This is a genomic window from Kamptonema sp. UHCC 0994 (assembly GCF_029167235.1).
Taxonomy (GTDB): domain Bacteria; phylum Cyanobacteriota; class Cyanobacteriia; order Cyanobacteriales; family Microcoleaceae; genus Kamptonema.
Window position 1 is genome coordinate 1 of sequence record NZ_JARFTR010000065.1, and the last position, 95382, is coordinate 95382.

The window sequence follows — 95382 nt, forward strand, 5'->3', positions numbered from 1 at the left end:
CGGTATCTTTACCGCCCAGAGGGCGGCGTTACGTAAATTCCCCACTATTCCGTTAGCGACTTAGGGGGTAAGCGCAAAAAGTGCGATCGCACTTTCTCGATCGCTATTGCCTCATAACCAAACTCATCCGCTAAATCTTCCCCTCCAAAGCGGAACAAATTTTTTTTGTAGTACCCCTTGACATTTTGTAGTATGTTATGTAGTATGTATACATGGCTGACGAAAAAGAGTTTAAAACCTTTGCTTCACAAGCCATCTGCACCTTTAAAGCTAAATAAGTCCTATAAGCAAGAGTCATGTCATTAACTCTTGGACAAAAGCGGTACTTAGCCCTAATGTAAGACATCCCAGGGGTTGTAATACATAGACTACACCGCCCACAGTCCAAACTCCAGTTATTGAAACTCGGAAATTCCACAGCCACAAGCAAAAAAAACTTCCGCAAACTCTTGACAAGCTTGTAGTATTTATGTAGTATTAATGTATGACAGAGGGGAAAGAGCCTCAAAGCTCCAACCCAAAAACCAACCGAACCTTGAAAACAGAATATTAACCTATTTTATGGGGGTATAGCTCAAATGGTTAGAGCAGTCGCCTGTCGAGCGAAAGGTTGCGAGTTCAAGTCTCGTTACTCCCGTAAACAAATCATATCAGATTTGCCAACAGTTAAGGGTTAACAATTAACAGTTAACCCTTAACCCTTAACATTTCAGGTTAGGTGGCCGAGTGGTTGAAGGCATTGGTCTGCAAAACCAATATTCGTGGGTTCAAATCCCACTCTAACCTCTGGCAAAATAGCAGCGTAGCTTAATGGTAAAGTCCCAAGTTCATACCTTGGTTAATATCGGTTCAAATCCGATCGCTGCGACCAAAAGTAGGGATAGTGTAACTGGTAACATTACGGTCTCCAAAACCGTCGATCTGAGTTCAAATCTCAGTCCCTTCGCCAATTATGGTGCTGTAGGCAAATGGTTAAGCCACCTGACTTTCGATCAGGTAATTGCGGGTTCAACTCCCGTCAGCACTTCCTTGTGGGTTGTTGGCAGAATGGTTTTTGCAGCCGCCTTTTAAGCGGAAGGATCGAGGTTCAATTCCTCGACAACCCACCAATTTTATATTTAATTTCTATCTTGGGTCGGCCCTCCTATAGGTGTAGGAAGCTGTCTGTAAAACAGTGGTTTAATACGATTGCTGGTTCAATTCCAGCTCGACCCATAGCGGGATAGAGTAGTGGTTACTCACAGGTTTCATACGCCTGTTTTACGAAGGTTAGATTCCTTCTCCCGCGTCCAAAAGGAGAGGTGGCCGAGAGGCTGATGGCATCTGTTTGCTAAACAGAATCGGGTAATTCCGACGCAGGTTCAAATCCTGTTCTCTCCGCTTTTCCCCCAGTAGCTCAGTTGGTAGTAGCGCTTGTTTGAAGAACAAGAGGTCGTCGGATCGAAACCGACCTGGGGGGCTGGCATTGTCCTGTAGCTCAGTGGTAGAGCGATCGCCTGTTAAGCGAAATGTCGTAGGTTCAATCCCTACCAGGACAGCCTTTTTTTGAATTGCCGGGTAGACAAATCCGTAAAGTCACCCATCTCTGAAATGGGAATTTATGTAGGTTCAAAGCCTACTCCGGCAGTCAATTATTGGGAAGTCGCCTAATCGGTATGGCACCGCTCTTTGAAAGCGGACAAATGTAGGTTCAAACCCTACCTTCCCAGTTCTGCTATTAGCAAAGCAGATTAATTAAACTCCTGTAGCCCAACTGGAAGAGGCCGCAAGCTCAAACCTTGTGTTGTGTGAGTTCAAATCTCATCAGGAGTAGTAAATTTTCCAGTAAATTCTACTTGCTCCTGTGGCGGAATTGGCATACGCGGCAGACTTAAAATCTGTTCTATTTTGATTGTGGGTTCGACTCCCACCTGGAGCATGAACGGGATGTAATTCAGCGGCCAGAAGCCTTGGTTTGGGGCCAAGGAGTCGTTGGTTCAAATCCAACCATCCCGACTTTACCTCTGTGATGTAATTGGAAAACATCGCTCGCTTAGAACGAGTGTTTTGCAGGTTCGAGGCCTGTCAGGGGTATTAGGTGTTAAACCTAAATGCGTGAAATGTGGCAATTTCACTACTCAAATCGTAATAAGTCAACTCCTTTAGATTTTAAAGTGAGCCAACTTGTTATTGATAACCTGAGTAACAATTTGTAGGTACTTCTGAGCTTTATCTACCTTAAAGTATGTAAATCCCGAAGTATCAATAATACATAGCTCTATACCATTTTCTAAGCAAGCTTGAAACTTTCTTTCATCATTGTTTTGAATTTGTGATAGTTTGTTTTCTCCATAAATAGGCTCATAATGGAAAATTCCGTTAAGTTCTATGGCTAGGTCAATAGATGGAATATGGATGTCTAACTCGGCGTTAATAGCATCCTTACGATTGTAATGTATTTCTAAGTTGGGATAAATTAGCGATAGCTGAGATTCTAGCCAAATTTCAAGTTTTGATCTGCGATTTCCTTTGGTTTTATTACGGTTTGAATAACTAGCAGAGCAGGAGCGAGAACAAAAATTATGCTTGGTTTTTTTGATCTGAACTTCTTCTTTGATAAAGGTAGTATTGCACCAGGCGCAAACAACCTGTTTTCTTTTATTCTGAGCCAACCAATGACATTCTTTTGAACAAAACTGATTCCAGTCTTTTTTTACATCTTGGTTGTACTTACTAACAGAGCGATTAAATTGTTTGTTGCAGTAAGCGCATACTACTTCTACTTTCTTAATCATAGCTGTGAGGTATAGCAATAAAAAAATTATAGCATAATTTTTGTTTTCAAATCCAGTCGGAAGTATATTTATTTCAGATCTAGCCATCTGATTAAATGCTGGTGTAGCTCAATCAGGCAGAGCAACTGATTTGTAATCAGTCGGTTGTAGGTTCAATTCCTATCACCAGCCTCAGAATGCGGATATGGTGCAATGGTAGCATCTGAGTCTTCCAAACTCGCGATACGGGTTCAAATCCCGTTATCCGCTCTGATAGTTTGCGGGTGTGATGTAGCGGCTAGCATCTGAGTGCGCCACACTCAGCGCATGGGTTCAAATCCCGTCACTCGCTTTGATAGTCCTGTAGCTCAGTTGGGAGAGCGCCTCTCTTACAAAGAGGATGTCGCGGGTTCAATTCCTGCCAGGATTACCAATTTACGGGAGTGTAGCTCAACGGATAGAGCGCCACGCTTCGGACGTGGATGTTGTGGGTTCAACCCCTACCACTCTCGTTGTCTTTACTTGAAATTAAAGAGGTGATTCCGTTGAATGATTAATTTTTTATAGTAAAAGCGATTGCATTTTGCGTACCCTAACTTTTAGAGCTTACATACTTTAGTACGAGAGGAAAAGTAACGCTGTCAAAAAGCAGTGTGCGTTTGCAAACAAGGAGTGCAAAGAACCCGATAGGTAGGCTTAGAAGTAGCAATCCTTTAAAGAGTGTGTAATAACTCATCGGCGGAGTCCCTTTAGTAGCTGAGAAAACGCAAAGTGCTCTTATTACTTGTACGCTACTCCGATGCGATCGCTTCTAATAATTCACAAGTTTTATGGGAGTGTAACTCAACTGGATAGAGTGTCGAGCTTCTACCTCGAATGTTGTGGGTTCAAGTCCTACCACTCCTGCTGAATGGGTCTGTAGCTTAATTGGAAAAGCATCTAGCTGGCTGCTAGAAAGATGTCAGTTCAAATCTGACCAGAATCCACCAAATAGTTAATTAAATTGGGTCTGTAGTTCTAATGGGAGAACGCTTCTCTTGCAAAGAAGAGGTTGTGGGTTCGACCCCCATCAGATCCACTGTGTCTGAAGCCAAAGTGGTAGCGGCGCTGGTTTGTGGAACCAGTAATAGCGGGTTCAATTCCCGTCAGACACCCCTTGGAAGATGCCGCTGAATGGCCGGCAACTGGTCTTGAAAACCAGGGTATAGCTAATAACTATAGGGGTTCGATTCCTCCATCTTCCTCTCAACCACTGGGAGCCAGAAAGTGCGGCGCTGTGCTGATAACACAGAGATAGGAGGGGCAGTACCTCCCTGGTGGATTTCCTGTATTATGCAGGAATTGAGACCATCCCAAACCCACTTTTGATAACATTCATCAACTCTTGCATCTGATCTTCCAAGATTTGTTTGATGTCTGGCAGCGGTTTTCTTTCATACTCAGCTTGCTTATATATTTTCATCGTCTCGATATAGGTAATAGCTAGAACACCTGTGCAGATAGCACTATTAACAGTAGCAATACATCTTAAAATTGACAATCCACTTACGGGATTGAAGCTGTCCAACCCTTGTAACAAATCGATTAGTTGATCTTTGAAGGGTAGTGTAGCTGTTATTCCGTTGAGCATACCAACAATTTGAGAGAAAACGTCATGAACAGTTTGGATATTGTCATAATTAGCTCCTGGCAAGTTCTGGAGAATTTGACCCAGAAAATTCTCAACAATACCTGCACTTCCTACTGCACACAATTCTGAAATAAATTTCGCATCAAAATTGCAACCAAAGGCTTTAGAAATATTTACAAGCATCCTAAATTGTAGATATGCTACTATCGATGTTTGCACCATTGGGACTGGTAATAATGCAGTGGCAAGTACGGTACTGCATCCATCTCTACACCAACCAAAAGATAAATCTGCCTTTGCTTTAATCGCATTCGAGATTGCTGTTTTAGCAATATCTTCTAGTAAATCTTCAGTAATAGATAGTAAAGACTGTAAACCGTAAGGTTGAATGTCGTAAAGATGTGTTTTTTCTTCTTGTGCCATGATTGGGACAACTCTCTGAATGTCCGAGATGTCCATTAGGAAAGGTTCTAGCCAGCCTTTTTCCACTCCTGAAGCGCGAGTAATTACAGCAATAACAGGAAGTTCTTTCGCAATTGACGAAATCCAACACCCATCGATTTGTGTTTTTCTTGTAACCAGAGAATTTACACAGTACCAAATTGCATGGATTTGGTCTTCTGGCTCTTTGGATTTCTGTTGCTTGATGAACTCAGCAATTTGCTGCTTAACTCTATTCTCCTGTTTTTTATCATTTTCAATTCCAGGTGTATCATAGATTGCTATTGGTAGTCCTGGGTTTTGGTAGGGTTTATCTGAAATGGTTTGGGTAACAGAGTCGCTAATTGAAACCTTCAAGATTGAACTAATTAGCGTACTCTTCCCAACCCCGGTACTGCCAATTACCAAAACATTACATTTTTTAATCTGCTTGATAGCTTCTGGAAACTTCTGACCAAAGCTTAACACCATCACCATATCCAGCCCTCGCTTTTTTATTTAAAGTTACATCTCTCAATGTATCAGTTTCTCCTACACTCCCGCATCCGTATTTTCCTCATAAATATTTTTACTGGCCCTTTTTCACCAGAAGTCGAGAGACACCGTGCTGATAACGCGGCAACAGAAGGGGCAGTAACTTCCTGGTGGATTTTATGTGTTATACTGCATCCAAATCGCATATTGCATAACGGTCAGTTATCTTCTAAAATAAGATAGCGACGTTTTGAGGATAAGATAATTTTTCCCACAGGCGAACAAGGAAAATCTTGTATTAGAGTGTGTCAGTACCTAACGAACTTCTATCGTTCTATAGACCTGATTCGTTTTGATGAGCGTACAGGTATTGTGTATTTTTGTATCTGAACAATTGCAAGTAGTTATTTACCGTGATGGAAACTGGAGGTTTAAATGAAAGGAGATTTTGACACTATGAGTATTGCCGAACTGCGAGCTTACTTCCTTTCACACCGTGATGATGATGAGGCGTTTTATAAACTTGCCGATCGCCTAGAATCGAGTTCGGAAAATAGTGAAGTGTATCCATGTCCAGATAGTCTTGAAAATATCGCTATTATGGAAGTAGCAATTAGGAAGCAAATCAAAAAAATGGAAGAAAACCGCAAAGAATAAAACAACAATAAAGCGAAGAGCTTGAGTTTCAGATATTACCTAATGGGGAGTTTTCAGAATCATAACCATGAACAATGAATCTTTAAAACTAGAACTGATCCAATGGATTTTGTTATTAAAAGATATTCAAATCTTGAACAAGATTCAAAAAATAAAAAACAATCCTTATGAAAAAACTGTTGCAGTTCAACCTAGACAATTCGGCTGTGGACAAGGAATTTTTACTTACATTGCAGATGATTTCGATGCAACACCTCCTGGTTTTGAAGAATATATGCTGCCATGAAATATCTAATCGATACTCATATTCTGATTTGGTTTATCGAAGGTAATAAGCAGCTTGCAGAAAAGGCACGAGTTTTAATTGCTAATCCTACAAATGATATCTATGTCAGCCAAGCTAGTTTGTGGGAAATTACCATTAAGATTAGTATCGGCAAGCTGTCATTATCCATTTCTATTGGGGAATTAGAACTATTTCTGGTGACACACCAGTTTCAGATTTTAGAAACTAAATTTAGCCATTATGAGATATTGCAGTATTTGCCTTTCCATCATCAAGACCCTTTTGATCGGCTAATTATTGCTCAGGCGAAAGCAGAAGATTATGTGGTTATTACACAGGATGAGCGATTCAAACTATACGACGTTAAATTATATTGAATAATGATATGAATTTAAAACAATACAATTATTATCTAGTCCTTGACCTAGAAGCTACTTGCTGCGACCAAGGAACTATCAATCGAGAACACATGGAAATAATGGAAATTGGAGCAGTAATGGTGGAACCCAAAAACCTCACAATTATTAATGAATTTCAAACCTTTATTAAACCAGTTCGCCATCCCGTTCTCACTGAATTCTGCAAGTCTTTAACATCTATTTCTCAAACACAAGTTGATTTAGCACCAACTTACCCGGAAGCGATCGCACTGCTCAAAAAATGGCTATCTGGTTACTCAAATGGTGTATTCGGTTCCTGGGGTGACTACGATCGCAAACAATTTCAACAAGATAGCAATTTTCACAAAGTCCCTTTTCCCATTGCTTACCCTCATGTTAATCTTAAACAATTGTTTACGGAAACTCAAGGTTTGCCAAAACGTTATGGCATGGCAAAAGCTCTGCAACTTGTCGGTTTACCCCTAGAAGGAAATCATCATCGAGGAATTGATGATGCTAGAAATATCGCTAAACTGTTGCCTTATATTCTGGGTGAAAAGCAGCTTCCCTGACTTTTTGAACTTTTGTACTCGATCGATATGTAATTTGTTGTATTTTTTTTGGTGAAGTGCTAAGCTAATTATAACTCATCAACCATCTTTCTAAGAGAGAGAACTAATATGAAATTTAGTTTTGAGTTAGATAAATTGAAAATAGAGTTTAGTTTTTGGGAGCAAGTTTGGGCAGTTAGGTTTAACAAGTTGTGGGAAATACCCCTAACAAACATCGAAGGTGCAACCTCAAAGGAACCTCAAAGTAATTGGCGGGAAATCAAAGCACCTGGTAGTTTTATGCCTGGGGTAATCAAAGCGGGAACTTATTATACTAACAGAGGTAAAGAATTTTGGTATGTCACTAAAGACAGCAATTATTTGACGGTAGAATTGAAGAATGAATCCTATAAAAGGATGATTGTGAACTTGGATGATAATGAAATTTGGGTAGAAAGAATTAATCAGAGAATCGCCGCACAGGCAGGATGAGTATAAGTCAGAAGAAACAGGCAAAATACTTAGGTAGCTGTCTTTTCAATTATCGGTACTTTACGTTTAACTGTAGGCTATCATCTGACTATTCTTGAGAAAGACGTTGAACTACTTGACCTCCTAAAAGGCGATTTGCTTCTTTGAGGATACCAGGAATATTAGCAGCGTGAGGACTGTGAATCAGACACTTCTTTAGTTCTAATTCGTTAATTTTATCTGCTTTAGAACCGGGAAACCAGTGGCTAGCATTTCCTAGTAGATTATAGCGCATTTTTCCATAGTCGATCATGTCATAAGCGGTCGCTAAATTCCACAACCACAAAATCACCGGAATGTTTATTCCGTCGGGTGTATTTTCATGGGTAGGTAAACCAATATGCCAAGTTTTTACCCAATTTTCTCCGAGTTTATTTATTGCTTCTTTTTCCAACTTTTCTAAAATCGGCTGTAAAATTTCATCAGCATTATCTAACAATTCTAACGCTTTGAGATGTTCGTCAAAATCCTGCGATCGCGCCGCCCCCAAACTAAGAGTATGCACTTGGGAATGGGAAAGACAAAACAAGTCATTAAACACCATCGGACTAAGTGGAGAACATAATTCTACTAATTTTTGAGGGGGATTATAAAGTTTCCCACCTTTATCAGAAGGGCTGATAATAAAAACGCCCATATCGTGGTTACTAGCAGCCTCAATAGCCGGCCAATTATTTTGATTAATGTAATACCAGTGAAGATTAACATAATCGAATTGGTTAGTTTTAATTGTCTGCAAAATCAGATCGGTTGGCCCGTGAGTTGAGAATCCTATAAACCGCACTTTACCTTCTGATTGTAGCCTTTTAGCAACATCTATACAGCCACCAGGCGAGATACTATAATCTAGCAATTCAGAGTTATTAATGCCGTGTAGCGAAAATAAATCGACATAATCTAGCTGTAAATAAGCTAGGGATTGTTTAAATTCTGCAAGAAATTGTTTGGGATTAGAATGAGGAGAAACTTTAGTTTGAACAATTATTTCTTCACGGGGAAGATTGGGCAAAATTGCTCCCAACTGCATCTCAGAAGTGCCGTAACCACGAGCCGTTTCAATATGATTGATTCCGCATTCTATAGAACGGTGAATAGTAGTTTCTAATTCTTTTTGATGGTCAGGTGGAATCCGATCTAGCGCAACGTCTTGCCACTTATATTGATATCTCATGCCGCCACAAGAAAAGACGGGCATTTGCAATTCTGTACGACCAAATCGGCGATGTTTCATTATAGTAATTGGTTAGTGGTTAGTGGTTAGTGGTTACTTGTTAGTGGTTACTTGTTAGTTGTTAGTTGTTATACTAAATCCGGGTTTATTAGCGCCGCTTTTCTTTAATAGTCCGCGTAGGCGGACTTTGTTTATGTAGCCGCGATTTCTAATCGCCCGGAAAAGATAGTTTTCTAATCTAGCAATTACCAATTACCAACTAACCACCAACCACTAACAACTAACTATTTATAAATCTCACGTATTATCGGCTTTCCGTCTTTGATTTCGCCAACCAGAACTAAATCTGTTACGCCTATGAACAAGCCATTTTCTAGTACACCTGGAATATTATTTAGCGTTTTTTCTAGTTCCCCTGGGTTGTCAATGGTATTAAATTTGACATCAATTACCATGTTACCTTGATCCGTAATTACTGGGCCAGCTTTTCTAACTCCCATGCGGAGTTCAGGTTCGCCACCTAGTTTCACAATCGCACGCATAACAGGCGTTATTGCCATCGGTAAAACTTCCACAGGTACGCGAAAAGTTGACCCTAATTTATCAACTATTTTGGAAGCATCTACCACAACGATAAACTGTTCTGCTAAGTAATCAACAATTTTTTCACGGGTATGAGCCGCGCCGCCACCTTTAATTAAATTTAGCTGCGGATCGACTTCATCAGCACCGTCAATAGCAACATCAATGCGATCGATTTCATCTAGCGTTGTTAGCGGAACTCCGTATTTCTTTGCCAAAACTTCTCCCTGAAAAGAAGTTGTCACTCCCTTGATATCTTTGAGAGTACCCGCTTTGATGCGATCGCCTAAAGCTTCGATCATATAAGCTGCGGTTGACCCTGTACCCAGCCCCACAATCGTACCAGACTTTACGCGGTCGGCGGCGGCATAGCCAACTTGTTGCTTGATCAATTTTGCGAGGTCTTGTTCTGCGGCCATGATAAATTCTCCTTAATGAGTTGGCGGTTCGCGCTGCCAATTAAAATAACTATCAGTGTTTAATTTACCGCAATTGGGACAACTCAGCACAAGTTTTATTTTATAGCAACACCAAGACGGTGAGAATGTTCTTAATTGCTGAAACTATGGCTTGACATTGCATTTCCCTCCAGCTTTCTAGTATAGCCTACTGAATGCCTACCCGTCCATTTCCTGTATTATTGCAAGTGGTGGGCTGACATTAGCGGAAACAACGGCTAGTTTTGAGCGTCTACATTCACTTGCGGAATTTAAAAATTTAGCACCACTAAGTAATTTAAATTGTGCATCTAAGCTTGCCAGAACAGTAGTGTAAAATGATTTGTAAAGGAGGTTGTCCGGGTTTTGAGACCGGATCGGAGTACAAATATAGTAGCGCCAGTAAATTATCTGAGACATCAGGTAGAATAAGTCAATAGCTCTTTTACTTATACTTAGTTCATAAGAGCAGAGCGATCGGTTGAATAGTTAGATAGTATTGTTGTAAAAACCGTGAGAAAAGCAGAGCCAATGATAACGAAGTCATTAGTAAATTTAGAAGCAGCACAAGCTCATTTCAACAAAGCCAACTGGCTTAAAGAAGCTGGCAAATTAGATGCAGCCGCTGATAATTATCAGAAAGCAATTAGCTTTAACGTTGAGGATGCTGAGACTCATAGAAAACTAGCTGAAGTCTATATTTTAAAAGGACAGTTAGACTCAGCAATTGCCTCCTGCAAATTCGCTCTCAAAGTTAAGCCAGATTTTGCACCCGCATACCTGACAATGGGAAATGCTTTCCACAGTCAAGAGCAACTGGAAATGGCAATTCATGCCTACTCTCAAGCATTAGAAATTGACCCGAACTTTGCAGAGGCTCATGCCAACTTGGGCAGTATGTATTATAAGCTAGGTCGCTTAGATGAAGCTGCAAATAGTTATAAAAAAGCACTTGCTAATAACCCAAATTTGGCTTCAGTTCTTTTAATGCTGGGCAATATATTGCAGCAACAAGAAGATTTAGGTGCAGCTATTGCTTGTTACCAAAAATCCATAGCTTTGCAGCCAGGGTTACTGAGAAATTACTATAAATTAGGTGAGGCTTTAACAAAAAGTAATAACGTAGATGCCGCAATCGCCTGTTACCAAAAAGTCCTAAAGTTGCAACCTGGAGATGGTGAAGCTACGGATAAATTATCTAGCTTACAGCAACTAAAATCTCAGGAAGAGCCGAAAAATTCGCAAAATGACGAACGGACTAAAGGTCAATTTCTTGAACTGGAACAAGAAGGTGAAGGGCAACAGCAAAAACCAGTAAAACAAGATGAAGAATACGGCTTGCAACCTTCAAGTCTAAATCTACCACAGACTACCCAAGATTTAAGTTTAAATCAGCCCTTTGAAACTGCTGATGAAACTGCGGAACAAGTTTCAAGCTTCAATTTTAATCCTCCCGAACAAGTTGCTAAATTTCAAGAAGTTGAGGAATATAAAAAACGCGCCGAAGCTTATTTACTCCAAGGCAATTTCAGAGAAGCGATCGCATCTTGCCAGTTAGCGCTGAAAATTAGACCCGATTTCATACAAGCCTATGTGACACTGGGGAACGCGCTGCAAGGTCAAGGAAAAATGGATGCTGCCATTCGCGCCTACGAACAAGCACTTGAATTTGAACCGAATTATGCTGAAGTCCGCGCCAACATTGGTAGTATGTATTTCAAAATGGGGCATTTGGAAAAAGCGATCGTTTATTATCAGCAAGCCATCGCTCTTAAACCAGATTTAGCGGGAGTATATTGGAACTTAGGCAAAGTATTTCAGAAGCAAGGAAAATCAGCGGAAGCAATTGCTTATTTTCAGAAAACGAGCGACATAAATCCTCATGTAGTTGGTGCAGATTTCCATTTTAACTTAGCCAATACCCTTTTAAATGAAGGCAAGCGAGATGAAGCAATTCAGAGTTATCAAAGAGCGATCGCAGTCAAACCTGATTGGGCAGAAGCTTATGCGAATATTGGCAGTGCGCGGATGCAGCAAGGCAATTTAGAAGAGGCAATACAATACTATCGGAAAGCCATTGCGATTAAACCTCAGTTAGAAGCGCTACATTTCAACATAGCCAATGCACTTTTGCATCAAGGAAAGTACGATCAAGCAGTTAGTAATTATCAAGAAGCTATCAAACATAAACCAGACTGGCCAGACGCGATCGCTAATATGGGTAATGCCTTTTCCATGCAAGGCAAACTAGAAGAAGCGATCGCCACCTATCAACAAGCTTTAGTTTATAAACCAGACTGGGCAGAAGTTTACTGTCGGATGGGACACATTCAGAAACAGGATCGACCCGGAGAGTCAATTGGTTATTTTGAAAAAGCGATCGAACTTAATCCTTATTTCAGCGAAGCACACCAACAATTGTGCGACTTACTCAGTCATTCCAGCAACCTAGCTGGAGCCAGAAAAGTAGCTGACAAATACTGCGAATATTGCGGTGAAAGTGTCCCAGTTATGTCCGCAACTGCTTACGTATTTTCCTATCTCCAATCAGGTGTTAGCGAACTCGCTCTTCAGAAACTTATAGAGATAGAAAAACTCAGCTATCAAAGCTGTGAAAATTTTAGTGTCATTGACATTAAACTACTCTACGAAATTTTCCTCTTTGCCGTTTCTCACCTGCGAGATGATAGAGAAGCAAACGCTAACTTCTACAGACTAATTGCCCAGGAATACTACAAAAAAGCTGTCCCACAACGGCAGATCGATCGCAAACCAAAGCCTAGCAATTACCCAATTAAACAAAGGCATTTAAGAATTGGTTTCCTCTCCAAACACTTTCGCCGCCATTCCGTAGGTTGGTGCAGTGAAGCTTTAATTCGCGAACTAACTAAGATCACTCCTCACGTTCATCTCTACGTTACTGGTAAGCTACAAAAAGATGAAGTTACAGAGCGATTTGAACAAATGGCAGGCAAATTCTACTGGCCTAAAAAATATCCGAATGGATTTGCAGATGGCGGAGAACTTCTCGAAGAGGTATCCCAAGATAACTTGGATATCTTAGTAGATTTAGATTCAATGACAGTGCCAACTAATGTAGAGATATTGTATTACTACCCTGCATCAGTTTGCGTTTCTTGGCTGGGATTTGACGCACCATATCTATCTGACAAGCATTACTTTCTCTGCGATAAATATACTCACCCTGCGGGCGTAGAAAAACATTACATTGAGCAGTTAGTCAGATTGCCAGAATGTTCTGTAGCAATTGGCGGATTACAAAGTGTTTCTGTTGATAGAAATGCTTTAAGAAACTCTCTAGGAATTGGTTTAGATCAGATGACCTATCTGTGCGTTGCACCTGGTAGAAAGACTAATCCTGAAATGCTACGGGCTCAAGTTAAAATCCTTAAGGAAGTTCCTGACAGTTTGTTAATCCGTAAAGGTCAGGGAGATCCAGAAGTAATTCACGCCAGTTATCGCCAAGAATGCGATACTCAGGGAGTAGATTTTAATCGGATTAAATTTTTAGGGCAAACTAAAACGGAGGAAGAACATCGGGCGATTTATTATGTAGCTGACGTGCTGTTGGATTCTTATCCTTACAATGGTGGAACTCATAATTTAGAGGCTTTGTGGGCTAATTTACCAGTGGTAACGAGAGCGGGTAATCAGTATCTATCGCGGATGGGTTACGCATTTTTGAAGAGTGTAAATCTTGATGTGGGTGTAGCTTGGAATTGGGAAGAATATACTCAATGGGGGATTAAATTTGGTCGAGATGCTGCTTTCAGAAATGCAGTGCGGGAACATTTAGTCCGTTCTAAGCAACCAGAGAATTTAGCGCCGTTGTGGAATCCGAAGAAGTTGGCACAGCAGATGTATGAGGTGTTTCAAGAGCTTTTAGCTAAGCAGGTTTAATCAACTATAGGGTGGGCAATGCCCACCTTATTAATTGGCAAGTACAGGTTGGCAAACGAGCAAATACACTCAACGATATTTTGTTATAGTTGGTGTGTAAGTCGAACATTTTTAGAAATAAAAATTGCGAGCACAGCAAGAGGTAAATAAGTGAATAGAGAAAATACTGATAGCAGAAAAAACACTCTAAGGGAAATTTTTGAAAAAGAATTAGTAGAGTTTCTGGACACAAGCAACGACCTGAGAGAATTTATGCCAGAGCAGAGAATCGTTTGTGTAGATTTGGAATGGAACCATAACGAGACAGATATTTTACCTCCAGAAATAGTCAGACCCCCTCAGAATTTACCTAAAAATATCCTCAATACTTTTGAACGTCACCTCTGGTATTCCCGACATAACATCAGCGATATTTATCTGCTGAAATTTCCTGTTGATGGTCAAGATGCTTTTTTCTTCATTATTTCGGGACACTGCCACGATAGCTGGGATAATAGTTGTCTGTTAGTTGAGATATTGGATGAACAAGGCGAATCATTAGGATCTGGCGACATTTTGTATAGGTGGGAAGAGGGGCACATTAAGTGGATGGATCGACAGCTAGACGGTAGAGACTACTACAAGACAGCACCTCCTTGGGATGGATATCTGCCGCCAGAAGATTATTCTTACCGTAACTGGGTCATACCTATCTTCTGGTCAGAGGAGTAAACACAAAACTTAAAATAGGTTAAATATGGCTGAGTTACCAGATGAAACCATTACAATTATTTTAGAATTAGAGCGCCGACTTGTAAAGCTCATCAATCAGGCTGGTGCAACAGAACTAACTGTTTTTGAGAGATATGGAGAAACATTAGTAACAGCTTCTGCACTAGAGCAACTGACAAACATCAGAGAACGAGCTACATCTTCCTATTCTCGACTTTCTAACCTGCTGCTGCGAATTTCTGAATTTCAATTCATCGCTCCTCCTGCTACAATAGAATTGCTTGCTCGAACGATTGAACAAGCCGAAGCTACAGCCGAAGCTGGAGAAGCTACTGTCGGAGAAGCTAAAAGTGATTGGAACTTACTATGACTCAACAACCGCAACTTCCAGATCCAGAAAAAGTCAAGCAGACAGTTGCTAAAATGCGCGAAGTTTGCCGCCAGTTTGACAGTCTAAATTTTGCACTTGATGAACTGATTGCCTTGATTGAAGCAGATATTCGGAATAGCCCTCTGACAGCTTATCGTTTAGGGAAAATCAAGTCTTTCTCTCAGTCTGTCGAGTCAGAAACTTAAGTAGATGTTCCTCGATCCGCATGGAGGTACAAACTTACTTTTTTACCCATTATCATAGTTGCGCTGCCATCAAAAATGAATCTAAAATGAATCAATTATGAATAAACAATGATGAAATTATTCAACTTGAATACCCTTACCAAATACTCTAAAAAACTGCTTTACATTCCCAAATATATATAGTATGATAATTCCATGCTGAAGGGGAGTAGCTGCTGGCACCAAACAAACCAGCCCACCTGAGTCAACATACTGGCGTTAAGCCTGGTTCAGGTGACAAATTAGCCGATCGTCCTTAGTCTAACGACAAGGAAAAAGACAGCAATTTGCAAGCGAGACTTTCACTAAGTTCACATCAAAGGTGAGCTTGGTGGAGTATTGCCCTCTCATCAAGCTCACTCAGATAGCCACAATAAAAATCTGAGGAGATTGAGAGAGTGTTAACAGCATTTACTGCCGGTCTATTATTAATTACCATTTCTGAATTAGGCGATAAAACATTCTTTATAGCCGTCATTCTAGCAATGCGGCATTCGCGAAGGTTAGTGTTTGTAGGAGCCACCGCCGCCTTAGCAGCTATGACAGTATTATCTGTTTTAGTTGGTCAAGCCGTCTCACTATTACCGCAGAATTACATTCACTTCGCCGAAATAGCTCTGTTTTCTTGCTTCGGCTTAAAACTGCTGTACGATGCCAAAAATATGCCCGCGAAATGCGATCGCGAAGAAGTACAGGAAGCAGAAGAAGCGGTAAATCAAGTGCGTGCCTTTAAATGGTTGCCAGCAGGAAGTAAATTAGCTGTTATTCTCAAAACCTTTGTACTAACATTTATAGCAGAATGGGGCGATCGCACCCAAATAGCAACCATCGCCCTCGCCGCTTCTAACAATGCCATTGGTGTAACACTTGGAGCCATTTTAGGACACGCCATCTGTGCTGCGATCGCAGTTATCGGGGGACGCATCATCGCCGGTCGAATTTCCGAACGTACAATCACCGCCTTGGGGGGATGCCTTTTCTTAGTTTTCGGTACACTTGCTTGGTTAGAGGGAGCTTAGAAAGTCAATTGTTAACGGTTAACAGTTAACAGTTAACCGTTAACAGTTAACCGTTAACAGTTAACGGAACGACTCAAATTAATTCTTTTCAGCAGGCGAAGCTTGAGGAGTCGGAGATGACGTTTCAGGAGCACTTGTAGGCGAACTCGTAGGCGAAGGAGTCCCAGCAGCTAACTGCTTAATTTGGTCTTTAAAATTAGCAGGAGCCAACTCAGTAGCCTTAGCAAAAAGTCCTTCCGCATCTTCAGTTTTCCCCTGTTCTTTCAAAACAATTGCCTTAGCCAAAACCGGGCGAAAATCTTTAGGATCGGTCTTAATTCCCTCATCGTAAATCACGATCGCCTCATCAAAACGCTTCTGCTCAGCATAAACCTGACCCAAAATCAACTGCACCGAAGTGACATCAACACTCCCAGCCTTCGCCTGATTTGCAGCCGGAGCCGCCTTCAGAGTATCTTGTAACAACCCGATCGCCGCTTCCGGCCGTTGCTGCTTGAGCAACAAATTCACCAACCCTTGCAAAGCCTTAACGTCCCCAGGCGCAACCGTCAGCACCGAGCGGTAAGCTTGAGCAGCACCTTCGCGATCGCCAGCATACTCCTTAGCCTGCGCCAACAAAATCGAATACTCCACATTTTCAGGATTCAGCTTCGACAATCTTTCCAGAGGCGTAATTACATCCTTAATCTCCCCCTGTTTAGCCTGAAGCAATTCCAGGCGCACCTGCAACAGGCCCCGCAGAGCCGTCACATTATCCGGTTCCCGTTGCAAAACCAACTCATAACCCCGTGCCTGACCTTGTAAATCCGATTGCTTCGCCGTAGTCGTTTGTGTTGGTGAAGGCGAAGGCGAACTCGATGCCTGATTCGCCTTCACAATACTATCCACAATCGGAGCAATAGAAAAACCCACAAAGGCGACGATCGACAGCACCATCACCACACTAATCAAACCGCGACGCTTTCCTACCATCTCACTAGACCCCCACAACCGCAATGGTTCTCAATTTCAAAGCTCCAACTGACAAAACAGCGTTTTGCTTGCAGCTAATATGGTAACAGGCCCACAAGTCTACTCAGCGAATCAACCTTGACTTACAACCCTGCCACTTACCATTCGGTAAAGCAGGAGAGTCTAGTGTAGTTTTGTCTAGCTGTGAAATTGCCGAACTATGCGGATCAGCCCGTTAGGCAATTGAATTTAAGTACAATAGCCAGTGAAGGTCGTGACGCTACTAGCTAACAACTCCCGCTCAAGGCAATCAACTAAAAATGCACTCAGTAAGTCCTCAACCCTTTGATATCAAAGATTTTGGGAATTTACAGCACCATCGAGTTGACAGTCCTTGAGCTAAAAGTTAACAGGCCGGGAGACATGAGGCGCAAGCCCCAAGTCCTCCGCTAGTGGCATTTCAAACAGTTTCTTCCTAAGTTCCCAAAAGGGATGTGTCTCCGCTGCAAGGAGTTTTTATGAACCGCTCCCCGAACCGCTCTTCCAAATCGTCCAAGTCTACTCCCTCTCAAAAAGAGAATCTAAGCGAGCAGATTGTCAATCTGATTAAAGCTCCTACCCAGCCACCAGAGTCAGCAGCCGAGAGTCCTGTACCCTCAGCGCCTGCTACACCTGTGCCTGTCGAGCCCCCTGAACCCCCAGCATCAACAGAAGCGCTTTCCTCAACGGAAAAGCTGCAAAAGCCCCGTCGGCTAGTCCCAATAGTGCAAATAACACCAAAGGACGCTGAATCTGTAGCAACGGCTTCAGGAAAAACAGCACCAAAGGAAAAATCCGGCGATGCCCCCGCGCCCTCCGATCCTGTTAGCGATCGCCAAACTGCACCGGCCTCAGAGCCAATTGCAGCCGACGCTACCGCTAACGACGAGCCACAAGGCGATCCCACAGCCGGGGCAATGCGGCAACACCCAATTCCCCCGCCCAGCGAACCCAGACAGTACCGAGCCGTTGGCTTAGTCCGGGGGCGCTACGCTGCGTCAGAAGAGCAATTCACGCGAGGTACTCTCACCGCCTCCGACGGCACACCAATCGACGCAGTTTTACTGGGTCGAGTTATGAGTTTAGTGAAAAATCACCTGAACTTAGAACAAGAACACCTCTGGGTTGTCTATCCCCGCACCCGACAGCAAGACGGCAACTTGCACGCCCAGATCATGGGCGTTTGGGAGCCGGAAACGCTTAAAAAACCGATTGATGCGTCCTCAGAGGAAGAGAACACAGCACCAGAGGAAAATCAAGAGGAGGTAAGCAGCGAAGAATCCCCCGAATCCTTCCCGCCGTCCCACATCAATGTTGAAAATGGCTATTTTTCTATTCGAGGCGAGGTGATTTATCAATCCCAAGAGGACGAAAAATATGTCATCGTCAAGATTAAGCAAGCCCCCCGCAAGGATGGGGAGACGATGAAGTTTTTTAAGTTGAAACTCTCTGGGGATTTAGCAACAAAGGCAGTCGGCCATTTTTGGGACTTCCACGTACAGTTGCAAGCTGAGAAACTTTTGATTCAAGAGGGCAATAATATTGGCCCTATGCCTGTTAAGAAAAAGCCATTCAACAAGGCTGGTGGTGGCGGTTTTAAAGGCAAGCGTGCCTTTGTTCCCCCGAAGAGAGATCCAGACGCACCGCGTCCAGCTCCTCCTACGCGCAAACCGGCAGCGGTAGCAGCCGAAGCGCCTCCCCCTCGCAAGGAACCCCTTAGCAAGCCTGTCAAGAAGCCCAAGCCTACGGAGGAGTGAGCGGGAGAGGGGGAGATGGGGAGCGGGAGCGGGGGAGATGGGGAGATGGAAGTGGAAAGACGAAGATTTCTCCTCTGCTCCTTTCTGCTCCTCTGCTCCCCACCTCTCCCGCTCCCCCGCTCCCCTGCGGCGATCAAACCGAATCTAAAGGTCTAATCTCTATGAAGTACACCCCAGAAACCGGGTTTCTTCGCTTATTTATCGCCAGAAATCGGTTTTATTCAAGAAACCCGGTTTCTCTGTACCTCACTTACCTTATTAGTTAAAAGATTTACTTTTTAGTTTTTAATAACGAATTAACATCAAGAACTTAGCTGATTTTACAACCTGAATTGTCATTATGGTTGAACTCCTAGCCGCCTTGTCTGCGTCTGCGGCGGGGGGTATGAGAATAGCCCTACCCCTCCTTTTAATTGGTCTGTTACGGAGCGACAATCTGTGGTCGCAAGTGCCCTTGTTGTCTCGCCTCCACCCCCAAGTCGTAGTAGGAGTCTTAGTAAGTTGGTCGCTGTTTGAGCTATTCGCTTCCAAAAATCTTTTAGGTCAGCGCATTCTACAAATTTTTCAGCTCTTTTTGAGTCCGATTGTGGGAGCAATTATGGGAGTGGCGATCGCACAAGTGACGCTCATAGACGATAATCCTGCTTATAGTTGGCTAATTTGGATCATTGCTATCGTCGGCGGTTTGTTGGCACTGGTGTTACAACTGGTTCAAGTCGGTTGGTTCTATCGATTGCGGGGTTTACCCATCTGGGTGATTTTTGCCCAAGATACTCTCTGCATCTCTTTAGTTCTCTTTGCCTTTGATGCGCCCAGACAAGGTGGATTAATTGCTTTAATGTTACTATGGTTTGCAATTCGCAGTTCTAAAGAATGGTATCGCTGGTATAGAGCCCAGAGAAAACCAGGAGGGAGAGGGAACCCCCGCCGACATAAAAGAAATCCCGATTAAGCCGATCCCGTTCATCAGTGGGGTGGCGATCGCCTTCAAGTTTGAGTTATAGCAACCGCTTTCAGCGGTTAGGGGCTAGGGGCTAGGGGCTAGGGACTAGGGACTAGGGAAAGAAGGGAAAGAAGGGAAAGAAGGGAATAGATCTCAGCTAATTATCCAATTTCTCAACGCAAGTATCGAAATATGAACCACAGACTCAAAAATAAACGCGCACTTATTACCGGAGGCAGTCGTGGCATTGGGGCCGCGATCGTCAAGCGTTTAGCTAGTGAAGGCGCTGATGTCGCCCTCACCTATACCAGTTCGCCCGATCGGGCGAACGAAATCGTGCAGGCGGTGCAGGCGCTAGGTGTCCGGGCTTTGGCAATCCAAGCTGACAGCGCCGAAGCCAGCGCGGTGGTAGCTGCTGTTGAGCGCACGGTGTCCGAGTTGGGAGGCATTGATATCCTTGTCAATAATGCAGGCGTACTGGCGATCGCCCCCATCGACGATTTCACCCTCGCAGACTTCGATCGAATCCTCGCCGTTAACGTGCGTGCCGTGTTTGTGGCGACGCAAGCCGCAGTCAAGCACATGAAAGAGGGGGGACGTATCATCAACATCGGCAGCACCAACGCCGAACGTATGCCCTTTGCTGGCGGCAGCGTTTATGCCATGAGCAAATCTGCTCTGCAAGGGCTGGTGCAAGGGCTCTCTCGTGACCTCGGCCCGCGCGGAATTACAATCAACAATGTGCAGCCAGGACCGATCGCTACGGACATGAATCCCTCGGAGGGTGAGTTTGCCGAGATACTCAAAAAGCAAATAGCGTTACTCCGCTACGGTACCGTCGAAGAGGTTGCGGGGATGGTCGCTTATCTAGCTAGTCCTGAGTCTGGTTACATTACTGGCGCAAACCTGATGATTGACGGAGGGTTCAGCGCATAACTGCCATAGGTGGATACGGAATTGACACTCCCACCCCTGAAGGGTTGGGATAGGCGCGGTCAAATTCTGTCATTGCGAGCCTTGCGAAGCAATCTCGTCAGGACTTATGGCAACCGCTTTCAGCGGTTAGGGGCTAGGGAAAGAAGGCAAAGAAGAGCAAGAAGGGTAGAGGGGAAATTTCTGTCTTCCATCTCCTCCATCCCTTCATCACCTCCGAGGTTGGGGCCAGGGAATGCCTAAGTCAGTGGCAAGTTGTTCGGAAACAGCGATCGCACCGTAGCGGTTGAGGTGGCTGGGGTCAACAAAATAGTCATTTCGCTTAGGCCACTGTTGTGACAAATCGCGGAAGATAAAGCCTTTTTCCTGTGCGAGGCGCTGCATTCGCTGTCGAAATGTCTGTTCGGCTCTCCATCGCACGGAGTCTAAATAGTCCTCTGTTAAGGGTAAATTGACGAATACAAGGGGTATTTTGCGACTTTTGGCAAAATTCGCGATCGCACTCAAGGCTGCGGTCTGCTTCCCATCCAGAGCAAAATTACTATAGTCACCGTCATAACTACCAGCAACAAAAGGGCGATTATTATAGTAAGTATCAGGATTATAACGCACGGACAAACCTAGAAATCCGTTAGAGTCGATCGCATTATCTAAACCATCCAAGGAAGCCTGTGCTAAGGTGCCTTCAGAGGAAAAGAAGTTTTGAGTTTGGTAGGGGCGGTGCCCCCGTACCCGCCCTAAATCTTGAGTTGGGAGTTGAGGAAAAATTCTCACTTCCGAGTTGAATTCTTCTGAATAGCTGACTGTTAAAGCTTCGCCTTCTGACTTTGTAGATGATTCCCCTGGTAAGGTAGCATTGCAAGGTTGGGGAAATTTATAACACTGGCGGGTATTTTGTGGTTGGTTCTGCGACAGCTTAGGCCGAATCCCAGCAGCTAACATTTTATTACCTTCAGACGTAGCGATCGCATTAAACGTTCGATCTATACGACCACTATTAAATGCTCTTACACCATCTGCCCAAAGGATCATTTGTGGCATCTGCTGTGGTGTTAACAGCCTCCGCAATTGATATTCAACAACTTGTGCAGTCGCGCCATTAACTCCAAAGTTAAATACTTTTAGATCGAGATAACCTTGAAATGCTAAGGATTGTTGTAGCTGTCTAGGATCTACACCCTGCAACGCGCGGGAACTACCGACTATCAGAACATCTGGCGGCCCCAGGGTGGCGATGTAGGATAGGTAAAGTTGTAATTGTTGGTCGAGGAGCTCGCTACTAAAAGAGGCGGAATTAACCTGCGATCGCAACGTTGCAGCTTGCTGTTGTGAATAATTAAGATATCTCATATATTCGACAACTTTTTTCTCCGCAAAGGCGCGTTTGGGATTCCCTGGAGGAACAGCTTGCATCCACGCCACAGCTTGCACCCAATAACGAGATACTTCGTCCCAGTCTGCTTTTGAGCTTGCAGATTGAACTAAGATAGCAGCTTTGTTGGCAAAATTAACCGATTCACTAAAAGCATCGCTTTGAACGCAGGAAGAGGCTGTTACGGATTTTTGGGTTTTGTTTAAGTTTTGAGCGAGAATAGATTGAGAAGATTGCCCCTCAGTTGTCATTTTTGGGGTTGGTATAACTGCGGTGTGACGCTGTTGAGTCGGCGAACATCCGACACTTATTCCTAGCACAGCTATGGTAACACAAGCGCGGTTAAAAATTTTGGCGCTGATTCTAGCGCTATAGGGGCGGATCATAAACTTTTCGCGTTTCAACAAATGTGACTCAATTAGAACTTAGACAATTGGCAGTTGCAATTATTAGGTACGTAGTTGGGCTTTAGGACATAAGAGGGCTAAAGCCCAACTACATACCTAAACATTAACTGCGATCTTGTGATAGTTGGGTAAGGCCTATCAATCAATTAATAAAGCATAAATTGTTAACGATTGGGGAAACTGGTAGATTCAATTACGCCTTCGGCTTGATGAACAAGCGATCGCAATTTTTCCAGTATATCCGAATCCACTTTTTGCCACAACCCCCGCTGGTGCGCTTCTAGCAATCTTTCCGCCATATCTCGCAGCGCCCAAGGATTTTTTTCTTGGATAAATTCCTGTACATTTGCATCGAACAAATAAGCCTCTGCAACTCCTTGGTACATAAAGTCTTCTACACAGTTTGCCGTCGCGCCATAAGCAAATAAATAATCAATTGTTGCCGCCATTTCAAATGCACCTTTATAACCGTGACGCATAACTCCAGCTATCCATTTAGGATTTATAGCACGAGAGCGGTAAACTCGCTCAATTTCATCTCCCAGTTGTCGCACTTTAGGATTTTCAGGAATGGAATTATCGCCGAAGTAAGTGTTAGGGTTTTCGCCCCGCAATTTGCGGACAGCCGCAGTCATTCCTCCTTGAAATTGGTAATAATCATCGGAGTCTAATATATCATGTTCGCGGTTGTCTTGATTGTGTAAAACAATTTGCATTCCACTCAGGCGTTTTTCAAAAGCTTCTGGCGCTGATTCGCCCCAAGAACCCTCCTCTATCCCCCCTTGGTAAGGGGGGAAGTTAGAAGGTTGGCCTTGGTTAGGGGATGAATTAGAAGATATCTCTTGGTTAGCATTTGTGTTAGCAGCTTTGCCTTGATTAGCATAATTAGCATTTGTATTTGCACCTTCTCTTTGACTTAAATTGGTATTAGATGCAGTGTAAGCGTAGCTACTCCAGTTAATATAAGCTTTAGCCAAGTCTTCGTCATCAGTCCAATTTTGAGACTCTATTAACCCTTGAAGTCCAGCCCCATAAGCACCTGGTTTTGAGCCAAATACGCGATAACTTGAGCGAATTTCTGCCTGTTGTTGCGTCAAACCCTGTGATTGCCAAAACTGAGTTTCTTCTTTAACTTGAAACGCTAAGGGATTTTGTTCTGGCGGTTCGTTTAAACTAGCAACTGCTTGTACCGCTGAATCAAATAAATCGATTAAATTAGGGAAGGCATCGCGAAAAAATCCTGAGATTCTTAAGGTGACATCAACGCGAGGTCTTCCTAATATTGAAACAGGCAATATTTCAAAGTCAATTACTCGCCGCGAGGGGCCATCCCATATTGGCTGAACTCCTAACAAAGCTAGTGCTTCTGCGATGTCATCTCCCCCTGTCCGCATTGTAGAAGTTCCCCAGATTGATAACCCTAAAGTTTGAGGATATTCGCCATTTTCTTGAGTGTATCTTTCAATTAAAGATTCAGCGGCAAGTTGCCCAATTCTCCAGGCTGTTTCTGTTGGTACGGCGCGAATATCTACGGAGTAAAAATTGCGTCCAGTTGGCAATACATCTGGTCTTCCTCTAGTAGGTGCTCCCGATGAACCGCTAGGGACATAGCGGCCATTTAGCCCTCCCAAGAGGTTGATAATTTCTTGGTTAGTTTGTTGGAGTGCTGGTAAAAGATAGTCACTAATCCAGTCTAATTCTTGTTGTGTCGCCTTGCCAATATTTGTAACTGTAGATATTGACATCTTCACGCTAGCAGTGTTAATATTTTCTTGGTTGATATGCTTGTAGTAATCTTGAATTAAATCATCTACTAATTCAACTGCTTTTTGTTCCAATATCTCAATAGCATCACCGATAGTGCGCGGAGAATTTTGATTCAGAGTTATCTGTTTAATAGATAAGTTATCGACTGTCTCTATCAGCGCTGACATATCCGCTGTCAAGGGGTCAAAATCCAGTTGTAAATCTTTAGCTAAGGCGCGAGTTAAGCCTAAGCGGTTGGTTTCGGGGTGACGTGCGATCGCAATTATTAAATCCCGCAGTTGTCGCCCTTCGGGACATTGCCCAAAAATGTGCAAACCATCTCTAATTTGTGCTTCTTTAAGTTCGCAGAGATAGCCATCTGTGCGACTAAGAAACTCTGCGAATTTTTCATTATTTATTGACTGTTCATTGACAAATAACAAATCGCGTTGTAGGTTTTCTTTGTTAGCAAGAGTGAGGATGCGATCGCGAATAATTGGCAATCTAGAAGGGTCTAAACTTTGAGCTTCATAATATTCGTCGATTAAGGCTTCTAATTGTTGTAATGGCCCGTAAAGTTCCGCCCGTGTCATGGGCGGAGTGAGGTGGTCAATTATCACAGCTTGGGAACGACGTTTGGCTTGGGAACCTTCACCTGGATCGTTAACAATAAATGGATAAAGGTGAGGCAAAGGGCCGAGGGCAACTTCTGGATAGCAGTTACTAGATAATGCTATACTTTTACCCGGTAGCCATTCTAAATTGCCGTGTTTTCCTACATGAACAATTGCCTGAGTTCCAAAGTTTTCTCGCAGCCAATAGTAGTAAGCTAGATAATTGTGAGTAGGTTCTAAATCTGGCGCGTGATAGTTTAATGTCGGGTCAATTTCATAACCGCGCGCTGGTTGAATACCCACAAAAACATTGCCTAGTTGAATACCAGAAATAGGAAATTGGGAATTATTAGTTTCTAACGGCCATCTCTGGCTAATTCCATCTTGCACTGACTGAGCCAAAGTGGTAAAGTATTGTTGATATTCTTCTAAACTCAGATATTGTTGAATAGGTCGCAATTCGCGCCCTTCCGGGTCATTTGTAAACCCAGATGTCAGTAATTTAATTAACTCCTCGCCGCTAGTTGGGATATTTTCTATTTGATAGCCAGCTTGTTGTAAAGCTTTCAGAATTTCTATGCAGCTAGCAGGGGTATCCAAGCCAACACCATTGGCTAATCTACCGTCACGAGTGGGATAATTTGCTAATATTAATGCTATGCGTCTGTTAGCGATTGGTGTTTGTCGCAGTCGTACCCAGTTAGCGGCTAAATCTGCTACAAATTGAATGCGATCCTTCGCAGGTTCATAACCGACAACATCTGTTTCTAACTCGCTATTCCAAGTCTGTACAGCCTTAAAAGAAACTGCCCTAGTGATGATTTTACCATCTACTTCTGGCAAAGCCACATTCATCGCCACATCGCGGGGTGAAAGTCCTTGAAAATCAGCTTTCCACTGTTCTACAGTTCCACCGCTAAATATTACTTGCAATACGGGAACATCTAAAGATTTGATATTTTCTAATTCCCGGTCTTGACTTCTGAAACCTGAGACAGCAAAACTGGTAGTATTGAGTAATAATTGAATTTGTTCGGAATCTTTAGGCTGGAAATATTGACCTAATTCGGCTTGTACGTCTGGTTCGCGTAGAGAAGAGACAAACACGGGAACAGGGGCTAAATTTCTATCTGCCAAAGCTTGACAAAGTGCGTCAATTGGTGCTAAATTACCAGATAAATAATGAGCGCGATAAAATAATATTCCAACCTTAGCATTATTGGCTAAACTGGATAAATCATCTAGACCTCCCATAGATAACCTATCCGTTAAATCCATTGCTAACCAATTGTAAATCCCCACACGGGGTACTTCTTTAGGCAATGGGGGATTATAAACTGTTTTCAAGCCAATATCCGCGATAAATTGCAGGCCGTTAACGAAATTTTCGACCCCGCCTTCTGTAAAATAGCGCCATAATCGATCTACTGCTGATAGGGATACCGTTGAATGGCTAATTAAATCTGGATCTGGGCCATTATCTCCTGGCATTACTATCAGTTCGGCCTTAGTTTTTTGCACGACTTCTCGCACGACTTCTAATCCATAAGACCAATAAGAACGTCCTCCCAGTAAGCGTATAATTATTACTTCTGCTTTTTCTAATACTTCCTCAGCGTAAGTATCAATAGTTAGCTGCTGCTGCAATTGTAACAGATTAGCTACTCGTAGAGATGGGAATCCTGCTGGTAATTTAGATATAGCTGTCGCGAGAGTTTGAATATCAGTATCAGCGGCGGTAATAAAGACGATGGGTGCGGGTGTTTGCTGAAGGAAAATTACTCCCTCTGATTGAGGATTCCAACCTCCCGGTGTGGCGGCTATGCGGTGCATTTATTTACCTTGTAGATTTATGCAAAGAAACCGGGTTTCTTTTGAAAAATTGAAGATTATCCACTAGATATCTACGAATAAACCCGGTTTCTCCCCTCGACGTGCATAAGTCATTTTATCCTAAATATGCCTGTTTTACTCGCTCATTTTTTAACAAATCTGAAGCCACGCCAGAAAGGGTAATATTACCAGCTTCCAGCACATAACCTCTGTCAGCAATTTGTAAAGCTAAGTTAGCATTTTGTTCCACCAATAGGATTGTAACACCTGTGGAGCGCAAAGTTTGAATAATACTGAAAATTTCACGCACGATTGCGGGGGCTAAACCGAGACTAGGTTCATCTAATAATAGCAGTTTTGGGCGACTCATTAATGCCCGCGCGATCGCCAGCATTTGCTGTTCCCCACCGCTGAGAGTTCCTGCTAGTTGATGGCGACGTTCAGCTAATCGAGGAAATATCTCAAATTGCCTTTCTAAATCGGCTTTTATTTCCGCAGAATCAGACCGAACATAAGCCCCCAGTTCTAAGTTTACCAGAATAGTTTGCCGAGCTAAAACTAGCCTCCCTTCTGGACTGTGAGCAATCCCAAGTTTAACAACTTCATGGGTTTGGCGACGGGTAATATCTCGCCCATCATAGACGATTTCTCCGCCACGAGAATTGACCATTCTAGAAATAGCTCTTAGGGTAGTGCTTTTACCAGCACCATTAGCACCAACAAGCGTAACAACTTCCCCCATATTAACAGTTAAGTTAATATCTTGCAAGGCTTGAATGCCACCATAACTAACAAACAATCCTTTAACATCTAACAACACATATTTGCTTTTCTCTACATTCATCTGCGGTAAAAAATCCTTATTCATCTCCTAAATAAGCCTCGATTACTGCCGGATCGTTCCTAACATTAGCTGGATTTCCCAAAGCAATTAGCTGGCCGAAGTGTAAAACTGCGATTCTGTCGCACAAGCCCATAACTAATGGGACGTGATGCTCAATTAATATTACAGTAAGATTGAACTGTTGGCGCAGTTCTCGGATAAATTCACTGAGTTGGTGTTTTTCAGAGGGATTCATACCAGCGGCGGGTTCATCTAACAGTAATATTTGTGGTTCAAGGGCGAGAGCACGGGCAATTTCGAGGCGACGTTGATCGCCGTAGGGAAAGTTTTTGGCTTTTTCTTGAGCGCGATCGCGCAATCCCACTAAGTCCAAAAATTCTAAGGCTTTTTGTTTGGTTCTGCGTTCCATAGCGTTAGCTTTTGGTAAACCCAATATACCACTCACCAGTGATAGGAATGGATTTCCATCGCGGCTGTGAATGTGTCTGGCAATCGTAACATTTTCTAGGGCAGAAAGTTCGCCAAATAAGCGAATATTTTGGAAGGTGCGGGAAATACCTTTATTGGCAATTTGATAGGGGCGGAGTTGGGAAATATCTTGGTTTTGATAAATCAATTGACCGCTGGATGGTGTTATCAATCCGGTGACTAGATTAAATAGGGTTGTCTTGCCGGCACCGTTGGGGCCAATGAGTCCAAATATTTCATTTTTTTGGACTGCAAATGAGACATTATTGACGGCAATTAATCCTCCGAATCTGCGAGTTAGACCTTTGGCTTCTAAGACAGTAGTATTGGTTGAAAGGGGAAGATTTGTTGATGCAATCATAGGTAAATAATACAGCGATTACTAAGATTATCCCTTGTAATTGTCGAATTTATCAATTCTATTCCCTCGCAAAATGGGAATGTTTCAGCGTTGGGATAGTGCAAAGGTAGGGGCAAATGCTCGTTTGCCCCTGCTGTTGGCTGACAATGTAAGTTATAATCAAAAGTAGACTAAAAGAAAAAATCTATGACTACAGAACGTTGGGATAAAGTTTATAATATGGGAATAGAGGAAATTCAAGCAAAAGTTCAGGCTAACCCTCTTTTGTCACTCTCCGAATGTTAAAATAAAAGTGTGAAAAGATAAAAACGCTACAAATGAGGCAGAGCAATGGATGTAGAGTTACAAGTTCTCAAACATTTGGCGAGAGACGCACAATCAACAACGAGAGTAATAGATGAATATTGTGCAGAGTATAAAGACATATTCAAAGAAGTAAGAAGTTATGAATGTTTTAAATATTTACATTTAGGAATAATTGCACCAATCAAGAGGAAATCATTACCAGAAATAGCTAAAATAGTGGCAATAAAATCTGCACAGTCATTGCATCATTTTATTGCCAAATCACCTTGGTCAGTAACTGAACTGAAGGAAAAAAGATTAAAAAAAATTCTCAAAGAATTAAAGGGAAAGACGATTACCGTAGTAATTGATGAAACCGGAGATCGAAAAAAAGGAAAAAAGACTGACTATGTAGCTAGACAATATTTGGGAAGTGTAGGTAAAGTAGATAATGGAATAGTTTCAGTGAATGCGTATGGAATCTATAAAAATATAACTTTTCCATTAAGTTTTCAAGTATTTAAACCCAAAGGGACATTAAAACCATCAGATAAATATCAAACCAAAATTGATTTGGCTGGGGAAATTATTACTGAATTAGTTGAGTACGGCTTTCAGATTGAGCTAGTATTAGCTGATAGTTTATATGGTGAAAGTAGCCAGTTTTTGAAAATTTTAGATAAATATAATCTACCTTACATTGTATCAATTAGAAGTAATCATGGAGTCTGGCTGCCTTCTGAGCAAAAGGTTAGAGCAAATAAATGGTGCAAATATAAAAGAGTATTTAGCGACGGAAAATCAGAAAATAGATATATTAGAGAAATAATTTATGGTAAAAAAGGAGCGGTAACATATTGGGAGATAACTACAGATCCAGAAACGATGCCGTCCAATTCTACTTCATTTGTTAAAACGAATCTCAAAGGTAAACTTAAGAAAATTGTGGGCAATCTTTATGGATTAAGAACATGGGTAGAATATGGCTTTCGGCAATGTAAACAAGAATTAGGTTGGACAGACTACCGTTTTACTAATTTTAAGGATATTGAAAAGTGGTGGTCAATTATTTTTTGTGTTTACACAATGATTAGCTTGAATTCCTCAGCTTTTTTATCCTTAAATCTCTGCGATAGAACTCAAGCTAATGCCAACAATAAGTTGGCTAATTTCTCGACTCATCAAGAATGGAATCACGAAAGTGGATGGAAAAATACATTGAATAATTTTCGTTTAGTTGTCCAACCCATTCTTCTATTACTGATAAAGTAGATATGGAATCTTTATTCTATAGTGTTTTTTTCTCTGCTTTAGCTATTGGGAAAAGGTAAATTTAACACTTGGGCAATTAACTCAGTAAGTTTATGAAAGTTTGCCCTCTCAAGCTGCGGGATAGCAGTAATAGCTAGATTTTCTCTAATATGTTTTGGTGTTTTCATCCCGACTAGAGCACTCAGAAGGCCAGGGGCGCTGCGGGTATACTGGAGTGCCCGTTGGCAGTCAGTCCCCAAGCGATCGCCAAAGACAGAAGCAATGTTTTCTGGGATTTTACCAGCAACCTGTGCTTGACAAATCGACTTGCTGGCGATCGCAGCAATGCCTAAGCGATCGGCGGCTTCCAATGTCGAAATTTGTTCTCCTCCCAACATCTGAGTTGGATATAGCAGCGCTTCCGGCATCGCCATATTCAAAGGAAACTGAATGAACCGAAAGCGATCCTCTTTATTCCCTGCCACTTCACGGGCAATGGACTTTGCCCGCGACAGATCGATATGGTCGCTTTGATTTGGAGGTACGCGAAAAGCATTCCAAGTTGCTAAACCGTAATTAGCAATTTTTCCAACTAAAATAGCATCTTCGAGCACCTCGAAAACTTTTCGCAACTGATTGTAGAAAACATCTGGTTCAACTTGAGAAAGTTGCTTTTCTGGATTGTGAATATAGTAAACATCAATTGTCTTAATATCGAGGTTGGCGAGACTCCTATTGAGCTGATCTTGAATATATTCTGGGTGAATACAGTAACGCTCCTCAGCCAAATCATCCATACTTATACTAGAGTTATTTGGCTCGACATAATGCCGATAAAACCACTCTGATTGGTTAGTATTTGGATACGGAAGCACGCCACCTTTGGTACAGATAATTAATTCATCCCTTGAAACATCTGTCGATGTTACGAGTTGCCGGATAGCCTTTCCGACACTTCTCTCTCCCTGCTGATAGCGATAATTAATTGCTGAATCAATTACATTAGTACCCTGTTGAACTGATTCAATTACCGCTGCCGTTACAAGGGTATCAGTCAACTCATCTGATTCGCCAAGATAAGTGCCAATTCCAATAGAACTCGCCACAAGTGAATTTGCTTCTCGGAAATGATCCGCTGCACAGTTTTGATTGTGCCTTTCCTTGTAACGCTGTGTTCCTTCTGCCGTAGCTCTGCCTGCGATCGCGCTCATTGTACTTTACCTAATAAGTCCCGATCTAGAAAACCACTCCGAATCAAATACGAGAAATAAGTACTAAACAATTGCCTATCTACAGGCGGACAAGCGATCGAAGTTCCTGCGAGTCCAGTTAGCGTATTTTCGCAGTCAAAATGTTGCGCTGCTAAGTTAGATATTGGCTTTGGCGACTCAGTTTGATTGGTGTTACCAGATGCCGATTGAGTAAAAATTGGCACAAGAGGAGTCAATGCGTTTTCTTGCGATCTCCCAGCCGCATCGAGGAGTTTTGCTCGCCAAATATCATAGGGAATTGGTTCTAGCGGGTAGCCAAAAGAATGAATCCAGTTGATAATTTCACTCCAATGAGCAGGGTGTGAATTAACTAAGTGAAACACCTTTCCTAGAGATTCTTTTTGCCTTGATAAATGAACGATTGCTTGGCTAGTATAGTCCACAGGAATTAGATTCACCATCGAGTTACGATCGGGAACGCTTTTGAGTTGGATACAGCCTCGAATCGTTCTGAAGGTATGATCGTCTGGATTGCAAACTCCCGTTTTACTGTCTCCTGATATGCGTCCCGGTCTGTAAATAGTAATCGGAAAACCGCGATCGCGAGCAATTGTTACTAACTTTTCGGCAACCCATTTACTTTGAGTATAGCCACTGGATAGCGCGTCGGCGCTCGGCAAGCTATCCTGTTCTTTAATGACTTTAACCTCAGAACTATCAACGGATTCAATAACGCCAGTCGTCGATCCAACCACACCAATTGTGGAAATGAAATGTACGGGCTTTAGTTTAATTTGACTAGCCAACCTTAAAACTTCTTGAGTACCCAAAACATTAGCTGCTTTGAGCGCAGCGTATGGATAAGTAAAGTTAACCAGCGCACCATTGTGGTAGATAGCATCTATCTTACTAGCAAGCGATCCAAACTCTTCCTCAGAAAGCCCTAAAAGAGGCATTGACAAATCTCCTAAAACTGGAATAATTCTACTGTTAAAATATTCATTCCAAAGTAAATAAGATGCAAGGCTATTTTGCAGCTTTTTCTTGCCTGAGTAAAGATTAGGCGATCGCACTAAGCAGTAAATATTAGCCTCAGTTTTTTGCAAAAGTTCATCGAGCAAAAAAGCACCTAAAAATCCTGTTGCCCCTGTCAAGAAAATAGCCTTTTCTGAAATAGATAAATCGTAGGTAGCAGCATTAGGATTAATTTCTGGATCTAAGCAAGCTTCAGCATTTAGATCGAAAGTTTCCACACCAATTTTAACAGGAGATATTTTTGTTACCAAGCTAGTATCAATGCTTTCAGCTAAACCAGCAATAGTAGGCTTTTCAAATAAGCTCCGCAAAGGTAAATCCACCTGAAAAGTGCCTCGTACTAGGGCAAGAAGTTGAGTTATTAGCAATGAATGACCTCCCAATTCAAAGAAGTTATCATGAATCCCTACTTGTTCGAGATTGAGAACTTTTCTCCAAATCTCAGCCAATTTTTCCTCGACTGGGGTACGCGCAGCTACATAGATAGCTTCCAGTTCCGGGCGAGATCGATCGGGGGTTGGTAGTGACTGACGATCTACCTTTCCATTGGGAGTCAGGGGCAGAGATTTTAACATTATAAAAGCTGAAGGGAGCATATATTCAGGTAGCTTTTCTTTTAGAAAGAATCGCAGTTCTTTGGCATCTAATGCTGCTTTTTTACTAGGGACGACATAGGCGATTAAGCGCTTGTTTCCTGGCTCTTTTTCCCAAACTGAAACCGTAGACTGCCACACTCCCGGATGTTGACTTAGCAACGTTTCAATTTCTCCCATTTCAATCCGAAAACCTCGAATTTTTACCTGATTATCAGTGCGTCCTAAAAACTCAATGTTTCCATCCGGTAAATAGCAAGCTAAATCACCAGTTTTGTATAGCTTTGTTCCGCTAATAAAAGGGTTATTAATAAAACGCTCTGCTTGTTCTTCGAGCCGATTTAAATAACCCCTAGTTAACCCCGCTCCGCCGATATATAATTCTCCCGGTACACCTATAGGCACAGGTTGCAATTGTTCATCTAATACGTAGATTTGTGTATTAGGTAGCGGTTTTCCGAGAGGTACTGTCTTAGAAAGAGACGCTGAACTTTTAACTAGATAAGTGAGTACGCCTACAGTTGTTTCTGTAGGGCCATAATGATTGAAAATTCGGCAATTAGGCGCTTGCTGATGGATAGTTTTAATTAAGTCCCAAGTGGTAGCTTCACCACCAAGAATCAAGTGAGTGTGGGGGAGGATTGACTGAGTTGGGGAAGATGCTAAAAGAGCGGCGAGGTGAGAGGGAACAATCTTGAGACAGTCAATCGGATGGCGGTTAAAGTAATCTGCTAGCGCCACTGGGTCAGAGGCCCGCTCCTGTGATATGATATGCAAGCATCCACCCGTACATAAAGCTGGGAAAATTACAGTGTTTCCCAAGTCAGCGGCGAAGGTAGAAACAGTAGCGAAACTGTTAGCAATTCGCAAGTCTAATCTGTCTAAAATACCGTACAAGTAATTGAGTAGTTGGCGATGTTCAACCGCGACACCTTTCGGTGTGCCTGTAGAGCCAGAGGTAAACAGTAAATAAACTAAGTTTTCGCATTTTACCTTACTAGCTGGACTGGTATTACTTTCTCGATTAATTATTTCCCAATCTGCATCTAAGCATACTACTTTTGCAGGGCAATTTTGTAGTATTTTAACAAGCGAATGTTGTGTTAAAAGTATTGATATCTGAGCATCTTCTAACCGACTTGCTAAACTTTCTGCTGGTAATGCTGGATCTATAGGCAGATAAGCTCCACCTGATTTTATAATACCCAGTAAGGCGATGATGATATCGAGCGATCGCTCTGCATATATCCCCACCAGCATCTCTGGCACAACACCTAATTTTTGTAGGTAATGAGCTAGTTTATTGGCGCGTGCATTAAGTTCAGCATAGGTCAACTTTTGGTCTTCAAACACGACAGCAATCTTGTCTGGCGTTTGTTGTACTTGTTCCTCAAAAAGTTGGTGGATGCACTTATCTTGCGGGTAATTAGTCCGAGTATTGTTAAACTCTACAAGTAGTTGATGGCGATTTTTAGGACTCAAAATCTCTAATTCACTGACTTTAGCTTCTGGGTTACTAACAGCACTTTCTACTAAAGTCTGAAAGTGTTCTGCTAAGCGTTTGATATCTGCTATCGAGAATAAGTTAGCATTGTAGTAAAACTCTGCAATCGTAAATTGTTCTCTTTGCAAGCAGGTTAGCTTAACTTTGAATGGCTCAAAACAGGCGTATTGTTTGTAAAGTGAAAACACAATACCGCCAGCTTTATATTTATTAGCACATTCTTCAAACTCAAAACTAATTGGGAAGTTAACATCACTGAAAGTTTTTTCTTTTTCTTCTTCTCCGACAAAATATTCTTGCCATTTGCAGTTATTGCCGATAGTTTCGCTAATTTTCCCCAAGATTTTACTGAATTTAAAATCTTGCTCAAAAGAACAACGCACAGGCAGGAATTTAGCAAGCAATCCCAGCATCTCATGCAGTTCTTCATATTTTCTGCCATTACAGACAGTACCAATGATAATATCTGACTGTTTTGTGAGTCGCCAGATTAAAGTCTGCCAACAAGCTAACAAAAACTCAGAAATTGTGGTATTATGTAAATTTGCGATCGCTTCTATATTTGCAACTACATCTCGCTCAATCTTCAAACCAAAAACATTAGGTTCAAAGATGATTTGAGCATTTAGCTTGCTCTCAAAAGGAACGGTCAGTGGTGGAAAATTGCTGATATCTTGCTGACTCCAATAATCTTTTCCAAGCTCTGCATCTTCTCCCTCTAGTAATTCATTCTGCCATTCGGAGAATTGGACATATTGTATCGGTTCCTCAAATAACTCTTTGCCTTCTAAGCAATTAGCATAGGCATTACCGATTTGCTGAAATAAATTCTTGAGCGTCCAACTATCTGCACAAAGTGATGGCAGAGTCACTAGCAAAATATGCTTGTTAGCTGATAAACAAATTAGGGTTAAACGCAACAGGGAGCCTGTGTCAAAGTTGAAGATAAAATGCCTTTCTTCCTGAAATAATTCTTCAATTCTGGTTGATTGTTCGTTTGACGATAGATGGTTTAGATTAACCTCCTGCCATGAGACATTAATGCACTCAGTTACTACTTGAAGAGGAATTTTGATTCCAGGTCGTTTATGAAAAATTGTGCGGAATATTTCATGCAGGTTAACAACTTTCTCTAAAGCTGTTTTTAGGACTGCGATATTGAGTGAACCTTCAAGCAGGATAGCAGACTGAGCGCGATAAGCACAACTCTCTTTCTGTAATAGCAAAAGACGCTTTTGCTGGGGTGAAATCCGAAATCCTTCGACAATTTGGTTTTGCATTGTTACTTGTTTGATTTTATAGAATGTACGGAATTATTGAATAGAAAAAAGAAGGTGACAGATTGGCGTTTCTTTGAATCCGCGAAGGCGGACTTTGTTTGCTTAGCCGCGATTTCTAATCGCCAGGTAAAATTGATGTTGGTAGTAGCTAGTTTTTTATCTTTAAAACTAGCTGTTTTTGCTGCCAATCATTTCTCCCATTGCTACTAAAATTTTGCGATCGCCTACGTAAGGATTCCGACCGTGTGCTGCTAACATATTGTCGAGCATTAGCACATCTCCTTGCTGCCAAGGAAAACTAATTTTAGCTTGCTCATAAACTGCTCCCACTTCTTCCATGACAGAATCTTCAATAGGAGAACCATCTCCGTAATAAACATTACGTGGTAGATTTTCCTCACCAAATACTGACAGCATTGATTCGCGGATATCTAAATCTAGACAGGAGATGTGGTGTAACTGAAGCTGATTAAAAAACACCCATTCTCCAGTTTTAGGATGTTTAGCGATCGCTGGTCGTAATTTGCGAGTTTTTAAGCTATTATCTCCCCGCCACTCGAAATCAATATCTGCTTGTCGGCAATAATCTTCAAGAACTTTTGTATCAGTGGTGCGAAAGAACTCTTGCCAACTAACATCTAAACCTTCAGTGTAGTTGCGGACATACATTAATTGCTTTTGCTCGAATTTTTCTCGCAATTTTGGATCGAGAATTTGGTACATTTGCCGACAGTCAATAATTGGTGTTTCTCCGCCTTCTTGAGCAGGTTGTACGCAGAAAAACCAAATTTTTAGCGGCCATCGGTGTAAATGAGAACTTTCATTATGAAACAAGATCGCGCGATCGGATGGGTAAGGAGTAGAACCGTAAACTTTACCACTAGCAACTTGCCGAGGTAAATCGCCATACTCGGTAAACAACTGTGGACAAATCGCTAAGGCAAGATTTTCAAAGTCCACTACTGAGTTAAGATTAAAGCCTCGAAACAGAATTGCTCCGTGTTTTAACAAGTTTGTTTCGATAACTTCCCGATCGCTTTTTGCCCAGTCAGCTAAGTCAAGTTGAGCAACATTAGGTTGGATAACTAAGGGAAATGTTTGCTCTGGATTGAGGTAATCTGTTTTGATTAATTGTCCTTGAGGTAAACTTGTAGCTTTGGGTTTGGCGTGAATAAATTTTTTGAACTTACTCTCCTCGCGTTTAACTGCTTCCGCAAGTTGTTTTTCCTTTTCAGTGTTCATCGGCATTTCCAGCGTATTGATTCCCGCGTCAGGCTGCCCTACAATGCTATTAAGCAGCGCCTCTAAATCATTTGACAAGTTCGCAATCGCTTGAGGGTGGAAAATATCGGAATTATACTTCCATTTACCGAAAATTCCTTGCTTGGTTTCTTCCATAAATAAAACTAAATCAAACTTCGCCTTTCCGGTATCAAACTCCAAGGGAGTCAGAGTTAAATCGGAAAATTTCCAAGCAGGCATCGGGGCATTTTGGAGGACAAATAACACCTGAAATAGAGGTGTTGTACTCGCACTGCGATCCGGCTGCAAAGCTTCTACTAATTTGGCGAAGGGTAAGTCTTGATGAGCATAAGCATCTAACGCAACTTGGCGCACTCGTCGCAACAATTCCCGAAAACTAGGGTTGCCAGACAAGTTGGTACGCAAAACTAAGAGGTTGACAAAAAAACCGATTAAAGATTCAGTTTCAGTTCGGTTGCGATTAGCAACATCCGTCCCAACTACAATATCATCTTGATTTGTGTAGCGGTACAATAGGGTCTGAAAAGCAGCCAGTAGTGTCATAAACAAGGTGACTTCCTCTTGTCGGGTCAAGGCTTTGATTTTTTCAGATAAGTTGGCGGGCAATACAAAGAAATCGCTTGTATTTTTCTCTGGTAATATTGGTAATTTTGCCGCTACTTTTTTGAGATTAAAAACTGGAGGAGCGCCGACTAACTGTTGCTGCCAATAAGATAACTGAGTTTGCAATACTTCTCCCTGTAACCATCGGTGCTGCCAGTCGGCAAAGTCGGCGTACTGAATTGGGAGTTCGGGCAATGGCGAAGGTTTATTGTTAGAAAAGGCTTCATAAAGCGTCGCTATTTCTCGGAGGAGTACGCCAGCAGACCAACCATCAAAAATAATGTGGTGCATTGCGAACAGTATCACGTATTCGGCTGGGCTTAATTGCAGCAATTTTGCTCGCAATAGTGGGCCTTGAGCTAAGTCAAAAGGCTGTTGAGCTTCAACTTCTGCTAGTCGTAAAACTTCAGTATTTCGATCTGTTTCCGGGAACTCTTGCAAGTCCAGCACAGGTAAATTTAAGGTCAAAGTTGGGGCAATAATGGCGATGGGTTTGCCATCTATGGCTGTAAAGGTAGTTCGCAAGATTTCGTGACGCTGCACGATTTCGTTGAGAGATTGTAAGAGTACCGCCACGCTGAGATTGCCAACAATCCGCACCGCCGCAGGAATGTTGTAAGCGGCGCTGTTTGGCTCTAATCGATCCAAAAACCACAGCCGTTGTTGAGCAAAGGAGAGGGGTAGATGGCGATCGCGTGCAACCGGTTCAATCGGCAGGATTTTCAAGCCAGCTTTTGCTTTCAGCGCCGTCTCAATGCGATCGCTCAACGAAGCAACAGTCGGCGACTCAAACAGCCAGCGCATCGCCACCTCCACCTGAAAAGCCGATCGCAGGCGGGAGATTACCTGAGTAGCCAGCAGTGAATGGCCGCCCAACTCGAAAAAGCTATCATATATTCCCAGTTGATCTAACCCTAAAATGTCAAGCCAGATGGCAGCTAACACTTCTTCTACAGGGGTGCGAGGCGCGACAAAAGCTTTTTCTAAATCAGGTCTAGCTGTATCCGGCGCTGGTAGAGCACGGCGGTCAACTTTGCCGTTGGGTGTCAAGGGTAAGGTTGCCAACATTACGAAAGCAGAGGGGATGGTGTAGTCTGGTAGTTTCTGTTTGATAAAGTTCCGCAGTTCAGTAATGGTAGGCGAACGTTTGTAGTCAGGGACGATGTAAGCAACTAAGCGCTTGTTGCCGGCTTCGTCTTCTCTCGCTAAAACTGCGATCGCATTTACTCCAGGATGTTGGTTCAAAACTGCTTCAATTTCTGCCAACTCAATGCGGAATCCTCGGATTTTCACCTGATGGTCAAGCCGGCCAAGATATTCAATGTTACCGTCGGGTCTGTAGCGAACGAGATCGCCGGTTTTGTAGAGCACGGACACGGGGGCGGGCACGGGGGGGGCGGGCACGGGGGCACCGCCCCTACAAGGCGATCCTTTTGAATCAATCAAAGGGTTGGGAATGAATTTTTCAGCAGTTAGATCGGGACGGTTGAGGTAGCCTCTAGCTAGTCCCTCACCACCGATGTGCAGTTCGCCTGCAACACCGATGGGGACGGGTTGGAGATGGCGATCAAGAATATAAACTTGGGTATTAGCGATCGCGCGTCCAATCGAAATCGGTTTATCCTCAGAGTTAACTGGGTGAATCATCGACCAAATCGTAGTTTCTGTAGGGCCGTACAAATTCCACACAGCAGAGCCTTTTTGGTACAATTGACCAGCCAATTTCGGAGAGAGAGCTTCACCGCCACAGAGGATTTTTAATTGTTTGTTACCTTGCCATCCAGCGTCATGCAACATCTGCCAAGTCGCCGGCGTTGCTTGCATAAATGTAGCGCCAGATTTAACCAGTTGTTCTGCTAAAAGAGTTCCTGAAGCAGCGACTTCCCGGCTGGCTACAACGGTGCAAGCGCCTGTAATAATTGGTAAGAAAAGTTCTAAGCCTGCAATGTCAAAAGACAAAGTAGTGACCGATAGAAGAATATCTCGCTCTGTCACTTCCAAAGAATGGCGCATCGAAGTGAGAAAGTTGACGACAGCGCGGTGCGGAATTTGAACGCCTTTAGGCTTCCCAGTTGAACCGGAAGTATAGATTGTGTAAGCCAAGTGAGAAGAGTTGGTCTCGCTAATCGAGTTGAAATCGTTCTCACAAGCGATAGTTTCCCAGTCAGCGTCTAGATAGACGATCGCCAAATGTGAGATGGCAGTCAAATGATTCAATGCGGCTAAATGCTTCTGAGTCAGCAACACCTTAACTTGAGCGTCTTCTAGCATGAAAGCTAGGCGCTCTTGGGGATAGGCGGGATCTAAGGGAACGTAAGCACCGCCAGCTTTGAGAACAGCCAGCACTGCTACTAACATTGAGAGCGATCGCTCTAGGCAGATGGCAACAAGTAAATCGGGGCCAACGCCCAATTTTCGCAGGCGATACGCTAACTGATTCGATCGCCGATTTAGTTCCTGATAGCTGAGGTGCGTATCCTCAAAGATTACCGCAGTCGCATCGGGCGATCGCTCCACCTGTTCCTCAAACAGTTGATGGATGCACCTATCTTTTGGGTAATCTTTGTGAGTGTTATTCCATTCCACCAATAGTTGATGCAATTCTGCTGCTGTCAACAACGGCATCTCCGCTAAGCGCTGATTTTGATTAGCCGCCATACCTTCGAGCACAGTCTGAAAATGCCCTAACATCCGAGCGATCGCAGCAGCATCAAAACGGCGGGTATCGTAAGCAATCTCCAGCTTTAACTCCGAACCTGGCTCTACCAAAACCGTCAGCGGATAGTTCGTTTTTTCATAAGTCCGATAATTGCTAGCCCCAATGCTGGCGCTCAATTGCCATCTAGAAGCATCCATCGGATAGTTATTAAAGACCAGAATGCTCTCAAATAAAGGCTGACCGCTAGGAATCTCACTCACTTGATGGATTTGTACCAGCGTACTGTATTCGTACTGTCGCGCCTCCACTTGTTGAGATTGAAGTTGCTTCAACCAAGGCACAACAGAAAGATCGGGAAGCACTTGCACTCGCAGCGGTAGCGCATTCAGAAATAACCCCACCATAGATTCTACCCCCGCCAGTTCGGCCGGCCGGCCAGAGGTTGCCACTCCAAAAACAACATCTTCCTCACCGCTGTAGCGACTCAAAAGTAGCGCCCAAGCACCCTGGACGACGGCGTTTAAGGTAAGCTGATGCTGTCGCGCTAGGGATTGTAAGGCTGCTGTCGCAGTTGCCGACAGGGAGAGCCGCTGTTTATCATCTTCGCCCACCTTTGGCTGTAGGGGCGGTGCCCCCGTGCCCGCCCCCTCCGGCATCAGCGGCGTTGGCGCAGCGAATCCTTTGAGCTTTTGCCGCCAGAATATCTCAGTTTTAGAGAAGTCTTGCTCCTGCAACCAAGCAATATACTCTCTATAAGGTCGGGGTTGTTCCAAGTTTAAATCCCGATTTTGGGAGAAAACCTGATAGAAAGCGTGAACTTCTTTCCAAAGCAAAGACCAAGACCAGCCATCAAGTAGGATGTGATGGTGGCTGCGGACAAATTGATAGGTATCGTCAGCCAGCCGGATTAAGGCTAAACGCATTAGCGGTGCTTGGGAAAGTTCAAAACCCCGATCGCGATCGCTTTTCAAGAAAACTTCTAACCGCTGTTGTTGCTCGATCGCAGATAGTTTCCGCCAGTCTTCCTGGGCGATCGGCAAATTAACTTGTCGGTACACTACTTGATAGGGTCGATCGAGATCCTGCCAATAAAAAGCAGTCCGCAAAATTGGATGCCGTTCCACAACTTTCTGCCAAGCACTCTTAAAGGCTGCGACATCAAGATTGCCTTGCAAAGTGCAGCTTAGCTGCTCGAAATACACCCCCGAATTTGGGGCAGCAAGCGTGTGGAAAAGCAGGCCGTGCTGCATCGGTGAAAGTTCGTAAATATCTTCAATATTTTCGCCGTTCATTAATAATTCCTCCGATCGACTTGAGTGACTTGAGCGAGTAACTTACTAAAATCTTTGTGGCTGATTTTGGCTGCGGGAAAGTCTGAAGGCGTGTAGCCATCGGCATCTTGTGACTGGCCGCCGGCGATGAGTTCCCGTGCAGCTTCCAGAAAAGCCTGAGCCAAGTTCAGGACTGTATCGCGCTGGTGTACGTTCTCGCTGTACGTCCACTCCAGACACATTTGACCGCCAGTAACAAAGGCGGATATCTGTAGGAGGTGGGCGCGAGTACCGCGCGGACTGCGATCGCCAACCTTAAACTCGCGGTTAAGCTTAAACAGAGAAGATTGAGGCAAACTATCTTCAAACTGACCGAGATAAAGGAAAACTACTTCTGCTTGGGGAAGCGCTGCCAATTTCGAGGCGATTGCCGAATCCCCGCTCAAGTAGCGCAGCGCCCCGTAGCCAATACCCTCATTAGGAATCCGTCGCAGTTGTTCCTTAACCGCCTTCAGCGTCTCTACTGGACTGTCAGATTCCCCTAACTCCAAAACTACCGGAGCCATAGTAGTAAACCAGCCCACAGTCCGCGATAAATCAACGCCTTCAAAAATTACCTCCCGGCCGCGCCCTTCCAAATCGAGCACCAGCGACGGTATCCCTGTCCAGCGGGCAAAAGCCTTTACCACAGCAGCCAGCAGCACGTCTTGAACCTGAGCGCGGTAAACTGTTGGCACTTCCTGCAAAAGTGCCTGAGTCTCTGCGGCGCTGAGCACCGCTGACACCGTTTGAGCCGAGGCGACAGTATTCGCACCACCCGCATAGTCCACCGGCAAGGAGAATACTTGAGTGCGGTCTGCCAGCCAGTAGTCCAACTCTGCTTGTAATTTTTCTGACTGAACCCAGTTTTTTAATTGTTCTGCCCATTGTTTAAAGGCAGTTGTCTTAAGCGGAAGTTGAACCGCTTTACCCTGCGCGAGTTGCTGATAAAACGTCTGAAAATCTTCGAGCAAAATTCGCCAAGATGCAGCATCTACGGCTAGATGATGGATAACAATTAGTAGGAGATTGGGCCGACTCGCACCTCGATCGAACAAACCAACCCGCACCAGGGGCCCAGTTGTCAAATTTAAGCTGGCTTGCAATTCTGCTACGGCTGTTTCTAGAGCGAATTTTTGGTCAATTGCTGATAACGATGACAGATCCCTTCGCGTTAATTCCACAACTAAATCATCAGCGCAACTGATTTGTTGCCAACCTGATTCAGAGCGCGTAAATCTCAGGCGGAGGGCATCATGGTGGTTCAGTAATTGCTGAAAAGTCTGCTCTAACAAACTTGGATCGAGAGGTTGGATCGCCTCCAACAAAACTGACTGATTCCAGTGATGCGGATCGGGCTGATTTTGTGCAAAAAACCAGTGCTGAATTGGTGTTAGAGGCAGTGCTCCAGTTACTAAACCTTGTTCGGCTTGACTGATATTTGTGCCGGCGACTGCTGCTAACTCCGCGATCGTTTGGCGCTCGAAAATTAGTTTGCTACTCAGTTGAATACCAGCTTTACTCGCTCTAGCAATCAACTGAATGCTGAGAACTGAATCCCCGCCCAACTCAAAAAAGTTATCGTGAATGCCCACTGCTTCAATACCAAGTAATTTTTGCCAGATGTCGGCAAGTGTTTGCTCAATTTGATTTGTGGGAGCAACATAATTATTGTTGAGTTGAGGTCGCGGATGAGTTGGTTGAGAGCGGCGATAATTCTCTACTTTTTCTAGGAAACTAGATACTGTAGACGGAGCATTTTCATACTCAATTCGGGCTTGAAAATCTTCCGGTGACACTATTACTTGCGGCAGAGAATTGCCAAGTATGCGATTAAAAGCATTAACACCTTCCTCAGATGACATTCCTTCTTTTAAGGCTGTTTTTGTTTCGAGATTAAGTCGGCGCAATGTGTCTACTGACATCCCCACTTCTCGCCAAGTACCCCAGTTAATAGATACGGTGAAAGTACCATTTCTGGAATTATTTTTGCGAGCGAAAGCATCAAGAAAAGCATTAGCCGCGCAATAGTCTACCCGTCCAGGGCCGCCTAAAAGCGATCGGCATGACGAACAGAGTACAAAAAAATCTAGCTGGCTTTCTTTAAAGATTGCCTCTAGGACTTGCGTTCCTTTAATTTTAGATGCAAAACTATTTGCTACCATCTCTGGTGTTTGCCTTTGAATTAATCCGCCGCCAGCAATTCCTGCTGCATGAATTACACCCTTAATCTCGCCAAAATGCTCAACTGCTTGCGCGATCGCAGACCGCATTTCTTCTTCATTGGCAACATCAGCACTGCAAACTAAAACTTCAGCACCTAATTCTTCTAATGCCTGCACTTTGCGAATTTTGTGGCTAATCTTATCATCATTATTGTGAGTAATTAGCCATTGTTTCCACTCTGCTCGATCGGGAATAGTAGAACGCCCGATCAAAATTAGTTTTGCCCGTACCGCCTTAGCAAGATATTCTGCTAGCGCTCCGCCAATGCCTCCAAGTCCACCCGATATTAGATAAACTCCGCCTTCCCTTAACCGCGCTTTCTCAATGTTTGTTTCCTCAAAGCGGACTGATTCAAAAGTTTGTACCCAGCGATGTTTGCCCCGATAAGCAATACATAAACCGTGTGATTTTGCAAGAAATTCTTCTAAAATTTGTTCTATTAATTGACAATTACTAACAGAAAATTTTGCACTTTTTCCGTCTGTATTCTCTGCGCCTATTGGCTTGGTTTTAAATTCATTTTGCCTAAGTATTATTGTCCCTTCTATTCCAGACTTTGGACGAGAAGGAATAACAATATCAACAGTACAACAAGTGATATTCGGATATTCTTGGGGAATAACTTTGCACGGCCCTAAAACAGTGACTTGTTCAGGAAATAATTCCTCATCTCCGGTCACGTCGTGTATGTTACTTGTGACGACTAAGAAATCGACCGGATTGCTAATTTCGTGTTTTTCTAAAGCTTGTGCTAGGAATAGTAGGCTGTAAAAACCTAAATTTTTAGTTGCTTCAATCCGCGTTTGCTCATCAGGTGCGATGCTCCAAAAATGGGCAATATGCCAAGAGCACTTTGCGATCGCCTTTGACCTCTGGTGCTGCGCCTGGATTTCTGCAAGTAAAGTGTCGTAGTCATCCCGCCGTTGAGGATTAATGGCGTAGGCGCGATCGCCCAAAATAGTAAACTCTTTGCCAGCAGTTATAGTCAGGACTTTTTTGCCCTCAACTTCCAAGCGTTTGACAACTTCGGCTCCGATCCCGCCAGCATCAATAAAAACTAGCCAGCATGATTTTTGTTCTGATTCCGGCGCAATAGATCGCCCTCTCTGAGGCAGAGGAGAACGCTTCCAAGAAGGTAGATAAAACCAATCTGCAAGATCCGGCTTTTTCTCTAACTTAGTTTGCAGATCGCTGTCATTTCCGCCTTTCAAATAGGGTTCGATCCAGTAACGTTGACGCTCAAATGGATAAGTCGGTAGGGGGATGCGGGAGCGCTGTTCGTGGGTATAAAAACTCGGCCAGTCAATCTCAACTCCTGTTAGCCACAATCGGCCTAGCGCCTTCAGCAAGAATGCGATATCTGATTGTTGCTCATTTGGGTGGCGCATGGAAGTTACGATCGCGCGATCACGCACTTGATGCTGTTGAGCGCAGGTACTCAAAACCCGTCCTGGCCCGACTTCCAGCAGAATTCGCTCTGGCTCTTGCAGCAGTTCAGCAATGCCATCACTAAAGCGTACTGTTTGCCGCAGATGTTGTACCCAATAATTCTGATCGGTGGCTTCATTGACTGCGATCCAAGTGCCGGTAACGTTGGAAATAAAAGGAATTTGGGGCGGTGTCAGTTTGACTTTTTTTACTTCCTCTGCGAACAGTTCCAAAATGGGATCGGTCATCTGGGAATGAAAGGCATGAGAGGTATGCAAGCGCCGGCAGTCTACACCGCGCTCTGCTAAACGATTTTCTAGGCCATTGACAGCACCGAAGGAACCTGAAACTACGCAGGAAGACGGCGCATTGCTGGCAGCTAGAGATAGTTCTGCATTGAGTAGCGATCGCACTTCTGCCTCTGGAAGCGAAATAGACAGCATCGCACCAGCGGGTAGTTGCTGCATCAGCCGGCCTCGAATTGCTACCAGTTCCAGCGCGGATTCCAAGGAAAACACCCCCGCAAGACAGGCGGCTACATACTCGCCGATGCTGTGACCGATCGCAGCCACTGGCTGCACCCCCCAGGCTATCCACAATTGAGCCAAGGCGTATTCAATTACAAACAAAGCCGGCTGAGCAAGATAAGTTTGTTTAAGCTGTTCAGCAGCCGTTTCTGCTTCTGCTTCAGTGGGATAAAGCAGCGATCGCAAATCGAAATTGAGGTGAGGTTTAAGCAGTTCCGAACAGCGATCGATTTGTTGGCGAAATATTGATTCGGTTTGATAAAGTTCCCGACCCATGTTGATATACTGAACTCCTTGACCGGGAAACATAAACGCGATCGCGCGGTTGCACGGTTCTTGGTAGTGCGTCAAAACTTGTTGCGGTTCCAGGGTTTCCAGCGTTTTCACTGCACCATCGACGTTCTGGCAAATAGCGATTCGGCGGTGGTTAAAAGTTCGCCGGCCAATTTGTAGGGTGTAAGCGACATCAGCGAGAGTGCGATCGGGCTTTTGTTTGAGGTACAAAGTGAGATTAGCTGTAGCTGCATCCAGCGCCGATTCCGTTTTGGCAGAAAGTACCAACAACTGCCAAGGGCGGGAAACTTCGGAAACTTCGACTGTGGGCGCTTCTTTGAGAATAACGTGAGCATTTGTGCCACCAATGCCAAAGGAACTGACACCGGCCAGGCGCGATCGCTCTGCTTTCCACTCGGATAGAGAACTGTTGACGTAGAAGGGGCTGTTAGCAAAATCAATTTCGGGATTCGGCTGTTGGAAATGTAAGCTGGGTGGTATCTGCTTGTGTTTGAGAGCCAGAACTGTTTTCATTAAGCCAGCAACGCCTGCTGCTGCGCCTAGATGTCCGATATTAGTTTTGACTGAACCAATCGCACAAAAGCCTTTTTTGTTGGTACGAAGTGAGAAAGCTTGCGTCAGAGCGGCAATTTCCACCGGATCGCCTAAAGCAGTGCCGGTGCCGTGAGCTTCGATGTAACTAATGGCTTCAGGATCGATACCTGCTATGGCTTGAGCTTCTGCGATCGCTTTCGCTTGACCCTCAACGCTAGGGGCTGTATAACCAATTTTTAAAGAGCCGTCATTATTGATAGCAGAACCCATGATGGTTGCATGAATGCGATCGCCAGCTTCTAAAGCATCTTTTAATCGCTTTAAAACTACAATTCCGACACCGCTACCGCCAACAGTTCCCCTAGCTTTGGCATCAAAAGCTCGGCAATGTCCATCGGGAGATAAAATTCCCTCTTCTTGATATAAATAGCCTGCTTTCTGCGGTACAGAAACGGAAACACCGCCGGCCAATACCATATCGCATTCGCCAAATAATAAGCTTTGACAAGCTAAGTGGACTGCAACTAATGAAGTGGAACAAGCAGTTTGAATGGTGATGCCCGATCCTTGGAGGTTTAATTTATAGGCGGCTCGTGTAGTCAGCAAATCCTGATGATTGCCGAATTTAATTCGATCGAGTCCAACTGTGGCTAACAAGTCAGGGTTAGCAAAAAGATTGAACAATAAGTAGGTGTTGACACTTGCACCTGCATAAATACCAATTCGACCTTGATAAGTGTCAGTATTGTAGCCGGCATTTTCCAGAGCTTCCCAAGCAGACTCTAAGAAAATCCGGGATTGCGGGTCCATAATTTCTGCTTCTCTGGGAGAGTAGCCGAAGAATGAAGCATCAAAGGATTCTATGTCTTCGAGTACGGCTGTTGCTTTAACGTAATTGGGATTTTTCAGCAGATTTTTGTCTATATTTTGCAGTTCTGCATCTGAAAAGAATGAGATTGATTCAACACCATTTTGCAAATTTTGCCAAAATTCATCGAGGTTTCTGGCTTGGGGGAAACGGCCCGCCATGCCAACGATCGCTATTTCATTAATATTGTCAATTGTTTCTAAGTTTGTCATTTTGTTCAATTGTTTCTAGGTTGGTAATTTTGTTTTAACCGCAGATTAGCGTAGATATTTTCTAGATTGCCTTTGTTGTTTGATTAATTCTTTGCGAAGTTCGGCTCTTGCTTGGCTTTTATCGTCGAAAGCTGGCTGTAAATGTGGGTCTTGATTTAGATATTTAGCTAGAGAGTTGATAGTGGGATACTTGAAAATTTCAGTGATTGAAATAGTCTGGTTAAAAACTCCTTGCAACTTACTATAAAGTTGGACGATGAGTAATGAATGACCGCCAAGATCGAAGAAGTTGTCGTGGATGCCAACGCGATCGAGGTGAAGCATTTCTTGCCAGATCGTCGCGATCGCGCGTTCTATTTCTGTCTGGGGTGCGACGTAAGCGGCTGCTAGTTCTGGGCGCAGACAATCGGGAACCGGGAGCGATCGCCGATCTACCTTGCCGTTGGCTGTTAGCGGTAAACTTTTCAACAGCACAAAGGCTGAGGGCATCATATATTCGGGCAAACGCTGTCGCAGAAAGCTTTGCAGGTCATTCGTAGCTGGGGATGCACAGCGATCGCTATCAAGGACGACGTAAGCAACTAGACGCTGGTTGCCCGGTTCATCCTCTCTAAGTGAGGCGATCGCCTGTCTCACTTGTGGATGTTGACTCAGCACTGTCTCAATTTCTCCTAACTCAATACGGAAGCCGCGAATTTTTACTTGGTGGTCAACTCGCCCCAAAAATTCTAGATTGCCGTCGGGTAAGTAGCGAACCGAGTCCCCAGTTTTATACAACCGCTCTCCGCTGACAAAGGGGTTAGCAATGAACCGTTCTGCTTGTTCTGCGGCCCGGTTCAGATAGCCCCGCGCTAAGCCTGCTCCGCCGATGTATAACTCACCTGGTACACCGATGGGTACGGGTTGGCGATGCCGATCTAGCACATAGGTGTAGCAATTGGGCAACGCGCGTCCCAGGGGCACCGTCTGGGAATGCCTGCTCTGGACTGTAAAGGTTGTTGTACCTACAGTGGTTTCTGTCGGCCCGTAGTGATTGAGGATGCGACAGTTTGGCGCGTGCTGCTGGATCTGGCAAATCAATTCCCAATTAGCGGCTTCACCGCCTAGAACTAAGCACTTGCGGGGTAAAATTTGTTCTGGAGGGGCAGCGGCGAGGAGGGCGGCGAGGTGAGAAGGCACAATTTTGAGGCAGTCGATCGCATGGCGGTTAAAGTATTCTGCGAGGGCGGCGGGGTCATTTGTGCGCTCGGAGGATACTATGTGCAAGCATCCTCCGGTACATAGAGAGGGAAAGATCGCTGTGTTGCCCAAGTCAGCGGCGAAGGTGGAAACAGTCGCGAAACTAGCGCCTGTTGGCAGTTCTAGTTTTTCGCAAATGCCGTTGAGGTAGTTGAGGAGTTGCCGATGTTCGACGGCTACGCCTTTGGGTTTACCAGTGGAGCCGGAAGTGAATAGCACATATACTAAGTTCTTGGTTGTTACTTCGCTGTTGGGATTTCGATCGGGAAGCTTGGCGATCGCATCCCAATCTGCGTCAAGACAGATTACTTGCGGCGGGCGATCGCTTAGGTTGGCGGCGAGATGTGTTTGGGTAAGCAACACTGGCGATCGCGCATCCTGCCACCGGAAAGCTAAGCTGGCGGATGGTAAGGCGGGATCTAGGGGTAGGTACGCGCCACCGGCTTTGAGGATAGCCAGCAAGCCAACGATCGCATCTAGGGAGCGATCGGTGTACAGCGCTACCACAACGTCTGGCCCTACGCCCAGTTTTTGCAAGCGATCAGCTAAACAATTAGCTTTTTTGTTTAACTCCTGGTAAGTTAGTTGCTGATTCTCAAAGACAATAGCAATGCGATCGGGTGTTTGTTCTACCTGTTGTTCAAATAGTTGGTGGATACATTGGTCATCTGGGAATTTAGGATTGGAGACTGGCGATTGGTTAAACTCGACTAGAATTTGATGGCGATCGCGATCGCTCAAAATTTCTAACTCGCTAATGGGAGTTTCTGGTTCCCTAACCGTGCTTTCTAATAAAGTCTGAAATTGCCCTGCTAAGCGCGAGATATCCTCGATCTGAAATAAGCTTGAATCGTAGTGGAACTCTGCATTTAGCAAGTCATTTTGCTGAATGCAGGAAAGTTTAACTTTGAATGGCTCCAAACAAAAGTATTGCTTGTCAATAGAAACAGATAAATTTACATCTGAACGCTTTGCCAACTGTTCCTCAAATTCAAAACAAATGGGAAAGAATAACTCCCGATTTTTTTCAGTTAATTCTGTTCCTTGTTCCCAAGTAAAAGACTCTTGCCATTTGAAAGCTTCGCGTACCGACTCGCTAACTTGCTTCAGGTTCTCAGAGAATTTAAGTTTTTCTTCAAAATGACTGTAAACAGGTAAATATTTGGCAAATAATCCTAAAGCTGACTCCAACTGTTCATAATTGCGACCCTCGCAATATGTGCCAACAACAATATCGGAATTACCAGTGAGCCGCCATAGTAAAACTAGCCAGCAAGTCAGAATAAATACAGCCGTTGAAATATTATGTTTTTGGGCAACACTTTCAATTTTAGCTACAACTTTAATATCGAGTTTTACGGCAATAAATTCCGGCTTAAATTCTACCTTTAACTCTGACTTTTTCTCATTAGGTAAGGATAAATCTACAAACTTTAACAGATTATTTTTGCGCCAATACTCTCTACCTATTTCTGCATCTGCTCCTTCAAAAAGTTCGTTTTGCCATTCCGCAATATCCGCATACTGCAAGGGTTGGTCACATAATTCTTTGCCGTGCAAATTTGAGTCATAAAAACGGCTGATTTCATGCACAAAATTTTTAACAGTAGCCCGATCTGCAACCAAGGCAGGCATTCCAACCAGTAACAGGTGCAAATCTTGGGAAAGAATAACCAGACAAATATCTAAAACAAAGCCACGCTCTAAGTCAAAAAGCCGACTGCTTACTTCAGCAAAAAGCGCCTCAACTTGAGCTGCTTGTAATTCAGGATCTTTACCACTTAAGTTGTAGTAAATAATCTTCGGCACGCTCTGATTATTGATGATTTGTAGCGGGAGTATCATTCCCTGTAAACATTGAAAGTTCGTGCGGAGAATTTCATAGTTACTGACAAGATTTTGCAAAGCTAATTCTAAGACTTTCAGATTGAGATTGCCTGCAATTTTAACAGCGAAAGTAGCGCGATAAGGTTGGTTAGATGCAGATTGCTGCAACATCCAAAGGCGCTTCTGCTGCGGTGAAATCCGAAATCCTTCTAGAAACTGTTCTTGCATATTTTTTACTCCATCCATCGCGTTTTTTTTACTGAGCTATAAAAGGTTCTGCCATCCCAACTACAACCTTCCGCAAGCCGGAAAAAGGCATTCTTCCATGAGCAGCTAGCATATTATCTAGCATTAATACATCTCCATCTTGCCAAGGGAAAATAACTGCTTCCTGCTGATACAATTCGCGAATTTCATCTAGCACATATTTTTCAATTTCAGAGCCATCACCATAATAAGCATTGCGCGGCAAATATTCCTCTGGAAGTGCTGAAAGCAGTATTTGACTTATCTCCTGTTCTAAACTCGATACATGGAATAAATGAGCTTGATTGAACCACACTTTTTCACCTGTTTTAGGATGTGTAGCAACAGCTTGACAGACTTGGCGAGTTCTTAAATAATTGTTGTCTTTCCACTCAAATTCAATGCCAGCTTTTCGGCAATAATTCTCTACTTCTAATTTGTTCTCTGTCTGAAAAACATTTTGCCATGTTAAGTCAAATTGAGTATCATAATTTCGGACATACATAACCTGTTTTTCTATGAACTGCTCTTTGATTTTTTCATCTAGGCGCTGAAAAACTTTTCTGCTGTCAGCAATAGGCGTTTCTCCACCTGTTTCTGCTGACTTAATGCAGAAAAACCCTATCTTCATCGGCCAACTGCGAGAGTAGGCCATTTCGTTGTGCAAAGGAATAGATCGATCGGCTGGATATTCAGTTGAAGTATAGATTTTGCCACCAACTTGACTGCGTGGTGTTGAACGGTAAGAATAGTCTAGTAACTCGCCAGAAATCGCGCTGACTAACTGCTCGAATTCGGTTATTTCCCTGATGTCAAAATTCCGAAATAAAATACCACCATGTTGCCATAACCATGTCTCAATTTGTTGGCGATTATTTGCCGCCCAATCAACTAACTTTAGACCTTCTACGACAGGTTGAACTACTAATGGCAGTGGCTGTTTAGCCTGAAATAAATCAGTTTTAACTAGCTTAGTCTCCGATAGCTTGACTGTTTTTCGTGTTGCGCTGATTAGCGGGATGCTATTTGTTGTTTTCGACTCTATGTTAGTCATATATTTGTTGCTTAACTTATTTCTTGAATAGCCTTTGTAACTGCATTACGCTGGATATTTCCGAGCTTTTGCCGACGTGCTTCCTGAAATTCTTTTTCTTTCGACAACTGCTGTCGTTCTTCTGCGATCGCCAATGTTTGTGCTAGTGCATCTAAATGAATATCTGGCTGTTCAACAACTCGATTGAGTAGAATTTCAAATAGCTCTGCCATACGCGCGATCGTTGCTGCTTCAAACAAGTCAGTTTTGTATTCAAAAAAGCCTTTAATTCCCTCCGGTGTTTCCGTTAAATCCAGCTTTAAATCATTGCGGGCTTCCCCAATATCGAGTTCTGAAAGAGTCAAAGTCACCCCCGGAAGTTTTAAGGCGGGAACAGGTGAATTTTGGAGAACAAACCAAACTGGAAACAAAAGAGGATGACCTAGATTTCGTTCTGGCTGCATTTCTTGCACTAGCTTCTCAAAGGGCAAATCTTGGTGGGCGTAAGCGCCTAAACACAGCTCTCGCACTCGCTGTAAAATTTCCCGAAAACTCGGATTTCCTGATAAATTAGTCCGCAAAACCAGGGTATTAACTAAGAATCCAATCAACCCTTCTGTTTCAGCTCGATTCCGATTGGCAATAGGCGAACCGACCACAATATCTACTTGACCTTTATAGCGGAAAAGCAGCGCTTTAAAAGCCGCTAATAAAGTCATAAATAGCGTGACACTTTCTTGCTGAGAGAGTGTTTTAAGTGCATCAGTTAAAGTTGTGGAGAGTGCTAATAATTGTTTGGCACTGCGTGTTGTTTGGTTAGCAGATCGCGGTCGATCTGTGGGTAATTCTAGGATGGGAGGAGTGCTACCTAATTGCTGCTTCCAGTAAGCTAGTTGTGTTTCTATAATTTCCCCTTGTAACCACTGCCTTTGCCAAATTGCAAAGTCAGCATATTGGATCGGAAGTTCTGGCAGTGGTGAAGGTTGATTCTGAGAAAAAGCATTGTAAAGTGTGGCAATTTCTCGGATCAATACTCCGGCTGACCAACCATCAGAAATAATGTGATGAATAACAAATAGTAGCAGATGTTCTCTAGCGCCTAATTGTAATATCTTCGCTCGCATTAAGGGGCCAGTAGCTAAGTCAAAAAGCTGTTGACACTCCTCAGTTACTAAGCGTTGAACTTCGCGATCGCGCGTAGTTTCTGGTAATTCGCGCAGGTTTACTACAGGCAGATTTATTGCTAGCGCAGGGGCGATGTCTTGAACGGGTTGACCCTCTACTATTTTGAAAGTAGTACGCAGGATTTCGTGACGCAACACGATTTCATTGAATGTTTGCTCAAGCGCTGCTAGATCGATCGCACCCGTAAGGTGCACAGATACGGGTATGTTATAACAAACGCTTTCGGGATCTAACTGGTGAAGAAACCACAGTCGTTGCTGAGCAAAGGACACGGGTGCATGGCCGATTTTGGAACGGCGAGGAATAGTTGGCGATGAGTGCGTTTCTATTTTAAATTTACCGCTCAACCGCTGTCGGAGAAGAGTTTGTTTTGCTGGTGAAAACTGAGACTGTCGCTGTAAAATTTCGTCTTTTTTACTATCCATGATGCCGTTTTCTAGTGAGGGTTATATGAAAAAAATCACGAGTAAAAATGCTGTACTTTAATGTACTTCAATCGAGCGCCTGTACTTTCATATAATCAGGTGGGGGCTGAATCCGCGTTAGATTATTTTCCAAAATTACAAAATTACCTCTGCTTTCAACTTCCTTAAAACCTGCAAACTTATAAGTGATATACATCATGCGATTTCTCTCAGTTGAAACAAATTCAGCTAACAAGCGAACGTTACGATCTTTAGCAAGGCTTGTAATATAATTAAGAAAGACTGCGCCTACACCTCTGGACATAACGCGACAAGACATTAGCAATAGTTTTAGCCTCCATATATACTCGTTACATTCCACAAGTGCTAGCCCGATTTTTCCATAACTTCCATATTTGTCATCCAAGCCTGCAATTAGTAGTTTGTGCTGGTTCGAGAGCCGAAATTGATTGAGTTCATTGTAAGAGTAGGTGTAACCAGTTGCATTCAGTTGGTTTGTCCGTATTGTTAATTCTTCGGCTCGTTGCAAATCCTCTTCTTTTGCATAGGAAATAGTCAAGGTCATATTGAGAGTAGCTAAAAACTCTTCTTGAGGGCCGACAAATTCTTTTTCGGCATTTTGGCGTTCTAGATCGTTGATATACATTAGCCTTCTCAGTTGTGAATCTTCTGTAATAAAACGGGGGTTCATTTCCGGCATATCTAGCAGAAAATCCAGTTTTGCTGCATCAAGACATAACACTTCTGGCAGTGAAAACTTGACTTCTTCTAGCTCAAATTGCCGATCGTCAATAAAGGCGATCGCGTCGATACTAATATTAAGCGATTTAGCGATTTCCTTAATTGAAGTAGCCTTGGAATTCCAGTTAATTTGGGGATATAAAAAATACTCGTCTAATCCCATCTCTCGCAGTTTTGCCATTGCTAGACTGCGTTCGTTCTTGCTAGCAATAGATTGTAAAATGCCTCGACTGTCTAAGGTGGTGATAATGCGGGCTGCATGGCTGTGCAGGGAAATTTTGTCATTTTCTAAGAGGATACCATTCCAGAGAGTATTATCGAGATCCCAAACTAAACATTTGATGGTTTTTTGATTTTGTTCTTGGCTCTCTATTCGTTCAGATGTTAGGTTAATCATAGGTTGATGTCCTTACCATTAAATTTTGATGCTTAACGTTGTTTTATGCTAATATTCCGTACTCTTGATAACCCAATTCAGCGATAGTAATTTGTTGAATTTGGGTACTTCCTTCGATAATTTCCATAATTTTTGCGTCTCGGAAATACCGTTCCACAGGATAGTCGCGACTGCAACCATTGCCCCCATGAATCTGTACGGCATCGCTGGCTACTTTAACTGCCATTGTGGAGGCAAAGTATTTAGCAATTGAGGTTTGTGAAATCGATTGTGGATCGCCAATTTCTTGAAGATAGCCAGCTTGATAGCACAATAATCTGGCTGCTTTTATATTAGCTATAGCTTCAGAAATCATTTGTCTAATTATCTGGTGTTCTCTCAGATAAACGCCAAATTGTTGGCGGTAGCAGGTGTATTGAATGCAAGCTTCTAAGCAAGCTTGAGCAATGCCTACACAGCCCCATGCTACGCTATATCTGCCACGATCTAGGGCAGAAGAAGCGACATGAGAGAAACCAAAACCCTGTCTACCAACGAGATTTTCCTGGGGAATCTGGCAGTCATCTAGGTGCAGTTCTGCTAGCATGGAAGCTCTCGTTCCCAACATTCCCACAATGGGTTTTATCAATAGTCCCGGTCTATTTTTTTCAACCAAGAAAGCAGTAGGTTTGCCTTCACACTGGGTAAAAACTAAGAATAAATCGGCAACTTGTCCGTAGGTAATCCATTTTTTTTTCCCATTTAATATGTAGAAATTACCTGAAAGAGTTGCAGTTGTTTCTACACTTTTAGCGTCGCTACCGGCGTTAGGTTCGCTGAGTGCAAAAGCTGCGATCGCTTCACCTGATACTAGCTTGGGTATCCACTGTTCTTTTTGATACTGAGTTCCCCACTTGCAAAGAACGTGAGCAACCATGTTGTGAACTGTTAGCAAACTCCGCAATGAAGAACAACCGCGCCCAATTTCTTCGTTAAGCAGGCCATAGGCGATCGCATCCATGCCGCTACCGCCGTTCTTTGCGGGTATGGCAGCACCCAAAAAGCCTCGCAGAGCTAGCTTTTTAATCAGTTCTGGGGGAGTATACTCTTCGCGATCGCACTGGCTAGCATAAGGTATTATTTCCTCGTTCACGAAGGCTCTAAATTCAGATTTAGCCTCTTGTTGTTTTGTAGTTAATTCTAGTTTCATTTCATCCCCTAACTCAATTGCTTGTTAGCACAGTAGTTTTGCGTTCGATTAGATTAACCAGAGCATTGATGCTATTGAAATTCTCAATTTCCAAATCTTCATTTTCAATGGAAATCTTAAACTCTTGTTCTACAAATAAAATCAGTTGCATTGCAAACATTGAGTTAACAAATCCCAATCCAAAAATATCTTCATTGTCCTGCAAATCGTAGTTACCGAAAACCCGCGCCAAGAATGCTTTGATTTTTGCTCGATGTTCTTTCATGTTAAATAATTCACTGATAAACGTAGAAACCTTGTTTGCTTTTCCGACCGTATAACCCCGCCTCTACCATCTGCTTTAACAAGGGACACGGCCTATATTTGCTATCTTTGAAGCTTTCATACAAAACTTCGATAGACAGTAAAATTGTATCTAATCCGATCAAATCTGCCGTTTCTAGCGGCCCCATTTTGTGACCAAAACAAGTTTTGAAAATTTTATCCACGTCTGACGCTGAAGCTACTCGCTCTTGCAATAAGAAAATCGCTTCGTTAATTGTTAACATCAACACGCGGTTAGAAACAAACCCAGGTGAATCGTTGACAATAATACATTCTTTGCCCATTTGGGCTAAAAAACTTTTGGCGATTTCAATTGTTGCGTCGGAGGTGTGATACCCGCGAATCACTTCTACCATTGATTTCATTGGTACTGGGTTCATAAAGTGCATCCCAATCACATTTTTAGCTCGTTTAGTTGCTGAAGCAATGCGGGTAATGGGAATGGCAGATGTATTCGCGGCAAAAACAGTTTTCTCTGGACAAATGGCATCTAACTGTGCGTACACCTCCTTTTTAATATCCCATTTTTCGGTGACATTTTCAACCACAAAATCTGCACGATCTAGCAATTTGAAATTAGTTGAAAATGTAATCCTTTTTAAGATGTCATCGGGAGGTAAAAGTTTTTTTTGTTTGTTAAAAAGACCTTGAAAGCGAATATTCTCCTTAATTTCCTGTTCGGCGCGTTCTAGAATATTTTCAGAAATATCTAGTAAAATCGTCTGATAACCAGTTTGGGCGAGGTTTTGCGAAACCCCGACTCCCATAACGCCTGCTCCAATAACACCGACTATTTGAATGTTCATAATTGATGGTTTATCCTTGGTAATTTCAGATGAAGTCGATCTTTTAGAACTTATGTAAGTAATGCGTAATATCCTATTTATCCAACTAAGACAAGCTTTTTAGCTTCCTCTTCTGTTAATTCTTCTAACTCTGCTACAATTGTTTCCTCGATCGCTAAGCCTAATTCCGCTACCGTAGGTGCTGCAAATAGGGAGCGGATAGAAAGTTCAATTTGAAATAATTTGCGAATTTGGGAAAGTAATTGAATACCAATTAGAGAATTTCCTCCCATTTCAAAGAAGTTGTCATGGATGCCAACTTGCCTAATTCCTAATAGTTCTTGGTAGATATCGGCAATTGTCTGCTCGATTTCATTACTAGGAGCAATGTAGGCATTTCGCAAGTTGGGGCGATCGAAATTCTGAATACTTGACTCGGCAATTTTCGAGCTTCCCTGTTGCTGTTCGGTTGCTTTCTCCACAGAAGTTAATACTTGTTTTTGTGGCTCAATCCAATAACGCTGGCGCTCAAATGGATAGGTGGGTAAAGGGATGCGATACCGACGTTCGGAAGCATAAAAACCTTGCCAATCTATCTGGACTCCCGCTAGCCAAAGTTGACCTAATGTATTGAGCAAAAATGCTACATCGGATTGCGGATCGCAGGAATTTCGCAGCGTTGGTAGCACAGTCCAATCGGCGGTTAAATCCTTCGGCTTACATTGCACAGCCAAGCTGCTTAATGTCTGTCCGGGGCCAACTTCTAACAGAATTAAATTCTGTTTTTTCCATAACTCTTGAACTCCATTTGCAAATAGCACCGGCTGGCATAAATGCTTTGCCCAATAACTCGGATCGGTGGCTTCACTAGCCGTAATCCAAGTTCCCGTAACGTTGGATAAATAGGGAATTTTTGGCGGCTGGAGATTGAAGGTTTTAACTAACTCGATAAAGGGGAGCGCGATCGCATCCATCATCTGAGAATGAAAGGCGTGAGAAGTTGGAATCGGCCGGCAAGCTAAACCGCTTTCAGTTAACTGGCGTTCCAGTCGATCCACAGCATCAGGATCGCCTGCGATCGCGCACAGGGAAGGCCCGTTAACCGCTGACAAGGAAAGGTCTTTTCCTAAAAGCGGTCGCACTTCTGCTTCTGAAAGCGGAACTGCCAGCATTTTCCCGGCCGGTAAACTTTGTATCATCAAGGCTCTTTTGGCAACGAGAGCGATCGCATCTTCCAGAGAAAATACTCCCGCCAGACAGGCGGCCACATATTCGCCGATGCTGTAGCCGATCGCAGCCACAGGGAGGATTCCCCAGGAGATCGACAACTGAGCCAAAGCGTACTCGATCGCGAAAATAGCCGGCTGAGTGAGAAAGGTTTGATTCAGTTTTTCAGCAGCAGGATCGGGCTGTTCTTGGCTGCGACCGAGCATTTTTCGCAGGTCGAGGCGGGATTTTGGCGCTGCATCTATCTCCGGCTGACTGGGATAAAGTATCGATCGCAAATCGAGATCGAGGTAAGCTTGGAAAAGCTGACAGCAGCGATCGAGGTGTTCTCGAAATACCGGCTCTACTTGGTAAAGTTCGCGAGCCATATTGGGGTAATGAGTTCCCAGGCCCGGAAACATAAAGGCGACAGTGCGATCGCCGGCCTCGCGGTACAAAGTGAGAACTCGTTTCGGATCGGAAAGCGCGATCGCAGCATCTTGAATGTCTTTGCAAACAACAACTCGCCTGCGATCAAAAACTCGGCGGCCAACTTGCAGAGTGTAAGCAACATCAGCCAAATTGAGATCGGGATTTTGTTTGAGGCGATCGCTTAGATTGACTGTAGCCGCATCCAGTGCCGATCGCGTTTTGGCAGATAGTACCAACAACTGCCAAGGGCGAGAAGGCCCTGAAATTTCGGCTGTTGGCGCTTCTTCCAAAATCGCATGGGCATTCGTACCACCAAGGCCAAAAGAACTAACTCCCGCGCGACGTGGAGTGCCGTTTGCGGGCCATTCCGACAGGGCGGTATTGACGTAGAAAGGGCTGTTAGCGAAATCAATTTCGGGATTGGGCTGCTGGAAGTGTAAGCTGGGCGGTATCTGCTTGTGTTTGAGAGCCAGAACAGTTTTGAGCAAGCCTGCGATCCCAGAAGCGACATCCAGATGTCCGATATTGGTCTTGACTGAACCGATCGCACAATGTGCAAGTGACGCGATCGCAGTTTTTTTCTGGGTGCTAACGCGAAACGCTTTTGTCAAGGCTTTAAATTCGATCGGATCGCCCAAAGCTGTTGCGGTTCCGTGAGTTTCCACATAAGTCACTGTTTCCGGCTCGATGTCAGCGATGGCAAAGGCCTCCGCGATCGCCCTTGCTTGCCCCTCCAAGCTGGGCGCTGTGTAACCAACTTTCCCAGAACCGTCGTTATTTATAGCCGAACTTTTGATCACAGCGTGAATGCAATCGCCATCTGCGATCGCCTCTTCTAACCGCTTCAAAACGACAATTCCTAAGCCGCCCCCCGGTACAGTTCCCCTCGCACCAGCATCAAAAGCACGACATTGACCATTAGGAGATAAAACCCCTCCTTCTTGATACAAATAGCCAGCTTTTTGTAAGGCATTTACCGTCACGCCACCGGCCAAAGCTAGATCGCATTGGTAACTTAATAAACTTTGACAAGCTAAGTGTACGGCAACTAATGATGTGGAACAATTGGTTTGAACGCTAATACTTGGCCCTCTTAAATTTAATTTATAAGAAGTGCGCGGAGCTAAATGATCTTTTTCGTTCCCAATCAGAGTTTGGTAATCAATTACAGTGCCTAGAAAACCACGATTTGCAGCTAAATTGAATAACAAATAGCTATTCCAACCTACACCCGCATAAACCCCAATCTGACCTCGATACCTTTCCGAATCATAGCCAGCATTTTCTAGAGCTGACCACGCCTCCTCCAAAAATAAGCGGTGTTGAGGATCTGTAATCGCTGCTTCTCTGGGATTAAAGCCGAAGAATGAAGCATCGAATAAATCAATGTCTTCTAATATAGCACCGGATTTGACGTGATTCGCACTGTGAAATAAACTAGGGTCAATCCCTGAAGAAATCAATTCTGCTTCACTAAGAATAGAGATTGACTCGACTCCCTCTCGCAGATTTTGCCAAAATTCATCAATATTTTTGGCTTGCGGAAAGCGGCCGGCCATGCCGATAATTGCAATCTCTTCTATCGACTTGTCTGTTTCTAAATTACTCATGAACCTTTCCCAGTTATACTGCATGAATTGCCTTCAAATAAGGGAAGGCTGAAGTAGTCAGTTTAAGCCGAAGTTTATTAACTTTCTGAAACTCTGTTTTTATGCCTTGGCGCTGAAAATTTTCCCGCATTGAAACTTCCCTATCGAAGGAATCGAGCATTTTTTTGACAGCAGGATCTAAGGAAGATTTGGGAAAATGGGAATTAGGCGAAAGTTTATATTTACCATTGCTTCCCATCAGATAACTTTGCTGCGTGGTACTGTTTTTTTCAAACTTAGTATCTAGAAACTCTTCACATATTTGTTGTTCCGACTTAAGCGGGCGATGCCTGCGGCTGGCTACGCCTACGCAGTCTTTGCGCTGGACATAAAACCATAGCATCGGCGATCTTTCAAGCTGCAAAAGGTTTGACAATTGCCAGCGACATAAATCGGGCAGCGAATCATAGCATTCTTGCAAGTCAGGTTCGCTAAATTCCGTATTCCAAGAAAAGGTATCATTCGCCATATCGAATATATTAATGCGAGGTGATACTAACTCTAAGCCACAGGTATTTGTTAATTCAGATAAAGATTCAACTGTATAGCTATGTTCCACAGGTTGAATCAAAGTATCTGCTAACTTAGATTCCGAGCCATCTTTGTATTCATTCAAGAAACTCGTCATTAAACTTTTCGTAGAAAATCCCCCATTAACCAATTTAAGCGCCAGCGCTAATTCTGACTCAAAATTTACCAAAGAATCTGTGCTTTTGCTCAAAATTCTCACGGCTTTTTGAAAGCTAGAGGTAATGATTCTGTGAAACCGATTGTAAACCATTAATTCCATAATTCCCTGCGGTTTCAGAGCAGTTGCTAATTTAGCTAAAGTTTCTTGAGGATTGGCATTGTGGTGGATTACCCCCGTACAAATTATATAGTCAAACTGCTCTTTGTAGGTAATTTGATTGAGGCTTTCTTGTTTGAGTTGCAAGTTAGAAATTCCTAACTCTTCAGCAGTTTGAGCTGTGAGTTCTAGCGATTGAGCTGACAAGTCAGACCCTAATACAGTAGCATTAGGAAATTTTAATGCGGTGAAAACTGCTTGATTAGTTCCACATCCCGCTACCCAAATTTTAGGGTTGTTAGGAAGAGTGTTATGCTGCCAGTTACCAAGGTCTTGATTGAGCATGATGGTCTCAAAATCTGGATCGGAGAGTCGATCGAGTTTTAAAGGTCGCCAAGGATAAGGAAATCTGCCATAGAATTGAGCATTTAAGTTATCTACTGACTCTGTTGATGTTGCGAGAACTAGATTTTCGTCATCAGTTTTAATCATGTTATCCTCAGAGGGGCTAGGGGCTAGGGGCTAGGGGCTAGGGGCTAGGGAAGAGGGAAGAGAGATTGATTTAGAGGACTTAGGTACTTCTGAACAGAAACCGGGTTTCTTTTTAGATATCTAGTTGAAAGTTAGGGATTTTTCTAAGAAACCCGGTTTCTTTGTGTCACCTTCTGGTTTCTTTTTAGATATCTAGTTAAAAGTTAGGGATTTTTTTAAGAAACCCGGTTTCCTTGTGTCACCTTTGCATTCGGAGTTGTTTTTGCCGAGTAGCAACTGATTTTTGCTTGTCAACTCGGTCGCGCACAGACTGAAATTCAAGTTCTGGTTCTTCCTCCTGACTTAAATGTTTTGCTAGAGAGTAGATTGTTGGATATTCCAATAGTTCAATCAGTGATAAATCCATCTTCAAAATTTCCCGGAGTTGACTGTGAACTTGAGCCACCAGTAACGAATGACCGCCAATATCAAAGAAGTTATCGTGAATGCTTACCCTTTCTACTTGCAGTACCTCTTGCCAAACATTGGCGATCGCGCCTTCGACAGAGTTACTAGGCAAAACTGGCGCAACTTCCGATCGCAACGAGACGGCTTCCATTGCTAAAAGCGATCGCCGATCTACCTTACCGTTTGCAGTCAGCGGTAACATGGGTACTGTCAGGACAACTGAGGGGATCGCGTATTCCGGCAATTTTTCTTTCAAAAATTGATTGAGTTTGCCGATCGCAGCCGGTGATTCCTGGTTCAAAACGATGTACGCCACTAAACGGCGATCGCTACCATCTTCCTGAAGCAAAACTACAGCCTCCTGCACCCCTGGGTGCTCTACGAGAACGGCTTCTATTTCCCCTAATTCGACCCGGTAGCCGCGAATCTTCACCTGATTATCTAGGCGGCCGAGGAATTCCAGAGTCCCATCTGGCCGATAGCGTGCGCGATCGCCCGTTTTGTACAGTCGGCTTCCCGGTTCATCGCTGAATGGATTCGGGATAAACTTTTCAGCAGTGAGATCGGGTCTGTTTAAATAGCCTCTTGCCACTCCTAAACCGCCGATATGCAGTTCCCCGACGACACCGATGGGTACCGGCTGCAAGTGCCGATCGAGCACGTAAAGCTGAGTATTCGCGATCGCGCGACCGATCGGAATTGACCCTGACAACTGTTCCCCCCCTGGAACCTGATAAACACAGCAGCCAACTACCGTTTCCGTTGGCCCGTATTCGTTCACCAGCAAGGTATCGGGGGCATTTTCCTGCCAAAAAGCGACGCTGCTAGCCAGCAGATTTTCGCCACCGATAATGAAAGCGCGGGTCAAACCGGCGGCGGCTTGGGGCGGTATTTGCTGGGCCAGTAACTCCAAGTGTGCCGGCGTAATTTTGACTAAGCTTAAGTTAGAACTGCGGCGCAAGGCAGTGCAAAGCGTCTCTATGCCTTGGTTTTCCGGTAGCAATTCTACTCGACTCCCCACCAGCAAAGGTGAAAATAAGCTGGTAACAGTTAGGTCAAATCCTAGCGGCGAGTGAACCAGCGTTCCCGTTCCTTTCTGGACTGCATAGGCTTGGGTAGACCAAGTGAGATAATTTGTGAGTCCTTGGTGCAGAATCAACGTTCCTTTGGGCTTTCCTGTCGAGCCGGAAGTATAGATGGCATAGGCTAGATTGTGAGAGTTCACCTCACTGGTGGAATTTTCTGTGGACTCAGAGGCGATGATTTCCCAATCTGCATCCAGGCAAATTACTTGAATTGCGCTGGTTGGCAAGTCGGCGACTAAGTGCTGCTGAGTCAACAGTATCGACACCTGACTATCTGTGAGAATGAAGGCTTGGCGATCGCGCGGTATGGTTGAATCAATGGGAACGTAAGCGCCGCCAGCTTTGAGAATGCCCAAAACTCCGACAAGCATTGAAAGCGATCGCGCTACGCAAATCCCTACGAGCACCTCTGGGCCTACTCCTTGTTGTTGTAGGTAATGGGCGAGTTGATTCGCCTGCGCGTTAAGTTCAGCATAAGTTAGTTGCTGGCTTTCAAACACGGCGGCGATGCGATCGGGTGTCTGTTTTACTTGTTCTTCAAATAACTGGTGAACGCATTTATCGATCGCGCCAGCAGTGTTTGTATTGTTGAACTCAAATAACAGTTGTTGGCGATCGCGATCGCTTAAAATCGCTAACTCGCTAATTGTCGCTTTCGGATTATTGGCAGCGCTTGTTAATAAAGTGTTAAATTGGTCTGCCAAGTTACTGATATCTGCTACTTGGAATAAGTTAGCATCGTAGTGAAATTTGCAAATCAAATCATCATCTTGAAAAAGGCAAGAAAGTTTTATTTTGAATCTACTAACATGGGCGAAACGCTCAGAAATTGACCAGGATAAACCACCCGTAGAATATGTCGGCAAAGATGGCTCAATCTCGAAACAAAAGGGAAAGAAAGAGTAAGCAGAACTCTTGCCAGTTGCGGCGGTAATTTGTTCGGCAGTAAAATACTCCTGCCATTCATAATTATTGCCCATTAATTCGCTAATCTGCTGCAAAACTTCGTTAAATTTTAGGTTTTCTTCTAAGTCGCAAACCAGCGGTAAACATTTCGCAAATAGCCCCAAGGATGACTCTAATCCTTCATAGGTTCGACCATCGCAATATGTGCCGATGATGGCCTTTGATATTCCTGTCAGCCGGCTGAGTAAAATCTGCCAGGAAGTTAGTAAGAATGCCGGAACAGAAGTTTCAGAGTTTTGAGCGATAGTTTCAATTTTTGTCGCTAATTTGCGCTCAATTTTAGTCGTGAATTTTTGGGGCGTAAATTCGCTTTTTGGCTCAAACTCTTTTTCGGCTACTAACTGACTAGCAAACAGGTCATTAAGTTCAAATTTCTGCCAATAATCCTTTCCAGCTTTGGTATCTTCTGACTCAATTAATTCATTGAAAATTTCCGAGATATCAGCGTATTGAATCGGTGTGTCAGAGTGATTGTTTTTCTGCAAACTAGCAGCGTAAGTATCGCTAATTTCACGCACTAAGTTATCCAGCGTTAATGTATCCGCACAAAGAGCAGGTAAGCTAACAATCAATCTGTGTTTTTCAACGGAAAGATCAATCAAAACTATCTGCGAAAGCTGTCCTTCCTCAAGGTCAAAAGGCTGTTGACTTACCTCTTCAAAAATTGCCTCAATTTTAGCCTCTTGTTCTTGCGAAGTTAGCTCGATCAAAGAATAGTGGTAAATGGAGGAAATGCTGCGATTGCTTATTACTTGTAAAGGAAGATCCATTCCCGGTAAACAGCGAAAAGTAGTCCGCAATATCTCATGGCTATGCCACACATTCTCCAAAGCTGCCTCGAAAATTTCCCTGTTAAGATTTCCCTGAATTTCCACAGCGCACTGAGCGCGATAAGGCAACTTAGACTCAACTTGCTGCAACAACCATAGAGATTTTTGTTGCGGTGAAAGTCGAAACCCTGTAATAATTTCTTTTTGCATATCTGCACCTCTGCACCTAAGTATTTCAATCAATAGTTATGTACGCTGAACCTTGAATTTTCTACTAAATCCGGCTTCAATATCCCCTTTATATCAAGTTCAATTAATTGCTTATAAGAACCGGTCGGGCGGGTTTATGAGATTGTCGGTTTTCGGCAATTATTATTAGTGAACCCGCCCCTACAGGAATTATATCTATTGAACCGAACCTGATATTATTCTTTAGTCAGCGTAGGCTGACTTTGTTTGTGTAGTTGCGGTTTTAACCGCCGAAAGACAAAGGGTATAGCTATCTTTTAGTCGGTTTTAACCGACTTTAGCTATGAGGCAGGGGTTTCAACCCCTGTCGGACTGTCGGACTATAGCTGTAAGTTTCAGACATTCCTACCGCAATTTTGCGGGAACCAACAAAAGGCGATCGCCCATGAGCGACTAACATATTATCCAGCATTAAAATATCCCCTTCCTGCCAGGAAAAAGTCACAGTTTCTCGTCGGTATGCTTCGCGCACTTCCTCTAAAATAGAAAGCTCAATCGGAGAACCATCTCCGTAATAAGTATTGTTAGGAAGAGCGGATTCTTGAAACTCTGCCAGTAAAGAATCGCGGAGCGTTGGCTCTAAAGTTGATATGTGAAAAAAAGCAGCGTGATTAAACCAAACTTTTTCACCCGTTTTAGGGTGCTTGAGAATAGCGCGGCGAACTTGTCTAGTCCTCAAGCAATTGCCATTTTTCCATTGTACCTCAATGTCACGATTTTGACAATACTCTTCTACCTTTAATTTATCTGTCGTTTGAAAAACATCATGCCAATGTAGCCCTAAACCACTGCCAAAATTACGGACATACATCACCTGTTTTTGTGCGAAGAGATCGCGAATTTTAGGGTCAATGCGTTGTAATACTTTTCTGACATCAGCCAGTGGCGTTTCTCCTCCTAATGTCGCACTTTTCAGGCAGAAAAAGAAGATTTTCAGCGGCCATCTATCTTGGTATGAATTTTCATTATGCAGGAAAATACTTTGTTCCGCCGGATAATCAGTGGAAGTATAAATATTGCCCCTGACGCGACTGCGCGGCGAGGAACGTTCTCGATACTCTAATAATTCCCCAGAAACAGTCGCAATAAACTCCTCAAACTTAGCCACATTACTGACTTTAAAATTCCGAAAAAGTAGACCTCCCCATTTCAATAACTCTGTTTCGATAAAATCCAGATTTTGCGCCGCCCAACCTACAAGATTTACTTCCTCTAAATTCGGGCTGATGACTAGAGGTAGAAATCTGTCTGACTGAAGAAACTTAGCCTCAACCAACTCTTCTGAAGACGCGCTAATAGTTCGGCGCGATCGCAGCGGTGGCAGTTGACTCTTAAATTTATGAGATGCAAAAGTTTTGATCATGCTAATTGTTCAATTGCTTTACGCTTTACATTTTTAAACTTGAGAAGACGAGCTTCTTTAAGTTCTTGTTCTTTGACAATTTGCCACTGTTGGTCAGCAGTATTTAGCATTTCTTTGATAACGCTCAGCTTCACTTCAGATTGAAGCGCGATCGCATTCAAAAGCATTTCAAACAGCGACAGCATCCGCGCAATGCTAGCAGTTGCGAACAAGTCTGTGCTGTACTCCATCCACCCAGTCAAACCGCGATCGCTATCAGTCAGATTCAGCAGCAAGTCATACTTGGCAGTGTGGCTATCCACCTCGCAGACACTCGCACTCAAACCCGAAAGCGCCAAAGGTGGTAGCGGTGCTTGCAGCACCAGCTTGACCTGAAATAAGGGTGTACGGCTTAAAGTCCTTTCTGGGTTCAAAACCTCCACCAACTTGTCGAAAGGCAGATCCTGATGTGCGTAGGCTGCCAAGGTGCGATCGCGCACGCGGTGCAGTAACTCATCAAATGTGGGATTCCCAGATAAATTAGTCCGCAATACCAATTGGTTGACAAAGAATCCAATCAGTTGCCGAGTTTCCCCTTGATTGCGATTAGCAATATCCGTGCCTACAGTAATGTCGTCTTGTGCGCTGTACCAGTGCAGCAAAGTTGTAAAACTTGCTAGCAGTGTCATAAACAGCGATACTTCCTGCTGCTGCGATCGCACTTTCAACGCATCTGTTAAAGCTTTGGAAAGTGAGAACGGCACTCGCAAACCTTGGAAGGTCTGAATAGCTGGAATCGCGCTGTCTGTAGGCAGTTGCAGCACAGCCAGGTTGTTTAATTCTTGTTTCCAGTACGTGAGTTGAGACTCTAGCACTTCTCCCTGCAACCATTGGCGCTGCCAGATTGCAAAGTCAGCATACTGAATCGGCAAAGGGGTTAACGGGGAAGGTTGACTGCTAGCAAAGGCATTGTAGAGTGCTGCGAGTTCCTGAATGAATACTCCCATAGACCAGCCATCAGCGACAATGTGATGTACTGTTAGCAGCAGGGTGTATTCAGCTTCGCCTAGCTGTAGCAGCGTGACTCGCAATAGCGGCCCTGTTGTCAAGTCGAAAGGTTGCTGAGCTTCTTGAGTAGCTAGGCGTTGCGCTTCCGCTTCCCGGCTGGTTTCTGGAAACGATCGCAAGTCGATGACTGGCAGCGCTAAAGTTAAAGTTGGAGCGATCGTTTGAATAGGTTGACCCGACACAGTGGTAAAGGTTGTTCGCAAAGCCTCCTGTCGCTGCAAAATTTCGTAAAAGCTATGGTTGAGTGCAGTTACATCAAGCGATCCTTTGAGCTCGACAGCGACAGCAATGTTATAAAAGGGGTTTCCCGGCTGTAAGTTATTTAGAAACCACAGCCTTTGCTGGGCAAAGGATAGAGGCAATTCTGCTTGTCTGGGTGCAGGCAACAGTGGCGACAGGCTAGGGGTAGCGGTGGCGAGGCGATCGCACAATTGCGCTGCTAACTCAGAAAGACTGGAACTCTCGAAAAGTTCGGCTGCGGAGACTGTTGTACCGAGATCGGTTTCAATTCGGTTTTGTAATTCAAAGACTTTTAAGGAATCGAGTCCCAGTGCGATCGCGGACTGTTGCGGATTTACCTGAGACTTCGGCACTCTTAGCACCTGAGCGATCTGCTGCTGGAGGTAAGATATTACCAGCGGTACTCTGTCCGTTGGCGGTGTCGCGATCGCCTGTTCGCGAGTTAGATGCACCTCGTTATCAACGGTCTGAAAATCCTGTAAAATGCTGCTACCAATAACTTTCAGGTTGCCTGAGAGAAAATCGGCACGGGCTACGCAGCGTTGAATCTTACCGCTGGAAGTTTTGGGAATGGTGCCGGCGGCGATCGTCACTACAGCATAGACTTGGATACCGTGTATTTGCGCGATCGCACTTCTAATTGCTGTTGTAACTTCCTCCACATTCGGTTTTTGCCGAAATTCTACCTCTTGAACAACTACTAACTGTTCCTCATCTTCTACATCCACCGAAAAAGCTGCACCACCACCCGATCGCAGTGCCGGATGGCTGCATTCTGCCGTTAGTTCAATGTCTTGAGGGTAAAGATTTCGACCTCTAATAATAATTAAATCCTTAGCTCTACCCGTGATAAACAGTTCTCCATCTTGCAAAAAGCCTAAGTCTCCTGTTCGCAAAAATGGCCCTTCACCTGTATCTGACAGATAGGCGCGAAATGTCCTTTCTGTTTCCTCGCTGCGATTCCAGTAACCGACACCAACACTCGGCCCGGATACCCAAATTTCACCAACTTCATCAGGTTGACAACGGGTTAAGGTTTCAGGGTTCGCGATCGCGATTTTTTGGTCTGGCAAAGTTTGACCGCAACCCACCAATGTGCGAACGTTCTCACTTTCTGCACTCGTGGCGATCGCGCGATCTTTCTCCAGTGCTTCTCCCTGAACTGTTTTAATCGCCGGCGACGCTGTGCAAACACCCCCAGAAATCATCAAAGCTGCTTCTGCCATCCCGTAACAGGGATAAAATGCCTCCCAGCGGAAGCCACAGGGTGCAAAGGCTGCGGCAAAGCGCTCTAAGGTGTCGCGCCGAATCGGTTCAGCACCGTTAAAGGCAACGTTCCAACTGCTTAAATCCAGAGTTTCTCGTTGCTGCTGGGTGATTTTCTGAACGCACAATTCGTAAGCAAAGTTAGGGCCGCCGCTGGTCGTGGCTTGGTAGTCAGAAATAGCTTTCAGCCAGCGGTAGGGACTTTGTAGAAAAGATGCGGGGGGCATCATTATACAAGGGAAGCCACCGTACAGGGGTTGGAGTACGCCGCCGATCAGTCCCATGTCGTGGTAAATCGGCAGCCAGGAGACAAATTTGCTGGTGTGGGAATGTCCCATTAAGCCTTGGGTCATGTCGGCGTTGTGCAGCAAGTTGCCGTGGCTGAGCATTGCGCCTTTGGGTGTCCCTGTGGAACCCGATGTATATTGCAAAAATGCTAAGGTTTCTGCGTTAATTGAGGGTTTTTGCCAAGTGTCTTCGATTCCGGGGGGGATTGTATCGGTAGTGAGCCAGTGTATAGCTCCGATTTTGTCTGCCAGCAAGGATTGCACTTGGGGCAAAATTGCTGTTGTGGTGAGGGCGATCGCGGCTTGGGAATCGGTTGCAACTGCTACGGCTGTCTGAAGTCGGGCGGCGTGGCGTTGATTGCGGGGTGGGTAAGCTGGAACTGCGATCGCTCCAGCATACAAGCATCCGAAAAAAGCGGCAATATAATCGAGTCCGGGGGGATAAAGCAATAAGGCGCGTTCGCCGCTGATACCCAAAGCCTGAAGTTGAGCTGCGATCGCACGGCTGCGACGATCTAATTCGCTATATGTCAGGCGATCGCTTTCTGTTTCTCCGTCTTGCAGAAAGGTAAAAGCTAGTTGGTCAGGCTGGTACAAGCACCTGTAGCGCAGTAGGTCTACACCTGTCGAATTGTTAGTGGAGATTTCTCGAAAGTCCTTGAAAAGTTTAGCCATTCTACTTTTTGCACTCATTGCAACCCTGAAATCTTGCAGTTTTGCGATCGCGTCGCTGATAACTGCGCTCTTCTCTCAAAAAGTCATTTTTAGCTATCGCTATAACTTATTGATAGTAGTTCTTGATTATTTTCAATACTGTAAGTCTAAAATCTTGGTTTTGCAAGTAGTAATTGATAATTATTTTTAAAGTAATTAGACAAAGGTGATAAGCTGCCTGCTAGTAATGATAGCGGACTCATACATTAAAATCCTTAAAAACAAGGGTTCCTGGAGTTTAGACTGAAACAGTCAGACCGCCGTGCGTCCAAAATTCCCAGCAGATAGCAGCGTGTAGCTTCATAAAAGTTGATAAGTATTAGCAATAAAGAAATTTTGCTTATTGCTTGACATTAGCAGCACCCTTATTTTATTTTGATGAAGCTACTGCAAATGATTAGTGATAAATCGCTGGGTTGTTGACCAAATCCGAGTGCATCGTCGCTCGTGTCAAAAAACTAGATTCAAACTGCGACCACAGATAGCTGCGCCTGTTACTCACAGGCCTTAGTTTTCGTGTTTGCTTGGGTAGGTTTTCAGCAGAGTACAAGTCGGGAGTGCAGCTCAATCGGTGCATTCACTCTTACAGATGGTGTAGCAGCTCAAGTTTTTAAGTGTGTGGTGTGAATGAAAATGAAACTGCGTTTACCTTTTTTATGTGTTGCACTGCTGGGCGTTGGTATCATGCCAGTAGCAGCAGCAGAGCCAAGAAATTTTGCTGATAGCGCTAACTCTGACTCTGCTGAAGCTGTGCCCGCGATCGCCCTCGATCCCAGTTCAGTAAATCCCTTAAAAGCGGACGATCGCACTCAATGGTGGGCGATCGCTTCTGTCATCCCGTCCTCAAAACCCATCGCAGAAAAGCCGTCATCGGCAAGTGAGGAGTTAGAAGTCAACTTACCTGTAGAAAACCTCGACCCAAAACCCAATCGTGACTCGATAGTTGCTTTAGAATACAGTAGAAATCTCCAAAAAAGCCCTTCAAAAACAGGTAGGATAGCTGCTTCGCAAGAGTTATTAGAGATATCTCATAGCGATCGCCCGAATCCTACTCCTAATATTGAACCAACAACAGCACAGCCAACAGCACCAATAGCAGAAATACCAAAACTCAGCGAAATTCAACAACCTAACACCAGTGTTGATGGATTATTTCAGCGATCGCAACCAAGCTTTACCTTTTCTTCGGGAGTCCAAATCTCTCAATCAGTCGTACAAGTAACAGGCGTGCGCCTGAATCCAACAGATACAGGTTTAGAAGTCATCCTAGAAACCGAAGCAGGTCAATCACTGCAAGCTATTACCAGAACAGAAGGCAAAACCGCGATCGCCGACATCGAAAATGCTCAACTAGCTTTACCATCAGGTGGGGAATTTCGGGCTCGAAATCCAGATCAAGGAATTGTTGAGGTGAGAGTAACTCAGCTTGAAGGTTCGCGCATCCGAGTCACCGTCACCGGAGAAAAAGTAGCACCACCCGCGCAAGTAGTAAAAAGCGATCGCGGTTTAGTTTTCAGCGTGACTCCTGAAGGTACTGATGAAATTAATATCGTCGTGACCGCCACGCGCACCGAAGAAGCTATAGAAAATATACCGCGATCGGTGACAGTCGTTACCCGTGCAGAAGTTGAGGAACAAACTCCCGTATCGCGCAGCCTCCAAGATATTCTCAGTCGAGAAGTTCCAGGCTTAGGATCTTCGACTCAATCTCGAAATCAATTTGGGCAAAACCTGCGTGGTCGCGGTATTTCTGTCTTAGTTGACGGCGTACCCCTGAGTACCAATACTCAACCAAGAGGACTGCAAACTATTTCTCCTAATGCGATCGAGCGAGTTGAAGTCGTTCGCGGCCCCAATGCGATCTACGGAAGTCAGGCCACAGGCGGAACGATCAACATTATTACACGGCGGCCGAGCGAAAATCGGCTATCTCAACAGTCAGAAATAGGGCTAAGCGCTGCTGCTGGCGACCAACGGTTTTTAGAAAGCGGCAGTTTTGGCAATTACATCTCACATTCTATATCCGGTACAGAAGGCGATTTCAACTACGCCGTTGCCTTTTCGCGAGAGAGCACTGGTACTTTTTATGATGCTGAAGGCGATCGCATTTTTAACGATCGCCCCTTAGATCAAAGCGTGACTTTCAATGTCTTAGCTAAAGTAGGAGTAGACCTAGACCCTCAACAGCGCTTACAACTAACATTCAATCACTACAGTTCTAGCCAAGTCGATAACGAATATATCAACGATTTGAGCGTCAATACTCGCCCAGCCGGAACAGAAAAAGCCCGTGCTTTGAAAGTAGGAGAACTAGAGTTTATTGACTCTACACCCCCAAGAGATCGCAATACTCTCGTTAACTTTACCTATACCAATGATCGACTTTTTGGTAGTCGCGTTCAGGCTCAAGCTTACTATCGGTACAACACTCTAAATTTTTTCCCAGCAGATTTTCGGGAGGCTTTTTTTGAAAACATTACTTTTGGACAAGTAGAACATCAAAATTGGGGCGGTCGCTTGCAGATAGAAACTCCTTTATTTAGTCGAGCTAATTTACTTTGGGGAGTTGATTATGATAGCGAGTACAACACAGTTGTGCAAGATATTTTCGATCCTGAAGCCTTCGATGAAAGCGGCGGTCGAGTTTACCGAAAAATTAACGAACGTACCGAGATCCCGCGTTACGATCTCAGTCAGTTAGGTTTGTTTGCTCAGTTGCAATGGGAGATTAGCGATAACTTTATCGTCAGCGGCGGATTGCGTCACCAACGCATCGGTTTTAGTGTTGACGACTACACTACTTTCCCAGGTAATGAGAATATTGAAGGCGGAGATTTAGACTTTAATAATACCGTCTTTAATATCGGCGCTGTCTATAAGATATCAGACAGATTTAATGTATTTGCTAACTTTGCCCAAGGTTTTAGCATCCCAGATTTTGGTAATCTTCTACGCCGTCCGCCAGCAGGATTTTCAATTAGAGGAGATTTTCAAGAGGTAGAAGCGATAAAAGTTGATAACTACGAAATTGGAGTACGCGGCAATTGGCAACAACTACAAGCGTCTATTTCTGGTTTTTACAATACCTCTGAATTGGGGGAAAGTTTCATATTAGACAATCGCGGTTTTCCAATCGGAATTAATCGGGCTCCGCAACGAATCTATGGGATTGAAGGAACTCTTGATTGGCAGCCAGGAGGGGGATGGCAATTCGGTGGTACTGCGACTTGGCAAGAAGGTGAAAATGATGTTAACGAAGATGGAGATTATTTACCTCTTAATAGTAGTACCATTTCTCCGCTGAAGTTAACGGCTTATATTGAGCATCAAACTACTCCTAGCTGGCGCAACCGATTGCAACTGGTTTATATCGGAAATCGCGATCGCGCTTTTGATGAAGGAGTTGACCCTGCGGATATCGATAGTTATTTGGTATTGGACTATATCGGTAGTATCCAAATTGGGCCAGGTACGTTAAATGTTGGTATTGAGAATTTGTTGGACACCCAATATTTCCCAGTTCAGTTTCAACGTGCCGGTGGTTTTGATAATTCTGAAAGGTTTGCGGCTAGAGGTAGAAGTCTTAATGTTCGCTACATTATTAATTGGTAATGGCTAATTGGTAATGGCTAATGGCTAATTGCTAATGGCTAATTGCTAATCAACAAGATTTTAGCACAGGCTTTATCCGTAGGCGATCGCGACTCATCATTGGTGTTAACTTAACGTTAAACCTTGAGTCTGACAGGGGTTAAAACCCTTTCAGACTCAAGGCTTAAGTAGTAACCACTCAAAGGTTTTAAGACTTTCAGATATCACTGAAAAATGACTATAACTTTCTAGGAAAAAGCAGATGATTAAAATCAATTCACTGGAAACTAATACAGGTAAAATTATTGAGGGTGACGACAGTTGCTCAAATATTTTCCAACTTTCACTAACAGAAATTAGAGAATTGTTTAAATCATGCGGTCTAATTTTTTTTCGAGGATTTGCCGTCGATCGACAACAGTTTCAAAAATTTGCCGAACAATTTAGCTCTAAATTCGTTCGCGATGATGTCAAAATTAGAGCTGATACAAGCGATGGAGCCATCCATCTTATAAATGAAGGAATGGGGTATATTGCTCCTCATGCTGAAGGTGCTACTACCCCTTTACGACCCGATGCTGTTTGGTTTTGTTGTGATGTGCCGGCAGCGGATGGTGGGGAAACTTTATTTTGGGACGGCGTACAAGTCTGGTCAGAATTAAGTGAAGAATTACAGCAGTTATTTGTGAATAAGAAAAACAAATTTATTCACAATATACCTGTTGCTAACTGGAAGCATTTTTTAGGAGAAAATGCAACGATTGTTGATGTTGAAAAAGCTCTTAATAATTTTGAAGGTATCCAATATACAATCAATGATGACCAGTCTGTTACTCTAGCTTATGTTTGTTCTGCTGTGGTAAAAACAAAGTATGGTAATGATGACTCTTTTGCTAATGGTATTATCAATGAACACAGAACTAGAAAGGTAATTTTTGAAGACGATTCCCCGATTCCTGATGCGGCTATCGATGAAATCAAGGAAGTTATGGATAGGCTGACGATTGGAATCTCCTGGCAATCCGGTGATTTAGTAATGATTGACAATTCAAGATTTTTGCATGGCCGACAAGCTTTTACTGACAGTCGGCGTAAGATTTTTTTTGCCAATAGTATGCTGAATTTTTGAGTTTAAATTTCTTCCCCTAGCCCCTAACCCATCTCCCCTCTATTCCCCCTCTCCCCCATCTTTCCCTAGCCCCTCTTCGTAGCCTCTACAACGAAAAAATGTTTGCAAATTCCTCACAACTAGCTCGTTTTAAAAGTAAGTCATCCCTACTTTTACCATTTATTTTTGGTCTGATTATTGTCTTATTTACGAGTCAATATAGTTTTGCCATCGACCCGAATCGTGCTGAAATTCTCTGGGACACTTATGGAATTCCTCATGTTTATGCCCAAGATACAAAAAGCCTTTTTCGTGCCTTTGGTTGGGCACAGATGCAAAGTCACGGCAATCTGATTTTGCGCCTCTATGGACAAGCGAGAGGAAGGGCAGCAGAATACTGGGGAGAAAAATATTTAGAATCAGATCGATGGGTACGAATGATGGGAATTCCTATTCGCGCTGAGTCTTGGTACGATGCACAAAATCCAACTTTTCGCAGCTATCTTGATGCTTTTGCTGCGGGAATTAATAGTTATGCCGAAGAACATGGCGATCGCATAGACGATGAACTTAAAGCCGTGCTGCCAATTAATGGGGTAGACTTGCTGGCTCATACTCAGCGGGTGTTGAACTTCACGTTTGTAGTTAATCCTCAACAAGTGAAGGGCATTAACGATCGCTTATTGGGATCTAATGGCTGGGCGATCGCACCTTCCCATTCTGCGACTGGCAATGCGATGCTGCTAGCAAACCCGCATCTTCCCTGGTCAGATTTATTTCTTTGGTTTGAATCACAGCTAACAGCACCCGGCATTAATGCTTATGGTGCCTCCTTGGTTGGCATCCCAGTGCTGACAATAGCCTTCAATGACTCTCTGGGCTGGACTCACACGGTGAACAGACATGATGGTTGGGATACCTACGAACTGACGCTGGCAGATAGTGGCTATCGCTTAGACGGTAAAATCCAAGCTTTTGAAACAGAAGCACAAATCCTTAAAGTCAAGCAGGATGGAGGTTCTCAGCGCTCAGAACTATTGACGGTGCTACATTCTATTTACGGGCCGGTTGTTGCTCAGAAAGACGGTAAGGCTGTGGCGCTGCGCGTTGTGGGCCTCGATCGGCCGGGGGCGTTAGAGGAGTGGTGGAATATGGCGCGATCGCATAATTTAAGTGAATTTGAGGCCGCGATCGCACCGTTACAAATTCCCATGTTCACGGTGTTATACGCAGATCGAGACGGGCACATCATGCACCTGTTCAACGGTCAAGTTCCAAAGCGGCCCGGCGGCGACTTTAAATACTGGCAAGGGGTTATACCTGGCGACACATCAAGTACGCTATGGACGAAAATTCATCCCTATCAAGATTTGCCGCGCGCGATCGATCCTCCTAGCGGCTGGTTGCAAAATGCAAACGATCCACCTTGGACAACCACATTTCCCCAGGCGATCGATCCCGATCGTTATCCACCTTATATGTCATCTCGCGGCCCAATGTCTTTTCGAGCTCAGCGCTCTGCGAGGATGCTGATTGAAGATGAAAAAATCTCGTTTGAAGAAATGATTGAGTACAAGCACTCAACGCGCATGGAATTAGCCGATCGCTTACTGGACGATCTGATCGGCGCTACTCAGCAGCAGGACAATAAATTAGCCCGTCGTGCCGCTGACGTGCTGGCTGTCTGGGATCGCAAGGCGGATGCGGATAGTCGCGGTGCGGTGCTTTTCGCTGCTTGGGTTCAAGAGATGGGTTCCCCTATCTCGTTTGCTATTCCTTGGAATGAAGACTTACCAATGACTACGCCTGACGGTTTGGCAGATCCCGCTGCTGCTGTGAAGGCCCTTGCTGCTGCTGCCAGCAAGGTAGAAGCTGCTTATGGAGCGCTGGATGTGCCTTGGGGAGATGTTTTCCGGTTACAATCCGACGCTACGAATTTGCCAGCAAGTGGAGGGCCAAGCAACTTGGGTATTTTTCGGGTATTCAGTTTTGCTACCACCAAAGATAATCGGTTTCGAGCTGTTGAAGGCGATAGTTACGTGGCAGTGGTGGAGTTTTCCAATCCAGTGCGGGCAATGGTACTAACGAGCTACGGCAACTCGACGATGGTTAATTCAGCGCAGAGTGGCGAGCAGTTGCAGCTATTGGCGAGTCAAGGTTTGCGACCGGTTTGGCGATCGCGTACAGAAATTGAATCTCACTTAGCAAAGCGGGAGGTGTTTTCTGGGTCAGATCGAGCCGTTCAAAGTACCAATTATCAATTGTGAGGTACTTATGAAATTGCGCCAAATCGCATTAGTTTTGCACCGCTATTTAGGGGCGATCGTGGGAATACTGCTAGCGATCGTCAGCTTAACTGGCAGTTCATTGGTCTTCTCGAAAGAAATCAACGTTTTCCTCAATCCCCAGATGTTCCAAGTTATCCCACAAGGCGATCGACGAGTATCGATACAGTTTGTACTAGAGACAATCCGCTCTGCTTATCCTGATTGGCAGCTTAATTTCATTGAGCTACCTCGGACATTAGATAGTGTTTATACAGCGAGAATGCTATTAAACAGTGGCGGTTTTGCCTACGTCTATCTCAACCCTTACACGGGAGAAGTTCTGGGTTTTCAGCAGTGGGGCAGGACTGTTATGAGTTTCATTTATAACATCCATGTCAACCTTCTGGCAGGCAAAGCTGGCGAAATAATTGTTGGTATTTGCGGAGTAATGTTGCTGTTACTTAGTGTAACTGGAATCATTTTGTGGCCCGGTTGGAAAAAGCTAGTGGCTGGCTTTGCGATCCGGTGGCGTTCGTCGGCCCAGCTAATCAACTACGATATTCACAAAGTCGGGGGGATTTTATCTGGTGTATTTCTAATCGCGATCGCCTCCACCGGCACAGCCATGATTTTTCATACCCAGTTTAATGGCATGATTTACTCGCTCATCGGTACGCCAAAACTCCCAGAATTAACATCAACTTTTGTGCCCAATTCAGTACCGATCTCAGCAGATATTATTTTACAAAAAGCTGACTTGGTATTACCAGGAAAAACTATTTACATTACCTTTCCCCGCCAACCGCAGGGAACTTTTGTAGTGCGGAAAAAACTGGCTGGAGACATCCACCCAAACGGTAGCAGCAACGTCTATCTAGATCGACATAGTGGTAAGGTTTTGCGAGTAGAAAATGGTTTTACAGCACCTTTAGCATCTCAGATTATAAATTTGTTGTTCCCGGTACACATCGGTGCTGTTGCCGGGTTGACAACACGCATCCTCTATGTTTTCATCGGATTGACACCGACATTGCTATCAATTACTGGTCTGCTAATCTGGCGCAGGCGACAGTGGAAATTAGCTCAGCGACGGGAAGCAAGCCGACAAATTAACGCGATAGTAACTGAACCTCAAAAACTTTCTCCAATTGCAGAATGGCCTTGGTTTTGAGAATAATTTATCAGGATTAAATTAACTGAAACCCGCTGATTCTATCCTTCTATCCTTCTATCCTTCTTCCCCTCTCCCTCTTCTTTCTCTTCTTCCCTTCTTCCCTTCTTCTCCTCTTCCCTATCTCCCCGATCTTCCCTAGCCCCTAGCCCCTATCCCCTAGCCCCTATCCCCTGTTGCAATGTTACAAAAAATCCATTCAAATAGCATCCGAACTTTCCTGCTGATCTGGAGCGGTCAAACAGTTTCTATAATTGGTTCTAGCATGACCGGCTTTGCCTTCACTATTTGGGTATGGGAACTCACAAGTCAGGCGACAGCATTAGCCTTATTTGGTTTATTTGCACAAATACCACAATTATTAACGACTCCCTTTATGGGGGTAATTGTCGATCGCGGGAATCGTAAATTATTGATGGCAGTTGGTGATACGGTGGCTGGGATATTAACTATTACTATCCTACTACTTTATCTGCGAAGCAATTTACAAGTATGGCATTTATATGTGGCTGTAGCTGTTAACGGTATTTTTCAGCAACTCCAAGAGCTTGCCTACAAAGCATCAATATCAATGATAGTGCCAGAGTCGCAGTATAGTCGCGCTAGTAGTATGGGTTCTCTAGCAAGTTATAGCTCTAAAATTGTTGCGCCGGCGCTAGCTGGTACTCTCTATTATGTAATGGGTTTGAGAGGGATTTTAATTGTTGATATCGCGACTTTTGCGATCGCGATCTGCACGGTAGCGATCGCGAATATTCCGCAACCTATCCTCACAGAAACGCCCCGGTTTAGTTTGAAAAACATCCAAGAGGAAATCAGTTTTGGCTTCCGCTACATTGCCACACACCCAAGTCTGCTGGCGCTATTAGCATTAACATCCATGTTCTGGCTAGTTCACGATCTCAGTGGTACACTGCGATCGCCAATGATTCTAGCGCGTACTGGTAACGATGCGAGAATATTGGGTCTAGCCGTCTCAGCAGCCGGCTTAGGCGGTATTGTTGGGGCGTTAGCTGTGAGTGCTTGGGGCGGCCCTAAGCGCCGGATACACGGCTTTTTGCTCGGCATGGCAGGTGCCGGCTTAAGCAAAACTGTGTTTGGCTTAGGAGTAACGCCGTTGGTTTGGACTTTGACTCAGTTTTGTTCGTCTCTCAATTTTCCACTACTAGGTAGTTCTGCTGACGTTATTTGGCTAGTTAAGGTTAAACCGGAGGTGCAAGGGCGAGTTTTTGCCACTCGTTCTGTAAGTCTACTGGTTGCTTCAACTGTCGGTTACTCGATCGCAGGGCCCCTGGTAGATCGCGTTTTTGAGCCGGCGATGATGCCAAAGGGCAGTCTTGCGCCTGTTTTTGGGGGGCTATTCGGGACTGGGACAGGTAGCGGTATCGCGCTTCTTTACGCAAGCTGCGGACTTTGTATGTTGATACTTGGCTTAGGCGGGTATGCTTTCCGGGTGTTGCGCGATGTGGAGGATATTACTAGCGATTTTTCTGGAGACTACTTAAGCTAATGGTTATTAGTTATAAGTTATTTCGATAGTTCTCAACAACCAATAATTAATAACCAGTAACTAAAGCGCTTTTGACCTCAAGAAAGCTAGAGGCAAACAAAGCATTTTCCGGGCTGTAGGAACATAAGCTCGCTTGTGGAAGACATCGTAATTATTGCGCTCGATCGCGTCCAGAATTTTGCTGTATAGCATCATTGCCGTCCACACAGGCCAGCGAATGTCTGGACTGAGAACCTTAATTCCCCGTTCCGCACTGGCATAAAACTTACGAGCGCGGCTAATTTGAAAGCGCATTAACTCCCGCCAGCGTTCGTCAACGACACCTTTAAATAAATCCTCCTCAGTATAGTTAAACAGGGCTAACTCTTCTAAGGGAATGTAAATGCGACCTCGACGGGCATCTTCTCCCACATCCCGGAGGATATTAGTGAGTTGATTGGCAATTCCTAGAGCGATCGCTTCTTCAGAGGGAGTTCTACTATCCCAGTGCCAATTCCAGCTAGCCGCCGATTTAGTTTTCTCAACTCCCATCACCGCATTTGACATCAAACCCACCGTTCCCGCCACGCGGTAACAGTAAAGCTCAAGCTCTTCAAAAGTTTCGTAACGGGAACGGTACAGATCCATACGCTGGCCTGCAATCATGTCCCGAAACGGCTGGATATCCTGCGGGAAGCGGGAAATGGTATCTACAAAGGCAACGTCTAAGTCGTCTAGACAGTGACCGGCAAATAGAGCGTCCAGATGTGCTTCCCACTCGTTAAGAGTGTCAGGCGTGGTAGCGCTAGCTTCTGGCCCGTCTACGAGTTCATCTGTGCGGCGACACCAGACATAAATAGCCCAAATTGCCCGACGCTTGGCTTCGGGCATTAGCTGAGTGCCTAAATAAAAGGTTTTGGAGTATTTCTCCGTGATCTGACGACAGAGTTCGTAGGAGTCCTCCACAGAGGCCAGAGTTCTCATGCACTGGGATTTTGACAGTTGCAGCATTCTTTTTTCAGCTCTCAGGCGACCGGACTTAGCTATCAGCTTGCAAGAGTTTCACTCAGCACTGGTTTGGGCTGACCGCCTACCGAGATGCGCTGATTGCTATCTATCGCCTGCGCTGTCAGCTTACCAGAAAGTACGGCCCCTTCCATACTCGCAAGATAACGTTGCATCGTATAGTCCCCTGTTAGATAGAAATTACTTATAGGTGTGGTTTGGTCAGGGCGGCACTGTTGGCAGCCGGGGGTTGCTTTGTAGACTGAGCGGGGAGTCTTGACTACGTGGAATTTTAGCAGTTTTGCGGGTTCGGGGATTTGGTCGGGGAAAAGTTTTTCGAGTTCGCCCATTGTCGCGGCGACAATTTCGGCATCAGATTTGTTAATCCAATCTTTGGCTGGTGCTAAGACTAACTCCAGCATTGAGCGGTTGGGGTTGGCGTACTCGCGGCAGGTATTGCTCATGTCGGCGTAGACGCTGAGTAGGGGCGATCGCGAAAATAGCAAGTGATCGATGTCGGTAAGTTTACGGTCAAACCATAAATGTACATTAATTACGGGTACTCCTTCTAAGCCATCTAGCTTTTTGAAGTATTCCATTTGCCGCCAAGGTTCTGGGAGTATGACTTTGAGGGGGTCAACTGGCATGGCGGAAACGTAGGCATCGGCGGTAAGAATTTCGTCGGGGGCTCCGTCTAAGCCGCGAATTAGGAAGCCGCTAACGGTTCCGTCGCTGTTGAGTAAAAATTCTTTGATGGGGGCGTTGAGTCGGATGGAGCCGCCGCGATCGCAGATGTAATCTACTATTGGTTGGCACAATCTCTCGGTGGGAGCACCGTCTAAGAAGGCCATTTTTGAGCCGTTTTTCTCTTGCAGAAAGCGGTTGAGGGCTGTGAGAATTACTGTTGAGGAGATTTCGTCGGGATCGATGAAATTGAGCGCTTTAGACATGGCGATAAAGACTTCTTTCTCGACTCTGGGGGGGACGTTTTGCCGTTTTAGCCACTCAGAGAAGGAGTATTTATCCATTTCCTCGACATAGTTCTGACCCTGTAGCATGGCGGGAATTAAACCTATGCCAAAACGGATTTTTTCTGGCCAGGTGAGCATATCGTTGTTGCCAAGGATAGCTACCATGCCGTTGAAGGGTGCGGGGATGTCGGGAAAGTCGAAACGCGAGTAGGTTCCCGGTTTTTCTGGTTGATTGAAGATCATGGTGTGATCTTTCCATTGGAGTCTATCTTCGATGTTGAGCTCTTTGAATAGCTGCAACATATTGGGATAGGCACCAAAAAAGATGTGGAGGCCGGTTTCGTACCAGTCGCCGTCAGCATCTTTCCAGGCCGCTACTTTACCGCCGAGCACGTCCCGCCGTTCTAGGAGGATGGGGGTGTGCCCTGAGTCTGTGAGATATTTGGCGCAGGAAAGTCCTGCTAAACCTGCTCCCGCGATCGCAACTCGCATTGACGCTTTGCCCTCTGTGTTTGATTCCGTCTCATTATACTTTACAAGTTGTTACATTTTTTAGGGAAATGGTGGGGAAAGTGCGATCGCGCCCAGAGTTTAAAATCAGGACTTAGGTACGTAGTTGGGCTAAAGCCCTCTTTCGCATACAATAAAAGAGGGCTTTAGCCCAACTACGTACCTTTATTTAAAGAATAAATTTGAAGTGACAACTATGGTGCAAACGATTCAAGCTAGTAAATAATTTAGCTCTTTCTTTATTAACTTTGATACCAACTATTTACTAATATTTTAGCATAGTAAGTACGAAAGAGCCGCTATTAGCTATTAGCTATTAAGATTGTGAGGAAGTTGCTATAGGAATAGAGCATTGAGTTCTGGTAAAATTTGATTCCTCTGACTCTGAAGGGAAGGCGAGAACTTCTAAACGCCCATTCATTAAAGCTAAAAGAGTCTGATTCATCAATAACCTCAGTCCCGATGACAATTGAGGATTTTCTGTCGGCTGAGCATTTGTATCTAAGTCACGCTTGAGCAAATCCCATGATTCGCTCCAAGCACTAATGGGGCGTTGATCGTCTACCCAGATATGGACGAAGCCTGATTCTGGGGACGCATGGGCAGAAAGGTTAATGCTGCCCTCTTCCATCTGAATAATGGCTGTGTCTACGAGGTTAACTAGCACTTGCCTTAAGCGCCGCAAGTCTGCTAGGACGTAGATTTCAGAGTTGGGAGGTGATATTTCCATACGGATACCGCGATGAGTTGCTTGCAGGTAAGTTAAGTCGTCAACTTCATCGAAAACTTTCGCTAACTGCAGTGGCTGAATGTCCATTTTCTCGCTGCCATGCTCAGTTTTGGCAACGGAGATGATTTCATCCATCAGCCCGACCATTTTTAGGGCTGATGTATGAGCCTGCTGCACAAATTCTCGCTCTTCTTCTGCGTCGTCGCACAAATCCGACAGAATTAGCTGAAGCGTGCCGATCATACTGTTTAGTGGCGATCGCAACTCGTGGGAAGTCCGCGCCAAAAAACCCGCCTTAAATTGACTCATCTCGGCGGCCATCTGATAGGCAAGTTGTGTTTGCTTCAGTTGGTTCGAGAGAGTTTGCAACTGTTCGGGGTTTGTTTCTTGAGGTTCCAGGTTTGGCAGTGCTTCTACCTTAGTTGATGGCTTTTTCTGACGAAATAGCCGATTGCTACCCAAACCTAGTCCCAATCCTACTGCTAAATATACCAAGTCGCTCCAGCCCATCAGCGTCATCTCACTTTGCCTTGACAGCCCTTAGCATTTTAACTCTACCGCGCCTTGCCGCAAGATTTCCCAGTGATTCTTAGTCCATTTAGCAACTGTGGACGGCAAACCGGAGGCTATTGTGGTTGTTTTTAGTTCGGAAGCCTCTAGGGTTAAGACTTCTGGGAATTTTTGTTGAATTTCGGTGGTGGTTTCTAGGGGGGGTTGACCAGAGAGGTTGGCGCTGGTGGTGGCGAGGGGGCCTGTTTGTTGTAGAATTTTTTGGGCGATCGCGAGGTTAGGGACTCTCAGGCCGATAGTAGTGGGGTCTGTGGGGTTCATGGCTGGGGGTACTTTTCGGGAGGCTGGGAGGACTAGGGTGAGGGCTCCGGGCCAGTGGGTGGCGGCGATTTGTTGCCAGATTTGCATTTCTTCTGGGGTGCCGGTGATGTAGGGCCAAAGATCCTCTGGGGTTGCACCCATTAAAATTAGGGGTTTGTGGCGATCGCGTTTTTTGGTGGTGAAAATTAGTTCGCTGGCTTCGGGGCGTACTGCTAGGGCTGGTACGGTATCGGTGGGAAAGCTAATGATTTGATTTCCTGATATTGCTGCTGATATTAAGGTTTGGATTGAGACTTGAGGCATTGGGTGAATATTGAGGGGAAATATTTGTATTGTAGTTGATTGATTGTTGGTAGTGATTGGACTTCTTAGCTATATGTAGGACTTACTCAAAAAAAACCGTAACGCCGCCTTCTAGGCGGTAAAGATACCGCCTAGAAGGCGGCGTTACGTAATCCTGCGTAAGTCCTGTATATGGTTGGTAGAGCTAGTAATTAGGAAGTATGATATAATTGTAATTATCACCTTTTAAAGTAAGTTTCAGTTATGTACAATGCTTTAAATGTTGTACCAGAGATTTATCGTTTATACAAGCAATATGAGGTAAATTCTCTTCCACAGCCTGATGATTTTAATATAGATCTATACGATCGAGAAACGCAAGAGTTACTTAATGAGGTTTACGAAGTATATGGACAATATACAGCGCCAACACTAAAGCGTTTTACTCATCAAGAACTACCTTGGAAAGAAACTGCTCTTAATGAAGAGATATCTCTTGATTTGATGAAGGCATATTTTGAGACTCAATTGGTTAAGTAGTCATGGCAAAGATGAAGGGTAAAGAAGCTAGAAAGGGAAAGCGAATTGCTTCACCTCCGGCTTTGCCAAGTACCACAAATTACGATTTGGAACCCCCGGTTTTCTGTTTTCGATATCTTGATAAAACACATGGCTTAGATAGTTGTGATAAAGATGAGAAAGCAGCAATTGCTGCAAGTTTGGCTCTCCCGTACCTGTGGTGATAAGCACGGCTTATCCAAGTAAGCAAGCTAATAACTTTTCTCGTAAAGAATCAAAAGTCTTAAAGCCATAGCTTTGTCTAATAATCAATTTATAAAGTTGCCTATTAAAGTTAAGCTGAGGTCAATCCTTAGTATAACAGCGATCGCCTACGTTGATAATAATCGGCTTAACTTACCCTAGTAAACTTTATATTCTTCATTTTCTAAACCCGATCGCAAACCTTTCTATCCCAGCCAAATCGGCATAAATTCCGATATCGCGGTAACTACCCGCACTATCCAACATCTCAACCACAGCCTCAGCCTGTCCCTCCATCATCTCCACCAACCAGACACCACCCGATCGCAAATAATCCGGCGCAGTGGCTACCAAATACCGAATACAATCTAACCCATCACTACCCCCATCTAAGGCCAAATGAGGCTCATGTTTAGCAACTTCCGGCTGCAAATTAGGCACTAAACTACTAGGAATATAAGGCGGATTAGAAACCATACCGCTAATTTGACCACGTAAAGATAAACCCTCTACGATCGCGCTTTCTAAAGGTTCCCACCACGAACCTTGATAAAATTGAATGCGATCGCCTAAACCGAAATTATCCGCATTTTGCCGAGCAACAGCGATCGCATCTGAGCTACAATCTACAGCATGAATTAAAGTATTTGTCAAGCTTTCTGCTAAACCCAGCGCGATCGCACCGCTACCAGTTCCCAAATCTACCCAGTGGGATTTTGAATTTAAACTCTCTGTCTGCGATCGACGTTTAGCTGCTTCTACTGCTAAATCAATTATGAATTCTGTCTCTGGACGCGGAATCAATACCGCAGGCGTTACCTTTAGAGAAAAATGCCGCCAATAGGCAGTTCCAGTTAAGTATTGTACTGGTATCCGTTCGCTAAGGCGGCGCTGCCATAACTCCTTAAAGTCAGCAAAAGGTAACTTCAGAGTAACTTCAGGCGAATTTTTGAAGGATTCTAAGCGAAGACTTAAGCGATCGATCCCTGCTAACTCTTGCAACCACCACTCAACTTCAGTTAGAGAAATATTAGATGCGATCGCCTCAACTTTTGCCTGATTTAACCACTCCCAAAGTTCTAAACCTGATACAAACATAAAAATTTATTATCAATTGATAAAATCGCCGCCAAGATGGCGGCGTTACAGATATTTTTTCGTAAGTCCTGACCAATTAACAGTTAACAATTAACAGTTAACTATTAACAGTTAACTATTAACGAGGAGGTTGACTTGGGACTGGAGCAGAAGGTCTTGGCCCTGGTTGTACTGGTTGCGGTTGATTTCCGCCTGATGGTTGCAGTGTTCGCACGTATTCCAGCGACTCTCTCGGTGGTACTAAAATAAGTTGGCTCAAAAATGGATCGTTGTCAGTCCGCATTGCTTCCAAAACAGCTTCTAAATTCACCACCTCGATCTTGAGCGAGGAAGCAATATTTGGTTGTTGTTGCTTAAAGCGCTCCAACATCCCCTGTAATTCCTCTTTATTGAAAAACAAAGGAATAACTTGCTCTTGACCCCGTTGAATTGTCAAATATCCATTTTCTGGGCCGCCTCTAGCTAAGAAAAGAGGGACACCGCTAAATTCATTTACCTGTTGGCCGCCTTGCCGCAATAGGGTTTTAGCAGACTCCACTTGGGTCGTGGTGGGAACATAGGCAAATTGTACTTCCTCTGCCTTACCCTTGTTAGCTTGGCTTAACTGGTAAATTTCCCCCAGAGATACCGGTACTACCTTCACCGATGCTGCTAATTGAGGATTTCTAGTTTTTAGACGATCGATAAAAGCTTGAGCATCCCGTTGACTGATAAAAACTCCAGCTACAGAGGTATTGCTACCGCTTTGACCCTCTTTGGGAACTGAAGCGATCAGAGGCGCACCTTGTGCGTCAGTAATCGTAAATACCGGCACCGGGCGCAATTTTGCCAAAACCTGCGGATCGGGCAGTGCCAGTGCCGACATATTGCGCGTCAGGGAAGGGGCAAGCAAAGTGCTTCCTAAAATCCCTAACACTGCGCCCAAACGAACTAATGATTTCATGCTTTATCCAGGAGCAATCCTGATAATAGATTTAAACAAAGACTCTCGCCTTTATATATCATAAGTAGTCGCAGACTCTTTTGGTTTGTTTCCGGTAATTTCCGGCTTAGACCTAAGAGGCTGAGACTGACTCATTATGTAGTTATACGCCTTTTGAATCGGGATGACAGGATTTGAACCTGCGACATCCTGCTCCCAAAGCAGGCGCGCTACCAAGCTGCGCTACATCCCGTTGTTGTCATTTTCTATTCTATGGCAATTAACTCATAGAATGATGAAATTGTCAAGCTTTTTTTCATTTTAGCTTAACGACACACCTTTAGAAACAAAACTTTCGATCGAGCTGTTCCCAAGCACCAACAGTTTTTTTGATGGCTTTGCCACTATATCATACTTTGGTAGTTGTGAGCAAGTTCAATTTTGGCTTAATTTCTCAAAAAAATGACATCTTGGCAGCTTTGAAGGCTAGTCTGGATACCAAAACATTCCTTTTATCCCCTCTGGATCGGACAGAAAGCCCAAGTTTCGGTAGAAATCTACCACATGAGGGTCAGCAAATAGGGTAATGTTGCTGATATCTTCGCTGCGGAGTTTTTTAATGATGTACTGCATCAGCGCCTTACCCAAGCCCGACCCCTGGAATTCTGGATGAACCACTACATCCCAGAGTGTGGCATTAAAAGCATGGTCTGATGTGGCTCTGGCAAAACCAATCAACCGCCGCTGTGCTCCCCGCATCTCCCACATGGAAACGACTAGGAAACTGTGTTGAATGGCTTTTTTGACTTTACGCAGGGGGCGGCGAGACCACCCGACTGCATTACAGAGTTCTTCGAGCTCGTAGAGGTCAATGTCGCGATCGGTACTAAACAAGATGCGACTATTGCCAGTAGTGGGTTTGCGAAAGGGTGGGGATAGCGAATCCCTTGCCCCAAAAGCAAAATCTTCCTCAAATTCCGCTGTCTGGGGCGTAGAGGTAGATTCAGAACCGCTAAATAAGTTTTTCCAAAAACCCATGCCGGCGTGGTTAAGGTAGTAGAAGTTGAATGACGTTACTAGCTAGTATATCTCCCGTACCTCCCCTCAATTATGGCTCCGGGTTTAAAACCATCTACTTTGGAACTGCTCAAGCGCTTTAATCGGGCGTTTCCCCAATTTTATGAGCAATTTGTCAGCAGTGAAATTCAACTGCAAAACCTGAAGCTAGCCTACCAGTTGTACAAAACCAGGCAAGCTGTGATTGAAGTTAGACCGGAGGGTAGTAAAAGTGCTCTGCACTTTGCTTACCGCAACCAGTCTTTTCTGCTAAGCGATATTTTCGGGGTGTTGGCGGCCTACGGGCTGACGATTCACAGCCTGAGTCTCTATGGACAAATTTACCCGCCGATGTTGGTGTTTATCAAGTTGGTAGTATCACGCGGGGGTAAGGTTCTGACGGATAAAACGGCAGAAAATGTCTGTAGGGCCGTTCGGGAGGCCCTGGCGGGGCATTTTGAAGTGGAAGAGATGCTGGCTGTGGAATTTAATCTTGATGCGGGTTTGGAGGATGTGGCGACTGAGTTCTATGTCGATCCTGTTTTCCATTTACCTGCTTTGCTGATTGAGGCGGATAACCAGCCTGGACTTTTCTATAAGGTAATGTATGCCATTTGGCAAGAGGATTTGTTGGTTGTGAATGCTAATTTGCTGGTTTGGCGGGGACGTACTCGTTTGATTTTGTATTTGTTGGGGCCAAATGAGAGTTTGATTCCTGAATATTTGGGGCAGAAAATTGCTGAGGGGGTGAGGCAGAGGTTGCTGGGTGAGCGCTTTTAAGTTTAGCAACCGCCTTGGCGGTTAGGGCGTGCTAAAATCAATAAAAACTTAACTAATGGTTGATGGAAGTTATGAAGAGAGGGAAAATAGTCTGGCTTTTCCGTTTTTGCCGATCGCAGAAATTCCGGGTTTGATAGAACAAAGTAAAGCGATCGGACAAAGGGCAGCGGTGCGTTTGTTTAGGGAAAGGGTTAGGGAATTTTTGGCGGAGTGAGGCAGTCTTACGGCAAGTAAGGCTATGCTGAAAGAGCCTAGTTTTGATTTATACCACTTGCTAAAATTCCTAAGATTTTATTCACATCTCGGAGATAATATTCGCTTAAATCAATTTTAATTATTTGCTCTTCTAGCTTGAGAAATCGCCAGTTAGTCCCGGTTGTTACTGCCCCATAAATTATTTTAAGTTCATTGCCAGATCGCTCATTAAATATTCTAGCGGCCACCATTTCTGCTATACACTGTCCTAAGCCTGCGTTGAGATTTTCTTTCTTGGCCTCAACGATGGTAATGACCGGGGCGGTAACTATTAAGAGTTCTGGGGATTTAGTAATTAAAAAATCGCAAATTCCTGTTAATCCTTGAGAATAGTCAACGGTAAAATCTACTCCTGAAAATAAGTTTACTTGCTCGTTAAGTTGCCTTCTGAGGTCAACTAAAATTGGAGAGATAATTAGTTCTGAACGAGCTTTTTCACTATTACTGCCGACGGCGATTGGCAAATTATACTGTAAAATATCTACTAATAATTCACTGCTGGCTAATTCAGGGATATCAGCAAAAATATCAGGTTTTTCAAAGGTTATGAGGTTAAAGTCTTTTTTAACTCTTTCTAAATTAAATTCACTGTAAGACATCTTATAGCTAGGGACTAGGGGCTAGGGGCTAGGGACTAGGGGAAGAAGGGAATAAAATCAAGGGTTTTAGGAACTCAGAATGTCCTAACCACCTTGGTGGTTGCTATAATTACTGTTGTTACAAATTAAAAATTAAAAATTAGAACTTAATCTAATTTTTAATTTTTAATTTCTATTTACTTTTACTGTTCGATGCGTTGGCCATCGCGGAAAACTCCCGGAAAACGCCTGCCATTTGTATCGATGATTGTCCCTTTGCCATGAGGTAATCCTTTCCTCAACTCTCCTTCATAGCGGATACCGTTAGCGAAGGTACAGGTTCCTCTAGCATCGAGTTTTTCATTATAAAACTGCCCTTGGCAGCGCGTGCCGTCAGCACGGGTGAATGTCCCGTTACCTAAAGGTTTACCGCCTACAAATTCTCCCTGAAAGCGATCGCCATTCGTAAATATAAATTGCCCCCGGCCACTGGGCGTGCCAATTTTTCGATCTATGGCAAAGGGGCCGACGTAGCGATCGCCATTGGTGAAAATCGCTGTACCAACTCTGATTTTCCCTTCTTGGAATACTCCCTCGACACGAGCATCATTAGAGAAAATGAAAACTCCTCTACCATTTGGCTGACCCAAGCGAAACTGCCCTTCATAGCGATCGCCACCTGAATATACATAGACTCCTGTGCCATTGGGTAAACCGTTGAGGAAATTTCCGATATAGCTGTCGCCATTATCGTAGTCACATTTCACCCTGCCTGTAGGGATGCTGGGTATGCAGCGGCCTGAGTTAGCTCCTGTTTGCGCCATTGATGGCAACGGCTGTATAAAATAGCTAGTAGCTCCGATAACTGATGCAATTAATAACCCGATTCCTAGTTTTTGAGATTGGAAAATCATTGGTAGAGTGTCTCCTATCCACTTGTAGCTATAATTGTCTTCTATCCTTTGTCTGCTGTCTTGTATCATTAAAATTCTTCCTTTTTACCCCATAAAATTTTCCAACTCTCGATCATTCCACTAGCTTGCCTTGGCGGAAAACTCCCGGAAATCGCCTTCCCTTAGTATCGATGATTGTGCCAAAGCCATGAGGTACACCTCCGCGCAATTCACCTTCATAACGGGCACCGCTGGGAAAAGTGCAACTAGCTTTAGCATCAAGGGCCTGATTTAAGAACTGTCCCGTGCAGCGCGTGCCATCTGTCCGCGTCAATACTCCTGCACCAAAAGGGGAACCCGCAAAGAATTGTCCTACGTAGCGATCGCCGTTAGCATAAATAAATTCTCCTTGCCCACCAGGTTGACTGCTAATAACGTTAGTTTCTACATTCCTAACTACCTGAAAATTTCCTATGTAGCGATCGCCATTAGGAAATATCACCGTCCCCTGTTTCATCGTGCCATTTTGAAACACTCCGTCATAGCGAGCGTCGTCTTTAAATATAAATAATCCTCGACCATCAGGTACGCCATTGCGGAACATTCCGTCATAGCGATCGCCATTTGCATAAACATAGATTCCTCTACCCTGCGGCTGCCCATTGACAAAATCGCCCTCATAGTTATCGCCCCCCTCATAATTGCATTTCACTTTCCCAGTAGGGGGACTACCTTCGCAGTAGGGCGGACGTTTTCCCTCTCCTTTTGGCTCTTGGGCTAATGATGAAAGCGAGTCGATCGGATTACCAATCCATCCTATACAAGCAACAACAAATATTATACTTCGACCCAAATTTTGAATTGAACCAAGCATGGGAATATCTCCTCCGATTGCAATTCTTAACAGCATTGAAAATTGTGAGATTTAGTTGTTATATTCTAGCCTTTACCGCCGCGTTGCACGATTGTTATTGTCAGGTTTTCTAACAATTGAATTGGTCGAGTTCCCAGGGGAATTAACTGGTTTCTCTCCTACTACTCTGGCAATCTCAACCCCGCTTTGTTCCAAAAATACGATCGGATCTTGTCCTGGCTTAATCTCAACCCGCTTGACTAAAACCTGCCCATTAGCAAGCCGCTGCCCTACTTTGACATATCGGCTGGTTGCCTCAGTCGGGACTTTTACAATCACTTGTATTTCATTGCCCACTTTTACCACACCACTAACTTCTATACCACTAGCAATACCTGTATCAGGCGGTGGAGGAACTACAGGGCCCGGTCGCTGGCGAGGAGGATTGGGGTCTACCCATTGTGGGGGGCGTTTGTCTACTGGCAATTCGGGCAAGTCGGGTACGCCTAACGGTCTGGCTGCGACTGGTAGGGGAGGAAGGGGGGCACCTGTTCCTAAACCTGTTGCTAAACCGGGACGGCGAACACCTAAAGGTGGAGGATTAAGCCCTGGTAGTTGTGGGACTGTTGAAGTTCCTGCACCGTTCCCACCTGGTAGCAAAGGAATTCCTGCTGGACTGCGGCCAGATAATTGAGGAGGAGTTTGTATTGGAACCTGCGGTAGTGAGGCAATTTCGCGGCCGAGGGCTTTCTCTTGAGGTGTGTCTGAAGTAAGTGGCTTGCTTTCGCTTAGCACTGGTAGAACAGGAGAGCGGGCTATGGTAGGGCCTTGATAGTCTTGATCGCGCCTGGCTGCATCAACTATTAGCTTACCTTGTCGCCAAACGGCTTGAAGCATATTTAAACGCTGAGCGCAAGATAGTTCTCCTCGTCGTTCTGTCCGGGGTCGATATATCTGAATTGCCTGTTCAATGTCTCCAACAACTGAACAGCGGATAGCATCTATAGGCGATTGAGTACCGTATAAGTTCCAGAGTTTTTGAGCGTACTCGTACTCACCTAACGCTTTTTCTAATCTTCTGAAAAGTGGTCGATTTGTTAAAAGTAACTGTCGCCTAGTTGAATTTCGCCCATCATCATTTTCTTTTTCTCCATAAATAATAACCCTCAATATATTGAGATCTTTGGTATAGTCTGAATATTTTGTGGAGTCATCTAACAGAGAATCAAAGGTACTGAATTCGTTGACTACGCTTTGTGCTAGCGGGCTTAGCCTGATTGGGCCGGCATTCGCACCAGTCAGCTTAGCACCTCCAATTTGAGGGGGGCGCGTTGAGACTGGCAATGCAGGTAGTAGGGGAACTTGTCGGTCTGGCAGTTTGGGGAGGACATTGCCGCCTGATGAGGCCACATTAGTTCCTGGAATATTTTGAACCGTCTGAGGTGGAAGTACGGAAAAGGGGTCTACTTGGTTTGGGTTGACCTTTGTTGAAATCGGAGGACTGGGAAGCCTTGACCCATTCTGTTTGCTAATGCCAGATTGAGCTTGTCTGGCTCGTTCGTCTGGATTTGTTGACTGAATCAAGCCTGTAGCGGCTGTGGCCCCAGTTGATTTGGGTGTTACCAGGGGCGATGCAAAAGCTGGGCTAGGGGTAGCGGTTGGCGAACCCGTTGCTGTAGCAACCGGAGAGGGCGAAGCACCGCTAGCAGCGGGGCTGGGGGTCGGGCTGGCTTGGTTGCTGCCTGAGTCAGAGCCGCATCCGCCCATCCAAAAAGCTAGTAACCCTATAGGAACAAGAAATAAAAGTTTACGCATGGTCAGTCACCCAAATGCCTGTTCTTAAGATAGCTAAATTTAAACGCATTGGCATCTTATTGATAGCCTATAAAGTAAGATTACGCTCAAATTATCCTTCTAGTTAAGTTAGTCGCGAAATTAGTCTACAAGAAAGTTGCGATACCCATGCTTCTAGCCTTCGCTTTGCCTAAAAATAGGCGTTGTCAGCATTTTCGCAATTTTAAACGATTACGCAAGACTACAAAGTTGTTCAAGTTGACGTGAGTGGTATGATATCTGAGGAATGACGATCGCGAAAGGGTAACTCGGCATGGGACAAGCGTCTGTATCTCCTGTTGCGCTAATAATTTTAGACGGTTGGGGCTATCGCGAAGACACTGACGGAAATGCGATCGCCGCTGCTAAGACTCCGGTGATGGATAGCCTGTGGGCAGCTTATCCGAGAACTCTGATCCGCACGTCGGGTAGGGCTGTGGGGTTGCCGGAAGGTCAAATGGGCAATTCTGAGGTGGGCCATTTGAATATTGGTGCGGGGCGGGTGGTTCCTCAAGAGTTGGTGCGGATTTCGGATGCGGTGGAAGATCGGAGTTTGCTTAGCAATCCGGCTTTGGTGAAGGTTTGCTCGGATGTGCGCGATCGCAACTCTAAGTTACACCTGATTGGTCTTTGTTCGGAGGGTGGGGTTCACTCCCATCTGGATCATATTTTCGGGTTGGTGGATTTGGCAAAGGCCCAAGGTATTTCCGATCTCTGCATTCATGCGATCGCAGATGGTCGCGATACTAACCCGAAAGAGGGGATTGAAGCTCTAGGAAAGATTGAAAGTTATATCAATAAAGTTGGTTTAGGGCGGATTGTGACTGTCAGCGGTCGCTACTACGGGATGGATCGCGATAAGCGCTGGGATCGAGTTAAACTCGCTTATGATGTGATGGTAGCGGTTGGGCCTGGTGATGGGCGATCGGCTGTGGAGTTATTGAAGACTTCTTATGCTGAAGGGGTAACGGATGAGTTTGTGATTCCGACTCGGATCGCGCCAGGAGCGATAGAATCTGGAGATGGGATAATTTTCTTCAATTTCCGCCCAGACAGGGCTAGAGAACTCACGCAGGCTTTGGTAGATCCAAATTTTAAAGGGTTTGAACGGCAGCAAATTCAGCCGCTAACTTTTGCAACGTTTACGCAGTATGACCCAAAGTTGCCGGTGTTGGTTGCCTTTGAACCGCAGAATTTGAATAATATTTTAGGCGGTGTCATCGCGGATCATGGTTTGAAGCAGTTTCGGGCGGCGGAAACTGAAAAGTATGCCCATGTGACTTATTTTTTTAATGGGGGTTTAGAAGATCCTTTTGAAGGCGAGGATCGGGAGTTGGTACAAAGTCCGATGGTACCAACTTATGATCTCGAACCGGAAATGTCAGCGCAAGAGGTGACAGATGTGGCGATCGCGGCGATCGAAAAGCACATTTATTCGCTTATGGTGATTAACTATGCTAATCCCGATATGGTGGGTCATACGGGAATGCTGGAAGCAACTGTGACTGCGATCGAAACTGTAGATAAATATTTAGGTCGTCTGTTAGAAAGTATCAATAAAGCTGGTGGTACGGCAATTATTATTGCCGATCACGGTAATGCTGAGTTGATGTGGGATGAAAATGGCAATCCCTGGACGGCTCACACAACTAACCCAGTACCGTTTATCCTAGTAGAAGGGGAAAGCTTAAAAATCCCTGGACACGCAACTAATGTTCCTCTAAGAGCCGACGGCTGTTTAGCTGACATTGCGCCAACAATTCTGGAGATTTTGAAGTTACCTCAACCTCCAGAAATGACGGGTAAATCGATGGTTGAAACCGCTGATTTTGAAGTTCGAGCCAATCGCACTCCAGTACGGGTACGATTGTAAAAATCTTAACAGTTAACAGTTAACAGTTAACAGTTAACAGTCATCAATTACCAATTACCAATTACCATGACTATTGTTCAAGTTTTACAAATTATCTGGTCTTTATCTGCTGCCGGAATTATTGTCTTTGTGCTGTTGCATAGTCCTAAAGGCGATGGTATTGGAGGGATTGGGGGACAAGCTCAATTGTTTACCAGTACCAAGAGTGCCGAAACAGCTATTAACCGAATTACTTGGGGTTTATCTATTTTTTTTCTGGGTTTAACACTGATTTTAAGTGCTGGTTGGTTACAGCCAAAGTAAGATATTCCGATTTGGTAGGTATCCCCTTTATTCTTTGGGGTTTATCGTTCGGCGATTGAAATCGCAACTACACAAACGAAGTCCGCCTACGCGGACTAAGAGATATATACAGAGTATTTAAGCCTGGTTTAGTGCGATCTCAAATCCTGGTTTATTACCATTTTTTTCTGATAGTCCGCGTAGGCGGACTTGGTTTGTATAGCCGCGATTTCTAATCGCCCTCTACTTAGGGCTTGCTAGTTTGTTTATGTTAACTTATTTAAAATTTACAGAACTTACGCACGCTTTATGTAACGCCGCCATCCTGGCGGTTTCTTTAC

Annotated in this window: 60 protein-coding genes, 27 tRNA genes and 1 pseudogene; 51 read left to right on the forward strand and 37 right to left on the reverse strand. The window is 44.2% G+C overall.

The window, feature by feature from the left end; genetic code table 11:
- The first annotated feature begins 563 nt into the window (after positions 1–563).
- From PY364_RS06155 to PY364_RS06230, 16 genes are all read left to right on the forward strand, one after another.
- A tRNA-Asp gene (locus PY364_RS06155) sits at positions 564–637 on the forward strand.
- Positions 638–712: 75 nt separating this feature from the next.
- Positions 713–786 (forward strand) — tRNA-Cys (locus PY364_RS06160).
- 10 nt (positions 787–796) lie between these two features.
- A tRNA-Met gene (locus PY364_RS06165) sits at positions 797–871 on the forward strand.
- Positions 872–874: 3 nt separating this feature from the next.
- Positions 875–949 (forward strand) — tRNA-Trp (locus tag PY364_RS06170).
- A 5-nt stretch (positions 950–954) separates the two neighbouring features.
- Positions 955–1027, forward strand: a tRNA-Glu gene (locus tag PY364_RS06175).
- A gap of 6 nt (positions 1028–1033) precedes the next feature.
- Positions 1034–1109: transfer RNA gene (locus PY364_RS06180), tRNA-Lys, on the forward strand.
- A 23-nt stretch (positions 1110–1132) separates the two neighbouring features.
- Positions 1133–1215, forward strand: a tRNA-Tyr gene (locus tag PY364_RS06185).
- Position 1216: 1 nt separating this feature from the next.
- Positions 1217–1292: transfer RNA gene (locus tag PY364_RS06190), tRNA-Met, on the forward strand.
- A 3-nt stretch (positions 1293–1295) separates the two neighbouring features.
- Positions 1296–1380 (forward strand) — tRNA-Ser (locus PY364_RS06195).
- Between the two features lie 5 nt (positions 1381–1385).
- Positions 1386–1459, forward strand: a tRNA-Phe gene (locus PY364_RS06200).
- 7 nt (positions 1460–1466) lie between these two features.
- A tRNA-Asn gene (locus tag PY364_RS06205) sits at positions 1467–1538 on the forward strand.
- A 97-nt stretch (positions 1539–1635) separates the two neighbouring features.
- Positions 1636–1709 (forward strand) — tRNA-Gln (locus PY364_RS06210).
- Positions 1710–1738: 29 nt separating this feature from the next.
- Positions 1739–1812, forward strand: a tRNA-Leu gene (locus PY364_RS06215).
- Between the two features lie 25 nt (positions 1813–1837).
- A tRNA-Leu gene (locus tag PY364_RS06220) sits at positions 1838–1918 on the forward strand.
- A 4-nt stretch (positions 1919–1922) separates the two neighbouring features.
- Positions 1923–1995: transfer RNA gene (locus PY364_RS06225), tRNA-Pro, on the forward strand.
- A 4-nt stretch (positions 1996–1999) separates the two neighbouring features.
- Positions 2000–2073, forward strand: a tRNA-Leu gene (locus PY364_RS06230).
- 68 nt (positions 2074–2141) lie between these two features.
- On the opposite strand, the gene PY364_RS06235 is transcribed toward PY364_RS06230, so the two are convergent.
- Complete coding sequence (locus PY364_RS06235) at positions 2142–2861, reverse strand: hypothetical protein (protein ID WP_275521368.1); 720 nt, start codon at positions 2859–2861, stop codon at positions 2142–2144.
- A gap of 10 nt (positions 2862–2871) precedes the next feature.
- Here PY364_RS06235 and PY364_RS06240 point away from each other — a divergent pair.
- From PY364_RS06240 to PY364_RS06285, 10 genes are all read left to right on the forward strand, one after another.
- Positions 2872–2945, forward strand: a tRNA-Thr gene (locus PY364_RS06240).
- A gap of 7 nt (positions 2946–2952) precedes the next feature.
- Positions 2953–3023 (forward strand) — tRNA-Gly (locus tag PY364_RS06245).
- A gap of 10 nt (positions 3024–3033) precedes the next feature.
- Positions 3034–3105, forward strand: a tRNA-Gly gene (locus tag PY364_RS06250).
- A 5-nt stretch (positions 3106–3110) separates the two neighbouring features.
- Positions 3111–3186: transfer RNA gene (locus PY364_RS06255), tRNA-Val, on the forward strand.
- A 6-nt stretch (positions 3187–3192) separates the two neighbouring features.
- A tRNA-Arg gene (locus tag PY364_RS06260) sits at positions 3193–3265 on the forward strand.
- Positions 3266–3585: 320 nt separating this feature from the next.
- Positions 3586–3659 (forward strand) — tRNA-Arg (locus tag PY364_RS06265).
- Positions 3660–3665: 6 nt separating this feature from the next.
- A tRNA-Ala gene (locus tag PY364_RS06270) sits at positions 3666–3742 on the forward strand.
- A 16-nt stretch (positions 3743–3758) separates the two neighbouring features.
- Positions 3759–3831: transfer RNA gene (locus PY364_RS06275), tRNA-Ala, on the forward strand.
- 2 nt (positions 3832–3833) lie between these two features.
- Positions 3834–3907 (forward strand) — tRNA-His (locus tag PY364_RS06280).
- Positions 3908–3911: 4 nt separating this feature from the next.
- Positions 3912–3997, forward strand: a tRNA-OTHER gene (locus tag PY364_RS06285).
- Between the two features lie 86 nt (positions 3998–4083).
- Here PY364_RS06285 and PY364_RS06290 read toward each other — a convergent pair.
- Entirely contained in the window at positions 4084–5301 is a 1218-nt protein-coding gene (locus PY364_RS06290) for a GTPase (protein ID WP_275521369.1), read from the reverse strand.
- A gap of 432 nt (positions 5302–5733) precedes the next feature.
- Between PY364_RS06290 and PY364_RS06295 the strand changes: the two genes are divergently transcribed.
- The 5 genes from PY364_RS06295 (at position 5734) to PY364_RS06315 (ending at position 7664) form a co-directional block, all read left to right on the forward strand.
- Positions 5734–5955, forward strand: coding sequence for a hypothetical protein (locus tag PY364_RS06295; RefSeq protein WP_275521370.1), 222 nt, complete (start codon positions 5734–5736; stop codon positions 5953–5955).
- Between the two features lie 67 nt (positions 5956–6022).
- Positions 6023–6241 carry a hypothetical protein gene (locus PY364_RS06300; protein WP_275521371.1) on the forward strand — a complete coding sequence of 73 codons (219 nt, stop codon included), beginning with the start codon at positions 6023–6025 and terminating at the stop codon, positions 6239–6241.
- Entirely contained in the window at positions 6238–6618 is a 381-nt protein-coding gene (locus PY364_RS06305; protein ID WP_275521372.1) for a type II toxin-antitoxin system VapC family toxin, read from the forward strand. The genes PY364_RS06300 and PY364_RS06305 overlap by 4 nt, the downstream gene beginning before the upstream one ends.
- An 8-nt stretch (positions 6619–6626) precedes the next feature.
- Positions 6627–7193: a 3'-5' exonuclease gene (locus PY364_RS06310; protein WP_275521373.1), complete on the forward strand. Its 567-nt coding sequence runs from the start codon at positions 6627–6629 to the stop codon at positions 7191–7193.
- A 108-nt stretch (positions 7194–7301) separates the two neighbouring features.
- Positions 7302–7664 carry a hypothetical protein gene (locus tag PY364_RS06315; RefSeq protein WP_275521374.1) on the forward strand — a complete coding sequence of 121 codons (363 nt, stop codon included), beginning with the start codon at positions 7302–7304 and terminating at the stop codon, positions 7662–7664.
- 88 nt (positions 7665–7752) lie between these two features.
- Here the strand turns inward: PY364_RS06315 and PY364_RS06320 are convergent, their stop codons facing one another.
- The gene (locus tag PY364_RS06320; RefSeq protein WP_275521375.1) at positions 7753–8934 is read right to left on the reverse strand and encodes an aldo/keto reductase; all 1182 of its coding nucleotides are present in this window, start codon (positions 8932–8934) and stop codon (positions 7753–7755) included.
- Positions 8935–9158: 224 nt separating this feature from the next.
- Positions 9159–9875 (reverse strand): ribose-5-phosphate isomerase RpiA, encoded by a 717-nt coding sequence (rpiA, locus tag PY364_RS06325; protein ID WP_275521376.1) that lies wholly within the window; start codon positions 9873–9875, stop codon positions 9159–9161.
- A 549-nt stretch (positions 9876–10424) separates the two neighbouring features.
- Between rpiA and PY364_RS06330 the strand changes: the two genes are divergently transcribed.
- The 5 genes from PY364_RS06330 (at position 10425) to PY364_RS06350 (ending at position 16159) form a co-directional block, all read left to right on the forward strand.
- Positions 10425–13814, forward strand: coding sequence for a tetratricopeptide repeat protein (locus PY364_RS06330; protein WP_275521377.1), 3390 nt, complete (start codon positions 10425–10427; stop codon positions 13812–13814).
- 150 nt (positions 13815–13964) lie between these two features.
- Positions 13965–14525: a hypothetical protein gene (locus PY364_RS06335; protein WP_275521378.1), complete on the forward strand. Its 561-nt coding sequence runs from the start codon at positions 13965–13967 to the stop codon at positions 14523–14525.
- 25 nt (positions 14526–14550) lie between these two features.
- Positions 14551–14895, forward strand: a complete 345-nt coding sequence (locus PY364_RS06340) for a hypothetical protein (RefSeq protein ID WP_275521379.1) — start codon at positions 14551–14553, stop codon at positions 14893–14895.
- Positions 14892–15101 carry a hypothetical protein gene (locus PY364_RS06345; protein ID WP_275521380.1) on the forward strand — a complete coding sequence of 70 codons (210 nt, stop codon included), beginning with the start codon at positions 14892–14894 and terminating at the stop codon, positions 15099–15101. Before PY364_RS06340 ends, PY364_RS06345 begins: the two co-directional genes overlap by 4 nt.
- A gap of 437 nt (positions 15102–15538) precedes the next feature.
- Positions 15539–16159: a TMEM165/GDT1 family protein gene (locus PY364_RS06350; RefSeq protein WP_275521381.1), complete on the forward strand. Its 621-nt coding sequence runs from the start codon at positions 15539–15541 to the stop codon at positions 16157–16159.
- A gap of 78 nt (positions 16160–16237) precedes the next feature.
- On the opposite strand, the gene PY364_RS06355 is transcribed toward PY364_RS06350, so the two are convergent.
- The gene (locus PY364_RS06355; RefSeq protein WP_275521383.1) at positions 16238–17131 is read right to left on the reverse strand and encodes a tetratricopeptide repeat protein; all 894 of its coding nucleotides are present in this window, start codon (positions 17129–17131) and stop codon (positions 16238–16240) included.
- 497 nt (positions 17132–17628) lie between these two features.
- Here PY364_RS06355 and PY364_RS06360 point away from each other — a divergent pair, with 497 nt between their 5' ends.
- The 3 genes from PY364_RS06360 (at position 17629) to PY364_RS06370 (ending at position 20785) form a co-directional block, all read left to right on the forward strand.
- A complete protein-coding gene (locus PY364_RS06360) occupies positions 17629–18906 on the forward strand; it encodes a hypothetical protein (RefSeq protein ID WP_275521384.1) in 1278 nt (425 codons plus the stop codon).
- A gap of 340 nt (positions 18907–19246) precedes the next feature.
- Positions 19247–19858 carry a DUF4126 domain-containing protein gene (locus tag PY364_RS06365; protein WP_275521385.1) on the forward strand — a complete coding sequence of 204 codons (612 nt, stop codon included), beginning with the start codon at positions 19247–19249 and terminating at the stop codon, positions 19856–19858.
- Between the two features lie 183 nt (positions 19859–20041).
- Entirely contained in the window at positions 20042–20785 is a 744-nt protein-coding gene (locus tag PY364_RS06370; protein WP_275521386.1) for a 3-oxoacyl-ACP reductase family protein, read from the forward strand.
- Positions 20786–20992: 207 nt separating this feature from the next.
- Here PY364_RS06370 and PY364_RS06375 read toward each other — a convergent pair whose 3' ends face one another.
- The 4 genes from PY364_RS06375 to PY364_RS06390 all read right to left on the reverse strand — a co-directional run bounded on the left by PY364_RS06375 (position 20993) and on the right by PY364_RS06390 (position 28427).
- Entirely contained in the window at positions 20993–22540 is a 1548-nt protein-coding gene (locus PY364_RS06375; protein ID WP_275521387.1) for a hypothetical protein, read from the reverse strand.
- Between the two features lie 185 nt (positions 22541–22725).
- On the reverse strand, positions 22726–26754 hold the full coding sequence (cobN, locus tag PY364_RS06380; RefSeq protein ID WP_275521388.1) for a cobaltochelatase subunit CobN: 4029 nt from the start codon (positions 26752–26754) through the stop codon (positions 22726–22728).
- Between the two features lie 115 nt (positions 26755–26869).
- Positions 26870–27622 (reverse strand): ABC transporter ATP-binding protein, encoded by a 753-nt coding sequence (locus PY364_RS06385; protein WP_275521389.1) that lies wholly within the window; start codon positions 27620–27622, stop codon positions 26870–26872.
- Positions 27615–28427: an ABC transporter ATP-binding protein gene (locus PY364_RS06390; protein WP_275521390.1), complete on the reverse strand. Its 813-nt coding sequence runs from the start codon at positions 28425–28427 to the stop codon at positions 27615–27617. Before PY364_RS06390 ends, PY364_RS06385 begins: the two co-directional genes overlap by 8 nt.
- A gap of 330 nt (positions 28428–28757) precedes the next feature.
- Between PY364_RS06390 and PY364_RS06395 the strand changes: the two are divergent.
- Positions 28758–29969, forward strand: a pseudogene (locus PY364_RS06395) (IS701 family transposase); the annotation flags it as partial.
- 53 nt (positions 29970–30022) lie between these two features.
- On the opposite strand, the gene PY364_RS06400 reads toward PY364_RS06395, so the two are convergent.
- The 16 genes from PY364_RS06400 to PY364_RS06475 form a co-directional block, all read right to left on the reverse strand.
- Positions 30023–31174 carry an aldo/keto reductase gene (locus PY364_RS06400; RefSeq protein WP_275521391.1) on the reverse strand — a complete coding sequence of 384 codons (1152 nt, stop codon included), beginning with the start codon at positions 31172–31174 and terminating at the stop codon, positions 30023–30025.
- Positions 31171–35586 (reverse strand): non-ribosomal peptide synthetase, encoded by a 4416-nt coding sequence (locus PY364_RS06405; protein ID WP_275521392.1) that lies wholly within the window; start codon positions 35584–35586, stop codon positions 31171–31173. Before PY364_RS06405 ends, PY364_RS06400 begins: the two co-directional genes overlap by 4 nt.
- A gap of 168 nt (positions 35587–35754) precedes the next feature.
- Positions 35755–41403 carry a non-ribosomal peptide synthetase gene (locus PY364_RS06410; RefSeq protein ID WP_275521393.1) on the reverse strand — a complete coding sequence of 1883 codons (5649 nt, stop codon included), beginning with the start codon at positions 41401–41403 and terminating at the stop codon, positions 35755–35757.
- Positions 41403–47510 carry a type I polyketide synthase gene (locus tag PY364_RS06415; RefSeq protein WP_275521394.1) on the reverse strand — a complete coding sequence of 2036 codons (6108 nt, stop codon included), beginning with the start codon at positions 47508–47510 and terminating at the stop codon, positions 41403–41405. The genes PY364_RS06410 and PY364_RS06415 overlap by 1 nt, the downstream gene beginning before the upstream one ends.
- Before the next feature lie 45 nt (positions 47511–47555).
- A complete protein-coding gene (locus PY364_RS06420; RefSeq protein WP_275521396.1) occupies positions 47556–50804 on the reverse strand; it encodes an amino acid adenylation domain-containing protein in 3249 nt (1082 codons plus the stop codon).
- 28 nt (positions 50805–50832) lie between these two features.
- Positions 50833–51876, reverse strand: a complete 1044-nt coding sequence (locus PY364_RS06425; RefSeq protein WP_275521397.1) for a TauD/TfdA family dioxygenase — start codon at positions 51874–51876, stop codon at positions 50833–50835.
- An 11-nt stretch (positions 51877–51887) separates the two neighbouring features.
- Positions 51888–53465 (reverse strand): condensation domain-containing protein, encoded by a 1578-nt coding sequence (locus tag PY364_RS06430; protein ID WP_275521398.1) that lies wholly within the window; start codon positions 53463–53465, stop codon positions 51888–51890.
- A gap of 67 nt (positions 53466–53532) precedes the next feature.
- Positions 53533–54603, reverse strand: coding sequence for an HAD-IIIC family phosphatase (locus tag PY364_RS06435; protein WP_275521399.1), 1071 nt, complete (start codon positions 54601–54603; stop codon positions 53533–53535).
- Positions 54604–54646: 43 nt separating this feature from the next.
- The gene (locus PY364_RS06440) at positions 54647–55792 is read right to left on the reverse strand and encodes an acyl-CoA dehydrogenase family protein (RefSeq protein ID WP_275521400.1); all 1146 of its coding nucleotides are present in this window, start codon (positions 55790–55792) and stop codon (positions 54647–54649) included.
- Between the two features lie 13 nt (positions 55793–55805).
- Positions 55806–56057, reverse strand: coding sequence for an acyl carrier protein (locus tag PY364_RS06445; protein ID WP_275521401.1), 252 nt, complete (start codon positions 56055–56057; stop codon positions 55806–55808).
- A gap of 10 nt (positions 56058–56067) precedes the next feature.
- Complete coding sequence (locus tag PY364_RS06450) at positions 56068–56922, reverse strand: 3-hydroxyacyl-CoA dehydrogenase NAD-binding domain-containing protein (RefSeq protein ID WP_275521402.1); 855 nt, start codon at positions 56920–56922, stop codon at positions 56068–56070.
- Between the two features lie 77 nt (positions 56923–56999).
- Positions 57000–60149: a type I polyketide synthase gene (locus PY364_RS06455; RefSeq protein ID WP_275521403.1), complete on the reverse strand. Its 3150-nt coding sequence runs from the start codon at positions 60147–60149 to the stop codon at positions 57000–57002.
- Positions 60150–60162: 13 nt separating this feature from the next.
- Positions 60163–61467 carry a class I SAM-dependent methyltransferase gene (locus tag PY364_RS06460; RefSeq protein WP_275521404.1) on the reverse strand — a complete coding sequence of 435 codons (1305 nt, stop codon included), beginning with the start codon at positions 61465–61467 and terminating at the stop codon, positions 60163–60165.
- Between the two features lie 238 nt (positions 61468–61705).
- On the reverse strand, positions 61706–64945 hold the full coding sequence (locus PY364_RS06465) for an amino acid adenylation domain-containing protein (protein ID WP_275521405.1): 3240 nt from the start codon (positions 64943–64945) through the stop codon (positions 61706–61708).
- A gap of 316 nt (positions 64946–65261) precedes the next feature.
- The gene (locus tag PY364_RS06470) at positions 65262–66347 is read right to left on the reverse strand and encodes a TauD/TfdA family dioxygenase (protein ID WP_275521406.1); all 1086 of its coding nucleotides are present in this window, start codon (positions 66345–66347) and stop codon (positions 65262–65264) included.
- Positions 66344–69862 (reverse strand): condensation domain-containing protein, encoded by a 3519-nt coding sequence (locus PY364_RS06475; protein ID WP_275521407.1) that lies wholly within the window; start codon positions 69860–69862, stop codon positions 66344–66346. Before PY364_RS06475 ends, PY364_RS06470 begins: the two co-directional genes overlap by 4 nt.
- 666 nt (positions 69863–70528) lie before the next feature.
- Between PY364_RS06475 and PY364_RS06480 the strand changes: the two genes are divergently transcribed.
- The 5 genes from PY364_RS06480 (at position 70529) to PY364_RS06500 (ending at position 79548) form a co-directional block, all read left to right on the forward strand.
- A complete protein-coding gene (locus PY364_RS06480) occupies positions 70529–73513 on the forward strand; it encodes a TonB-dependent receptor (RefSeq protein WP_275521408.1) in 2985 nt (994 codons plus the stop codon).
- Positions 73514–73754: 241 nt separating this feature from the next.
- Entirely contained in the window at positions 73755–74621 is an 867-nt protein-coding gene (locus PY364_RS06485) for a TauD/TfdA family dioxygenase (RefSeq protein ID WP_275521409.1), read from the forward strand.
- A gap of 98 nt (positions 74622–74719) precedes the next feature.
- Positions 74720–76867 (forward strand): acylase, encoded by a 2148-nt coding sequence (locus tag PY364_RS06490; protein ID WP_275521410.1) that lies wholly within the window; start codon positions 74720–74722, stop codon positions 76865–76867.
- A gap of 7 nt (positions 76868–76874) precedes the next feature.
- Positions 76875–78038 (forward strand): PepSY-associated TM helix domain-containing protein, encoded by a 1164-nt coding sequence (locus tag PY364_RS06495; protein ID WP_275521411.1) that lies wholly within the window; start codon positions 76875–76877, stop codon positions 78036–78038.
- A 181-nt stretch (positions 78039–78219) separates the two neighbouring features.
- Positions 78220–79548, forward strand: coding sequence for an MFS transporter (locus PY364_RS06500; RefSeq protein WP_275521412.1), 1329 nt, complete (start codon positions 78220–78222; stop codon positions 79546–79548).
- Positions 79549–79608: 60 nt separating this feature from the next.
- On the opposite strand, the gene crtB is transcribed toward PY364_RS06500, so the two are convergent.
- The 4 genes from crtB to PY364_RS06520 all read right to left on the reverse strand — a co-directional run bounded on the left by crtB (position 79609) and on the right by PY364_RS06520 (position 83877).
- Positions 79609–80538 (reverse strand): 15-cis-phytoene synthase CrtB, encoded by a 930-nt coding sequence (crtB, locus tag PY364_RS06505; protein ID WP_275521413.1) that lies wholly within the window; start codon positions 80536–80538, stop codon positions 79609–79611.
- A gap of 35 nt (positions 80539–80573) precedes the next feature.
- Positions 80574–81995, reverse strand: coding sequence for a 15-cis-phytoene desaturase (pds, locus tag PY364_RS06510; protein WP_275521414.1), 1422 nt, complete (start codon positions 81993–81995; stop codon positions 80574–80576).
- A 334-nt stretch (positions 81996–82329) separates the two neighbouring features.
- Complete coding sequence (locus PY364_RS06515; protein WP_275521415.1) at positions 82330–83253, reverse strand: HAMP domain-containing sensor histidine kinase; 924 nt, start codon at positions 83251–83253, stop codon at positions 82330–82332.
- Positions 83254–83283: 30 nt separating this feature from the next.
- Positions 83284–83877, reverse strand: coding sequence for an L-threonylcarbamoyladenylate synthase (locus tag PY364_RS06520; protein ID WP_275521416.1), 594 nt, complete (start codon positions 83875–83877; stop codon positions 83284–83286).
- 243 nt (positions 83878–84120) lie between these two features.
- Between PY364_RS06520 and PY364_RS06525 the strand changes: the two genes are divergently transcribed.
- Positions 84121–84396, forward strand: coding sequence for a type II toxin-antitoxin system antitoxin SocA domain-containing protein (locus PY364_RS06525; RefSeq protein ID WP_275521417.1), 276 nt, complete (start codon positions 84121–84123; stop codon positions 84394–84396).
- Between the two features lie 2 nt (positions 84397–84398).
- Complete coding sequence (locus tag PY364_RS06530; RefSeq protein ID WP_275521418.1) at positions 84399–84599, forward strand: hypothetical protein; 201 nt, start codon at positions 84399–84401, stop codon at positions 84597–84599.
- Between the two features lie 196 nt (positions 84600–84795).
- Here the strand turns inward: PY364_RS06530 and prmC are convergent, their stop codons facing one another.
- The 4 genes from prmC to PY364_RS06550 all read right to left on the reverse strand — a co-directional run bounded on the left by prmC (position 84796) and on the right by PY364_RS06550 (position 87676).
- Entirely contained in the window at positions 84796–85716 is a 921-nt protein-coding gene (gene prmC / locus PY364_RS06535) for a peptide chain release factor N(5)-glutamine methyltransferase (RefSeq protein WP_275521419.1), read from the reverse strand.
- Between the two features lie 118 nt (positions 85717–85834).
- On the reverse strand, positions 85835–86659 hold the full coding sequence (locus tag PY364_RS06540) for a Tic22 family protein (protein WP_275521420.1): 825 nt from the start codon (positions 86657–86659) through the stop codon (positions 85835–85837).
- A gap of 158 nt (positions 86660–86817) precedes the next feature.
- A tRNA-Pro gene (locus PY364_RS06545) sits at positions 86818–86891 on the reverse strand.
- Between the two features lie 233 nt (positions 86892–87124).
- Positions 87125–87676, reverse strand: coding sequence for a GNAT family N-acetyltransferase (locus tag PY364_RS06550; protein ID WP_275521421.1), 552 nt, complete (start codon positions 87674–87676; stop codon positions 87125–87127).
- A 72-nt stretch (positions 87677–87748) separates the two neighbouring features.
- On the opposite strand from PY364_RS06550, the gene PY364_RS06555 reads away from it, so the two are divergent.
- Positions 87749–88474: a hypothetical protein gene (locus tag PY364_RS06555; protein ID WP_275521422.1), complete on the forward strand. Its 726-nt coding sequence runs from the start codon at positions 87749–87751 to the stop codon at positions 88472–88474.
- Positions 88475–88529: 55 nt separating this feature from the next.
- Positions 88530–88688 carry a hypothetical protein gene (locus PY364_RS06560; protein ID WP_275521423.1) on the forward strand — a complete coding sequence of 53 codons (159 nt, stop codon included), beginning with the start codon at positions 88530–88532 and terminating at the stop codon, positions 88686–88688.
- Positions 88689–88725: 37 nt separating this feature from the next.
- Here the strand turns inward: PY364_RS06560 and PY364_RS06565 are convergent, their stop codons facing one another.
- The 4 genes from PY364_RS06565 to PY364_RS06580 form a co-directional block, all read right to left on the reverse strand.
- Complete coding sequence (locus PY364_RS06565) at positions 88726–89328, reverse strand: hypothetical protein (RefSeq protein ID WP_275521424.1); 603 nt, start codon at positions 89326–89328, stop codon at positions 88726–88728.
- A 182-nt stretch (positions 89329–89510) separates the two neighbouring features.
- A complete protein-coding gene (locus PY364_RS06570) occupies positions 89511–90221 on the reverse strand; it encodes an MORN motif-containing protein (protein WP_275521428.1) in 711 nt (236 codons plus the stop codon).
- A gap of 112 nt (positions 90222–90333) precedes the next feature.
- Complete coding sequence (locus PY364_RS06575) at positions 90334–91074, reverse strand: MORN motif-containing protein (RefSeq protein WP_275521429.1); 741 nt, start codon at positions 91072–91074, stop codon at positions 90334–90336.
- Positions 91075–91146: 72 nt separating this feature from the next.
- Complete coding sequence (locus PY364_RS06580; protein ID WP_275521425.1) at positions 91147–92868, reverse strand: hypothetical protein; 1722 nt, start codon at positions 92866–92868, stop codon at positions 91147–91149.
- 292 nt (positions 92869–93160) lie between these two features.
- On the opposite strand from PY364_RS06580, the gene gpmI reads away from it, so the two are divergent.
- Both gpmI and secG read left to right on the forward strand, forming a co-directional pair.
- Positions 93161–94759, forward strand: coding sequence for a 2,3-bisphosphoglycerate-independent phosphoglycerate mutase (gene gpmI, locus PY364_RS06585; protein ID WP_275521426.1), 1599 nt, complete (start codon positions 93161–93163; stop codon positions 94757–94759).
- 66 nt (positions 94760–94825) lie between these two features.
- Positions 94826–95062: a preprotein translocase subunit SecG gene (gene secG, locus PY364_RS06590; protein ID WP_275521427.1), complete on the forward strand. Its 237-nt coding sequence runs from the start codon at positions 94826–94828 to the stop codon at positions 95060–95062.
- Positions 95063–95382: the final 320 nt, after the last annotated feature.

Coding starts and splice junctions, on each gene's coding strand:
- PY364_RS06235 (WP_275521368.1), bottom strand. CDS start 2,861: ATGGCTAGATCTGAAATAAATATACTTCCGACTGGATTTGAAAACAAA.
- PY364_RS06290 (WP_275521369.1), bottom strand. CDS start 5,301: ATGGTGATGGTGTTAAGCTTTGGTCAGAAGTTTCCAGAAGCTATCAAG.
- PY364_RS06295 (WP_275521370.1), top strand. CDS start 5,734: ATGAAAGGAGATTTTGACACTATGAGTATTGCCGAACTGCGAGCTTAC.
- PY364_RS06300 (WP_275521371.1), top strand. CDS start 6,023: ATGAACAATGAATCTTTAAAACTAGAACTGATCCAATGGATTTTGTTA.
- PY364_RS06305 (WP_275521372.1), top strand. CDS start 6,238: ATGAAATATCTAATCGATACTCATATTCTGATTTGGTTTATCGAAGGT.
- PY364_RS06310 (WP_275521373.1), top strand. CDS start 6,627: ATGAATTTAAAACAATACAATTATTATCTAGTCCTTGACCTAGAAGCT.
- PY364_RS06315 (WP_275521374.1), top strand. CDS start 7,302: ATGAAATTTAGTTTTGAGTTAGATAAATTGAAAATAGAGTTTAGTTTT.
- PY364_RS06320 (WP_275521375.1), bottom strand. CDS start 8,934: ATGAAACATCGCCGATTTGGTCGTACAGAATTGCAAATGCCCGTCTTT.
- rpiA (WP_275521376.1), bottom strand. CDS start 9,875: ATGGCCGCAGAACAAGACCTCGCAAAATTGATCAAGCAACAAGTTGGC.
- PY364_RS06330 (WP_275521377.1), top strand. CDS start 10,425: ATGATAACGAAGTCATTAGTAAATTTAGAAGCAGCACAAGCTCATTTC.
- PY364_RS06340 (WP_275521379.1), top strand. CDS start 14,551: ATGGCTGAGTTACCAGATGAAACCATTACAATTATTTTAGAATTAGAG.
- PY364_RS06345 (WP_275521380.1), top strand. CDS start 14,892: ATGACTCAACAACCGCAACTTCCAGATCCAGAAAAAGTCAAGCAGACA.
- PY364_RS06355 (WP_275521383.1), bottom strand. CDS start 17,131: ATGGTAGGAAAGCGTCGCGGTTTGATTAGTGTGGTGATGGTGCTGTCG.
- PY364_RS06360 (WP_275521384.1), top strand. CDS start 17,629: ATGAACCGCTCCCCGAACCGCTCTTCCAAATCGTCCAAGTCTACTCCC.
- PY364_RS06365 (WP_275521385.1), top strand. CDS start 19,247: ATGGTTGAACTCCTAGCCGCCTTGTCTGCGTCTGCGGCGGGGGGTATG.
- PY364_RS06370 (WP_275521386.1), top strand. CDS start 20,042: ATGAACCACAGACTCAAAAATAAACGCGCACTTATTACCGGAGGCAGT.
- PY364_RS06375 (WP_275521387.1), bottom strand. CDS start 22,540: ATGATCCGCCCCTATAGCGCTAGAATCAGCGCCAAAATTTTTAACCGC.
- cobN (WP_275521388.1), bottom strand. CDS start 26,754: ATGCACCGCATAGCCGCCACACCGGGAGGTTGGAATCCTCAATCAGAG.
- PY364_RS06385 (WP_275521389.1), bottom strand. CDS start 27,622: ATGAATAAGGATTTTTTACCGCAGATGAATGTAGAGAAAAGCAAATAT.
- PY364_RS06390 (WP_275521390.1), bottom strand. CDS start 28,427: ATGATTGCATCAACAAATCTTCCCCTTTCAACCAATACTACTGTCTTA.
- PY364_RS06400 (WP_275521391.1), bottom strand. CDS start 31,174: ATGAGCGCGATCGCAGGCAGAGCTACGGCAGAAGGAACACAGCGTTAC.
- PY364_RS06405 (WP_275521392.1), bottom strand. CDS start 35,586: ATGCAAAACCAAATTGTCGAAGGATTTCGGATTTCACCCCAGCAAAAG.
- PY364_RS06410 (WP_275521393.1), bottom strand. CDS start 41,403: ATGAACGGCGAAAATATTGAAGATATTTACGAACTTTCACCGATGCAG.
- PY364_RS06415 (WP_275521394.1), bottom strand. CDS start 47,510: ATGACAAACTTAGAAACAATTGACAATATTAATGAAATAGCGATCGTT.
- PY364_RS06420 (WP_275521396.1), bottom strand. CDS start 50,804: ATGCAAGAACAGTTTCTAGAAGGATTTCGGATTTCACCGCAGCAGAAG.
- PY364_RS06425 (WP_275521397.1), bottom strand. CDS start 51,876: ATGACTAACATAGAGTCGAAAACAACAAATAGCATCCCGCTAATCAGC.
- PY364_RS06430 (WP_275521398.1), bottom strand. CDS start 53,465: ATGGATAGTAAAAAAGACGAAATTTTACAGCGACAGTCTCAGTTTTCA.
- PY364_RS06435 (WP_275521399.1), bottom strand. CDS start 54,603: ATGATTAACCTAACATCTGAACGAATAGAGAGCCAAGAACAAAATCAA.
- PY364_RS06440 (WP_275521400.1), bottom strand. CDS start 55,792: ATGAAACTAGAATTAACTACAAAACAACAAGAGGCTAAATCTGAATTT.
- PY364_RS06445 (WP_275521401.1), bottom strand. CDS start 56,057: ATGAAAGAACATCGAGCAAAAATCAAAGCATTCTTGGCGCGGGTTTTC.
- PY364_RS06450 (WP_275521402.1), bottom strand. CDS start 56,922: ATGAACATTCAAATAGTCGGTGTTATTGGAGCAGGCGTTATGGGAGTC.
- PY364_RS06455 (WP_275521403.1), bottom strand. CDS start 60,149: ATGAGTAATTTAGAAACAGACAAGTCGATAGAAGAGATTGCAATTATC.
- PY364_RS06460 (WP_275521404.1), bottom strand. CDS start 61,467: ATGATTAAAACTGATGACGAAAATCTAGTTCTCGCAACATCAACAGAG.
- PY364_RS06465 (WP_275521405.1), bottom strand. CDS start 64,945: ATGCAAAAAGAAATTATTACAGGGTTTCGACTTTCACCGCAACAAAAA.
- PY364_RS06470 (WP_275521406.1), bottom strand. CDS start 66,347: ATGATCAAAACTTTTGCATCTCATAAATTTAAGAGTCAACTGCCACCG.
- PY364_RS06475 (WP_275521407.1), bottom strand. CDS start 69,862: ATGGCTAAACTTTTCAAGGACTTTCGAGAAATCTCCACTAACAATTCG.
- PY364_RS06480 (WP_275521408.1), top strand. CDS start 70,529: ATGAAAATGAAACTGCGTTTACCTTTTTTATGTGTTGCACTGCTGGGC.
- PY364_RS06485 (WP_275521409.1), top strand. CDS start 73,755: ATGATTAAAATCAATTCACTGGAAACTAATACAGGTAAAATTATTGAG.
- PY364_RS06490 (WP_275521410.1), top strand. CDS start 74,720: ATGTTTGCAAATTCCTCACAACTAGCTCGTTTTAAAAGTAAGTCATCC.
- PY364_RS06495 (WP_275521411.1), top strand. CDS start 76,875: ATGAAATTGCGCCAAATCGCATTAGTTTTGCACCGCTATTTAGGGGCG.
- PY364_RS06500 (WP_275521412.1), top strand. CDS start 78,220: ATGTTACAAAAAATCCATTCAAATAGCATCCGAACTTTCCTGCTGATC.
- crtB (WP_275521413.1), bottom strand. CDS start 80,538: ATGCTGCAACTGTCAAAATCCCAGTGCATGAGAACTCTGGCCTCTGTG.
- pds (WP_275521414.1), bottom strand. CDS start 81,995: ATGCGAGTTGCGATCGCGGGAGCAGGTTTAGCAGGACTTTCCTGCGCC.
- PY364_RS06515 (WP_275521415.1), bottom strand. CDS start 83,253: ATGGGCTGGAGCGACTTGGTATATTTAGCAGTAGGATTGGGACTAGGT.
- PY364_RS06520 (WP_275521416.1), bottom strand. CDS start 83,877: ATGCCTCAAGTCTCAATCCAAACCTTAATATCAGCAGCAATATCAGGA.
- PY364_RS06525 (WP_275521417.1), top strand. CDS start 84,121: ATGTACAATGCTTTAAATGTTGTACCAGAGATTTATCGTTTATACAAG.
- PY364_RS06530 (WP_275521418.1), top strand. CDS start 84,399: ATGGCAAAGATGAAGGGTAAAGAAGCTAGAAAGGGAAAGCGAATTGCT.
- prmC (WP_275521419.1), bottom strand. CDS start 85,716: ATGTTTGTATCAGGTTTAGAACTTTGGGAGTGGTTAAATCAGGCAAAA.
- PY364_RS06540 (WP_275521420.1), bottom strand. CDS start 86,659: ATGAAATCATTAGTTCGTTTGGGCGCAGTGTTAGGGATTTTAGGAAGC.
- PY364_RS06550 (WP_275521421.1), bottom strand. CDS start 87,676: ATGGGTTTTTGGAAAAACTTATTTAGCGGTTCTGAATCTACCTCTACG.
- PY364_RS06555 (WP_275521422.1), top strand. CDS start 87,749: ATGGCTCCGGGTTTAAAACCATCTACTTTGGAACTGCTCAAGCGCTTT.
- PY364_RS06560 (WP_275521423.1), top strand. CDS start 88,530: ATGGTTGATGGAAGTTATGAAGAGAGGGAAAATAGTCTGGCTTTTCCG.
- PY364_RS06565 (WP_275521424.1), bottom strand. CDS start 89,328: ATGTCTTACAGTGAATTTAATTTAGAAAGAGTTAAAAAAGACTTTAAC.
- PY364_RS06570 (WP_275521428.1), bottom strand. CDS start 90,221: ATGATTTTCCAATCTCAAAAACTAGGAATCGGGTTATTAATTGCATCA.
- PY364_RS06575 (WP_275521429.1), bottom strand. CDS start 91,074: ATGCTTGGTTCAATTCAAAATTTGGGTCGAAGTATAATATTTGTTGTT.
- PY364_RS06580 (WP_275521425.1), bottom strand. CDS start 92,868: ATGCGTAAACTTTTATTTCTTGTTCCTATAGGGTTACTAGCTTTTTGG.
- gpmI (WP_275521426.1), top strand. CDS start 93,161: ATGGGACAAGCGTCTGTATCTCCTGTTGCGCTAATAATTTTAGACGGT.
- secG (WP_275521427.1), top strand. CDS start 94,826: ATGACTATTGTTCAAGTTTTACAAATTATCTGGTCTTTATCTGCTGCC.